General features: G+C 69.4%; 103 protein-coding genes (1 of these 103 running past the window's edge). 48 read left to right on the top strand and 55 right to left on the bottom strand.

All coding sequences use genetic code 11. The annotated features are described in order from the left end of the window. Positions 1–23: 23 nt before the first annotated feature. Complete coding sequence (ffh, locus tag ALIDE2_RS19050; protein ID WP_013722921.1) at positions 24–1,403, bottom strand: signal recognition particle protein; 1,380 nt, start codon at positions 1,401–1,403, stop codon at positions 24–26. Between the two features lie 89 nt (positions 1,404–1,492). Between ffh and ALIDE2_RS19045 the strand changes: the two genes are divergently transcribed. The 8 genes from ALIDE2_RS19045 to ALIDE2_RS19010 all read left to right on the top strand — a co-directional run bounded on the left by ALIDE2_RS19045 (position 1,493) and on the right by ALIDE2_RS19010 (position 11,556). Further along, complete coding sequence (locus ALIDE2_RS19045; RefSeq protein ID WP_013722920.1) at positions 1,493–2,290, top strand: cytochrome C assembly family protein; 798 nt, start codon at positions 1,493–1,495, stop codon at positions 2,288–2,290. After that, positions 2,287–2,514, top strand: coding sequence for a PP0621 family protein (locus ALIDE2_RS19040; RefSeq protein ID WP_013520454.1), 228 nt, complete (start codon positions 2,287–2,289; stop codon positions 2,512–2,514). Before ALIDE2_RS19045 ends, ALIDE2_RS19040 begins: the two co-directional genes overlap by 4 nt. Positions 2,515–2,526: 12 nt before the next feature. Continuing rightward, a complete protein-coding gene (locus tag ALIDE2_RS19035) occupies positions 2,527–4,230 on the top strand; it encodes a sensor histidine kinase (protein ID WP_013722919.1) in 1,704 nt (567 codons plus the stop codon). A gap of 16 nt (positions 4,231–4,246) precedes the next feature. Further along, on the top strand, positions 4,247–5,737 hold the full coding sequence (locus ALIDE2_RS19030) for a sigma-54-dependent transcriptional regulator (RefSeq protein WP_013520456.1): 1,491 nt from the start codon (positions 4,247–4,249) through the stop codon (positions 5,735–5,737). After that, the gene (gene ampD, locus ALIDE2_RS19025) at positions 5,721–6,302 is read left to right on the top strand and encodes a 1,6-anhydro-N-acetylmuramyl-L-alanine amidase AmpD (protein ID WP_013520457.1); all 582 of its coding nucleotides are present in this window, start codon (positions 5,721–5,723) and stop codon (positions 6,300–6,302) included. Before ALIDE2_RS19030 ends, ampD begins: the two co-directional genes overlap by 17 nt. Before the next feature lie 284 nt (positions 6,303–6,586). Beyond that, positions 6,587–9,499 (top strand): ribonucleoside-diphosphate reductase subunit alpha, encoded by a 2,913-nt coding sequence (locus ALIDE2_RS19020; RefSeq protein WP_013520458.1) that lies wholly within the window; start codon positions 6,587–6,589, stop codon positions 9,497–9,499. 138 nt (positions 9,500–9,637) lie between these two features. Then, positions 9,638–10,828, top strand: a complete 1,191-nt coding sequence (locus tag ALIDE2_RS19015; RefSeq protein ID WP_013520459.1) for a ribonucleotide-diphosphate reductase subunit beta — start codon at positions 9,638–9,640, stop codon at positions 10,826–10,828. A gap of 179 nt (positions 10,829–11,007) precedes the next feature. Then, positions 11,008–11,556 (top strand): hypothetical protein, encoded by a 549-nt coding sequence (locus ALIDE2_RS19010; protein WP_013722918.1) that lies wholly within the window; start codon positions 11,008–11,010, stop codon positions 11,554–11,556. 82 nt (positions 11,557–11,638) lie between these two features. Here ALIDE2_RS19010 and ALIDE2_RS19005 read toward each other — a convergent pair whose 3' ends face one another. The 7 genes from ALIDE2_RS19005 to ALIDE2_RS18975 all read right to left on the bottom strand — a co-directional run bounded on the left by ALIDE2_RS19005 (position 11,639) and on the right by ALIDE2_RS18975 (position 17,893). Continuing rightward, entirely contained in the window at positions 11,639–12,541 is a 903-nt protein-coding gene (locus ALIDE2_RS19005) for a carbohydrate kinase family protein (protein WP_013722917.1), read from the bottom strand. 34 nt (positions 12,542–12,575) lie between these two features. Then, positions 12,576–13,730 (bottom strand): zinc-ribbon and DUF3426 domain-containing protein, encoded by a 1,155-nt coding sequence (locus ALIDE2_RS19000; RefSeq protein ID WP_013520462.1) that lies wholly within the window; start codon positions 13,728–13,730, stop codon positions 12,576–12,578. A 53-nt stretch (positions 13,731–13,783) separates the two neighbouring features. Then, on the bottom strand, positions 13,784–14,680 hold the full coding sequence (gene prmA / locus ALIDE2_RS18995) for a 50S ribosomal protein L11 methyltransferase (protein ID WP_013722916.1): 897 nt from the start codon (positions 14,678–14,680) through the stop codon (positions 13,784–13,786). Between the two features lie 92 nt (positions 14,681–14,772). Then, on the bottom strand, positions 14,773–16,122 hold the full coding sequence (gene accC, locus ALIDE2_RS18990) for an acetyl-CoA carboxylase biotin carboxylase subunit (protein ID WP_013520464.1): 1,350 nt from the start codon (positions 16,120–16,122) through the stop codon (positions 14,773–14,775). A 15-nt stretch (positions 16,123–16,137) separates the two neighbouring features. Further along, the gene (gene accB, locus ALIDE2_RS18985; protein WP_013520465.1) at positions 16,138–16,596 is read right to left on the bottom strand and encodes an acetyl-CoA carboxylase biotin carboxyl carrier protein; all 459 of its coding nucleotides are present in this window, start codon (positions 16,594–16,596) and stop codon (positions 16,138–16,140) included. Between the two features lie 110 nt (positions 16,597–16,706). Then, entirely contained in the window at positions 16,707–17,282 is a 576-nt protein-coding gene (locus ALIDE2_RS18980; protein ID WP_013520466.1) for a TlpA disulfide reductase family protein, read from the bottom strand. Then, positions 17,279–17,893 carry a hypothetical protein gene (locus ALIDE2_RS18975; RefSeq protein ID WP_013520467.1) on the bottom strand — a complete coding sequence of 205 codons (615 nt, stop codon included), beginning with the start codon at positions 17,891–17,893 and terminating at the stop codon, positions 17,279–17,281. The genes ALIDE2_RS18980 and ALIDE2_RS18975 overlap by 4 nt, the downstream gene beginning before the upstream one ends. Positions 17,894–18,008: 115 nt before the next feature. Between ALIDE2_RS18975 and mpl the strand changes: the two genes are divergently transcribed. Next, positions 18,009–19,400, top strand: coding sequence for a UDP-N-acetylmuramate:L-alanyl-gamma-D-glutamyl-meso-diaminopimelate ligase (gene mpl, locus ALIDE2_RS18970; RefSeq protein ID WP_013520468.1), 1,392 nt, complete (start codon positions 18,009–18,011; stop codon positions 19,398–19,400). A 47-nt stretch (positions 19,401–19,447) separates the two neighbouring features. On the opposite strand, the gene ALIDE2_RS18965 is transcribed toward mpl, so the two are convergent. The 4 genes from ALIDE2_RS18965 to rodA form a co-directional block, all read right to left on the bottom strand. After that, positions 19,448–19,759: a hypothetical protein gene (locus ALIDE2_RS18965; protein WP_013520469.1), complete on the bottom strand. Its 312-nt coding sequence runs from the start codon at positions 19,757–19,759 to the stop codon at positions 19,448–19,450. 85 nt (positions 19,760–19,844) lie between these two features. Further along, complete coding sequence (locus ALIDE2_RS18960) at positions 19,845–20,963, bottom strand: 3-deoxy-7-phosphoheptulonate synthase (RefSeq protein WP_013722913.1); 1,119 nt, start codon at positions 20,961–20,963, stop codon at positions 19,845–19,847. Between the two features lie 241 nt (positions 20,964–21,204). Next, positions 21,205–22,665: a metalloprotease TldD gene (tldD, locus tag ALIDE2_RS18955; RefSeq protein WP_013722912.1), complete on the bottom strand. Its 1,461-nt coding sequence runs from the start codon at positions 22,663–22,665 to the stop codon at positions 21,205–21,207. A gap of 38 nt (positions 22,666–22,703) precedes the next feature. Then, a complete protein-coding gene (rodA, locus tag ALIDE2_RS18950) occupies positions 22,704–23,885 on the bottom strand; it encodes a rod shape-determining protein RodA (RefSeq protein ID WP_013520472.1) in 1,182 nt (393 codons plus the stop codon). A 35-nt stretch (positions 23,886–23,920) separates the two neighbouring features. On the opposite strand from rodA, the gene ALIDE2_RS18945 reads away from it, so the two are divergent. Beyond that, positions 23,921–24,508 (top strand): YqiA/YcfP family alpha/beta fold hydrolase, encoded by a 588-nt coding sequence (locus ALIDE2_RS18945; RefSeq protein ID WP_013520473.1) that lies wholly within the window; start codon positions 23,921–23,923, stop codon positions 24,506–24,508. A 102-nt stretch (positions 24,509–24,610) separates the two neighbouring features. On the opposite strand, the gene ALIDE2_RS18940 is transcribed toward ALIDE2_RS18945, so the two are convergent. The 4 genes from ALIDE2_RS18940 to ALIDE2_RS18925 all read right to left on the bottom strand — a co-directional run bounded on the left by ALIDE2_RS18940 (position 24,611) and on the right by ALIDE2_RS18925 (position 28,143). Next, entirely contained in the window at positions 24,611–26,170 is a 1,560-nt protein-coding gene (locus tag ALIDE2_RS18940) for a PglL family O-oligosaccharyltransferase (protein WP_013722911.1), read from the bottom strand. A gap of 149 nt (positions 26,171–26,319) precedes the next feature. After that, entirely contained in the window at positions 26,320–26,733 is a 414-nt protein-coding gene (locus ALIDE2_RS18935; RefSeq protein ID WP_013722910.1) for a c-type cytochrome, read from the bottom strand. Next, positions 26,730–27,311: a ferritin-like domain-containing protein gene (locus ALIDE2_RS18930; protein WP_013722909.1), complete on the bottom strand. Its 582-nt coding sequence runs from the start codon at positions 27,309–27,311 to the stop codon at positions 26,730–26,732. The genes ALIDE2_RS18935 and ALIDE2_RS18930 overlap by 4 nt, the downstream gene beginning before the upstream one ends. Positions 27,312–27,399: 88 nt before the next feature. Next, positions 27,400–28,143 carry an RNA polymerase sigma factor gene (locus ALIDE2_RS18925; RefSeq protein ID WP_013722908.1) on the bottom strand — a complete coding sequence of 248 codons (744 nt, stop codon included), beginning with the start codon at positions 28,141–28,143 and terminating at the stop codon, positions 27,400–27,402. A gap of 123 nt (positions 28,144–28,266) precedes the next feature. Here ALIDE2_RS18925 and ALIDE2_RS18920 point away from each other — a divergent pair, with 123 nt between their 5' ends. The 5 genes from ALIDE2_RS18920 to ALIDE2_RS18900 are packed head-to-tail and all read left to right on the top strand — an operon-like array spanning position 28,267 to position 33,150. Then, positions 28,267–30,345 carry a ribonuclease catalytic domain-containing protein gene (locus ALIDE2_RS18920; RefSeq protein WP_013722907.1) on the top strand — a complete coding sequence of 693 codons (2,079 nt, stop codon included), beginning with the start codon at positions 28,267–28,269 and terminating at the stop codon, positions 30,343–30,345. A 9-nt stretch (positions 30,346–30,354) separates the two neighbouring features. Continuing rightward, positions 30,355–31,215, top strand: coding sequence for a TonB family protein (locus ALIDE2_RS18915; protein ID WP_013520479.1), 861 nt, complete (start codon positions 30,355–30,357; stop codon positions 31,213–31,215). A 6-nt stretch (positions 31,216–31,221) separates the two neighbouring features. Then, on the top strand, positions 31,222–32,070 hold the full coding sequence (gene aroE, locus ALIDE2_RS18910; RefSeq protein WP_013520480.1) for a shikimate dehydrogenase: 849 nt from the start codon (positions 31,222–31,224) through the stop codon (positions 32,068–32,070). Positions 32,071–32,083: 13 nt separating this feature from the next. Then, complete coding sequence (mtgA, locus tag ALIDE2_RS18905) at positions 32,084–32,800, top strand: monofunctional biosynthetic peptidoglycan transglycosylase (RefSeq protein WP_013722906.1); 717 nt, start codon at positions 32,084–32,086, stop codon at positions 32,798–32,800. Between the two features lie 23 nt (positions 32,801–32,823). Then, complete coding sequence (locus ALIDE2_RS18900; protein ID WP_013520482.1) at positions 32,824–33,150, top strand: hypothetical protein; 327 nt, start codon at positions 32,824–32,826, stop codon at positions 33,148–33,150. A 153-nt stretch (positions 33,151–33,303) separates the two neighbouring features. On the opposite strand, the gene ALIDE2_RS18895 is transcribed toward ALIDE2_RS18900, so the two are convergent. Next, positions 33,304–34,400, bottom strand: a protein-coding gene (locus tag ALIDE2_RS18895) for an IS3 family transposase (RefSeq protein WP_420796265.1) whose coding sequence is annotated in 2 segments (ribosomal slippage) — positions 33,304–34,148 and positions 34,148–34,400 — 1,098 coding nt in all. Because the reading frame shifts where the segments join, the coding sequence is not laid out codon by codon here. 352 nt (positions 34,401–34,752) lie between these two features. Here ALIDE2_RS18895 and ruvC point away from each other — a divergent pair. Beyond that, positions 34,753–35,301 (top strand): crossover junction endodeoxyribonuclease RuvC, encoded by a 549-nt coding sequence (gene ruvC, locus ALIDE2_RS18885; protein WP_013520483.1) that lies wholly within the window; start codon positions 34,753–34,755, stop codon positions 35,299–35,301. A 2-nt stretch (positions 35,302–35,303) separates the two neighbouring features. Here the strand turns inward: ruvC and ALIDE2_RS18880 are convergent, their stop codons facing one another. Further along, complete coding sequence (locus ALIDE2_RS18880) at positions 35,304–36,002, bottom strand: winged helix-turn-helix transcriptional regulator (RefSeq protein ID WP_013520484.1); 699 nt, start codon at positions 36,000–36,002, stop codon at positions 35,304–35,306. Between the two features lie 403 nt (positions 36,003–36,405). Next, the gene (locus ALIDE2_RS25820; protein ID WP_013722905.1) at positions 36,406–37,467 is read right to left on the bottom strand and encodes a PAS domain-containing protein; all 1,062 of its coding nucleotides are present in this window, start codon (positions 37,465–37,467) and stop codon (positions 36,406–36,408) included. Between the two features lie 271 nt (positions 37,468–37,738). On the opposite strand from ALIDE2_RS25820, the gene ALIDE2_RS18870 reads away from it, so the two are divergent. Next, positions 37,739–38,722 carry a Bug family tripartite tricarboxylate transporter substrate binding protein gene (locus tag ALIDE2_RS18870; RefSeq protein WP_013517965.1) on the top strand — a complete coding sequence of 328 codons (984 nt, stop codon included), beginning with the start codon at positions 37,739–37,741 and terminating at the stop codon, positions 38,720–38,722. A gap of 19 nt (positions 38,723–38,741) precedes the next feature. On the opposite strand, the gene ALIDE2_RS18865 is transcribed toward ALIDE2_RS18870, so the two are convergent. From ALIDE2_RS18865 to ALIDE2_RS18855, 3 genes are all read right to left on the bottom strand, one after another. Next, the gene (locus ALIDE2_RS18865; protein ID WP_013517966.1) at positions 38,742–40,028 is read right to left on the bottom strand and encodes an EAL and HDOD domain-containing protein; all 1,287 of its coding nucleotides are present in this window, start codon (positions 40,026–40,028) and stop codon (positions 38,742–38,744) included. A gap of 37 nt (positions 40,029–40,065) precedes the next feature. Then, positions 40,066–41,334 carry an EAL and HDOD domain-containing protein gene (locus ALIDE2_RS18860; protein WP_013722904.1) on the bottom strand — a complete coding sequence of 423 codons (1,269 nt, stop codon included), beginning with the start codon at positions 41,332–41,334 and terminating at the stop codon, positions 40,066–40,068. An 88-nt stretch (positions 41,335–41,422) separates the two neighbouring features. After that, complete coding sequence (locus ALIDE2_RS18855) at positions 41,423–42,229, bottom strand: ferritin-like domain-containing protein (RefSeq protein ID WP_013722903.1); 807 nt, start codon at positions 42,227–42,229, stop codon at positions 41,423–41,425. 49 nt (positions 42,230–42,278) lie between these two features. Here ALIDE2_RS18855 and ALIDE2_RS18850 point away from each other — a divergent pair, with 49 nt between their 5' ends. The 6 genes from ALIDE2_RS18850 (at position 42,279) to ALIDE2_RS18825 (ending at position 46,845) form a co-directional block, all read left to right on the top strand. Then, the gene (locus ALIDE2_RS18850; protein WP_013517969.1) at positions 42,279–42,803 is read left to right on the top strand and encodes a gamma carbonic anhydrase family protein; all 525 of its coding nucleotides are present in this window, start codon (positions 42,279–42,281) and stop codon (positions 42,801–42,803) included. A gap of 9 nt (positions 42,804–42,812) precedes the next feature. Then, positions 42,813–43,799 (top strand): Hsp33 family molecular chaperone HslO, encoded by a 987-nt coding sequence (gene hslO / locus ALIDE2_RS18845; protein ID WP_013517970.1) that lies wholly within the window; start codon positions 42,813–42,815, stop codon positions 43,797–43,799. A gap of 64 nt (positions 43,800–43,863) precedes the next feature. Next, positions 43,864–44,625 carry a transporter substrate-binding domain-containing protein gene (locus tag ALIDE2_RS18840; protein WP_013517971.1) on the top strand — a complete coding sequence of 254 codons (762 nt, stop codon included), beginning with the start codon at positions 43,864–43,866 and terminating at the stop codon, positions 44,623–44,625. Between the two features lie 30 nt (positions 44,626–44,655). Then, entirely contained in the window at positions 44,656–45,345 is a 690-nt protein-coding gene (locus ALIDE2_RS18835; protein ID WP_013517972.1) for an ABC transporter permease, read from the top strand. Then, positions 45,342–46,055 (top strand): ABC transporter permease, encoded by a 714-nt coding sequence (locus tag ALIDE2_RS18830; RefSeq protein WP_013517973.1) that lies wholly within the window; start codon positions 45,342–45,344, stop codon positions 46,053–46,055. Before ALIDE2_RS18835 ends, ALIDE2_RS18830 begins: the two co-directional genes overlap by 4 nt. A gap of 10 nt (positions 46,056–46,065) precedes the next feature. Further along, complete coding sequence (locus ALIDE2_RS18825) at positions 46,066–46,845, top strand: ABC transporter ATP-binding protein (RefSeq protein ID WP_013517974.1); 780 nt, start codon at positions 46,066–46,068, stop codon at positions 46,843–46,845. A gap of 69 nt (positions 46,846–46,914) precedes the next feature. On the opposite strand, the gene ftsB is transcribed toward ALIDE2_RS18825, so the two are convergent. From ftsB to ALIDE2_RS18800, 5 genes are all read right to left on the bottom strand, one after another. Next, the gene (gene ftsB, locus ALIDE2_RS18820) at positions 46,915–47,202 is read right to left on the bottom strand and encodes a cell division protein FtsB (RefSeq protein WP_013517975.1); all 288 of its coding nucleotides are present in this window, start codon (positions 47,200–47,202) and stop codon (positions 46,915–46,917) included. A 27-nt stretch (positions 47,203–47,229) separates the two neighbouring features. After that, complete coding sequence (gene eno, locus ALIDE2_RS18815) at positions 47,230–48,516, bottom strand: phosphopyruvate hydratase (protein ID WP_013517976.1); 1,287 nt, start codon at positions 48,514–48,516, stop codon at positions 47,230–47,232. 182 nt (positions 48,517–48,698) lie between these two features. Continuing rightward, positions 48,699–48,989: a DUF1330 domain-containing protein gene (locus ALIDE2_RS18810; RefSeq protein WP_013517977.1), complete on the bottom strand. Its 291-nt coding sequence runs from the start codon at positions 48,987–48,989 to the stop codon at positions 48,699–48,701. A gap of 2 nt (positions 48,990–48,991) precedes the next feature. Beyond that, positions 48,992–49,849, bottom strand: a complete 858-nt coding sequence (gene kdsA, locus ALIDE2_RS18805; protein ID WP_013517978.1) for a 3-deoxy-8-phosphooctulonate synthase — start codon at positions 49,847–49,849, stop codon at positions 48,992–48,994. 5 nt (positions 49,850–49,854) lie between these two features. Further along, positions 49,855–51,504 carry a CTP synthase gene (locus tag ALIDE2_RS18800; RefSeq protein WP_013722902.1) on the bottom strand — a complete coding sequence of 550 codons (1,650 nt, stop codon included), beginning with the start codon at positions 51,502–51,504 and terminating at the stop codon, positions 49,855–49,857. Between the two features lie 75 nt (positions 51,505–51,579). Here ALIDE2_RS18800 and coaBC point away from each other — a divergent pair, with 75 nt between their 5' ends. The 3 genes from coaBC (at position 51,580) to dut (ending at position 53,719) form a co-directional block, all read left to right on the top strand. Beyond that, positions 51,580–52,806, top strand: coding sequence for a bifunctional phosphopantothenoylcysteine decarboxylase/phosphopantothenate--cysteine ligase CoaBC (gene coaBC / locus ALIDE2_RS18795; protein WP_013517980.1), 1,227 nt, complete (start codon positions 51,580–51,582; stop codon positions 52,804–52,806). After that, on the top strand, positions 52,803–53,204 hold the full coding sequence (locus ALIDE2_RS18790) for a hypothetical protein (protein ID WP_013517981.1): 402 nt from the start codon (positions 52,803–52,805) through the stop codon (positions 53,202–53,204). The genes coaBC and ALIDE2_RS18790 overlap by 4 nt, the downstream gene beginning before the upstream one ends. A gap of 68 nt (positions 53,205–53,272) precedes the next feature. After that, positions 53,273–53,719 (top strand): dUTP diphosphatase, encoded by a 447-nt coding sequence (gene dut, locus ALIDE2_RS18785; RefSeq protein ID WP_013517982.1) that lies wholly within the window; start codon positions 53,273–53,275, stop codon positions 53,717–53,719. Between the two features lie 6 nt (positions 53,720–53,725). On the opposite strand, the gene ALIDE2_RS18780 is transcribed toward dut, so the two are convergent. Beyond that, positions 53,726–54,250, bottom strand: a complete 525-nt coding sequence (locus tag ALIDE2_RS18780) for an FKBP-type peptidyl-prolyl cis-trans isomerase (RefSeq protein ID WP_013517983.1) — start codon at positions 54,248–54,250, stop codon at positions 53,726–53,728. Positions 54,251–54,303: 53 nt separating this feature from the next. On the opposite strand from ALIDE2_RS18780, the gene ALIDE2_RS18775 reads away from it, so the two are divergent. The 3 genes from ALIDE2_RS18775 (at position 54,304) to ALIDE2_RS24680 (ending at position 56,396) form a co-directional block, all read left to right on the top strand. Beyond that, complete coding sequence (locus ALIDE2_RS18775) at positions 54,304–55,428, top strand: JmjC domain-containing protein (protein WP_013517984.1); 1,125 nt, start codon at positions 54,304–54,306, stop codon at positions 55,426–55,428. A gap of 16 nt (positions 55,429–55,444) precedes the next feature. After that, a complete protein-coding gene (locus tag ALIDE2_RS18770) occupies positions 55,445–55,942 on the top strand; it encodes a hypothetical protein (protein ID WP_013517985.1) in 498 nt (165 codons plus the stop codon). A 199-nt stretch (positions 55,943–56,141) separates the two neighbouring features. After that, the gene (locus ALIDE2_RS24680) at positions 56,142–56,396 is read left to right on the top strand and encodes a hypothetical protein (RefSeq protein WP_041701087.1); all 255 of its coding nucleotides are present in this window, start codon (positions 56,142–56,144) and stop codon (positions 56,394–56,396) included. Between the two features lie 111 nt (positions 56,397–56,507). On the opposite strand, the gene bamC is transcribed toward ALIDE2_RS24680, so the two are convergent. The 5 genes from bamC to ALIDE2_RS18745 are packed head-to-tail and all read right to left on the bottom strand — an operon-like array spanning position 56,508 to position 60,416. Further along, positions 56,508–57,596, bottom strand: coding sequence for an outer membrane protein assembly factor BamC (gene bamC, locus ALIDE2_RS18760; RefSeq protein WP_013517986.1), 1,089 nt, complete (start codon positions 57,594–57,596; stop codon positions 56,508–56,510). A 34-nt stretch (positions 57,597–57,630) separates the two neighbouring features. Then, a complete protein-coding gene (gene dapA, locus ALIDE2_RS18755) occupies positions 57,631–58,527 on the bottom strand; it encodes a 4-hydroxy-tetrahydrodipicolinate synthase (protein WP_013722901.1) in 897 nt (298 codons plus the stop codon). A gap of 8 nt (positions 58,528–58,535) precedes the next feature. Further along, complete coding sequence (locus ALIDE2_RS18750) at positions 58,536–59,066, bottom strand: class I SAM-dependent methyltransferase (RefSeq protein WP_013517988.1); 531 nt, start codon at positions 59,064–59,066, stop codon at positions 58,536–58,538. Continuing rightward, on the bottom strand, positions 59,066–59,194 hold the full coding sequence (locus ALIDE2_RS25655; RefSeq protein ID WP_013517989.1) for a hypothetical protein: 129 nt from the start codon (positions 59,192–59,194) through the stop codon (positions 59,066–59,068). The genes ALIDE2_RS18750 and ALIDE2_RS25655 overlap by 1 nt, the downstream gene beginning before the upstream one ends. Before the next feature lie 4 nt (positions 59,195–59,198). Further along, on the bottom strand, positions 59,199–60,416 hold the full coding sequence (locus ALIDE2_RS18745; RefSeq protein ID WP_013517990.1) for an MFS transporter: 1,218 nt from the start codon (positions 60,414–60,416) through the stop codon (positions 59,199–59,201). A gap of 95 nt (positions 60,417–60,511) precedes the next feature. On the opposite strand from ALIDE2_RS18745, the gene ALIDE2_RS18740 reads away from it, so the two are divergent. Together ALIDE2_RS18740 and parC are read left to right on the top strand one after the other, a co-directional pair. Beyond that, complete coding sequence (locus tag ALIDE2_RS18740; RefSeq protein ID WP_013517991.1) at positions 60,512–62,488, top strand: DNA topoisomerase IV subunit B; 1,977 nt, start codon at positions 60,512–60,514, stop codon at positions 62,486–62,488. Positions 62,489–62,543: 55 nt separating this feature from the next. Beyond that, positions 62,544–64,886, top strand: coding sequence for a DNA topoisomerase IV subunit A (parC, locus tag ALIDE2_RS18735; RefSeq protein WP_013517992.1), 2,343 nt, complete (start codon positions 62,544–62,546; stop codon positions 64,884–64,886). A gap of 107 nt (positions 64,887–64,993) precedes the next feature. Here the strand turns inward: parC and ALIDE2_RS18730 are convergent, their stop codons facing one another. Continuing rightward, positions 64,994–65,452 carry a RidA family protein gene (locus ALIDE2_RS18730; protein WP_013517993.1) on the bottom strand — a complete coding sequence of 153 codons (459 nt, stop codon included), beginning with the start codon at positions 65,450–65,452 and terminating at the stop codon, positions 64,994–64,996. A gap of 69 nt (positions 65,453–65,521) precedes the next feature. Between ALIDE2_RS18730 and ALIDE2_RS18725 the strand changes: the two genes are divergently transcribed. Then, positions 65,522–67,948 (top strand): DNA internalization-related competence protein ComEC/Rec2, encoded by a 2,427-nt coding sequence (locus ALIDE2_RS18725; protein ID WP_193353129.1) that lies wholly within the window; start codon positions 65,522–65,524, stop codon positions 67,946–67,948. Between the two features lie 237 nt (positions 67,949–68,185). After that, positions 68,186–69,622 (top strand): NAD-dependent succinate-semialdehyde dehydrogenase, encoded by a 1,437-nt coding sequence (locus ALIDE2_RS18720; RefSeq protein ID WP_013722899.1) that lies wholly within the window; start codon positions 68,186–68,188, stop codon positions 69,620–69,622. Positions 69,623–69,827: 205 nt separating this feature from the next. Here the strand turns inward: ALIDE2_RS18720 and ALIDE2_RS18715 are convergent, their stop codons facing one another. From ALIDE2_RS18715 to ALIDE2_RS18705, 3 genes are all read right to left on the bottom strand, one after another. Then, positions 69,828–70,727 (bottom strand): sulfurtransferase, encoded by a 900-nt coding sequence (locus tag ALIDE2_RS18715; RefSeq protein WP_013517996.1) that lies wholly within the window; start codon positions 70,725–70,727, stop codon positions 69,828–69,830. Between the two features lie 53 nt (positions 70,728–70,780). Next, a complete protein-coding gene (locus tag ALIDE2_RS18710) occupies positions 70,781–71,692 on the bottom strand; it encodes a DMT family transporter (RefSeq protein WP_013517997.1) in 912 nt (303 codons plus the stop codon). 93 nt (positions 71,693–71,785) lie between these two features. Beyond that, the gene (locus ALIDE2_RS18705; protein ID WP_013722898.1) at positions 71,786–72,925 is read right to left on the bottom strand and encodes an aromatic ring-hydroxylating oxygenase subunit alpha; all 1,140 of its coding nucleotides are present in this window, start codon (positions 72,923–72,925) and stop codon (positions 71,786–71,788) included. A gap of 275 nt (positions 72,926–73,200) precedes the next feature. Between ALIDE2_RS18705 and ALIDE2_RS18700 the strand changes: the two genes are divergently transcribed. The 4 genes from ALIDE2_RS18700 to ALIDE2_RS18685 all read left to right on the top strand — a co-directional run bounded on the left by ALIDE2_RS18700 (position 73,201) and on the right by ALIDE2_RS18685 (position 77,513). Continuing rightward, on the top strand, positions 73,201–73,443 hold the full coding sequence (locus ALIDE2_RS18700; RefSeq protein WP_013517999.1) for an exodeoxyribonuclease VII small subunit: 243 nt from the start codon (positions 73,201–73,203) through the stop codon (positions 73,441–73,443). Next, positions 73,443–74,336: a polyprenyl synthetase family protein gene (locus tag ALIDE2_RS18695; RefSeq protein WP_013722897.1), complete on the top strand. Its 894-nt coding sequence runs from the start codon at positions 73,443–73,445 to the stop codon at positions 74,334–74,336. Before ALIDE2_RS18700 ends, ALIDE2_RS18695 begins: the two co-directional genes overlap by 1 nt. A gap of 74 nt (positions 74,337–74,410) precedes the next feature. Beyond that, positions 74,411–76,303, top strand: coding sequence for a 1-deoxy-D-xylulose-5-phosphate synthase (gene dxs / locus ALIDE2_RS18690; RefSeq protein WP_013518001.1), 1,893 nt, complete (start codon positions 74,411–74,413; stop codon positions 76,301–76,303). A gap of 127 nt (positions 76,304–76,430) precedes the next feature. Then, on the top strand, positions 76,431–77,513 hold the full coding sequence (locus tag ALIDE2_RS18685; protein ID WP_013518002.1) for a TRAP transporter substrate-binding protein: 1,083 nt from the start codon (positions 76,431–76,433) through the stop codon (positions 77,511–77,513). Between the two features lie 79 nt (positions 77,514–77,592). Here the strand turns inward: ALIDE2_RS18685 and ALIDE2_RS18680 are convergent, their stop codons facing one another. The 4 genes from ALIDE2_RS18680 to ALIDE2_RS18660 all read right to left on the bottom strand — a co-directional run bounded on the left by ALIDE2_RS18680 (position 77,593) and on the right by ALIDE2_RS18660 (position 86,179). Further along, positions 77,593–82,290 carry an ATP-dependent helicase gene (locus ALIDE2_RS18680; RefSeq protein ID WP_013722896.1) on the bottom strand — a complete coding sequence of 1,566 codons (4,698 nt, stop codon included), beginning with the start codon at positions 82,288–82,290 and terminating at the stop codon, positions 77,593–77,595. Positions 82,291–82,424: 134 nt separating this feature from the next. Next, complete coding sequence (locus ALIDE2_RS18675; protein WP_013518004.1) at positions 82,425–84,251, bottom strand: TRAP transporter large permease; 1,827 nt, start codon at positions 84,249–84,251, stop codon at positions 82,425–82,427. An 18-nt stretch (positions 84,252–84,269) separates the two neighbouring features. Then, positions 84,270–84,884 (bottom strand): TRAP transporter small permease subunit, encoded by a 615-nt coding sequence (locus ALIDE2_RS18670; protein WP_013518005.1) that lies wholly within the window; start codon positions 84,882–84,884, stop codon positions 84,270–84,272. Between the two features lie 341 nt (positions 84,885–85,225). Continuing rightward, entirely contained in the window at positions 85,226–86,179 is a 954-nt protein-coding gene (locus ALIDE2_RS18660) for an inositol monophosphatase family protein (protein ID WP_013722895.1), read from the bottom strand. Between the two features lie 159 nt (positions 86,180–86,338). Between ALIDE2_RS18660 and ALIDE2_RS18655 the strand changes: the two genes are divergently transcribed. From ALIDE2_RS18655 to ALIDE2_RS18645, 3 genes are all read left to right on the top strand, one after another. Continuing rightward, positions 86,339–87,121 carry an RNA methyltransferase gene (locus ALIDE2_RS18655; protein ID WP_041701638.1) on the top strand — a complete coding sequence of 261 codons (783 nt, stop codon included), beginning with the start codon at positions 86,339–86,341 and terminating at the stop codon, positions 87,119–87,121. 37 nt (positions 87,122–87,158) lie between these two features. Continuing rightward, positions 87,159–87,950 (top strand): serine O-acetyltransferase, encoded by a 792-nt coding sequence (cysE, locus tag ALIDE2_RS18650; protein WP_013722893.1) that lies wholly within the window; start codon positions 87,159–87,161, stop codon positions 87,948–87,950. Positions 87,951–88,016: 66 nt separating this feature from the next. Next, the gene (locus tag ALIDE2_RS18645) at positions 88,017–88,679 is read left to right on the top strand and encodes a nitroreductase (RefSeq protein WP_013722892.1); all 663 of its coding nucleotides are present in this window, start codon (positions 88,017–88,019) and stop codon (positions 88,677–88,679) included. Positions 88,680–88,694: 15 nt separating this feature from the next. Here the strand turns inward: ALIDE2_RS18645 and ALIDE2_RS18640 are convergent, their stop codons facing one another. The 3 genes from ALIDE2_RS18640 to yjgA form a co-directional block, all read right to left on the bottom strand. Then, positions 88,695–89,792, bottom strand: coding sequence for an NAD(P)-dependent alcohol dehydrogenase (locus tag ALIDE2_RS18640; protein WP_013722891.1), 1,098 nt, complete (start codon positions 89,790–89,792; stop codon positions 88,695–88,697). A gap of 92 nt (positions 89,793–89,884) precedes the next feature. After that, entirely contained in the window at positions 89,885–90,481 is a 597-nt protein-coding gene (mog, locus tag ALIDE2_RS18635) for a molybdopterin adenylyltransferase (protein WP_013722890.1), read from the bottom strand. Next, positions 90,478–91,146, bottom strand: coding sequence for a ribosome biogenesis factor YjgA (yjgA, locus tag ALIDE2_RS18630; protein WP_013722889.1), 669 nt, complete (start codon positions 91,144–91,146; stop codon positions 90,478–90,480). The genes mog and yjgA overlap by 4 nt, the downstream gene beginning before the upstream one ends. An 82-nt stretch (positions 91,147–91,228) precedes the next feature. Between yjgA and pmbA the strand changes: the two genes are divergently transcribed. Continuing rightward, the gene (gene pmbA, locus ALIDE2_RS18625; protein WP_013518013.1) at positions 91,229–92,650 is read left to right on the top strand and encodes a metalloprotease PmbA; all 1,422 of its coding nucleotides are present in this window, start codon (positions 91,229–91,231) and stop codon (positions 92,648–92,650) included. A 9-nt stretch (positions 92,651–92,659) separates the two neighbouring features. On the opposite strand, the gene ALIDE2_RS18620 is transcribed toward pmbA, so the two are convergent. Both ALIDE2_RS18620 and ALIDE2_RS18615 read right to left on the bottom strand, forming a co-directional pair. Continuing rightward, positions 92,660–92,908, bottom strand: a complete 249-nt coding sequence (locus ALIDE2_RS18620; RefSeq protein WP_049791357.1) for a hypothetical protein — start codon at positions 92,906–92,908, stop codon at positions 92,660–92,662. 110 nt (positions 92,909–93,018) lie between these two features. Next, entirely contained in the window at positions 93,019–94,578 is a 1,560-nt protein-coding gene (locus tag ALIDE2_RS18615) for a fumarate hydratase (protein ID WP_013722887.1), read from the bottom strand. Positions 94,579–94,746: 168 nt separating this feature from the next. On the opposite strand from ALIDE2_RS18615, the gene fumC reads away from it, so the two are divergent. Beyond that, positions 94,747–96,132 (top strand): class II fumarate hydratase, encoded by a 1,386-nt coding sequence (gene fumC / locus ALIDE2_RS18610; protein WP_013518023.1) that lies wholly within the window; start codon positions 94,747–94,749, stop codon positions 96,130–96,132. Here fumC and ALIDE2_RS18605 read toward each other — a convergent pair whose 3' ends face one another. The 4 genes from ALIDE2_RS18605 to proV all read right to left on the bottom strand — a co-directional run bounded on the left by ALIDE2_RS18605 (position 96,133) and on the right by proV (position 100,601). Then, entirely contained in the window at positions 96,133–96,915 is a 783-nt protein-coding gene (locus tag ALIDE2_RS18605) for a Crp/Fnr family transcriptional regulator (RefSeq protein WP_013518024.1), read from the bottom strand. A 186-nt stretch (positions 96,916–97,101) separates the two neighbouring features. Continuing rightward, on the bottom strand, positions 97,102–98,112 hold the full coding sequence (gene proX / locus ALIDE2_RS18600; RefSeq protein ID WP_013518025.1) for a glycine betaine/L-proline ABC transporter substrate-binding protein ProX: 1,011 nt from the start codon (positions 98,110–98,112) through the stop codon (positions 97,102–97,104). Positions 98,113–98,187: 75 nt separating this feature from the next. After that, positions 98,188–99,300, bottom strand: a complete 1,113-nt coding sequence (gene proW / locus ALIDE2_RS18595) for a glycine betaine/L-proline ABC transporter permease ProW (protein ID WP_013518026.1) — start codon at positions 99,298–99,300, stop codon at positions 98,188–98,190. Then, positions 99,297–100,601, bottom strand: coding sequence for a glycine betaine/L-proline ABC transporter ATP-binding protein ProV (gene proV / locus ALIDE2_RS18590; RefSeq protein WP_013518027.1), 1,305 nt, complete (start codon positions 100,599–100,601; stop codon positions 99,297–99,299). The genes proW and proV overlap by 4 nt, the downstream gene beginning before the upstream one ends. 653 nt (positions 100,602–101,254) lie before the next feature. Here proV and acs point away from each other — a divergent pair. Next, complete coding sequence (acs, locus tag ALIDE2_RS18585) at positions 101,255–103,252, top strand: acetate--CoA ligase (RefSeq protein WP_013518028.1); 1,998 nt, start codon at positions 101,255–101,257, stop codon at positions 103,250–103,252. Positions 103,253–103,366: 114 nt separating this feature from the next. Here the strand turns inward: acs and ALIDE2_RS18580 are convergent, their stop codons facing one another. The 5 genes from ALIDE2_RS18580 to ALIDE2_RS18560 form a co-directional block, all read right to left on the bottom strand. Continuing rightward, a complete protein-coding gene (locus tag ALIDE2_RS18580) occupies positions 103,367–104,413 on the bottom strand; it encodes a VWA domain-containing protein (RefSeq protein WP_013518029.1) in 1,047 nt (348 codons plus the stop codon). A 32-nt stretch (positions 104,414–104,445) separates the two neighbouring features. Next, complete coding sequence (locus ALIDE2_RS18575; RefSeq protein ID WP_013722886.1) at positions 104,446–105,414, bottom strand: DUF58 domain-containing protein; 969 nt, start codon at positions 105,412–105,414, stop codon at positions 104,446–104,448. Further along, complete coding sequence (locus ALIDE2_RS18570; RefSeq protein ID WP_013518031.1) at positions 105,407–106,438, bottom strand: AAA family ATPase; 1,032 nt, start codon at positions 106,436–106,438, stop codon at positions 105,407–105,409. Before ALIDE2_RS18570 ends, ALIDE2_RS18575 begins: the two co-directional genes overlap by 8 nt. Positions 106,439–106,452: 14 nt before the next feature. Beyond that, positions 106,453–107,352, bottom strand: a complete 900-nt coding sequence (locus tag ALIDE2_RS18565; RefSeq protein ID WP_013518032.1) for a S1C family serine protease — start codon at positions 107,350–107,352, stop codon at positions 106,453–106,455. A gap of 104 nt (positions 107,353–107,456) precedes the next feature. Next, the gene (locus ALIDE2_RS18560) at positions 107,457–107,819 is read right to left on the bottom strand and encodes a carboxymuconolactone decarboxylase family protein (RefSeq protein WP_013518033.1); all 363 of its coding nucleotides are present in this window, start codon (positions 107,817–107,819) and stop codon (positions 107,457–107,459) included. 171 nt (positions 107,820–107,990) lie between these two features. Between ALIDE2_RS18560 and ALIDE2_RS18555 the strand changes: the two genes are divergently transcribed. The 5 genes from ALIDE2_RS18555 to ALIDE2_RS18535 form a co-directional block, all read left to right on the top strand. Continuing rightward, positions 107,991–108,272: an ArsR/SmtB family transcription factor gene (locus ALIDE2_RS18555; protein WP_049787079.1), complete on the top strand. Its 282-nt coding sequence runs from the start codon at positions 107,991–107,993 to the stop codon at positions 108,270–108,272. Between the two features lie 29 nt (positions 108,273–108,301). Further along, entirely contained in the window at positions 108,302–108,499 is a 198-nt protein-coding gene (locus ALIDE2_RS18550; protein ID WP_013518035.1) for a YgaP family membrane protein, read from the top strand. A gap of 22 nt (positions 108,500–108,521) precedes the next feature. Continuing rightward, the gene (locus tag ALIDE2_RS18545; protein ID WP_174764500.1) at positions 108,522–109,355 is read left to right on the top strand and encodes a TatD family hydrolase; all 834 of its coding nucleotides are present in this window, start codon (positions 108,522–108,524) and stop codon (positions 109,353–109,355) included. 74 nt (positions 109,356–109,429) lie between these two features. Beyond that, positions 109,430–109,954, top strand: coding sequence for a DNA-deoxyinosine glycosylase (locus ALIDE2_RS18540; protein ID WP_013722885.1), 525 nt, complete (start codon positions 109,430–109,432; stop codon positions 109,952–109,954). Continuing rightward, a protein-coding gene (locus tag ALIDE2_RS18535; protein WP_013518038.1) for a class I SAM-dependent methyltransferase crosses the window boundary here: on the top strand, positions 109,951–110,369 show its 5' portion. The gene runs 343 nt beyond the window's last position; the window shows 419 of its 762 coding nt (coding positions 1–419); its start codon is at positions 109,951–109,953; the stop codon falls past the right edge of the window. Before ALIDE2_RS18540 ends, ALIDE2_RS18535 begins: the two co-directional genes overlap by 4 nt.

Raw genomic sequence — 110,369 nt, 5'->3', positions numbered from 1 at the left:
CAAGCGCCGGAGGCCATTTTTACTTAGAAGCGCGGCATGCCGCCCATGCCGGGCAGGCCGCCCTTCATGCCACCCATCTTCTTCATGAGCTTCATGAGACCGCCGCCCTTCATCTTCTTCATCATGCCCTGCATCTGCTCGAACTCGTTGAGCAGCCGGTTGACTTCCTGCACCTGAACGCCGGCGCCGGCGGCAATGCGCTTCTTGCGCGTGGCCTTGATGAGTTCGGGCCTGCGGCGCTCCTGCGCGGTCATGCTGCAGATGATGCCTTCCTTGCGGCGGATGTCGCGCTCGGCCTTGTCCATGTCCACCTGGCCGGCCTTGGCGGTGAGCTGCGCGGGCAGCTTGTCCATGAGGCTGGAGAGCCCCCCCATCTGCTTCATCTGCTGCAGCTGGGCCAGGAAGTCGTTCAGGTCGAAGCCGTCGCCGCTCTTGACCTTGGCGGCGAGCTTCTGCGCCGCCTCCAGGTCCACGCCGGCCGTGACCTGCTCGACCAGGGCCACGATGTCGCCCATGCCCAGCACGCGCCCGGCGTGGCGCTGGGCGTCGAACACTTCCAGGCCGTCGATCTTCTCGGACACGCCAGCAAACTTGATCGGCGCGCCGGTGATGGCGCGCACCGACAGCGCCGCGCCGCCGCGCGAGTCGCCGTCCAGCTTGGTGAGGACGATGCCGGTGAGCGGCAGCGCCTCCTTGAACGCCTTGGCCGTGTTCACCGCATCCTGGCCCTGCATAGCGTCCACGACGAACAGGGTCTCCACGGGGTTCAGCACGGCGTGCAGGTCCTTGATTTCCTGCATCAGCAGCTCGTCGATGGCCAGGCGCCCGGCGGTGTCAACCAGCAGCACGTCGAAGTAGTGCTTGCGGGCATAGTCCAGCGCCGCCAGCGCGATGTCGCGCGGCTTCTGGTCGGGGCTGCTGGGGAACCATTCGGCGCCGGCCTGCTTCGTTACGGTCTTGAGCTGCTCGATGGCGGCCGGGCGGTACACGTCGCCCGAGACGGTGAGCACCTTCTTCTTGCGCTTCTCGATCAGGTGCTTGGCCAGTTTTGCCGTGGTCGTGGTCTTGCCCGCGCCCTGCAGGCCGGCCATCAGGATGACGGCGGGCGGCTGCGCGGCCAGGTTGATGTCGGCCACGCCCTCGCCCATGGTGGCGGCCAGTTCCTGGTTAACGATGCCCACCAGCGCCTGGCCGGGCTTGAGGCTGCCCAACACCTCCTGGCCCAGTGCCTTTTCCTTGACGCGTGCGATGAAGTCGCGCACCACGGGCAGGGCCACGTCGGCTTCGAGCAGCGCCATGCGCACCTCGCGCAGCATGTCCTGCACGTTGGATTCGGTGATGCGGGCCTGGCCGCGCATCTCCTTGACGAGACGGGTGAGTTTTTCGGTGAGTGCGGAGGCCATGGCCCAATGCTCCAGATGCATCGGCCGGGGATACGCCGGCCGATGGCTCAGCCCCGGCGGCCAGGGGCGAAAGGCTAAACTTCAAACTTATGATTTTACCCAGTGCTTCCCCGCTCGCCTGGCTGCTGGCCCTGGCCACCGCCGTCGCCTATGCGCTGGCCGCGGCCGTGGCGTCGCGCGCCAAGGCAGAGCACGGCCACCTTGCCATGGCACCTGCCTGGACGCTGCATGCAGCCGCCCTGGCCTGGGGGCTGCTGGGCAGCACGCCGCATTTCGGCTTTGCCGCCGCCCTGTCGATGACGGCCTGGCTGGTGCTCACCACCTACGCCGTGGAGCGCCAGCTGTTTCCGCAGATGCGCACGCGTTGGGCGCTGTGCGCGCTGGGCGGCGTCTCGGTGCTCCTTGCGGCGCTGTTCCCCGGTCGGCCGCTGCATGTCTCGGCCTCGCCCTGGCTGCCGCTGCACCTGACGCTGGGCATCGCGTGCTACGGCCTGTTCGCCGCCGCCGTGGTCCATGCCGGGCTCATGGGCCGTGCGGAGCGGCAGATACGCCTGGCGGCCGATTCGAACAGCGGCATACCGCTGTTGACGCTGGAGCGCCTCACGTTCCGCTTCGTGTCGGCAGGCTTCGTGCTGCTGTCGGCCACGCTGGTCGCCGGCTGGCTGTTCAGCGAGCAGCTCTACGGCCGCGCCTGGCTCTGGGACCACAAGGCCGTGTTCTCCGTGCTGGCCTGGATCACGTTCGCCGTGCTGCTGCTGGGCCGCTCGCGCTTCGGCTGGCGCGGGCGCAGCGCCGTGCGCGTGCTGTACGCGGGCGCGGCGCTGCTGCTGCTGGCCTACGTGGGTTCGCGCTTCGTGCTCGAGGTGGTGCTCAGACGCGCGATATGAAGTACCTCGTCGTCCTGGCGGTGATCGCCGTCGTCTACGCCCTGTGGCGCAGCCAGCGCCGCCCGCCGCCGCGCCAGGGCGGCACGCCCCGCTCGCGCATCGCGCCGCCGCAGAACATGGTCCGCTGCGCGCATTGCGGCGTGCATCTGCCGCAGGGCGATGCTCTGTGGGCAGATGGCCGCAGCTACTGCTGCCGCGCGCACCAGGAGCAGGGACCGGCCTGAGGCGAGTCCGCCATGCCCACGTCCACCGTCACCGAACAGCCCCCGGGCCGCCCGCCATTCCAGCGCCTGTGGAAGGCTTTCCTGACGGCCCGCGTCATGGTGGCGCAGGCGCTGTTGCTGCTGCAGCTGCTGGGCATGGTGCTGAATCAGGCCATAGAGCCCGCGCTGCTGGCGACCAGCTTCGGCTACCTGATCGCGGCCACCCTGCTGCGGGTGTTCGGCGCCGGCACGCCGCCCGATCCGCGCCCGGGCATCCAGTGGCTGCCCTCGATCGGGGTGGACATCGCGCTCGTCGGCCTGCTGCAGGTATTGCAGCAGTCGGGCAGCATGAACTTCACGCCGCTGTTCGGCCTGCCCATCCTGATGGCCGGCGTGCTGGGCACGCTGACGCTGGCCCTGGGCACCACCGCAGGCGTGACCCTGCTGCTGCTGGCCTGGGCCTGGTGGCTGGGCAGCCAGGGCGGGGGCGACGCCACGCAACGCTATCTGCAGACGGCGGTGACGGGCACGGGCTATTTCCTGGTGGCCTACCTGGTGCACCTGCTGGCAGCCAGGCTCACCAGCGAGCAGCAGATGGCACGGCGCAGCCAGATGGATGCGCGCACGCAGACCGCCGTGAGCGCCCTGGTCATGCAGCACGTGGCCGACGGCGTGCTGGTGCTGGACCACCAGGGCCAGGTGCGCCTGGCCAACCCCGCGGCCCTGCTGCTGCTGGGCCCTGCGGCCAAGACCTCCACGCCCTTCGCGCTGGAGCACACACCGGCCTGGAAACCCCTGATGGACCTGGCACGGCAGACGTTCCGGCAGGAGCAGCCCCAGCACGCCGACGTGAACATCCTGCACGAAGGCCAAAGCCCCATGGGCCTGCGCATCCGCACCTGGCTCACCCGCGCGCAGCCGGCCTCCGGCGCGTCGGACGAGGAGCCGCTGTGCGTGATGTTCCTGCACGACCTGCGCGAGATGGAGGCGCGCTTGCGCACCGAGAAGCTGGCCGCGATGGGCCGCATGTCGGCCGCGGTGGCGCACGAGATACGCAACCCGCTGGCGGCCATCGTCCAGGCCAACGAGCTGCTGGACGAGGACCTGAGCGACCCCGGCCACAAGCGCCTGGCCCACATGGTCCGGCAGAACGCCGAGCGGCTGGTGCGCATCTCCGAGGACGTGCTCGACATCGCTCGGGTGCAGCACCAGATCGGCCATGCGCCCTCGTCCACGCTGGCCCTGGACGCCACGGTGCTGCAGGCCTGGAACGACTGGCAGGCGCACGACCCCGCCCGCCGGCAGGGGTGCCTGGAACTGAACGCGGGCACGGCCCAGGTGGAGTTCGACGCCGAGCATCTGCGCCGGGTGCTGGTGAACCTGCTGGACAACGCGCTGCGCTACATGGGGCAGGAGCCCGACTCGCTGTGCCTGAGCACGAGTGCCACGGCTGCGGGCCAGGTCAAGCTGCAGGTCTGGAGCGACGGCGCGCCGCTGGACAAGTCCGTGGAGCGACACCTGTTCGAGCCCTTCTTCTCGTCGGAGAGCCGCTCCAGCGGCCTGGGCCTGTACATCTGCCGACAGCTGTGCCAGCGCCACGGCGCGGCCATCGCCTACCAGCGCGCCAACCGGGCGCTGGCGCACGGCACCGTGGCGGGCAATGCCTTCAGCGTCACGTTCCGCAGTACCACGCGCCCGGCGGAGAGCTCCTCACTGTTTGACACAATCGTGGTCTGACACGCTCGCCGGTTCCATGAACGCCACTGCCTCCGCCGCCTCCATCCTCGTCGTCGACGACGAGCCCGACCTGCGCACGCTCTACGAGCTGACGCTGCTGCGCGAGGGCTACCGCGTGGAGACCGCTGCCAGCGTGGCCGAGGCGCGCGAGCAGTTGCAGCGCCGCAAGTTCGACGCCGTGATCACCGACATGCGGCTGCCCGACGGCCTGGGGCTGGACCTGCTGTACGACCTGCGCGAGCAGCAGCGGCGCGAGCGCTGCGTGGTCATGACGGCCTACGGCTCGGCCGAGAACGCCGTGGAGGCGCTGCGCTCGGGAGCGTTCGACTACCTGACCAAGCCCGTGGACCTCAAGCAGTTCCGCTCGGTCGTAGCCTCGGCCATCCAGGGCACGGGCGGCGTGCTGCCCGCGGCCACGCCTCCCCGCATGGCCGCACAGGAGCCGGACGCGGACAACCCGGTGCTCGCGCGCCTGATCGGCGAGTCCGAGGCCATGCGCAACGTCAAGCAGCGCATCGCCAAGGTGGCGCGCAGCATGGCGCCCGTGCTGATTCGCGGCGAATCGGGCACGGGCAAGGAGCTGGTGGCGCGCGCCCTGCATGCCAGCAGCCAGCGCGCCGACGGTCCGCTGGTCGCTGTGAACTGCGGCGCCATTCCCGAGAACCTGCTCGAAGCCGAGTTCTTCGGTGCGCGCAAGGGCTCCTACACCGGCTCGACCAGCGACCGCGAGGGCTACTTCCAGGCCGCCCGCGGCGGGACCTTGTTTCTGGACGAAATCGGCGACCTGCCGCTGCCCATGCAGTCCAAGCTGCTGCGCGCCATCCAGGAGCGCAGCATCCGTCCGCTGGGCTCCACGCAGGAAGAGACCGTGGACGTGCGCATCGTCAGCGCCACGCACCGCGACCTTGCGGCCGACGTACAGGCCGGGCGCTTTCGCCAGGATCTGTACTACCGCCTGAACGTGATCGAGCTCCTGATCCCGCCGCTGCGCGAGCGGCGCGAGGACCTGCCCGCGCTGTGCGAGGCGCTGCTCGCCCGCATCGAGCAGGAATCGGGCACCCCCGTGCCGCGCCTGGGCGCCGCCGCGCTGAAGCGCATCACCCAGCACCCGCTCACGGGCAATGTGCGCGAGCTGGAAAACCTGCTGCACCGCGCCGTGGCCCTGAGCGACGGAAACGAGCTACAGGTGGAACACCCCGCTGCCACCACCGCGGAGGTCGCCGCCGCCGTCCCCGCGCCCCCGCCTCCAACGCCACCGGAGGCCGGCACGCCCCCCGCGCCGCCACCCACTGCCGCCAGCGAAGAGCCCCCCCTGCCCAGCGACCTGCAGGCCTGGCTGGACCAGCATGAGCGCGAGATCCTCGTGCGCGCCCTGCGCGAGACGGGCTTCAACCGCACGGCCACGGCGGCGCGCCTGGGCATCAGCCTGCGCCAGATCCGCTACCGCATCGACCGGCTCAACATCGCCATGCCGCAGGACGGCGACAACCATGGCGAAGCGCAGTAGGCCGGGCACGCCATGGCAAGGCGGCTGGTACCTGCCCGCGCGCCGCATGCACTCGCCCAACCACGGCCCCCGGCCGGCGGGCGCCGTCATCGACCTGATCGTCGTGCACTCCATCAGCCTGCCACCGGGCCAGTACGGCGGAACGGCAGTGCAACAGCTGTTCACCAACCGGCTCGACTGGGACGCGCACCCCTATTTCCAGAGCATCCGCGGGCTGGAGGTCTCGGCTCATTTCTTCATTGCCCGCGACGGCCGGCTGTGGCAGTTCGTGGACGCCGATCGGCGGGCCTGGCATGCCGGGCGCTCGCACTACCGCGGGCGCGACGCCTGCAATGACGACTCCATCGGCGTGGAGCTCGAAGGCCTGGAAGGCCAGGCATTCGAAGAGCCGCAGTACCGCAGCCTGACCCGCCTGTGCGCCGCCCTGGCGCGGCGCTACCCCATCGGCTACATCGCCGGGCACGAACACATCGCGCCCCACCGCAAGAACGACCCCGGCCCGGGGTTCGAATGGCAGCGGCTGCGATCGGCCTTCGCGGGCTCGGGCATCCTGTTCCCTCCTTGAGGCCTGGCGCGCGCCTGCGCGCCAAAAACGCCGCAGACACGCGCCACCATTGGCATGCGCGCGCCCGGGCCCCATGCGGCAAGGGCCTGGCACGGCGTCGCCTTCCAGGAAGCAGTTCCGCCCGACACCCCTCGTACAGACATACACTACATGTAGTGTCTTGAGCACTTCAAGCACCATATGTATAGTGTGCGGAACAACATCGACCGCACCCCGCACCGACGCCCGCCGGCAGCCCTTCCCGGCGCGCCACACCCCCTGACGACACACCAAAGAGGAAACCCATGCAAGTTTCGTCCGTTCACGCCAACACCGCGCCTTCCACGCAGCCCCATGCCGCAGACGCGCCCGCCACCGACGCCTCGGGCGGCGTCTTCAGCCACTACCAGATCATCCGCCGCAACGGCGCCGTCGTCCCCTTCGAGCCGCAGAAGATCGCCGTGGCCATGATGAAGGCGTTTCTCGCCGTGCACGGCACGCAGGGCGCGGCGTCCGCCAGCGTGCGCGAGGTGGTGGACGAACTCACCCAGGCCGTGGTGCGCGCCCTGATGCGCTCGCGCCCGAGCGGCGGCACCTTCCACATCGAGGACGTGCAGGACCAGGTGGAACTGGGACTGATGCGCGGCAGCCACCACGAGGTGGCGCGCGCCTACGTGCTGTACCGCGAGCGCCGCGCGCAGGAGCGCGCGCAGAAGAAAGAGCAGCTGCTGCCCCAGATGCCGGCGCTGTACGTGCTGGACAAGGGCCAGCGCATCGAGCTCGATATCCTGCGCCTGCAGGCGCTCATCGAGTCTGCCTGCGCCAACCTGGGCTCAGACGTGCAGGCCGCGCCTATCGCCGCCGAGACCCTGCGCAACCTGTACGACGGCGTGCCCATGGACGAGGTCTACAAGGCCTCCATTCTTGCGGCCCGCACCCTGATCGAGAAGGACCCCGGCTACACCTATGCCACCGCACGCCTGCTGCTGCACACCATCGTGCGCGAGGTGCTGGGCCAGGACGTAGCGCCCGCCGGCATGGCGGCTGCCTATGCCGCCAACTTCCCGCAGTTCATCCGCAAGGGCGTGGACAACGAGCTGCTGGACCCGCGCCTGCTGGACTTCGACCTGCAGCGCCTGGGCCAGGCACTGAAGGCCGGGCGCGACCTGCAGTTCGACTACCTGGGCCTGCAGACGCTGTACGACCGCTACTTCCTGCACGTGAAAAAGACGCGCATCGAGCTGCCCCAGGCCTTCTTCATGCGCGTGGCCATGGGCCTGGCGCTACGGGAGGGCGACCCTAAAACGACGGGATCGGCGCGCGCCATCGAGTTCTACGAGCTGCTGTCCTCCTTCGACTTCATGAGCAGCACGCCCACGCTGTTCAACAGCGGCACGCTGCGCTCGCAGCTGTCCTCGTGCTACCTGACCACGGTGCCCGACGAGCTCGGCGGCATCTACGAGTCCATCAAGGAGAACGCGCTGCTGTCCAAGTTCGCCGGCGGCCTGGGCAACGACTGGACGCGCGTGCGCGCCCTCGGCGCGCGCATCAAGGGCACGAACGGCGAATCGCAGGGCGTGGTGCCCTTCCTCAAGGTGGTCAACGACACGGCCGTGGCCGTGAACCAGGGCGGCAAGCGCAAGGGCGCCGTGTGCGCCTACCTGGAGAGCTGGCACCTGGACGTCGAGGAGTTCCTGGAGCTGCGCAAGAACACCGGCGACGACCGGCGCCGCACGCACGACATGAACACGGCCAACTGGATCCCCGATCTGTTCATGAAGCGCGTGATGGACAAGGGCCAGTGGACGCTGTTCTCGCCCTCCGACGTACCCGACCTGCACGACCTGTACGGCCAGGCTTTCGAGCGCGCCTACACCGCCTACGAGGCCAAGGTGGACAGCGGCGAGCTGCAGCTCTTCAAGCGCGTGCCGGCCGTTGACCTGTGGCGCAAGATGCTCTCGATGCTGTTCGAGACCGGCCACCCCTGGATCACCTTCAAGGACCCCTGCAACATCCGCTCGCCGCAGCAGCACGTGGGCGTGGTGCACAGCTCCAACCTCTGCACCGAGATCACGCTCAACACCAGCGACACCGAGACGGCCGTGTGCAACCTGGGCTCGGTGAACCTCGCGCGCCACCTCAAGGACGGTGCCATCGACCACGACAAGCTGCGCAAGACCGTGAGCACGGCCATGCGCATGCTCGACAACGTCATCGACATCAACTACTACGCCGTGGACAAGGCGCGCGACTCCAACCTGCGCCACCGCCCCGTGGGCCTGGGCCTGATGGGGTTCCAAGACGCGCTGTACGAGCTGCGCATCCCCTACTCCAGCGACGCGGCCGTGACCTTCGCCGACGAGTCGATGGAAGCCATCTGCTACTACGCCTACTGGGCCTCGACCGAGCTTGCCAGGGAGCGCGGCACCTATTCGAGCTACGAAGGCTCGCTGTGGTCCAAGGGCATCCTGCCGCTTGACTCGCTGGAACTACTGGCCAAGGAACGCGGCGGCTACGTCGAGGTGGACCGCACCACGCGCCTGGACTGGGACGCCCTGCGCAGCAAGATCACGCAGGACGGCATGCGCAACTCCAACTGCATCGCCATCGCGCCCACGGCCACCATCTCCAACATCGTGGGCGTGGACGCTTCCATCGAGCCCTCGTTCGGCAACCTGTCGGTCAAGTCCAACCTGTCGGGCGAGTTCACCGTCATCAACCAGTACCTGGTGCGCGACCTGAAGAAGCTGGGCCTGTGGGACGACGTGATGCTCATGGACCTCAAGCACTTCAAGGGGTCGCTGCATGCGATCGACCGCGTGCCGCAGAACGTCAAGGCCCTGTACGCCACGGCCTTCGAGGTCGCACCCGCCTGGCTCGTGGAGGCCGCAGCGCGCCGCCAGAAATGGATAGACCAGGCCCAGAGCCTGAACATCTACATGGCCGGAGCCTCGGGCAAGAAGCTCGACGAGACATACAAGCTCGCCTGGGTGCGCGGCCTCAAAACCACCTACTACCTGCGCACGCAAAGCGCCACGCACGTGGAGATGAGCACCGTGAACACGCGCCAGCTCAACGCGGTTTCCGCGGGCACCGACTCGCAGTCCGGCGCGCTCAACGCTGCAGCCGCAGCAGCCCAGACGCAGGCAGGCGCATTGCCCGCCACCGACGTGAAGTTCTGCGCCATCGACGACCCATCCTGCGAGGCCTGCCAGTGAATTCGCCGCGCATGCGGGCGGGCGCGGGCCCATCCATCGCGTCCACCTGTGTGGTGAAGCAACAAATCACCGCCTGGCAACGCTTCAGTGCTTTTCATTTTGGAGCACTGCTCTCATAATCCAACCACGGGAAATCCTATGCTCACCTGGGACGACGAAGTCAAGCCCTCATCGCAAAAGCTCATGGACGGCAGCCGCGCAATCGGCCGCCCGGTCGAGCCGCCGCCGACGGCTCTCGATACCCCCGCGCTGCAGCCCGTCGAAAGCACCGCTGCGCGCACGCCGGCAGCCGCTCCCGCTGCCGCGCAACACCGCCGCGTGTCCGCGGTCGACAAGCGCATCATCAACGGCCAGACGGATGTGAATCAGCTGGTGCCGTTCAAATACAAGTGGGCCTGGGAGAAGTACCTGGCCACCTGCGCCAACCACTGGATGCCGCAGGAAATCAACATGACGCGCGACATCGCCCTGTGGAAGGACCCCAACGGCCTGACCGAAGACGAGCGCCGCATCGTCAAGCGCAACCTGGGTTTCTTCGTGACGGCCGACTCGCTCGCCGCGAACAACATCGTGCTGGGCACCTACCGCCACATCACGGCCCCCGAGTGCCGCCAGTTCCTGCTGCGCCAGGCCTTCGAGGAAGCGATCCACACGCACGCCTACCAGTACATCGTCGAGTCGCTGGGCCTCGACGAAGGCGAGATCTTCAACGCCTACAACGAAGTCGAGTCCATCCGCGCCAAGGACGAGTTCCTGATCCCTTTCATCGAAGCGATCATGGATCCGGCCTTCAAAACCGGCACGCCCGAGAACGACCAAACGCTGCTCAAGTCGCTGATCGTCTTCGCCTGCCTGATGGAGGGCCTGTTTTTCTACGTGGGCTTCACGCAGATCCTCGCCCTGGGCCGCCAGAACAAGATGACCGGCGCGGCCGAGCAGTACCAGTACATCCTGCGCGACGAGTCCATGCACTGCAACTTCGGCATCGACCTGATCAACCAGCTCAAGCTGGAGAATCCGCAGCTGTGGACGCCTGCGTTCAAGGACGAGATCAAGGGCCTTTTCCTCAAGGCCGTGGACCTCGAATACCGCTACGCCGAGGACACCATGCCGCGCGGCGTGCTGGGCATGAACGCCTCCATGTTCAAGGGCTACCTGCGCTACATCGCCAACCGCCGCGCCACGCAGATCGGGCTGGACGCGCTGTTCCCGAACGAAGAAAACCCCTTCCCCTGGATGAGCGAGATGATCGACCTGAAGAAGGAGCGCAACTTCTTCGAGACGCGCGTCATCGAGTACCAGACCGGCGGGGCACTGTCCTGGGATTGACTCTCGCTTGACCAGGCCATGATTTTTCAACCACGCTCCTCGCACCCAGCGCCGACCGGCGTTGCGGCCCTGGTGCGTCCCCGCATTCGTGGTGACGAGCATTGTGTCGTTGCCATGGATCGCTCCATGCCCAATGCAGGCACGGAGTGCTCTTTGCAAATCGACCCAAGGAGAAAATGATGGCAACTGCGAAGAAACCCGCTGCGAAGAAAGCAGCCCCTGCAAAGAAGGCTGCTCCTGCCAAGAAGGCGGCAGCACCTGCAAAGAAGGCCGTAGCGGCCAAGAAGGCAGCACCGGCCAAGAAGGCGGCTGCACCCGCGAAGAAGGCGGCACCGGCCAAGAAGGCCGTAGTGGCCAAGAAGGCAGCGCCGGCCAAGAAGGCCGCTGCACCCGCCAAGAAAGCGGCACCGGCCAAGAAGGCCGTAGTGGCCAAGAAGGCAGCGCCGGCCAAGAAGGCCGCTGCACCCGCCAAGAAAGCGGCACCGGCCAAGAAGGCCGTAGCGGCCAAGAAGGCAGCGCCAGCCAAGAAGGCTGCAGCGCCCGCGAAGAAGGCCACTCCGGCCAAGAAGGCTGCGGTGCCTGCCGCCAAGAAGGCCGCCGCGGCAAAGAAGGCCCCTGCCGCGAAGAAAGTCGCCCCCAAGGCCCCCGCCGCAGCGCCTGCGCCTGCCGCGCAAACCACGCTGAACCCCCAGGCTGCATGGCCCTTCCCCACAGGCGGCAAGCCGTAAAACCTGGCTTATCAGCAGCCACGACCCGGTGCTTTTGCACCGGGTTTTTTTATGGCCGCAGCCCAGCCGCGCTCCGCTCCTGTCAGTCCGGCGTGAAGTCCAAGGTGTAGTTCTGCGGGCCGCGCTGTGCGATCTTCAGCGCCCCCAGGCGGTTGCCCAGCTGCGCGCAGCGCACCAGGGGCCAGCCTTTTTCCAGGCCATGGAGCAGTCCGCCACGCCAGGCATCGCCGCAGCCCGTGGGATCGACCACCTGCGCGGGCTTGACCGGCGCCACCTCGGTCCGCGCGCCCTGCTCCCAGACCTCGCAACCCTCGGCGCCCAGCGTGACGACGAGCCCGCGCACCTGCCGGGACATCTCGGCCAGCGTCCAGCCCGTGCGGTCGCACAACATCTTGCCTTCATAGTCGTTCACGGCGATCCAGCTCGCCTGCTCTATGAAGCGGCGCAGCTCGTCGCCGTTGAACATGGGCAGCCCCTGCCCCGGGTCGAACACGAAGGGAATGCCCGCCGCCACGAACTCGGCGGCATGCTGCAGCATGGCCTCGCGCCCGTCGGGCGCAATGATGCCGACCTGCACGCCGGCGTCCTGCGGTATGCGGTTGCGGTTGCGGTGCGCCTGCATCATGGCCCCTGGGTGGAAGGCCGTGATCTGGTTGTTGTCGCGGTCGGTCATGATCATGGCCTGTGCGGTATAGGTGTCGCCGGCCTGGCCGATGAAGCGAGTATCTATGCCGAGCTGCTGCAGCCGGGCCAGGTATTCGCCGCCATCGGCGCCCAGCATGGCCATGGGCCTGGGATCGCCCCCAAGCAGCTTGAGGCCGTAGGCGATGTTGCCTGCGCAGCCGCCGAAGTCCCGGCGCAGCGTGGGCACGAGGAAGGACACGTTCAGGATGTGCAGCTGCTCGGGCAGTATCTGCTCGGCAAACCTCCCCTCGAAAGTCATGATGGTGTCGAATGCCAGGGAACCACAGATCAGCGCAGCCATAGGGTGAAAGCTTCGGATGGAAGGGTAAAAAGATTCAGGGATAGAAGGCCAGCAACCGGTAGCCGGCCACCTGGTCGGCGCCTTGTGCGACCTGCATGGACACCGTGGCGCTCCACGTGGACCCCGGCGCCAGCTCCGCGGGCGCCCCCAGGTCATTGCGCAGCAGCACGCGGCGCAAGACCGCCCGGTCCCGGACGTCGGTCAGCGTGAGTTCCAGCGCCGGCATGGCAACCGAGAGCGAGGAGATGTTCTTGAGGCTCATCTGCAGCTGATAGGCTGCGGCATCGTTGCGTTCCTTGAGGAAGGACGAGCTGTCGATGACCACGGAGGCAATGCGCTGCGGCGCCTGCAGCGTGCACTGCAGGGGTGCGCACAGTCTTTCCATCAAGGCATGCGCCGCCGGACTGCGCGCCGCGATGGCGTCGCGCTCCTGGACCACGACCTGCAAGCCCAACGCCAGGAGCAGCGCCAGGACCGCCACGGCCAATGCTCCACGCACCGCGGGCCTGCGCCAAAATGCGCTGCGCCGGGCGGCCGTCACGAATCCGGGCTCCGCCACGGGCGATGCCGCCGTCTCTTCCGGCGCATCGCTCTCATGGGCCGCGCCAGGCATGATCGCCGTCCCCTCCACCAGCACCGACTCCTGCTCCAGCGGCTGCAATGGCTCCAGCGGCTCGGATTCAGGCGGTGCGGCGGCCTGCGCTTCTTCATCAGGGGGTGGCTCGGCATCAAGCGTGTCCGGCGCGGGCTCCGCCTCCTGTTGATCATCGCCTTGCTCCGCTGCCTCTACCCCGGCATCGGGCTCCTGCGGCCAGGCGGAGTCGTCCACGGTGGCGCCCGGCAGTTCGTAGCCCTGGATCGCCGCCTCCGGCATGGCCTCGGGCTCTTCGGCCACGGCCTCGCGCCTGAGCAGCGATGACAGCGGAGCCACTTCCTCGCTCCCGCCGCTGGTCGTGACCGGCTTGTCCTGCGGCTGCGGCGCGTCGGCCGCGTGCCGGTCCGGCAGGCCTGGATCATCCAGCGGCATCTCCGGCAGCAGCTGGGCAGGCTCGGGCTGCAGCAGATGCTCGGACGCGTCGAACACCTCCTTGCACTGCCCGCAGCGCACCCATCCGTCGGAAATCCGCAGCTGGTCCGCGACCACCTTGAAGGTCGTTGCGCAGAAAGGGCAGCGGGTGATCTGGCTCATCGGCTGTGGATTGTAGGTGCCCGCCCGCGGCCCACGCGGGGCACGAACGCCGCTCAGCGGCGCGCGGTCATCAGGATCCAGCCGTCCTCGCTATCGGCCACCTGCAGGCTCAGCCACGGCGCATAGGCCTGCGTCAGTTCCTGGGCCTGGCGCTCCAGAATGCCCGCCAGCACCAGATGCCCCCCCTCCGCCACATGGGCACACAGCAGGGGCGCCAGGACCTTGAGCGGCGTGGCCAGAATGTTGGCAAGCACGGTCTGATACTGCCCCTGCGCCTGTTCCGGCAGGCCGGCGTTCAGGTACACACCATTGGCCAGCGCATTCTGGCGCGTGGCCTCCACGGCCGCGGGATCGATGTCCACGGCATCGATGTCCAAGGCGCCGAACTTGGCCGCGCCTATGGCCAGGATGCCCGAGCCGCAGCCGTAGTCGAGCACGCGGCCGAGCGCCTTGGCGCCGTTCTCGACGCCCTGGCGCGCAATCCAGCGCAGGCACATGCGCGTGGTGGGGTGGGTCCCGGTGCCGAACGCCAGCCCCGGGTCGAGGCGGATGCTGCGCCGCGCCGCGGCCGGCAGCTCGTGCCAGGTCGGCACGATCCAGAAGTCCGGCGTGATCTCCACCGGTTCGAACTGCGACTGGGTGAGGCGCACCCAGTCCTGTTCCTGCACAGTGGCAATACCCAGCACGCTGCAGCCTTCGAAGAAGTCCTGCGCCTGCAGCAGCCGCACGGCCTCGTCGGCCGCCTGCCGCGTGGGGAACAGCGCGGTGATGCGGCTGCGCTGCCAGCCTTCACGCGGCGCGGGCATGCCCGGCTCGCCGAACAGCGCCTGCTCGGCATCGGTTTGGGCATCGGCATCCTCGACCGACACGCTCAGCGCCTCGAGCGCATCGAACGCATCGCTCAGGGTCTCCACCCGGCCTTCAGGGCATAGCAGGCTCAGCTCAAACATGGGGGCACCTCGGTGTCGTGCTGTCAATGGAAAAAATGCTGGCATCCGTTACCGGATGCCAGCATCCCGGTGCCTTGCGCTACTCCGGCCCGTCAGCGCTTGCGCTGCGCCAGCCACTCTTCCAGGTAATGGATGTTGGTGCCGCCGGCGACGAAATTGGCGTCCACCAGCAGTTCGCGGTGCAGCGCTATGTTGGTGTTGATGCCCTCTATCACCGTCTCGGAGAGCGCCGTGCGCATGCGCGCCAGCGCCTGCTCGCGCGTGTCGCCATGCACGATGATCTTGCCGATCATGGAGTCGTAGTTCGGCGGCACGTAGTAGTTCGTGTAGGCGTGGGAGTCCACGCGCACGCCCGGGCCGCCCGGCGCATGCCACATGGTGATGCGGCCTGGCGAGGGGATGAACTTGTAGGGGTCCTCGGCATTCACGCGGCATTCGATGGCGTGGCCGTGGATCTGGATCTGGCGCTGGGTGAACGGCAACTTCTCGCCCGCGGCCACCATGATCTGCGTGCGCACGATGTCCACGCCCGTGATCCATTCGGTGACCGGGTGCTCCACCTGCACGCGGGTGTTCATCTCGATGAAGTAGAACTCGCCGTTCTCGTACAGGAACTCGAACGTGCCGGCGCCGCGGTAGCCGATCTTCTTGCAGGCGGCGACACAGCGCTCGCCGATCTTCTCGATGAGCTTGCGCGGGATGCCCGGCGCAGGCGCCTCCTCGATCACCTTCTGGTGGCGCCGCTGCATGGAGCAGTCGCGCTCGCCCAGGTAGACGGCGTTGCGGTACTTGTCGGCCAGGACCTGGATCTCGATGTGGCGCGGGTTCTGGAGGAATTTCTCCATATACACGGCCGGGTTGCCGAAGGCGGCCTGGGCCTCGGCCTTGGTCATCTGCACGGCGTTGACGAGGGCGGCCTCGGTGTGAACCACGCGCATGCCGCGCCCGCCGCCGCCGCCGGCGGCCTTGATGATGACGGGGTAGCCGATGGTCTTGGCGATGCGGCGGATCTGCACCGGGTCGTCGGGCAGCTCGCCGTCGGAGCCCGGCACGCAGGGCACGCCGGCGCGGATCATGGCCTGCTTGGCGGACACCTTGTCGCCCATCATGCGGATGGACTCGGGCGTGGGGCCTATGAACTGGAAGCCGCTCTTTTCCACGCGCTCGGCGAAGTCGGCGTTCTCGGACAGGAAGCCGTAGCCCGGGTGGATGGCCTCGGCGTCGGTGACCTCGGCCGCCGAGATGATGGCCGGCATGTTGAGGTACGACAGGGGCGACGGCGCCGGGCCGATGCACACGGCCTCTTCGGCCAGCTTGACGTACTTGGCGTCGCGGTCGGCCTCGGAATAGACCATCACCGCCTTGATGCCCAGTTCGTGGCAGGCGCGCTGGATCCGCAGGGCTATCTCCCCTCGGTTCGCAACCAGAATTTTCTTAAACATGAGCGCGGGCCCGCTTCATTCGATCACGAACAGCGGTTGGCCGTATTCGACGGCCTGGCCGTTCTCGCCAAGGATGCGCGTGACGGTGCCCGACTTGTCGGCCTCGATTTCGTTCAGGATCTTCATGGCCTCGATGATGCAGATCGTCTCGCCCTCCTTGACCTGGCTGCCCACCTCGACGAAGGGCTTGGCGCCGGGGCTGGACGCGCGGTAGAACGTGCCCACCATGGGCGACTTGACGACATGCCCTGTGGGCGCGGCGGCGGCCGGCGCGGGCAGTTCGGCCACGGGGGCGGCGGCCGCGGGCGCCGCGGCGGCAGGGGCGGCCTGAACGGGAGCGGCGACAAACTGCTGCACGACGGCTCCGCTGCTCTTGACGATGCGGACCTTGCCCTCGGCTTCGGTGATCTCGAGTTCGGAAACATTCGACTCGGAGACCAGATCGATGAGGGTCTTGAGTTTTCGCAAATCCATGGGAGCTCCAACGGCTAGAAACGGAATGGGGGGCGAATTTACCTTAATTTCAGACTATTTCGCCGAAACGAGCCCAAAAAGCCACCATCTCCATTAAGGAGACGCAATCTCTACAGACTCTTGGACCAGTTCTGCAGGTCCTGCGCCGTTAACTGCCCTATTTTACGCTTCGAAATGCTGCCATCTGCGGCAAACATCACCGTAAACGGCAACCCGCCCTTGTCATTGCCCAGGCTGCGCGACAACTCGGTGCCGCCCAGTCCCCCTAATGCGACGGGAAAGTCCAGCGGCACGCGCTGCAGGAATTTCTGCACGTTGGCGGGCTGGTCGATCGCCAGTCCGAGCACTTGCCAGCCTTTTGCGCGGTGCTCGCCATAGAAGGCGTTCAGCAAGGGAAGTTCCTGCACGCAGGGCGGGCACCAGGTGGCCCAGAAGTTCAGCAGCAGGGGACGGCCGCGCATGGAGGCCATGCGCAGCGGCTGGCCGCCCAGGTCCTCGAAGCTCGCATCCCACAGGGTCTCGTGCGCACCCTCTTTCACCGCCCCGGGCCGCAGGCGCCAGGCGGCCAGGCCCGCGCCGCCGAGGCCGGCCACGGCGCCCACGCCCAGCAGAAGCCAGCGGCGGCGCGCGGCGCTGGCGCTGGCCTGCGAAGTTTCGGGGGTCGGGTTTTCGGATGGATGGTTCATGGGATGGGGACGGAAGAAGAAGGCATGGGCTGCAGCAGGCGGCGCACGGCGCCCATGTCGCCGCGCGGCGCGCGGCCGCGCGAATCCAGGCGCAGGGCGCCACGCAAGTCGTCCAGGTCGTAGATCAGCAGGTGCACGCCGATCTCCTCGTTCAGCGCGGCAGAGCGGCAGCTCATGCTCAGCACGTCGATCAGCTCGCCGCGCAGGCCGGTCATGCTGCCCGGCTCGTAGTCCACATGGTGGTCTATGAGGGCGATCTCGGCGGACTTGGGGTCGTCGCAGAACAGCGCGATATAGATGTCCGACAGGCGCGTGGCCGTGCCGTGCCAGACGGCGCCGCCCAGATAGGGGCGGAACGCCTGCATGCGCTGCATCCACACCAGCGCCAGCTCGCGCAACGCGCGCAGCTCCAGCGGCTGGGTGTCGGCGCAGAACAAGCCGATGTACTCGCGCACCGCATCCTCGACGAGGTCGTTGTCGGGCAGAGGCGTGCGTGCCGGCAGGCCCAGTTGCCTGACGGCACGGCGCTTGGCCGGCCCCCACTCCAGCCCCTCCTCGACCACCAGGCGGGCTGCGGCATTGGCGATTTCGGTGGCGAGGGCGTTTTCCATGGCGGCGGCGATCCCGGACATATGCCGCGCATTGTGACCCCAACCGAGTGGCCCCGGCCGCCGCATGGCGCTGCCCGGGGAAACCGGGCGCGATTGGTTCATAGAATCGGTGCCCATGCATATACACATACTGGGCATTTGCGGCACCTTCATGGGCGGCCTGGCCGCCCTGGCCCGTGAGGCCGGCCACCGCGTCACGGGCTGCGACGCCGGCGTCTACCCGCCTATGAGCGACCAGTTGCGCGCCCTGGGCATAGATCTCATCGAGGGCTATGGCGCCGAGCAGCTGGCGCTCGAACCCGACATGTTCGTGGTCGGCAACGTGGTCAGCCGCGCCCGACTGCCCGATGGGAGCCCGAAATTCCCGCTCATGGAGGCCATCCTCGACGCCGGCGCGCCCTACACCAGCGGGCCGCAGTGGCTGGCCGAGCAGGTGCTGGCCGGCCGCCACGTGCTGGCCGTGGCCGGCACGCACGGCAAAACCACCACCACCTCGATGCTGGCCTGGATCCTGGAGTGCGCAGGCTTGGCGCCGGGCTTCCTGGTGGGCGGCGTGCCGATGAACTTCGGCATCTCGGCCCGCCTGGGGGCTCTGGCGGCGGGGCAGGCGCGGCCGCTGTTCGTCATCGAGGCCGACGAGTACGACACCGCGTTCTTCGACAAGCGCAGCAAGTTCGTGCACTACCGCCCGCGCACGGCCGTGCTGAACAACCTGGAGTTCGACCACGCCGACATCTTCGACGACCTGGGCCAGATCGAGCGCCAGTTCCACCACCTGGTGCGCACCGTGCCGCCCTCGGGCCGCGTGGTCGTCAACGGGCTGGAGGAGAGCCTGGCGCGCGTGCTGCATGCGGGCTGCTGGAGCGGCGTGGCGAGCTTCGGCGCCGCGGTGAGCGACTTCTGCGCGCGCGGCGAACCGCACGACTTCGAGGTGCTGCAGCGCGGCCAGGCGGTGGCCCGCGTGCAATGGGCGTTGACGGGCGTGCACAACCAGCTCAACGCCCTGGCCGCCATCGCCGCCGCGGAGCACGTAGGCGTGGCGCCCGCGCAGGCGGCCCAGGCGCTGGCGCGGTTCGAGAACGTGCGCCGCCGCATGGAGCTGCGCGGCACGGCGCGCGGCATCAGCGTGTACGACGATTTCGCACACCACCCCACGGCGCTGCGCACCACGCTGGACGGCCTGCGCCGGCGCGTGGGCGGCGAGGCGCGCATCCTCGCCGTGTTCGAGCCGCGCAGCAACACCATGAAGCTGGGCACGATGAAGTCGCAGCTGCCCTGGGCCCTGGAGCAGGCCGACCTGGCCTTCTGCCACACGGCAGGGCTGGACTGGGACGCGGCCGAGGCGCTCGCCCCCATGGGCGCGCGGGCACGTACGGCGGCGGACATCCCCACGCTCGTCGCGCAGGTGTCCACGGCGGCGCAGCCGGGCGACCACATCCTCTGCATGAGCAACGGCAGCTTTGGCGGTGTGCACGCCAAGCTGCTCGAAGAACTATCGAAAAAATAGCTATCAGCGCTTGATTGGCAAGCGCTGGAGGCCATTTTTATTGGAATTCAGAAGGTGACGGCCATCGCCTGCACGTCCACGCGCACCATGGGCCGGGCCAGCGCGGCCACGGCGGCACGCGCGAACTGAGCCGACCAGGCGGGGTCGGCCAGCAGCCGGGCACCCGCGGCGCTGGCGACGGTGAGCACCTTGTCGGCCAGCAGCACCTTGCCGCTGGCGCGCAGGGGCTCGCACTCCAGGCGCATGAATTCGTCGTCGAGCCAGCGGCGGGCCTCCTCATGCGTGAGGGGCTGTGCGTCCTGTGTGGACAGATGGAATTCCTGCCCAGGTGACAGGGTGACCAGTACTTCGCCGTGCATGTATTGCCTCGCCTTGAGATGGTTGAGCGCGGCGCCGGTTGGCGCCGCGCTCCGAGCTTACACCGGCCCGGGGTACGCAGAACCCCTAGCGCGCGCGGCGCGCCTGCACGGCGGACGCCAGCTCGGCCAGGCAAGCGACGGAGTCGTCCCAGCCCAGGCAGGCGTCGGTGATGCTCTTGCCGTATTCCAGCGCTGCGGGATCGTCCTTGCCCGGCGTGAATTTCTGCGCCCCGGGCTGCAGGTGGCCCTCGATCATGACGCCGAACACGCTGCGCGAGCCGCCCGCGATCTGCGCCGCGATGTCGCGCGCCACGTCGCGCTGGCGCTCATGCTGCTTGCTGCTGTTGGCGTGGCTGCAGTCCACCATCAGCGTGGCGGGCAGGCCGGCCTTTTCCAGGTCGGCGCAGGCGGCGGCCACGCTGGCCGCGTCGTAGTTGGGCGCCTTGCCGCCGCGCAGGATCACGTGGCAGTCCTTGTTGCCGGACGTGCGCACGATGGCCACCTGGCCGTTCTTGTGCACCGACAGGAAGTGGTGGCCGCGGCTGGCGGACTGGATGGCGTCGGTGGCGATGCGGATGTTGCCGTCCGTGCCGTTCTTGAAGCCGATCGGTGCCGAGATCCCCGAGGCCAGCTCGCGGTGCACCTGGCTCTCGGTGGTGCGCGCGCCGATCGCGCCCCAGCTGATCAGGTCGCCGATGTACTGCGGGCTGATCACGTCCAGGAACTCGCTGGCCGCCGGCACGCCCAGGCGGTTGATGTCGATGAGCAGCTGGCGCGCGATGCGCAGGCCCTCGTCGATGCGGTAGCTGCCGTCCAGATAGGGATCGTTGATCAGGCCCTTCCAGCCCACGGTGGTGCGAGGCTTCTCGAAGTACACGCGCATCACCACTTCCAGCTGGTCCTTGTACTGCTCGCGCACCACCTTGAGCCTTTGCGCGTATTCGAGCGCCGCCACGGGGTTGTGGATGGAACAGGGGCCGATGATGACCAGCAGGCGGTCATCCTCGCCGTTCATGATGCGCTGGATGCTGCGGCGCGTGCTGGAGATCAGCGATTCGACCTCGGTCCCGCGGATGGGGAAGAAGCGAATCAGGTGTTCGGGAGGGGGGAGCACGGTGATGTCCTCGATGCGTTGGTCGTCGGTCTGGCTGGTCTTGTCGACGTTGCGGTACCAGGCATCGCTGCTGGAGACGGTGGCGGTCATGGGGCGTCCTAGGAGGGTGGGTGAAGGTCGAAAAACAAAAAACCGCCGAGCTTTTCAGCATCGGCGGTTCTTTGGAGAAGGGACTCAGTCAGGGTGCGCGTCTACCTCTCTCATCCGCCAAGGACAGAGAACCAAAAGTAAAAATAGAACGCGCTGCGAACTGGCATACGCGCCAATGTAGCACGATTTGCCGCAGTGCAATATAGGGAAATCGTTGCCATGGCGCTACACAGCCCGTGGTTCAAGCCGTGCCGCCCACGGTGATGCCGTCGATGCGCAGCGTCGGCTGACCCACGCCCACGGGCACGCTCTGGCCTTCCTTGCCGCAGGTGCCCACTCCGCTGTCGAGCGCCATGTCGTTGCCGATCATGCTCACCTTCTTGAGCGACTCGGGGCCGCTGCCGACTATTGTTGCGCCCTTGACGGGGTAGAGGATCTTGCCGCCCTCCACCCAGTAGGCCTCGCTGGCCGAAAACACGAACTTGCCGCTCGTGATGTCCACCTGCCCGCCGCCGAAGTTGGTGGCGTACAGGCCCCGCTTGATGGAGGCGACGATTTCCTGCGGGTCCTTGTCGCCGCCGAGCATGTAGGTGTTGGTCATGCGCGGCATGGGGATGTGGGCGTAGCTCTCGCGCCGGCCGTTGCCGGTGGGCGCCACCTTCATCAGGCGCGCGTTCATCGCGTCCTGGATGTAGCCCTTGAGGATGCCGTCCTCGATGAGCACGTTGCGCTGCGTGGCGTGGCCCTCGTCGTCCACGTTGAGCGAGCCGCGGCGGTCGGCGAGGGTGCCGTCGTCGAGCACCGTCACGCCCTTGGCGGCCACGCGCTGGCCTATGCGGCCGCTGAAGGCGCTCGATCCCTTGCGGTTGAAGTCGCCCTCCAGCCCATGGCCCACGGCCTCGTGCAGCAGCACGCCGGGCCAGCCCGGGCCCAGCACCACGGTCATCTCGCCGGCCGGCGCGGGGCGCGACTCCAGGTTCACCAGGGCCGCGTTCACGGCCTCGTCCACGTACTGCGCGATCTGCTCGTCGCTGAAGTAGGCCAGGCCGAAGCGCCCGCCGCCGCCGGACGAGCCCACCTCGCGCCGGCCGCCCTGCTCGGCGATCACGGTGACCGACATGCGCACCAGCGGGCGCACGTCGGCCGCGAGCGTGCCGTCGGCGCGCGCCACGAGGACCACGTCGTACTCGCTGGCCAGGCCCGCCATGACCTGCGCCACGCGTGGATCCTTGGCGCGGGCACGCTGCTCGGCGCGCTCCAGCAGCTGCACCTTGGCCGTGCTGTCCATGGAGGCGATGGGGTCGATGTGGGGGTAGAGCGAACGGCTTTTCGCTATTTTTTTAGAAGCTACCCGCGCCCGCCCGCTCTGCGCTGTGGCCGAAATCGACCGCACGGTGCGGGCGGCGTCGAGCAGCGACGCCTCGGAGATGTCGTCGGAGTAGGCGAAGGCGGTCTTCTCGCCGCTGACGGCGCGCACGCCCACGCCCTGGTCGATGCTGAAGGAGCCGGTCTTGACGATGCCCTCCTCCAGGCTCCAGCCCTCGCTGCGCGTGTACTGGAAGTACAGGTCGGCGTCATCGACCTGGTGCGCGCGGATCTCCGCCAGGGCGCGGTAGAGGTGGGATTCGTCCAGGCCGAAGGGGGCGAGCAGCAGCTCGCGGGCCACGGCCAAGCGTTCGATGGTGGGTTCGCGGGAGATCATGCGGCGATTGTAGGCAGGCGCCGCGCCGCGTGCGGGACCTACAGCGTCTGCAGGGATTCCGGCGGCTCCCGCTCGGGCTGGTGGCGCGAGCGGGCCACCGACATCAGCACCCCCAGCGCCAGCCCCAGCGTGGTCATGGCCGTGCCGCCATAGCTCACGAACGGCAGCGGCACGCCCACCACGGGCAGGATGCCGCTGACCATGCCCATGTTCACGAAGGCGTAGGTGAAGAAGATCATGGCCACGGCCCCGGCCATGAGGCGGCCGAACAGCGTGCCGGCGCCGGCGGCGATGGCCAGCCCGCGCCACACCAGCAGCACGAAGCAGACGATGAGCAGCAGGTTACCGGCCAGGCCGAACTCCTCGGAGAAGGCGGCGAAGATGAAATCGGTGGTCCGCTCGGGGATGAACTCCAGGTGCGTCTGCGTGCCGGCCATGAAGCCCTTGCCCCAGACGCCGCCCGAGCCGATGGCGATCATGCCCTGGATGATGTGGAAGCCCTTGCCCAGCGGGTCGCGCGAGGGGTCCAGCAGCGTGCAGATGCGCTGCTGCTGGTAGTCGTGCAGCACCGGCCAGCGCACGCCGTCGGCGCACAGCTGGGGCTCAAACCAGACCACGAGGGCGATGCCGGCCACACCCAGCAGCACCGGCGGCGCCACCAGCTTCCAGGGCAGGCCCGCGAAGAAGATCACCGACAGCCCGGCAGCCATGACCAGCAGCGAGGTGCCCAGGTCGGGCTGCTTCATGATCAGCCCCACGGGGATCATGAGCAGCACGCCCGCCACGACGAAGTCCAGCGCGCGCAACTGGCCCTCGCGCTTCTGGAACCACCAGGCCAGCATCAGCGGCATGGCGATCTTCATGAGCTCGCTGGGCTGTATGACCACGCCCACGTTGATCCAGCGCTGCGCCCCCTTCTTGGTAATGCCGAACAGCGCCACCGCCACCAGCAGGGCCACGCCCAGCAGGTACAGCGGCACCGCCAGCGCCATCAGCCGCTGCGGCGGGATCTGCGCCACCACGAACAGGATGCCCGCCGCCAGCAGCATGTTGCGTCCGTGGTCGGCAAAGCGCGTGCCATGGTCGTAGCCCGAGGAATACATGGCCACCAGGCCGATGGACGACAGCACCAGCAGCAGGGCGATCAGCGGCCAGTCGAAGCCGCTGAACAGGGGCCATATGCGTTGCGGCAGCGAGGGTTTGTCGAATACGGCGGGCATGGGGGCGACATTATCGACGGCCGGATAATCCCCGCATGCGCGCCACCCATCTGCTCTACCTGCATGGCTTCCGCTCCTCGCCCCAGTCCGCCAAGGCGCGCCTGGTGGCCGGGCACGTGGCCAGCCACCACCCGGACGTGTTCCTCTGGTGCCCGCAGCTGCCGCCCTCCCCGCGCGAGGCCATGGCGCTGGTGGCGGACGGCATCGCCGCATGGCCCCAGGGGCCGGGCATGGCAGTGATCGGCTCGTCGCTGGGCGGCTACTACGCTAGCTGGGTGGCCCGGCAGGCGCGCTGCGCCAGCGTGCTGCTCAACCCCGCGGTGCGGCCGGAGCGCGACCTGGCGCGCCACATCGGCGAGCAGACGGCCTGGCACGACCCCGAGGCGCGTTTCTTCTTCCGCCCCGAGTTCATCGCCGAGCTGCAGGCGCTGGACGTGAGCGGCCAGCCCCCGGCCGGCCCCGAGCTGCTCATCGCCGCCCGGGGCGACGAGCTGCTGGACTGGCGCGAGATGGTGGAGCGCTACCCGCAGGCGCGGCAGATGGTGCTGGAGGGCGGCGACCACGCGCTGAGCGACTTCCCCGCGCACCTGGAAGAAGCGCTGCGCTTCTGCAACCTGGCCTGATTCCATTTCCAGATCAATCGAGTACGCGAAGGCGAAGCGCAGACAGTGCTGTAGCACGGCAAGCGAAGCCGACAAAGTAATCGATTGATCTGGAAATGGAAATTACTGCGCCAGCGGCTCGCCGCTGGCCTGCCCGCCGCCCTGCCAGCGCGCGAAGTCGCCCGGATAGGCGCGGCGGTAGCGGTCGGCGTGCAGGGCCGCCTCGTCCTCCAGGCCCAGCAGGCGGGCGCTGGCGATCAGCTTCTCGATCACGCGCGGCTCGGGCGAGAAGTGCAGCAGCCGCGACGCCATGTCGTGCATCTGCCGCGCATTGGCCGGCGTGACGGCCGTGGTGGTGAGCACGGCGAACTGCGCCGACGCCTGGAAGAAGCGCACCCGGCGCGCCAGCTCGGCCGCCGCCAGCGCGCGCAGGGCCTCGGGACGGTCGGCCACGGGGCGGTACAGCGCGCTCATGCGGCCGTAGTCGCGCACCAGCGCCAGCCCCAGCACCGGCGCGGCCAGCAGCGCAGCGGCCGCCAGCGCGCGCGCGGCGGGCCGCCAGCGCGCGCCCCGCGCGGCCGCCCATGGCGCCACGAGCACCAGCGCGGCCAGCGCCGTGGCGAGCTGGAACGGCCCGTACCACAGCGGAAACTCCAGCAGGCTGTGCACGCCCACGATGGCCAGCACGCCCCAGGCCAGCTGGCGCGGGGCCGCCGTCTCACGCCAGGGACGCGCGCGCAGCACGGCCCACAGCAGCAGGGCGCACAGCAGCAGCGCCACCGGCAGGCCCAGCTCCACCGCCAGCTGCAGCGGCAGGCTGTGGGCGTTGTCCAGCAGCATGCAAAAGCGCTCGCCCTCGAACGGCGTGATGTAGTGCGCGTAGTCCAGCTCGCCCCAGCCCCAGCCGGTCCAGGGCCGCAGGGCGATCAGCTGCAGCACGTTGGACCACAGCACCAGGCGGCTCGCGCAGGGGTGGGACGCGTCGGCCAGGCGCAGGAACAGGCCCTCCATGCGCACGCCCGTCCACTGCAGCAGCAGCTGGGGCAGGCCCCAGGCGGCCAGCAGGTAGACCAGCAGCCCCAGGCCGCCCACAGCCAGCGCCAGCGCGCCGCTGCTGCGCCGCCACAGCAGCAGCATGCCCAGGATCAGCAGCCACTGCAGCGCCCCCGTGCGCGACGCCGTGGCCGCGCCCGCCACGGCCAGCAGCACCAGGGCCCAGGGCACCAGCGCGGCCAGCAGCAGCGGCCAGAGGCGGCGTACGCCGGGCTGCTGCGCGGGCAGGCCCTCGCCATACGCCTGCAGGCGCGCCACCCACCACAGCAGCGCCCACGCGCCCAGGGCCAGCAGCGTGGCCTGCTGGTTGCGCTGGCGCAGGTTGCCGATAGCCTGGCCCGGCGTGGACGCATGGACCCAGGGCGCCCAGCCCATGTCGCCGCCGAAGAACTGCACGAGGCCGATGGCGCCCCCCGCCAGCGCCGCCAGCAGCAGCCCCGCCGCCAGGCAGCGGGCCAGCCCCACGCCGTCCGCGCGCCAGGCGCGCCACCAGGCCAGGGCGGCGATGAGCCAGGCGCAGGCGCCGCTCGCCATCAGGGGCCAGAAGTTGGCGTAGGGCGATTCGGTGAAGCCGAAGACGAAAGGCAGTGCGAGCGCCAGCGCGGCCAGCGGCGCCAGGTCAGGACGCATGGCGGGACGGGGGCTCAAGCGCGGGCGGGAACGTCATGGTGGCGTACATCATAGGCGCAGCCGCCCGGCCCATCGGGCCTCAAGCCAAATCGGCCTCCATCGCCCGCCCATCAAGCGCCAGCAGCTATCAAGATCGAAGCCCTTTCACCCTACCTGGGCGTGCAGGCCGCGCCGGGCCGCGTGGCATGGCGCAGCCAGGCGATGAGCGCGGCGCGGTCGCCGTCGTCCTTGACGCCGGCATAGCCCATGGCCGTGCCGGGCACGGTGGCCGGCGGGTCCTTGAGGAAGAGGTCCAGCGTGCGCGCGTCCCAGACGATGCCGCTGGCGCGCATGGCGCCGGAGTAGCCGTCGAAGCCCGGCGCCGTGCCCGCGCGGCGGCCGAACAGGCCGCAGTGCTGCGGCCCCGTGCGGTTGCCCTCGATGGCGTGGCAGGCCGCGCAGCGCGCATAGACCTGCTCGCCGCGCGCGAGCCGGGCCGCCTCGGGCGTAGAAAGTGCGGCTGGCGCCGCCGCGGCGGCCAGCGGCAGCCCGCAGGCCCAGGCCAGCAGGGCCAGGCGGGTCATGACATGAACGCCAAGGGCACCGGCGCCTCGCCCAGCGCCTGGCGCAGCACGGCCCAGTGCATGGCCTCGTCGCCGAGGATGCTGGCGGCCACCTGCGCCAGGTTGCGGTCGGCGAACAGCGGCACCGCGCCCAGGTAGGCGGACACGGCGCCGCGCTCCAGGCCGGCGGCGAAGCGCAGCACGTCGGCCTCGGCCTTGAGCTTGTCGGTCGGGAAGCTGTATTGCGCCTTGGCCTGCACGGGCGTGCCGCCCATCTTCTGCACGGCGGCGGCGATGGCCTGGGTGTGCTCCTTGTGGTGGCCCTGGAACTGCCGGGCCAGCGGCAGCGCGCCGCTGCCCAGCAGGCCGCTTTCGGCGCCCACCTGGTAGGCGGCGACGGCCTCGTACTCGGCCGCCAGCGCGGTGTTGAGGATGCGCACGTCGGCCTCGTGCTGCCGGGCGTCGGCCTTGGCGGCGGCGGCCAGCGCGTCGCGCCCGCCGAGCAGGGCCACGGCCGTGGCCGATAGCACGGCCAGGCCCAGGCCGCGGCGGCGCGCCAGCAAGGCTGGCGAGGGCAGGATGAGTGGTGAGCGGTTCATGGTCTTCTCCTGGGGGGTGGGGACAGGGACCGCGCCGGGCGGGCGCGGGGCAACGGGATACGGGCAGGCGGCGCGCCGCGCGGGCCGCTCAGGCCAGCAGCCCGCGCCGCCGCAGCTCGGCCAGCACCTGGTGCACGACCTGGTCGCAGCGCGCGCCGGCGAACGGGAAGGCGCTTTCGGCGCAGGCCTCGATGCGCGCGCCCAGCGCGTCGCGCAGCATGGCGCGCGAGCGCAGGTAGCGGGTGCGCACCAGCTCTTCGCTGATGTCCAGGCAGAAGGCCGTCTCCTGCACGCTCATCTCCTGCACCGCGCGCAGGATGAACACGCTGCGGTACGGCGGCGGCAGGCTCTGCACGGCCGACTCCAGCAGCGCGCGCAGCTGGGCGCGCGCCAGCGCCTGGTCGGGCGAATCGTCGGAAGGGGCGAAGTAGGGCATGGCGTGCTCCGGCTGCGGCTCCTGGTCGGGCGCCTGCGTGGCATCTATGGCCACGCTGCGCGTGCGCCGGCGCAGCACATCCTGCGCGGCGCGCACGCAGATGCGCGCCAGCCAGGTGCCCAGCGCCGCCTCGCCGCGGAAGTCCCGCAGCCGCGTGAAGGCGCGCAGGTAGGTCTCCTGCACCACGTCCTGCGCCTCGGCGTCGTCGTGCACCACGCCGCGCGCGGCGCGGAACAGCAGCCGGTTGTGGCGGCGCATGATGGCCTCGAAGGCCCGCGCCTCGCCGCCCAGGGCGCGCGCCACCAGGGCCGCGTCCTCGGCGCGGCCCGCGGCGGGCGCGTCCACGGGGGCGGCGCCGTGCGCCGCCGCCTGCCACAAGTCCTCGGGTGTGTGCATGGTCCGCCCTCGCTTTCCGTGATGAGACCTTCTGCCCATTGGACGCACGCCGCCGGCCCCGCGTGACAAACACCTGCCGCGCACAGGGTCGCCGGGGCGCCGCCATGGGAAAATCGCGCCCCTATGCATGCACTGTTCGACGACGCCGGCAAGTTCCTTGCCGGCCGCATCCTTTCCGAGGCCGAAAGCTCGGCGCAGATCGAGCTCGACTCGGGTAAACGCGTCAAGGTCAAGGCCGCCAACATACTGTTGAAGTTCGACAAGCCCGCCCCGGCCGAGCTGCTGGCGCAGGCGCGCGAGACCGCCGCCTCCATCGAGCTGCCGCTGGCCTGGGAGTTCGCGCCCGAGGACGAGTTCGGCTTCGCCGACCTGGCGCGCGAGTACTTCTCCGCGAGCGCCCCCGTGGCCGAGCAGGCCGGCATGCTGCTGGCGCTGTACGAGGCGCCGCACTACTTCCGCCGCGCGGGCAAGGGGCGCTTCAGGAAGGCGCCGGCCGAGATCCTGCAGCAGGCCCTGGCCGCCATCGAGAAGAAGAAGCAGGTCCAGGCGCAGATCGAGGCCTGGGCGGGCGAGCTGGCGGCCGGCCGCTGCCCGCAGCCCATCCGCGAGCAGCTCTACAAGATACTGTTTCGCCCCGACAAGAACGCGCCCGAGTACAAGGCCGTGGTCGAGGCCAGCCGCACGGCGCACCAGGCGCCGCTGGCGCTGCTGCAGGCGGCGGGCGCCATCGATTCGCCCTACCAGTTCCACTGGAAGCGCTTCCTGTTCGAGAACTTCCCCAAGGGCACGGGCTTTCCCCCGCTGGCCGCGCCGCAGCCGCCGCAGGATCTGCCGCTCGCGCCGGTGCAGGCCTACTCCATCGACGATTCGGCCACCACCGAGATCGACGACGCCCTCTCCGTGCAGGGCCTGGGCACGGGCACCGTCACGCTGGGCATCCACATCGCCGCGCCCGGCCTGGCGATCCAGCCCGGGGGCGACCTGGACAAGGTGGGCCGCCAGCGCCTGTCCACCGTCTACATGCCCGGCTACAAGATCACCATGCTGCCCGACGAGGTGGTGCAGATCTACACGCTGGACGCGGGCCGCGCCAACCCGGCCGTGTCGCTCTACGTGACCATCGACGAGGCGACGCTCGCCATCACCGGCACCGAGACGCGCCTGGAGCGCGTACCCGTGACGGTGAACCTGCGCCACGACCAGCTCGACCACATCGTCACCGAGGCCTGGCTGCAGGACGCCTCCGTTCAGCACGAAAACACGCCCCAGCCCTTGCTGGACCTGCGCGAGCAGCTATCATTCCTGCACCGCTTGGCAAAGCAGCTGAAGGCCGGGCGCGAGCAGGTGCGCGGCAAGCCCGAGACCTTCAACCGCCCGGACTACAACTTCCGCCTGGAGGGCAACGGCAAGGCCGAGCCGACGGGCAGCGAGACGGTGCGCATCACCACGCGCCAGCGCGGCGCGCCGCTGGACCTGATCGTGGCCGAGGCCGCCATCGTCGCCAACAGCACCTGGGGCCAGATGCTGGCCGAGCACGGCGTGCCCGGCATCTACCGCAGCCAGGCCAGCCTGGCGCCCGGCATCAAGGTGCGCATGGGCACCAAGGCCCTGCCGCACGCGGGCATCGGCGTGAAGAGCTACGCCTGGGCCACGTCGCCGCTGCGCCGCTACGTGGACCTGGTGAACCAGTGGCAGATCATCGCCTGCGCGCGCCACGGCAAGACGGCCGCGCTGGCCGCGCCCTTCAAACCGAAGGACGCCGAGCTGTTCTCCATCATTAGCAGCTTCGACGCCACCTACGGCGCCTACAACGGCTACCAGGCGGGCATGGAGCGCTTCTGGACGCTCAAGTACCTGCAGCAGAACCAGGTCGCCGAGCTGGACGCCACGGTCATCAAGGACGGCATGAACGGCGACTTCCTCGTGCGCGCCGACACCCTGCCCCTGGTGCTGCCCGTGCTGGGCGCCCAGGGCCTGCCGCGCGGCGCGCGCGTGCGCGTGAAGCTGGGCGCCATCGACGAGATCACGCTGGACGTGAACGGCACGCTGCTCGCGCGCCTGGACGACCCGGCCGACCAGAGCGACGACGGCCCCGTGGACGAGGACGAGGAAGAAGCCGTGGCAGGGCCTATCGCCATCGCGGTGGACATCGACGAAACCGATGGGACGGGTACCGAGGCCGGCGCCGGCCAGCCGGGATAATCCTGCGCCGTGAACATCGCCTCCACGCTCCGCCGCCTGAGCACCCTGCAGATCGCGCTGGGCCTGTCCATCGCCATCCACGCGCTGCTGCTCACGGTGCGCTTCGTCGACCCGGAGCGCTTCGACCGCGTGTTCCAGGACACGCCGCTGGAGGTCATCCTGGTCAACGCCAAGTCCGGCGAACGCCCGGACAAGGCCCAGGCCATCGCCCAGGCCTCGCTCGCCGGCGGGGGCGACGCCGCCAAGGGGCGCGCCACCAGCCCCCTGCCCTATTCGGCCCTGACCTCCATTGGCGACGACCTGGAGGAAGCGCAGCGCAGGATGGACCAGATGCTGGAGCAGCAGACCCAGCTACTGGCCCAGGTGCGCCAGCAGCTGGCCATCCTGCCCAAGCCCGACCCGCGCAAGGCGAGCGAACACGCTGAAAACCAGGCCCAGGAGGAAAAGCGCCGCCAGCTCGTGAAGCTGCTGGCCGAGATCGAAAAGCGCATCAACGAAGAGAACGCCCGCCCGCGCAAGCGCTACATCAGCCCCGCCACGCGCGAGGAGGTGTACGCCGTGTACTACGACCAGTTGCGCCGCAAGGTGGAGGACAAGGGCACGCAGAACTTCCCCGAGCAGGGCGGCAAGAAACTCTATGGCGAGCTGATCATGATCGTGACCGTGAACCACGACGGCCGCGTGCTCGAAACCGAGGTCGTGCAGGGCTCGGGCAACCGCCAGCTGGACCGCCGCGCCGAGGCCATCGCGCGCGCGGCCGGGCCGTTCGGCCACTTCGGCCCGGCCATGCGCGCCAAGGCCGACCAGATCGCCGTCGTCTCGCGCTTCAAGTTCACGCGCGAGCAGATCCTGGAAACCGCCGTCCGCTGACCATTCATGACGACCACCCCCGACCTCTATTGCGTGATGGGAAACCCCATCGCCCACAGCCGCTCCCCCTGGATACACGCGCGCTTCGCCGCGCTCACGGGCCAGCACCTGCGCTACGAACGCCGCCTCGTGCCCATCGACGGCTTCGCCCGGGCGCTGCGCGACTTCGCCGCCGAGGGCGGGCGCGGCTGCAACATCACCGTGCCCTTCAAGCTCGAAGCCGCGCAGCTGGCCACCCACCGCAGCGAACGCGTGCAGCTGGCCGGCGCGGCCAACACCCTCAGCTTGCGGGACGGCGCCATCCACGCCGACAACACCGACGGCCTGGGCCTGGTGGCCGACATCGAGCAAGGCGCCGGCGTGCCGCTGGCCGGGCGCGACGTGCTGCTGGTGGGCGCGGGCGGCGCGGCCGCGGGCGTGCTCGGGCCGCTGCTGCGGCGCCAGCCCCGCCGCATCGCCGTGGTGAACCGCACGGCCGCGCGCGCCCAGGCCCTGGTGGCCAGCCACGCGGCGCTCGCATCACTACAAAAAACAGAGCTGCTGGCGCTTGACATGCAAGCGCCAGCGGCCGATTTCGACATCATCATCAACGCCACCGCCAGCAGCCTGGAAGGCGCCGCAGCCCCCGTGCCCGCCAGCGTGCTGCGCCCCGGCAGCCTGGCCTACGACATGATGTACGGCCCCGCCGCGCAAGGCTTCCTGGACTGGGCCGCGCAGCACGGCGCCCAGCCGCGCGACGGCCTGGGCATGCTGGTGGAACAGGCGGCCGAGGCCTTCCTGATCTGGCGCGGCCTGCGCCCGCCCTCCGCCCAGGTGCTGGCCGAGCTGCGCGCGGCCATCGCCGCGGGCGCCTGAACCCTCTCCATCCATGCGAGCCCTGCTGCGCTGGATCGCCCTGGTGCTGCTGGCCCTGCTGGCGCTGCAGCTGTTCTTCGTGGCGCGCATCGCGGCCATGGCCGTGCTGGCCCCGGAATCGACCAGCTTCCAGCGCTCCGAGGCCTGGGCGCAGCTGCGCCAGGACGGCGGCCTGCGCTGGCGCCAGCAGTGGCTGCCCTACGCCCAGATCTCCGACCACCTCAAGCGCGCCGTGGTCACGTCGGAGGACGACAACTTCGTCAACCACGACGGCGTGGACTGGGACGCCATCGAGCGTGCCTGGGAGCGCAACGCGCGCGCCGAGGCCCTGGCCGCCAAGGCGCCCGCCACGCGCGCGCCGCGCATCCGCGGCGGCTCCACCATCACCCAGCAGCTGGCCAAGAACCTGCTGCTGTCGGGCGAGCGCAACTACGTGCGCAAGGGGCAGGAATTCGTGCTCACGCTGCTGCTGGAGCAGCTGCTGAGCAAACGGCGCATCCTGGAGATCTACCTCAACAGCGTGGAATGGGGCACGGGCATCTTCGGCGCCGAGGCCGCCGCCCAGCACTACTTCAAGAAAAGCGCCCGCCAGCTCACCGCCCCCGAGGCCGCCCGCCTGGCCGTCATGCTGCCCGCGCCCAAGCGCTTCGAGAAAACGCCGAACTCGGCATACCTGGCCGGGCGCACGCGCACCATCGTGGCGCGGATGGGGAATGCCGAGCTGCCTTGAACGGCAGGCGGATGAACCCTTCAATGCCCACCCAATCCCTGCGCACGATGTACGAAACCGCCGTCGCCGAGCTATCGAGTGCGGCGGCGTCGAGGCTTGCGTCGGGCGCGACCGAAGAGGACGTCGCCCGCTGGGCCGTGGCCGAACGAAACACCCTCAAGCAGACCTACCGCGCCCTCACGCCCAAACCGGTTCTGGCACGCATCGAGGCCAAGACCCTGGAGCGCTACGGCAACAAGATCGGGCCCACTGCCGACGACCTCAAGGCCGCCGGAAAGTCCTGGAAGGAAATCATCGATTCCGCGACGCGCGCGGGTGATCATGACGATGCTTTCTTTCGAGAGGGCTAGAGGGCGGTTGGGCAGGGTTCGGCCAGAAACAACCTATGACTTCAGGAAGGAATGATCACTCAAGGTTGAACCTACGAGAGGGAAGCCGGTTCGTCCACTTTCGCGGGAAAGTTGGTAACCCACATTTGAAGTCCCCTCGAATTTCTGAGCCAATCAGAAGTAGAGGTTGGGGAACAGTTTGACACGGTATTCGACCGGTGGGATTCGGCCGAGGGCTTCGTGGGGTCGATGGTGGTTGTATCGGTGCAGCCAGTCGGCCGTCATGTCACGCACCTCCTGCAGGCTGTCGAAGACGTAGCAATCGAGCACCTCGGTACGGTAGGTCTTGTTGAATCGTTCGACATAGGCGTTCTGCGTGGGCTTTCCGGGCTGGATGTGATTGAGAGCAATGCCCTTGCTCTGCGCCCATTGCGCTAAAGCATGGGCGATGAACTCCGGGCCGTTGTCCAAGCGAATCGACAGCGGTGCACCGCGTACTTCCACCAGTTCGTTCAAGGCCCGGATGACGCGAGCAGCCGGCAGGCTGGTGTCGACCTCGATGCGCAAGCCTTCGCGGTTGAACTCGTCGATGACGTTGAAGGTCCTAAACCGCCTGCCGGACCACAGCGCATCGGCCATGAAGTCGCAGCTCCAGCCCTGGTTGGGTTGGCCAGCGGCCTGTAGTGGCTGTTTGATGCGCGCGGGCAGCCGCTTCTTGCCGCGCCGTGGCAGGTTCAGCCGCAGTTCGCAGTACACACGCCAGAGCACCGTCTTGCCCCAGGGCTTGCCTTGGTGACGGGCACTGTCGTACAGCAGGCCAAAGCCGTGACGCGGGTTGAGCGCCATGTGCGTCTGGATGAAGGCGATGACCCCGGAGTCGTCGCGCGCAACGGCTCGGTAGCGCAGGGTGGAGCGGGCGATGCCGCTGGCCTGGCAGGCACGTCGCTCGCTCATGCCGTGCTCGTCCACGAGGGTTTGAACGACCATCTTGCGACGCTCCGGGGTCAGAGCTTTCGATCAACGACATCCTTGAGCGCGTGGTGCATCAGCGCCAGGTCGGCGTACATACGCTTGAGCTTGGCGTTCTCGTCCTGCAGTTGGCGAAGCTGCGCCAGGTGAGAGACCGTCATGCCCGAGAACTGACTCTTCCACTTGTAGTACGTCGGCTCGCTGATGCCGTGCTTTCTGCACGTCTCACCGACCTTGGCACCCATCTCGACTTCTTTGAGGATGCCCACTATCTGGGCTTCGCTGAATCTGGATTTTTTCACGTAGAGACTCCTGCCGGGGGAATTCTCTACTTCCGGGTGGTTCAGGTTTTCGAGGGGACTTCACTCGTGACTGCGCGTCCCGAAGACGGTTTTGGAACGTTGATATGGAGGGCAACTCAGGTCGGAATCTGCGGATACGCGGTCCACTCGTCCTCCGGCCACCAGCCCGTATCATCCCCTCCATGCCTGCCCAGTTGACGCACCTCCTTCTGCCGGGATCGGCACGTTTGTCGGTACGTGCTCCCTATACCCGGCACAGCCGGCGCTCTTTCATTCCATGCGCCGGCACCTTGACTCGAAACAGCCTCTAACGCCCACCCAACAGGCGCCAACAGCTCTATTTTCGATAGCAATGAGAATCCTGGGAATCGACCCCGGCCTGCAGACCACGGGCTTTGGCGTGGTGGACGTGGACGGCCAGCGGCTGGCCTACGTGGCCAGCGGCACCATACGCACGACCGGGCTGGCGCTGGGCGACCTGCCGGGCCGGCTCAAGCTGCTGTTCGACGGCATCACCGAGGTCGCGGCGCGCTACCGGCCCGATGCGGCGGCGGTGGAGATCGTCTTCGTCAACGTCAACCCCCAGTCCACCCTGCTGCTGGGCCAGGCGCGCGGCGCGGCGCTCACGGCGCTGGTGAACGCCGACCTGCCCGTGGCCGAGTACACGGCGCTGCAGATGAAGAAGGCCGTGGTCGGCCACGGCCGCGCGGCCAAGTCGCAGGTGCAGGAGATGGTGCGCCGCCTGCTCGCCCTGCCCGGCCTGCCGGGCACCGACGCGGCCGACGCGCTGGGCCTGGCCATCACCCACGCCCACGCCGGCGCGGCCATGGCGCGCGTGGGGGCGGTGGCGCAGCTCTCGCGGCGCCAGCACGCCATGTACAAGGGCGGGCGCAGCTATTGATTTCAGCCGACGGCCCGGGGCACGGCGGCAAACGTGCTCGTTCCCAGCCAGCGGCGCAACGCGCTCTGGCGCTCCGGCGTCCCCATGAAGCGGATGGCGCCGCTACCGCTGGCCTGGGCCCAGCCCACGTGGCCCAGCCACAGCGCGGTGAGGGTGCGCAGGTCGGTGCTCACGTACAGGTCGACCTCGAAGCCGGGGTCCACCGTGCACAGGTCCACGTCGCACGCGGGCTCCACGATCAGCCAGTAGTTGCGCTCGGACAGCGGGCGGTCGCAGAAGATAAACTCGATCGTGGTGCGCGCCGCCGGCGCCGGCTCCGGGTGGACGTGGCGGCGGATGTCCCACATCAGCAGGTTGGCGTCCAGGTGGCGCAACGTGGCCTCGGTCTTCACCCAGCGCTGGCCCCATGCGCCCACCGCCTCGACGATGGGGCGCAGTTCCCGGCCGGCCTGCGTCAGGCGGTAGACATGCCCCTCGGCCGCGCCCGCCGCCCGCGTGCGCTCCACGATGCCAGCCGCCTCCAGTTCCCTGAGGCGCTTGGCCAGCAGCGCCGACGACATGCGCGGCACGCCGCGGCGCAGGTCGTTGAAGTGGCTGGATCCCATCATCAGCTCGCGCACCACCAGCAACGTCCAGCGGCAGCACAGCACCTCCGCGGCCATGGCCACGGGGCAGAACTGGCGGTAGCTGGCTGAGGCCATGGGCTTGCCTTCCGCGCGGGGCGCGCCGCGCGGCAAACGCCCAATCTACGCCGATCGCGGGGCGGCCGCCAGTTCAGAGAGTGAACCGGCCGGCTTCACAAACAGAACTTGAGCCTCCCGGGCCCGTGGCGCAGCATGGTCCTAGGGCGAATCGACATTCAAACACCCCCGCCGCCAAGACCCTGGGCGGTCAACGGCTAGGCGCGAGCCGCGCCGTGTATCGGGATACACCAGCGGCGAGCAACGACGCCGGAGGCTGCCCAGGGCCTTGGCCCGAAGGGTGCCCATAGCGGCCCGCCATGCGTCGTTGCTCCTCGGTTGCTGGTGCCACCAGCGTCCTCCTCGCGCCTGGCCTGGCGGGCCGCTATGGGCAACGACGGGGGTGTTTGAATGTCGATTCGCCCTAGAGGGCGGCCTCCAGTTCGGGCATGGCGATCCGCGCTTTGGTGAGCGCCATGCCCAGGTTGGCGGTGCGGAGGCACACGAAGACGGCGACGTAGTCGGGCTGGGTCTTGCCGCGCAGGCACACGTGGATCAGGTTGTCGCTGTTGACGATGATTTCCTGAAAATAGTGGTGGTCGTCGTTGTCCTGCAGGCCGCGCGACTTCTTGAACATGCGCTCGATCAACGGCACGTTGGGACCGTTGAACAGATCGGCTGTGGCGGCGGCCACGAGGTCGATGACCTCGCGTGGATGGGAGTCCACCGTCTTGATGGCGAGCAGCATGCCCGATGCGGTGTCCACGTAGCCCGCGGCCAAGCATTCCGGAACGGATGCGGCGACCTTGTTGAGTGTTGTATTGATCGTCATGGGTTTTCTTTCTTGGGTCAAATGATCTTGCGCAGGATCGTGTCCTCGTACCGCTGCAGGAACTCTGCCGGCCAGGCAATGCACGACCAGCATCTCGCCCCGGCGCAGCAGGGTCAGGTCATGCTTCATCGCGTTGACCACGCTGGGCAGGGGCGCGGACACGTCGTCTGCCAGCGTGGCGGGATCGGCATCGGGCGCGGGCAGCGCGCAACTGCCCGTGCGCACGAACTGCTGGCCCGCCTCGGCCTGGGCGCGCATCGTTGCGTAGAGCGCCTGCACGGCCTGCACCTGCTCGTGCATGGGCTGCGTGCGCACCGACAGGAGGCCGGTGATGCGGTCGCCTTCGCGCATGGGCGTGACGTTGGCCTGCACCCAGTAGAAGTCGCCGTTCTTGCGCCGGTTCTTCACGAGGCCCGTCCACGGCCGGCCCGACGCGATGGTCTCCCACATGTCGCGGAAGGCCTCCGCGGGCATGTCGGGGTGGCGGATCATGTTGTGGGGCTGGCCCAGCAGCTCCTCGCGGGCGTAGCCGCTCACGTGGATGAACGCGTGGTTGCAGTAGGTGATGCTGCCGCTGGTGTCGGTGACCGAGACCAGGGTGTCGCGCTCGTCGAAGGTGAATTCGCTGGCGGTGACGGGCAGGTTGATGCGCATGGTGCGTCCTTGGGAATGCGCGACTGCGCGAGCGCCTCCTCCAGCCGCGCGCCGAGCGCGATGCGCCGCTGCAGCGCCTGGCCCCAACCCCACGCTCACCGTGCTGCACGGGCTGGCCGCGGGGCTGGGCGTGTCAGTGCTGGAACTGCTGTCTCCGCCGGAGGAGGGGATGGAGCGCGCGCGTGAAAAGCCTGCAGCCCGTCTCCCGTGGCCGGGTGAAGGGGTGACAATCCGGGCTTTCCCTTTTTTGCCCTCCGTGAAGGTACGCGCGATGACCGATTCCCTGCGCCGGCGCCTGCTGGCCGCCTTGCCCCTGACCCTGCTGCCCTGGGCCGCCAGCGCCCAGCCCGCCGCCCCGTGGCCCGCCCGGCCCATCCGCATGGTCGTCGCCTATCCCGCGGGCGGCGTCAGCGACGTGGTGGCGCGCGCGCTGGGCGAGAAGCTGGCGCAGCGCCTGGGTACGCCCGTGGTGGTGGAGAACAAGGCCGGCGCTGGCGGCACCATAGGCATGGACGCGGTGGCCAAGGCCGCGCCCGACGGCTATACGCTGGGCTTTTCCGCCATCAGCCCGCTGGTACTCAACCCGCACCTGGGCAAGTCGCCGTTCGATCCCGAGCGCGACATCGCGCCCGTGGCCAGCGTGATGTATTCGCCCGTGCTGCTGCTGGGCACGCAGGCCCTGCAGGCGCGTGATTTCCAGGGCCTGCTGGCCGGCGCCAGGGCGCACCCGGGGCAGGTGCGCTGGGCCACCTCGGGCCTGGCGTCGCTGGGGCACATCATGCTCGAACACATCATGCAGGGCGCGGGCGTGCAGATCACGCACGTGCCCTACAAGGGGGGCGGCCAGCAGCTCAACGACGCCCTGAGCGGGCAGTTCGAGGTGCTGTCCACCAACGCCGGGCCGGCCGTGATGCAGCACATCCAGGCGGGCAAGCTGCACCCGCTGGCCGTGGGGGCGCCCAGGCGCCTGGAGTCGCTGCCCGACGTACCCACGCTGCAGGAGCTCAAGCTGCCCGCGGCCAACCTGAACTCGGTGTTCGGCATCTTCGCGCCGGCCGGCACGCCCGCCCCCATCCTGGAGCGCCTGAATGCCGAGATCAACCGCGCCCTGGCGCAGCCGGACGTCAAGGTGCGCCTGGAGGCATCGGACAACGTGCCCACGGGCGGGACGGCGGCGCAGTTCCAGCGGCAGATCGCCGCCGAGTCCGAGAGCAACGCGCGCATCATCCGCGCGGCTGGCATCCGGCTCAACTAAAAAAGAAGAAAGAAGGCCGCTACGCCTCTGCGGTCATGCTGTCGGCCCAGGCCAGGGCCTGCAGATGGGCCCAGTTGACCTGGCGGTTGGACAAGTGCAGCGCCTCGGCCGTGCGCGCGAAGGCTTCGTCGTCGCCGCTCTCGCAGGCGCGCGTGAGCTCCAGGAAGGGGGCGAACACGCCCTGGTTGCGCAGCAGCGCGTCGAGCACCGGCTCGGGCAGAGCCACGCTCTCGAGCGCACGCTTCATGGGTATGCCCAGCATGGTGTCGAGCAGCGAGAACACGCCCACCACGAAGGCGTTGTCGCATTCCTCGGGCGGCAGCAGCTCGGCCGCGAGCAGTTCCATGAGGCGCCCGCGCACCACGGCGGTCTGGCCCACGGCGGGTGGCGCGCCGTCCTTGCGCGAGGTGGTCAGCAGCAGCGCCGCCCAGCGGAACATTTTCTTAAGCCCCAGGATCATCACCGCGTGGCGGAACGAGGTGATCTCGCACGACAGGCCGAACCCCGAGGAGTTGATGAAGCGCAGCAGGTTGAAGGACAGGGTGGGGTCCTTCTTGAGCAGGTCCTCGATCTCGGCCGTGCCGGCCTGCTGGCGCACCAGGTTGATGAGCTGGATGATGGTCGCCTGCGACGGGCGTATGGTCTGCGCCTTGACCAGCGCCGGGCGGGCGAACCAGTAGCCCTGGAACAGCTTCACGCCCAGGGCGGCCATGCGCTCGTGCTGCTCGGCCGTCTCCACCTTCTCGGCGATCAGGGTGGCCTGGGAATTGGCGCGTGCGAACTTCACCAGCGGCTCGGCCAACTCGGGCTTGAAGGCCTGCATGTCCAGCTTGATGAACGAGGCCAGCGGCAGCCAGCCCATGTAGGCGCGCCGCAGCACGTCCTGGCTGAAGGCCAGCCGGAAGCCACGCGTGCGCAGCGACTGCAGCGTGGGCAGCATCTGCTCGATCTGCTCGGGCGTGGCGCCCGCGGCCAGCGTGGGCACCTCCAGCACCACCTTGTCGGGGTGGATCAGCTCCAGGTGGCCGCCGGCCAGGCTTTCATGCGTGCAGTTGACGAAGACGATCGTCTTGCCGATCAGCGCCTCGGAGCCGGCGTAGGACAGGGCGTTGAACAGCAGCGACGCGTCGCTGGCCGCGGTGTGGGAGTCGGCGGCGGTGTTGCGGTCGAACAGCTCGTATCCGTAGACGGCACGCTGCTCGTCCAGGATGGCCTGGCGCGCGATGATCACGAGGTTGTCTGCATCCACCGGGCCGCTTTGCGGCACGGTGGACAGCGATGAGTCGGGGTCTGCGGTACTGGACATGGATGGGTGTGGTGCGTGAGTTGTCTGCGGAAAAGGTTCAGCCCTGCGTCATCTGGTCGGCCCAGGCCAGGGCTTGCAGGTGGGCCAGGTTGATCTGCTGGCTCGACAGGCGCAGCGATTGCGCCGCCTGGTCGAAGCGGCTGTCGTCGCTGGATTCACAGGCTTCGGCCAGGGTGAGCAGCTGGCCGTACGCGTTGTCGCGCCTGAGCAGCGCCGCGGCCAGCTCGTCGGGCAGGTGAAGCAGGCTCAGGGCGGGCTCGAGCGGCATGCCCAGCATCTGGTCGAGCATGGAGAAGACGCCGATCACGAAGGCCTGGTCCGCCTGCTCGGGCGACATGAATTCCCGGGCCAGCAGCTCCATGAGGCGGCCGCGCACCACGGCGGTCTGGCCCACGGCGGGGGGCGTGCCGCCGCTGCGCGCGACCGTGAGCAGCAGCGCGGCCCAGCGGAACAGCTTCTTGAGGCCCAGCAGCAGCACCGCCTGGCGAAAGGAGGTGATCTCGCGCGTCAGGCCCAGGCCGGCGGAATTGATCAGGCGCATCAGGTTGAAGGCCAGGCCCGCGTCCTTCTTGAGCGCCTCCTCGATCTCGGAGGTGGGTGCCTGGCTGCGCACCAGGTTGAGCAGCTGCACGATGCTGGCCTGCGAGGGGCTGAGCAGCCTGGCCTCGACCAGCGTGGGGCGCGAGAACAGGTAGCCCTGGAACAGCCGCACGCCCAGCGAGGACACCATGTCGTACTGCTGTGCGGTCTCGATCTTCTCGGCGATCAGCCGGGCCTGCGAGTGGCGCCCGGCGTAGCTGACGAGCACGGCCAGCTGGTCGGGCGCGAGCACCGCCATGTCCAGCTTGATGTAGTCCGCCAGCGGCAGCCACGGGGCATAGGCCGACTCCAGCACCTGGTGGCCAAAGGCCAGGTGAAAGCCCCGTGCGCGCAGCCCGGCCAGTATGGGCAGGCGGGCCTGCACCTCCTGCGCCGCCACGTGGCCCAGCGGGGGGATCTCCAGCACCACCTTGTCGGGGTTGACGAGCTCCAGGTGGCCGCCGGCCAGGCTCTCGTGGGTGCAGTTGACGAAGATCAGCATGCGGCCCACGAGCTCCTCGGAGCCGGCATGCGAGAGCGCCGTGAAGACCAGTAGCACGTCGCTGGCGGCCGTATGCCCGGTCTGCGTGCGCGAGCGGTTGAACAGCTCGTAGCCGACGACCGCTTGCCGGTCGTCCATGATGGCCTGGCGCGCGATCATGGCGCCGGCGCCCGGCGCGGGCGCGGACGGACCGAGGGCATGGGGAGCGGAAGGCGTGGACGGCATGGCTGGGTTGAGGCGAAGCAAGGGGAATGGGACGCCGCAGCAGCGGCCGCTCATTGTAGGCAAGAAGCCCCGGGCGCCCGTGGCGTATTCAGCCGTGCTGCAGCCACAGCAGCTCGGCCTCGCTGAAGCCGGCGGCGCGGCGCGCGGCCGCGTTGATCGGGGGCTTGGGGCGCGGCGCCTCGTAGCGCTTGGCCAGCAGGGCGTAGTGCGCCACCGGGTCCAGCCCCTGGCGCGCGCACAGCCAGGCGTACCAGTGGTTGCCTATGGCCACGTGGCCCACCTCCTCGGCGAGGATGATGTCCAGGATGCCCACGGCGGCCAGCGCGTCGGGCGTGCCCACGCTGCGCAGCTTGTGCTGGATCAGGGGCGTGGCGTCCAGCCCGCGCGCCTCCAGCGTGCGCGGCACCAGGGCCATGCGCGCCACGACGTCGTGCGCCGTCTTCTCGCACATGCTCCACAGCCCCTGGTGCGCGGGGAAGTCGCCGTAGTCGTGGCCCAGGTGTTCGCGCATGTGGTCCCGCAGCAGGCGGAAATGCCGGGCCTCCTCGGCGGCCACGCGCAGCCAGTCCAGGTAGAACCGGTCGGGCATGGCGGGAAAGCGCCAGATGGCGTCCAGCGCCAGGTTGATGGCGTTGAACTCGATGTGCGCGATGGCGTGGATCAGCGCCGCGCGTCCCTGCGGCGTGGCGGGCGAGCGGCGCGCCACCGCCTGGTGGTGCAGCAGCTCGGGCCGCGCCGGCCGGCCGGGCAGGGCGTATGCGTCCGGGGGCGGCACGGGTGTGTGGGATGCTATTGAAAAAGAAGCTGCCAGCGCTCGCATGTCAAGCGCTGCAGCTGATTTTTCTTCAGGATCCGGAAGGCACAAGACCTGCAGGGCGCGTTGGCGAAGCTCCATCTTTACAATTGTAGGTTTCCCTAGATGAAAAGACTGGAGGCACTGGCCCATGGCGATCTATGAACTCGATGGCGTTGCGCCGCAGGTGGCAGCCTCGGCCTGGGTGGCCGACAGCGCCGAGGTGATGGGCAACGTGGTGCTCGCCGAGGATGCGAGCGTGTGGTTCGGCACGGTGGTGCGCGGCGACTGCGAGAGCATTCGCATCGGCGCGGGCTCCAACGTGCAGGACGCGAGCGTGCTGCATGCCGACGTCGGCCAGCCGCTGGTCGTCGGCGACCGCGTCACGGTGGGCCACAAGGTCATGCTGCATGGCTGCACCATAGGCGACGAGTCGCTGATCGGCATCGGCGCCGTGGTGCTCAACGGCGCCAGGATCGGCAAGAACTGCCTGGTGGGCGCCGGCGCACTGGTCACCGAGGGCAAGGAGTTTCCCGACGGCTCCATGATCCTGGGCAGCCCCGCCCGGGTCGTGCGCCAGCTCTCGCCCGAGCAGATCGAGGGGCTGCGCCGGAGTGCGCAGCACTACATGGAGAACGCGCGCCGCTTCAAGGCGGGCCTGCGCAAGCTGGATTAGTACGACCGGATGTCCGAACTGCACAAATTCCTGTTCGATGGCCTGCCCGTGCGCGGGATGATCGTGCGCCTGACCGGCGCCTGGACGGAGCTGCTCGCACGCCGCGCCGGCAACACCGAGACGGGCGCCTACCCCGCGCCCGTGAGCGAGCTGCTGGGCGAGATGGCCGCCGCCGCCGTGCTGATGCAGTCCAACATCAAGTTCAACGGCGCGCTGGTGCTGCAGATCTTCGGCGACGGGCCGGTCAAGCTGGCCGTGGCCGAGGTGCGCTCCGACCTGAGCCTGCGCGCCACGGCATCGGTGTCGGGCGAACTGCCCGCCCATGCCGGCATGGCCGACCTGGTGAACGCAGGCGGCGGCGGGCGCTGCGCCATCACGCTCGACCCGCAGGACCGCCTGCCGGGCCAGCAGCCCTACCAGGGCGTGGTGCCGCTGCACGGCGACCGCAAGGAGAAGTTGCACCGCCTCTCCGACGTGCTGCAGCACTACATGCTGCAGTCCGAGCAGCTGGACACCACGCTGGTGCTGGCCGCCAACGACGAGGTGGCCGCGGGCCTGCTGATCCAGCGCATGCCCGCCAAGGGCGAGGGCAACCTGGCGGGCGCCGCGGGGCGGGGCGACGAGGACCAGATCGGCCTGAACGAGGACTACAACCGCATCGCCACGCTGGCCGCCAGTCTCACGCGCGACGAACTCCTGAGCCTGGACGTGGAGACCATACTGCGCCGCCTGTTCTGGGAGGAAAGGCTGCTGCGCTTCGTGCCCCAGCGCGGCGAGAGCGGGCCGCGCTTCGCGTGCTCGTGCAGCCGCGAGCGCGTGGGCAACATGCTGCGCAGCCTGGGCATCGACGAGGTGCAGGGCATCCTGGACGAGCGCGGCTCCATCGAGGTGGGCTGCGAATACTGCGGCCAGCAATACCATTTCGACGCGGTGGACGCGGCCCAGCTGTTCACGGCGCCGGGCCAGCAGCCGCCGGTGTCGTCCAGCGTGCAATAGGTGGAGCGTTGTCCGGCGCGGCGACAATAACGCCTTTCGCGCCTGATTTCCAAGGAATATCGCCATGCAAAAGAAAATCGCCGCCCTGGCCCTCGTGGGCCTGGCGGGTGCGGCCTGTGCGGCCGACCTGCGGGTGGGGCTGAACCCCGCCTACGAACCCTTCGAGTCCAAGACCGCCTCGGGCGAGATCGTCGGTTTCGACGTGGACATCGCCAACGCGCTGTGCGAGCAGATCAAGCGCAAGTGCGTGTTCGTCGAGTCCGAGTGGGACAGCATCATCCCCGGCCTGCAGGCCAAGAAGTTCGACGTGGTCATCAGCTCCATGTCGATCACGCCCGAGCGCGCGCGCGTGGTGGACTTCACCAATCGCTACTACAAGACACCCAGCGCCATCGTGGTGAAGAAGAGCGTCAAGTACGAGGGGCCGGCCTCGCTCAAGGGCATGAAGATCGGCGTGCTCAAGAGCAGCACGCAGGAGAAATGGGCGCTGGGCGAGCTCAAGCCCGCCGGCGTCACGGTCGTGCCCTACCAGTCGCAGAACCAGGTCTACCTGGACATACAGGCCGGGCGCCTCGATGGGACCGTGGCCGACAAGGTCGAGGTCAACGGCGGCTTCCTGCGCAAGCCCGAGGGCAAGGACTACGGCTACGTGGGCCCCGACCAGTACGACGCGAAGTACTACGGCGAAGGCATAGGCATCGCGCTGCGCAAGGGCCAGGGCGACCTGAAGAAGCAGCTCAACGAGGCGATCGACACCATCCGCGCCAACGGCACCTACGCCAGGATCGCCAAGAAGTACTTCGACTTCGACCCCTACGGCAAGTGAGCCGCGGGCCCTCCCGGCGCGTGTGTCTGAATGCGTGACTACTACCTGGCCATCCTGAATGGCTCGCTGCTCACCGTGGGCGTGTCCCTGGCATCGCTGGCGGTGGCCACGCTGCTGGGCCTGGCGGGGGCGGCGGCCAAACTCTCGGGCCGGCGCCCGCTGGTGTGGCTGGCTCAGCTCTACACCACGGTGGTGCGTGGCATCCCCGAGCTGCTCATGATGCTGCTCGTCTTCTACGGCGGCGCCATCGGCCTCAACAGCCTGGCGGAGCTCTGGGGCAACCAGGAGGGCGTGGACCTCGATCCCTTCGTCGCCGGCGTGCTGACCATAGGCTTCATCTATGGCGCCTACATGACCGAGACCTTCCGCGGCGCCATCCTGGCCATTCCCCGCGGCCAGATGGAGGCCGCCTGGGCCTTCGGCATGGGACGCTTGCGCACCTTCGTGCGCATCACCCTGCCGCAGATGGTGCGCTACGCGCTGCCGAGCTTCACCAACAACTGGCTGGTGCTCATCAAGGCCACGGCCCTGGTCAGCCTGATCGGGCTGCACGACATGACCTACCTGGCCAAGCAGTCGAGCGCCGCCGCGCGCGAGCCCTTCGCCTTCTTCCTGTTCACCGCGGCCATCTACCTGGCCTATACCTCGCTGTCGCTGTGGGCGCTGCGCGCCGTCAGCCGCCGCTACAGCCTGGGCACCGACAGGGTGCAGCTGCTATGAACTGGCTGGTGATCTTCGAGCCGGACACGCTGGCGCTCTATGGCGAGGGCCTGCTCGTCACCCTGCAGCTCACGCTCTACAGCCTGGGGCTGGGCGCCGTGCTGGCACTCGCCTGCGCGCTGGCGCTGGTCGGCAGCAATGCCTGGCTGCGCTGGCCGGCCCAGGCCTTCACCTATTTCATGCGCGGCACGCCGCTGCTGATCCAGGTGTATCTGATCTACTACGGCGTGGCCCAGCTCGAATGGGTGCAGGCGCGCTGGGACGACGTCTGGCCTTGGACGAACTTCAAGGAGCCGTTCTTCTGCGCCTTGCTGTCGTTCAGCCTGAACACGGCGGCCTACACGGCCGAGACGCTGGCGGGCAGCATCCGCGAGACATCCAAGGGCGAGGTCGAGGCCGCGCGCGCCATGGGCATGGGCCCGTGGATGCTGATGCGCCGCATCGTGCTGCCCAGCGCCATCCGCCGCATGCTGCCGGCCTACGGCAACGAGGTGGTGATGATGCTGCACAGCTCCAGCCTCGCCAGCACCGTGCCGGCGCTGACCGACCTCACGGGCGCGGCCAGCCGCGTCTACGCCGACTTCTACCTGCCGTTCGAGGCCTACCTGTTCGCGGCGGCCATCTACCTGTGCATCACCCTGTGCCTGATCGGCGCCACCAGGCTCGTGGAGCGGCGCTTCCTGGGCTACCTGGCGCCGCGCAAAGCATGACCTTTCCTTCATGAACCGCAACACCCCCGTCAAACTCCAGGCCCTGGACATCCACAAGCGCTACGGCGCCAACGAGGTGCTCAAGGGCGTGTCGCTCACGGCGCACGCGGGCGACGTGATCAGCATCATCGGCAGTTCGGGCTCGGGCAAGAGCACGCTCTTGCGCTGCATCAACCTGCTGGAGCGCCCGCAGCAGGGCCGCATCCTGGTGGCGGGCGAGGAGCTGCGGCTGCGTCCGGCGCAGGACGGCGCGCTGGAGGCGGCCGACCAGAAGCAGCTGCAGCGCCTGCGCACGCGCCTGGCCATGGTGTTCCAGCACTTCAACCTGTGGGCGCACATGACGGCGCTCGCCAACATCATCGAGGTGCCGGTGCACGTGCTGGGCCTGCCGCGCGACGAGGCCGTGGAGCGCGCGCGCAAGTACCTGCGCCTGGTGGGCCTGGAGGGGCGCGAGGACGCCTACCCCAACCACATGAGCGGCGGCCAGCAGCAGCGCGTGGCGATCGCCCGGGCGCTCGCCGTGGAGCCCGAGGTGATGCTGTTCGACGAACCCACCAGCGCGCTCGACCCCGAGCTCGTGGGCGAGGTGCTGCGCGTGATGCAGGTGCTGGCCCAGGAGGGGCGCACCATGCTCGTCGTCACGCACGAAATGGGCTTCGCGCGCGAGGTGTCCAACCACGTGATCTTCCTGCACCAGGGGCTGGTGGAGGAGCAGGGCGACCCGCGCGAGGTCATGGCCAACCCGCGCAGCGAGCGGCTGGCGCGCTTCCTGTCGGGCAACCTGAAATAGGTTGCTGCGAAAAAAAGAGCTGCCAGCGCTTGATGGGCAAGCGCTGGCAGCTCTTTTGGCTTGGGAAGTTCAGCGCTGTGCGGGGCGCACCACCTGGACGTAGATCTCGCCCTGCTTGACCATGCCCAGCTCGCCGCGCGCCTTTTCCTCCACCATTTCCAGGCCGCCCTTGAGGTCGTTCACCTCGGCGGCCAAGCGCTCGTTGGCCAGGCGTGCCTGGGCGTTGGCCGCCTGCTGCGCGGCGATCTGCTGGCGCAGGTCCTGTACGTTGCCGACGCTGCCGCGCCCGGCCCATAGCTGCGCGTGGATGGCCACGAGCAGCAGCAGCAGTACGAGGGGGACGATGCGCGTGACCATGGCGGCGGAGCGGTGGCGTGCTGGGGCTTAGCGCAGGTTGTAGAACGCGGCGCGGCCGGGGTATTCGGCCACGTCGCCCAGGTCTTCCTCGATGCGCAGCAGCTGGTTGTACTTGGCGATGCGGTCCGAGCGCGAGAGTGAGCCGGTCTTGATCTGGCCCGCGTTCAGGCCCACGGCGATGTCGGCGATGGTGCTGTCCTCGGTCTCGCCCGAGCGGTGGCTGATCACGGCGGTGTAGCCGGCGCGCTTGGCCATCTCGATGGCGGCGAAGGTCTCGGTGAGCGTGCCGATCTGGTTGATCTTGATGAGGATGGAGTTGGCAATGTTCTTGTCGATGCCTTCCTTCAGGATCTTGGTGTTGGTCACGAACAGGTCGTCGCCCACCAGCTGCACGTTCTTGCCCAGGCGCTCGGTGAGCAGCTTCCAGCCGTCCCAGTCGCCCTCGGCCATGCCGTCCTCGATGCTGATGATGGGGTACTTGTCCACCCAGGCGGCAAGCATGTCGGTCCACTGCTGGGCCGTGAGCTGGATGCCGCCTTCGCCTTCGAGCACGTACTTGCCGTCCTTGTAGAACTCGCTCGCGGCGCAATCGAGGCCGAGCACGATCTGCTCGCCGGCGGTGTAGCCGGCCTTGTCGATGGCTTCCAGGATGAGCTGGATCGCGGCCTCGTGGTTCTCCACGCTGGGGGCGAAGCCACCCTCGTCGCCCACGGCCGTGCTCATGCCGCGGTCGTTGATGATCTTCTTGAGCGCGTGGAACACCTCGGCGCCCCAGCGCAGCGCCTCGCGGAACGACGGCGCGCCCACGGGGATGATCATGAACTCCTGCAGGTCCAGCGTGTTGTTGGCGTGCGCGCCGCCGTTGATGACGTTCATCATCGGCACGGGCAGCTGGCAGCCGTTCATGCCGCCGAAGTAGCGGTACAGCGGCAGGCCGGCTTCCTCGGCCGCGGCGCGCGCCACGGCCATGGAGACGGCGAGCATGGCGTTGGCGCCCAGGCGGCTCTTGTTGTCGGTGCCGTCCAGGTCGATCAGGGTCTTGTCGAGGAAGGCCTGCTCGGAGGCGTCCAGGCCCAGCACAGCCTCGCTGATCTCGGTGTTGATGTGTTCCACGGCCTTGAGCACGCCCTTGCCCAGGTAGCGGCCCTTGTCGCCGTCGCGCAGCTCAATGGCCTCGCGGCTGCCGGTGGAGGCGCCAGAGGGCACGGCGGCGCGGCCCATCACGCCCGATTCGAGCAGCACGTCACACTCGACGGTGGGGTTGCCGCGGCTGTCCAGCACTTCGCGGCCTACGATGTCAACGATGGCACTCATGGTTTTCCTCTTTGCAAAAGTTTCGGGTCAAATTGGCATCAAAGGCTTGCAAGGCAAGCGCCTGCAGCTATCAAAAACAATGCATTGGCCGCAGCCACCGCGCCGCACAGTATGGGCGATGGCGCGGCGGCGATTGCGCGCATCGCGGGTGCAACGGCTTTGCCCGGGATGCGCCGTGCGCGTCACAGGCCCTCGACCACGACCATGCGCATGACGGCGGCGCCCTCGCGCGCGGCGCGCGCCTTGCGGTATTCGGCCGAGTCGTGGAAGGCACGGGCGGCCTCGAAGCTGGGGAACTTCAGCACCACGGTGCGGCCCGGGTTCCAGTCGCCTTCGAGCACCTCGACCTTGCCGCCGCGCACGCAGACCTCGGCGCCATGCGCGCGCATGGCCTCGGAGCTCCACTTTTTGTACTCCTCGTACTGCGCGGGGTCGGTGACGGTGACGGACGCAATGATGTAGCCGCTTGCCATGCTCAGGCTCCAAAGTCGTTTTCGAGAAAGCCGTTCTTCTTGGTGACGGCGTCGAGCTGCACCAGCGTCTCCAGCAATGCGCGCATGTGCTTGAGCGGCACGGCGTTGGGGCCGTCCGACAGCGCGCTTGCCGGGTCGGGGTGCGTCTCCATGAACAGGCCCGCCACGCCCACGGCCACGGCCGCGCGCGAGAGCACGGGCACCATCTCGCGCATGCCGCCGCTGCTCGTGCCCTGGCCGCCGGGCAGCTGCACGCTGTGCGTGGCGTCGAACACCACCGGGGCGCCCGTCTCGCGCATGATGGCCAGGCTGCGCATGTCGGACACGAGGTTGTTGTAGCCGAAGCTCGCGCCGCGCTCGCAGGCCATGAAGCGGTCTTCGGACAGGCCCGCCTCGCGCGCGGCGGCGCGGGCCTTGTCGATGACGTTCTTCATGTCGTGCGGCGCGAGGAACTGGCCCTTCTTGATGTTCACGGGTTTGCCCGACTGCGCCACGGCGCGGATGAAGTCGGTCTGGCGGCACAGGAACGCAGGCGTCTGCAGCACGTCCACGACCTGCGCCACGGCGGGGATCTCGGCCTCGGTGTGCACGTCGGTCAGCACGGGCACGCCGAGCTGCTTCTTCACCTTGGCGAGTATCTCCAGCCCCTTTTCCATGCCGGGGCCGCGAAAGCTCGCGCCGCTCGACCGGTTGGCCTTGTCGTAGCTGCTCTTGAAGATGAAGGGGATGCCCAGGGAGGCAGTGATCTCCTGGAGCCGGCCCGCCACGTCCATCTGCAGCTGCTCGGACTCGACCACGCAGGGGCCGGCGATGAGGAAGAAGGGGCGGTCAAGGCCGATGTCGAATCCGCAGAGTTGCATGGTGGTCAAGCCTTCTTCTGGTGTTCCACGGCCGCCTTCACGAAGGCGTTGAACAGCGGGTGGCCGTTCCAGGGCGTGGATTTGAACTCGGGGTGGAATTGCACGCCGATGAACCAGGGGTGCACCTCGCGGGGCAGCTCCACGATCTCGGTCAGGTGCTCGCGCTGGGTGAGGGCGGAGATCACCAGGCCCGCCGCGCGCAGCTTGTCCAGGTACTGGGTGTTGGCCTCGTAGCGGTGGCGGTGGCGCTCGGTCACCACGCTGCCATAGATGCTGTGGGCCAGCGTGCCGGGCTGCACGTCGGAGCTTTGTGCGCCCAGGCGCATGGTGCCGCCCAGGTCGGAATTGGCGTCGCGCGTCTTGATCGTGCCGTCCTCGTCCTTCCACTCGGTGATGAGGGCGATCACGGGGTGCTTGCAGTGCGGGTCGAACTCGGTGGAGTTCGCCCCCTCCAGGCCCGCCATGTGGCGCGCGTATTCGATGGTGGCGACCTGCATGCCCAGGCAGATGCCCAGGTAGGGCACCTTGCGCTCGCGGGCGTACCTGGCGGTGCTGATCTTGCCCTCCACTCCGCGCGAGCCGAAGCCGCCGGGCACGAGGATGGCGTCGTACTGACCGAGCTTGTCGGCCGCGTTCGCGTCGGTGATGGTCTCGGAATCGACGTGGGTGATCTTCACGCGCACGTGGCTTTGCATGCCCGCGTGCTTGAGCGCCTCGTTGACGGACTTGTAGGCGTCCGACAGTTCCACGTACTTGCCCACCATGGCGATCTGCACCTCGCCCTGCGGGTGCTCGGTCTCGTGCACCAGCGCGTCCCAGCGCTTGAGGTTGGCGGGCGGGGTGTTCAGGCGCAGCTTGTCGCAGATCAGGCCGTCCAGGCCCTGCTCGTGCAGCATGCGCGGCACCTTGTAGATGGTGTCCACGTCCCACATGCTGATCACGCCCCACTCGGCCACGTTGGTGAACAGGGAGATCTTCTCGCACTCCTCCTCGGGCACGGCGTGGTGCGCGCGGCACAGCAGCGCGTCGGGCTGGATGCCGATCTCGCGCAGCTTCTGCACCGTGTGCTGCGTGGGCTTGGTCTTGAGTTCGCCGGCCGTGGCGATCCAGGGCAGGTAGGTCAGGTGAACGAAGGCCGAGTTGTTGGGCCCGAGCTTGAGCGAGAGCTGGCGCACGGCCTCCAGGAAGGGCAGCGATTCGATGTCGCCCACCGTGCCGCCGACCTCGCAGATGGCCACGTCCACCGCGTCGGGCGTGCCTATGCCCGCGCCGCGCTTGATGAACTCCTGGATCTCGTTGGTGACGTGCGGGATCACCTGCACTGTCTTGCCGAGGTAGTCGCCGCGACGCTCTTTTTCGAGCACGCTCTGGTAGATGCGGCCCGTGGTGAAGTTGTTGGCCTGCTTCATGCGCGTCTCGATGAAGCGCTCGTAGTGGCCCAGGTCGAGGTCGGTCTCTGCGCCGTCGTCGGTCACGAAGACTTCGCCGTGCTGGAAGGGAGACATGGTGCCCGGATCGACGTTGATGTACGGATCGAGCTTGATGAGGGTGACTTTGAGACCCCGCGATTCGAGGATCGCGGCAAGGGAGGCTGAGGCGATTCCCTTGCCCAGGGAAGACACCACACCGCCGGTGACGAAGACGAATTTGGTCATGTCTTTTTTGGTGGTGGGAAATCGGGATTATAGAAGTCCCATCCATGCCCGGCCGCTCTGCCAAAATGCCGTTCCATGAATGCACTCGTTGGCAAACACATCGTCCTGGGCCTGAGCGGAGGCGTGGCCTGTTACAAGAGCGCCGAGCTGACCCGGCTGCTCGTCAAGGCGGGCGCCACCGTGCAGGTGGTGATGACCGAGGCGGCGGAGCAGTTCATCACGCCCGTCACCATGCAGGCTCTGTCCGGGCGGCCGGTCTATACCTCGCAATGGGACGCGCGCGAGGCCAACAACATGCCCCACATCAACCTGAGCCGCGAGGCCGACGCGATCCTCATCGCGCCATGCAGCGCCGACTTCGCCGCGCGCCTGGTGCAGGGGCGCGCCGACGAGCTGCTGAGCCTGTTGTGCCTGGCGCGGCCCGTGGACCGCGTGCCGCTGCTGGTCGCACCGGCCATGAACCGCGAGATGTGGGCTCACCCCGCCACCCGGCGCAACCTGGCCCAGCTGGCGCAGGACGGCGCCGCCGTGCTGGGCGTGGGCAACGGCGACCAGGCCTGCGGCGAGACCGGCGACGGCCGCATGCTCGAACCCGCCGAGATCCTGGAGGACCTGGCGGCCTTCTTCGCGCCGAAGCTGCTCGCGGGCCAGCGCGTGCTGATCACGGCCGGCCCCACCTTCGAGGCCATGGACCCGGTGCGCGGCATCACCAACCTGTCCTCCGGCAAGATGGGCTTCGCCATCGCCCGCGCGGCGCGCGAGGCCGGAGCCGAGGTCACGCTGGTCGCCGGCCCCGTGCACCTGCCCACGCCGCGCGGCGTGCGGCGCATCGACGTGCGTTCTGCGCAAAACATGCTCGAAGCGGTCGAGGGGCAAGTGCCGGGTGCTACTGTCTTCATAGCTACCGCGGCCGTGGCCGACTGGCGGCCAGCCAGCAGTGCCGAGCACAAGATCAAGAAGGACGGATCGGGCCAGGTGCCCGCGCTGGCCTTCGTCGAGAACCCCGACATCCTGGCCACCGTGGCGCGCTCCGAGCGCGCACGCTCGGGCAGCCTGTACTGCGTGGGCTTCGCCGCCGAAAGCGAGAACCTGCTGGAGCACGCCAGCGCCAAGCGCGCGCGCAAGGGCGTGCCGCTGCTCGTGGGCAACATCGGCCCGGCCACCTTCGGCCAGGACGACAACGCGCTGCTGCTGGTCGATGCGCAGGGCCACCAGGAACTGCCGCGCGCTCCCAAGGCCGAGCTGGGCCGCCAGCTCGTGGCGGAGATCGCGCGGCGCCTGGGCGTGGCGGCTGCGCCATGAACGGGCCGAACCTCGGCCCGGGCGGTCCCGAGGGGCCGCCGGACGGGGACTACGCGCGCTACGTCGAGCGCCTGATGCAACGGGCGGACCAGCAGCGCGGGGCGGCGCAGGCGGCGGCCAAGGCGGGCGACGCCCGCGCCGCGCCCGCGCCCGCGCAGGCCGCATCCGCGCCTTCCGCCGCCGCCATCGCGGGCGGGCAGCCGGCAGGCAAGGCGCGCGGCAGGGCCGCCGCCCGCCAGCTGCCGGCCAAATGGCCCCTGCTGCTGTGGATCCTATTCGTGCTGCTGATGTGGTTCGCGCCCTCGCTGCTGCCCTTCGTCGTCGTGGGCCTGGTGCTGGCGGGCGTGGGCTACAGCCTCTGGAAGGCCCGGCGCAAGTCCGGCGGCGAACGCCGCTGACTCCCTCTTTTGCGCGATGATCGCAGGCTTTGCACACTGCGGCGCCCCATGAAGGCCCCGCACCCATCATGAAGATCGACGTCAAGATTCTCGACCCGCGCATGGCGGACCAGCTGCCCGCCTACGCCACGCCCGGCAGCGCCGGGCTGGACCTGCGCGCCTGTCTGGACGCGCCGCTGCTGCTGGCGCCCAACGCCTGGCAACTGGTGCCCACGGGCATCGCCATCTACCTCAAGGACCCGGGCTACGCGGCCCTGATCCTGCCGCGCTCGGGCCTGGGGCACAAGCACGGCATCGTGCTGGGCAATCTGGTGGGGCTGATCGACAGCGACTACCAGGGCCAGCTCATGGTCAGCGCCTGGAACCGCAGCGACACGGCCTTCACGCTCCAGCCCATGGAGCGGCTGGCCCAGCTGGTCATCGTGCCGGTGGTGCAGGCGCAGTTCAACGTGGTCACGGACTTTCCCGCGAGCGAGCGCGGCGAGGGCGGCTACGGCTCCACCGGGAAGCACTGAGCCGGGTCAGTGCAGCAGCTCGTTGCCGGGCGCCTGCGGCTGTATGCGGAAGAACCCCGTCCCGGCCGTGCCGCGGCCGATTTCCTCCTCGGTGGCCTCGCGCACGCCGTGCACCTTGAGCTGCAGGCGCAGGGCGATGCCGGCCAGCGGGTGGTTGCCGTCGAGCACCACGTGCTCGGGATAGATCTGCGCCACGGTGTAGAGCGCGTCGCGCGGCGCCTCGGGGTTGACGCCCTGGGGCAGGGCCGTGCCGTCGAAGGTCATGCCTTCCTCGATGTCGGCCGGGAACAGCTGGCGCGGCTCCAGGAACAGTAGCTTGTCCTGGTAGTCGCCGAAGGCGTCCTCGGGCTCCAGGTGCAGCGCCAGCTCCGCGCCCACGCCATGGCCCTGCAGCGCCTCTTCGATGCGCGCGAGCAGGTCGTCGCCGCCGACCAGGAACTCCACGGGATCGTCAAGCACGTCCAGCTCGTCGCCCAGCGTGTCTTTCAAGACCCAGGTCAAGGCGACCACACATTGTTCGGTTATTTCCATAGGACAATTGTCGCAGTTCGTTGCCCTGCCGCCCGCGCGGCCCCGTCGATTCCATGGATGTAGAACAACCGCTGGCCCTGCTCGGGGGCCTGAGCCCGGCGCAGTTCATGCGCCGCCACTGGCACAAGAAACCCCTCCTGGTGCGCCAGGCCATGCCCGGCTTCAAGCCGCTCCTGACCCGCGCCGAGCTGCTGGAGCTGGCCGGGCGGGACGGCGTGGAGTCGCGCTTCATCCAGGACAAGGCCGGCCGATGGGTGCTGCGCCATGGGCCGCTGGCGCGCCGCTCCCTGCCGCCGCTGGGCACGCCGCGCTGGACCGTGCTGGTGCAGGGCGTGGATCTGCACGACGACGCCGTGCACGCGCTCATGCAGCAGTTCCGCTTCGTGCCCGAGGCGCGGCTCGACGACTTGATGATCAGCTACGCCACCGACGGCGGCGGCGTGGGGCCGCATTTCGACAATTACGACGTGTTCCTGCTGCAGGCCCATGGGCAGCGGCGCTGGCGCATCGGCCGGCAGAAGGACAAGACGCTGCGCCCCGGCCTGCCGCTGAAGATCCTGGCGGCCTTCGAGCCCGAGGAAGAATACCTGCTGGAGCCCGGCGACATGCTCTACCTGCCCCCGGGCTGGGCGCACGACGGCATCGCCGAGGGCGAGTGCATGACGTATTCCATAGGCTTTCGCTCGCCCAACGGCGCGCAGCTGGCCCACGAAGTGCTCCAGCGCATGGCGGAGGCCGCGGCCGACGAGGAGGGCGCCATCTACCGCGACCCGCAGCAGCCGGCCGTGGCCGGCCCCGGGGCCATTCCCGCCGGACTGCAGGAGTTTGCGCGCAAGGCCGTGCAGCGGGCGCTGGAGCAGCCCCAGGCGCTCGAATGCGCCCTGGGCGAGGCGTTGACCGAGCCCAAGCCGAACGTCTGGTTCGAGCCCGCGCAGGCGGGCGTGATGCTCGAGAGCGTGGCGCTCGACAGGCGCACCCGCATGATGTACGACGACAAGCATGTCTTCATCAACGGCGAGAGCTACCGCGCCGCGGGGCGCGACGCCGCGCTCATGCGCCAGCTGGCCGACGAGCGCCGGCTGGGCGCGCGCGAGCTGGCACGCGCCAGCGATGCGGCGCTGGAGCTACTGTCGACGTGGTGCGAAGCGGGCTGGGTCCATGCGGGCCCCGCGGTCTGATATGAGCGACGCACCCATGCCAACGGCGCCGCAGCTGCCCGGCGGCCGATTTGAGGGCCGCGAGGCCTTCCAGCAACTGGTGCGCGACGCCTTGGCCTGCGCCGCGCGCGAGGGCTGGTCTGAGCTGATGCTGTGCGACGCCAGTTTCCACGACTGGCCCCTGGGCGAGCGCGCGGCGGTCGAGTCGCTGCAGCAATGGGCGCGCACGGGGCGGCGCCTGACCCTGATCGCCGCCGGCTACGACGAGGTCGTGCGCCGGCACGCGCGCTTCGTGCAGTGGCGCGTGCGCTGGGACCACATCATCGTGTGCCGCCGGGCCGGCGCGGCAGACCCGCAGGACCTGCCCAGTTCCATCTGGTCGCCGCATTGGGTGTTGCATCGGCACGACCCGCTGCGCTGCCGCGGCGTGACGGGAACGGAGCCCGAGCGGCGCATTCTGCTGCGCGAATCGCTGCTCGAATGGGTGGAGCGCAAGAGTTCTCCGGGTTTTCCCGCTTCGACGCTGGGTTTGTGACGGCGCAAATCCTTTGTGGTAACAAAGGTCGCGATTTCTTCGCGTTATCCACTATTGACGAAATTTTTCTATAATCGCCAGTTGGTATTGCCGCTGGTGTTTTGCTTTATATCAAGTAAAGCACCGTCGCCGGGGCCATCGCTGCAAGAGGCGGCGCCACGGCTTTCCGAAACTGTCGTCTGTCCCATAGGAAATTGAAATGAAGAACTCCGTCGTTCTGGCTGCCCTGATCGCTGCCGCTGCCCTCGCTGCCTGCGGCAAGAAGGAAGAACCCGCGCCGGCACCGGCTCCCGCTCCCGTGGAAGCCCCCGCTCCTGCAGCTGCTCCCGCCGAGGCCCCTGCCTCCGCCGAGGCTCCTGCTGCCGCAGCCACCGACGCCGCTTCCGATGCCGCCAAGGCTGCCGCCGACGCTGCTGCCGGCGCTGCCGCCGGTGCCGCTTCCGAAGCCAAGTAAGAAGCACGCCTGCAGCGGGCCTCGGGCCCGCAGTAAAAAAACCCCGTACCGAGAGGTCGGGGTTTTTTGTTGCCGGCCCGGGGAGGGCCGGCGCGTTTGCGGGAGGGCTGCTTACTTGAGATCGTCGGCCAGCACGCGCACGATGCGCTGGGCGTTGGCCGAGGTTTCGGGCGCGCCAGCGGCGTTCAGCACCGAGACCGTGCTCTGGTTGCCTTCGCTGCGCACCACGATGCGGTACTTGAGCGGGGCCGAGGCGTCGGGCGAGCGCGAGAACAGCTTGCTGAAGAAGCCCTGCTCCTTCTTGTCCGTGGGCGCCACGTAGCGCACGAAGTACACGCCCTTGCTGCGGTCGCGGTCCTCGACGGTGAAGCCCGTGCGGTCCAGCGACACGCCCACGCGGCGCCAGGCGCGGTCGAAGCCCTCGTCGAGCTGCACCACGGGCACGTCGTTCACCGTGGCCATGCGCGCGCCGGGCGTGACGGGCATGGGAGCGGCCGCGGCGGCCTTGGACTGTTCCTCGCTCACGCCCAGCGCGACCATCAGGCGGCGCAGGAACTCGGTCTCCAGCTCCGGATCGGCCGGGCGCGGCTGCCACACCGTGCTGTCCTTCTGGGTGTTGGTGTAGACCTCGGCCATGCCGCGGTGCGTGATGAAGATCTCCGTGCTGCCATTGGCGGTGCGTTCCAGGCGGGTGCGGAACTTGTCGCGCTCGCCCGTGGAATACAGCGAGTCGAACACCTTGCCGATGGTCGAGCGGATGATGTCCTGCGGCAGCTTGGCGCGGTTCTCGGCCCAGTCGGTCTCCAGGATGCCCAGCTTGGGCTGTTCCGTGGTGAAGACGAAGCCGTTCTCCAGCCAGAAGTCGCGCACCGGCTCCCACAGCTGGTCGGGCGCGCGGTTCACCACCAGCCAGCGCTGGTTGCCGTCGCGTTCTATGCGCACGTCTCCGATGGACTGCGGCGCCGCGCTGGCGGCGCCGCGCGGCTGCTGCGCCTGGCCGGCCTCGAAGGCGGCGGCCGACACGGCGCTCCCGGGCACGGTGTAGCGCGTCTCGCGCGAGAGCTGGCTCAGGTCCGGGGGGACTTCCAGCGTCGGGCCCTTGGTGGCGCTTTTGTAGTCGATCTTGTCGCTCTCCAGCACGGAGCAGGCGGACAGGGTCAAGGCAAGGCCAAGCAGGCCCAGGCGGGTGGTAGCGTTCACGCGAAAATCCTTTGGGATGTCCGGGGAGAGGGGGTCAGAGCAGGCCCGCGGCGCGCAGGGCCGTCTCGACCACGGCCTCGTTGCCCTGGGAGAGCGGCGTCATGGGCAGGCGCATGGCGCCGCCGCACAGGCCCATGCGCTGCATGGCCCACTTCACGGGGATGGGGTTGGCCTCGACGAACAGGTGCTTGTGCACGGGCAGCAGGCGGAACTGGATATCCATGGCGCGGCGCGCGTCGCCCGCGATGGCGGCCACGCACAGCTCGTGCATCAGGCGCGGCGCCACGTTGGCCGTGACGCTGATGTTGCCCTGGCCGCCGCACAGCATCAGGGCCACGGCCGTGGGGTCGTCACCCGAGTACACGGCAAAGCCCTTGGGCACGTCGCGGATGAGCCACTGCGCGCGCTCGATGTTGCCCGTGGCCTCCTTGATACCCACGATGCCGGGCACCTGCGTGAGGCGCAGCACGGTCTCGTGCAGCATGTCGGCCACCGAGCGGCCGGGCACGTTGTACAGCACCATGGGCAGCTCGCCCACGGCCTCGGCGATCGCCTTGAAGTGGCGGTACTGGCCCTCTTGCGTGGGCTTGTTGTAGTAGGGAACGACTTGCAGCTGGCTGTTGGCGCCGACCTTCTTGGCGAAGCGCGCCAGCTCGATGGCCTCGGCCGTGGAGTTGGCGCCGCAGCCGGCCATGACGGGCACGCGCCCCGCGGCCTGCTCCACGGACACGCGGATGATCTCGCAGTGTTCGTCCACGTTCACCGTGGGCGACTCGCCCGTGGTGCCCACGACGCCGATGCAGTCGGTGCCTTCCTGGATGTGCCAGTCGATGAGCTTGCGCAGCGTGGGATAGTCCACGCTGCCGTCGTCGTGCATGGGGGTGACGAGGGCGACGATGCTGCCGGTCAGGGGGGCGCTGGGAGAGGTCATGTCCGCGTTCAAAAACGGTAAAGGGGCATTCTAACTAGCGGCGATGGCGGCTCGCGCACGGCGGCGATGCGCTGCACGAAGCGCGCGGGAGCGTCGAGGAAGCCGTCCTCGTAGGCCACTATGCGCAGACCCTCGCAGGCGCGCAGAAGTTCACTGGGGCGCAGCAGGAATTCGGGCCGCGCGGGCCGGCCCACGGTCTCGTTGCCCTGGGCGAAGGTCTCGTACAGCAGCACGCCGCCGGGCGCCACGCTGTCCACGATGGTGGGCAGCAGCGGGCGCCACAGGTAGTTGGTCACCACCACGCAGTCGAAGCGCCGGCCCGGCAGGGGCCAGGGGCCGTTCTCGATGTCGGCCTGGACCGCCTCGCCCAGGGGTGCTACTGCTTCGATAGCTTCCAGCGCTTTATCCACGCCAGTTACGGGGTGATTTCTTTCGGAAAACCAGCGCATGTGGCGGCCCGCGCCGCAGGCCACGTCGAGCACCGTGCCGCCCGCGGGCACGAGGTGCGACCAGCGCTGGATCCAGTCCGAGGCTTCCATTAGAAGCAGGCCCAGATCTGGTCGGCCAGCGTGCGCATGAACTCCGGCTGCAGGTACAGGGCGAACACGGCCAGCAGCACGGCCAGCGCGAGGGCGGCCGCGATCCAGCGCTTGTGTGCGGCGCGCATGTCTTCAGGCCGCCTGCGGCGTGGCGCGCGCGATGGCGCCTTCGCGCACCGGCAGGTTGATCAGGCCGGCGGCCACGCCCAGCACGATGGCCATGTACCAGACGATGTCGTAGCTGCCGGTGGTGTCGTACAGGTAGCCGCCCAGCCATACGCCCAGGAAGCTGCCGATCTGGTGGCTGAAGAACACGAAGCCGCTGAGCATGGACAGGTGCTGCACGCCGAAGATCTGCGCCACGGCGGCGTTGGTGGGCGGCACGGTGGACAGCCACAGCGCGCCGATCACGGCCGAGAACACGTAGACCGACAGCGGCGACAGCGGCACGAGCAGGAAGACGCTGATGACCACGGCGCGCGCGAAGTAGATGAAGGCCAGGATGTGGCGCTTTTGCATGCGCTGGCCCAGCGTGCCGGAGATGTAGGTGCCGAACACGTTGAACAGCCCGATCAGCGCCAGCGCGTAGCTGGCCACCTGGGGCGACAGGCCGTGGTCGCGCAGGTAGCTGGGCATGTGCACGCCGATGAACACCACCTGGAAGCCGCAGACGAAGTAGCCCGCGGTGAGCAACAGGAAGCTCTTGTAGCGCAGCGCCTCGGCGAACGCGTGGCGCGCGGACTGCGTGCGCCGGATGGGTGCGCTGCCGTGGAAGCCCGGCTCGCGCAGGCCGAAGGCCAGCGGCACGATCAGCAGCACCATGGCCGAGAGCACGAGCAGCGCGTTCTGCCAGCCCAGGCGCAGGATGAGCTGGCCCTCCAGCGGCATCATGAGGAACTGCCCGAACGAGCCCGCGGCCGCTGCCACGCCCATGGCCCAGGAGCGCCGCTCGGCCGAGATCTGCCGGCCCAGCACGCCGTAGATGACGGCGTAGGTGGTGCCCGCCTGGGCCGCGCCTATGAGCACGCCCGTGGTCAGCGAGAACAGGAGCGGCGTGGGCGACAGCGCCATGCCGGCCAGGCCCATGGCGTAGAGCAGGGCGCCCAGTATCAGCACGCGGAAGGCGCCGAAGCGGTCGGACAGCATGCCGCCGAAGATGCCGAACACGCCCCAGGACAGGTTCTGGATGGCCATGGCCAGGGCGAAGGTCTGGCGCGTCCAGCCCATGTCCTGCGTGATGGGCTGCAGCCACATGCCGAACCCGTGGCGTATGCCCATGGACAGGGTGACGATGGTGGCGCCGCAGATCAGCACCTGGGCCATGGAGAGTTTTCGGGTCGTGTCGTGCATCCGGCGAATGTAGCGAAAACCCGCGGCGGCTGCCTGCCGGACGCGTCGTATGGCCGAAAGACTGGCTTTATATCCAGCTACTACAATGCGCCGCCATGGCAGTCAAACCCAGCTCAGCATCCGCGTATTCCGAGGGCTCGATCCGCGTTCTCAAGGGCCTGGAGCCCGTCAAGCAGCGCCCGGGCATGTACACCCGCACCGACAACCCCCTGCACATCGTCCAGGAGGTGCTGGACAACGCCGCCGACGAGGCGCTGGCGGGCTACGGCAAGAAGATCAAGGTCACGCTGCACGAGGACGGCTCGGTCAGCGTGGAGGACGACGGCCGCGGCATTCCCTTCGGCCTGCACCCCGAGGAAGGCGCGCCTGTGGTCGAGCTGGTGTTCACGCGCCTGCACGCGGGCGGCAAGTTCGACAAGGGGCAAGGCGGCGCCTACAGCTTCTCGGGCGGCCTGCACGGCGTGGGCGTGTCGGTGACGAATGCGCTCTCGACCCGGCTGGAGGTGTCCACGCACCGCGAGGGCCAGATCGCGCGCCTGGCTTTCGCCGCGGGCGACGTGGCCGAGCCCCTGTTGGCCCGGCCCCTGGCGGCGGGCGAGCGCCGGCAGGGCACCACGGTGCGCGTGTGGCCCGACGCGAAGTACTTCGAGTCCGCGCAGCTGCCCATGGGCGAGCTCACCCACCTGCTGCGCAGCAAGGCCGTGCTCATGCCCGGCGTGTCTGTGTCGCTGGTGAACGAGAAGACCCGGGACCAGCAGGCCTGGCAGTACAAGGGGGGGCTTGCGGACTACCTCGCGCAGAGCCTGCCGGCCGACCCGGTGATCCCGCTGTTCAGCGGCGAGGGCTTCGCCGACGCGGGCCACGACAGCTTCGCCGAGGGCGAGGGCGCGGCCTGGGCCGTGGCCTTCACCGAAGAGGGATCGCCCGTGCGCGAGAGCTACGTCAACCTGATCCCCACGTCCGCCGGCGGCACGCACGACAGCGGCCTGCGCGACGGGCTGTTCCAGGCGGTCAAGGGCTTCATCGAGCTGCACGCGCTGCTGCCCAAGGGGGTCAAGCTGCTGCCCGAGGACGTGTTCGCCCGCGCCAGCTACGTGCTCTCGGCCAAGGTGCTGGACCCGCAGTTCCAGGGCCAGATCAAGGAGCGGCTGAACTCGCGCGACGCCGTGCGCCTGGTGAGCAGCTTCGTGCGCCCGGCGCTGGAGCTGTGGCTCAACCAGCACGTGGACTACGGCAAGCGGCTGGCCGAGCTGGCCATCAAGGCCGCGCAGACCCGGCAAAGGGCAGGCCAGAAGGTCGAGAAGAAGAAGGGCTCGGGCGTGGCCGTGCTGCCAGGCAAGCTGACCGACTGCGAGAGCCGCGACACCGCGTACAACGAGGTCTTCCTGGTGGAGGGCGACAGCGCCGGCGGCAGCGCCAAGATGGGCCGCGACAAGGAGACCCAGGCCATCCTGCCGCTGCGCGGCAAGGTGCTCAACACCTGGGAGGTGGAGCGCGACCTGCTGTTCCGCAACAACGAGGTGCACGACATCTCGGTCGCCATCGGCGTGGACCCGCACGGGCCCCATGATTCGCCCGATCTCTCGGGCCTGCGCTACGGCAAGGTCTGCATCCTGTCGGACGCCGACGTGGACGGCGCGCACATCCAGGTGCTGCTGCTCACGCTGTTCTTCCGCCATTTCCCCCGGCTGATCGAGGCCGGCCGCATCTACGTGGCCCGCCCGCCTCTGTACCGCGTGGACGTGCCCGCGCGCGGCAAGAAGCCCGCGGCCAAGCTCTACGCGCTCGACGAGGGCGAGCTGGAGGCCATCCTCGACAAGGCCGCCAAGGACGGCGTGCCGCGCGAGAAATGCCAGATCAGCCGCTTCAAAGGCCTGGGCGAGATGAACGCCGAGCAGCTGTGGGAGACCACGCTCAACCCCGACACGCGGCGCCTGCTGCCCGTGCAGCTGGGCGCGCTGGACTTCGCCGCCACCGAGGGGCTCATCACCAAGCTCATGGGCAAGGGCGAGGCCGCCTCGCGCCGCGAGCTCATGGAGCTGCACGGCGACGCGGTGGAAGTGGATATTTGATGTTTTGGCCTCCAGGCCTTGCTGGAAAAGCGCCAGCAGCTCCTATTTTTAAAGCATGAGCGACCAACCTGTTCTCGATTTCTCCGGCGCCGACGCGGGCGACGCCCTGGGCCTGGGCGGCTACGCCCAGCGCGCCTACCTCGAATACGCCCTCTCGGTCGTCAAGGGCCGGGCGCTGCCCGACGTGTGCGACGGGCTCAAGCCCGTGCAGCGGCGCATCCTCTACGCCATGGACCGCATGGGCCTGTCCTACAGCGGCAACGCGCCAGCCAAGCCGGTCAAGAGCGCGCGCGTGGTGGGCGACGTGCTCGGGCGCTTCCACCCGCACGGCGACCAGTCGGCCTACGACGCGCTGGTGCGCCTGGCGCAGGACTTCAGCCAGCGCTACCCGCTGATCGACGGCCAGGGCAACTTCGGCAGCCGCGACGGCGACGGCGCGGCCGCCATGCGCTACACCGAGGCGCGGCTCACGAAGATCGCCGGCCTGCTGCTGGGCGAGATCGACCAGGGCACGGTGGACTTCGTGCCCAACTACGACGGCAGCACGCAGGAGCCGCGCCAGCTGCCCGCGCGCCTGCCGTTCGCGCTGCTCAACGGCGCGAGCGGCATCGCCGTGGGCCTGGCGACCGAGATCCCCAGCCACAACCTGCGCGAGGTGGCCGACGCCTGCGTGGCGCTGGTGAAGAACCCGCGCCTGTCCGACGAGGAGCTGTTCGCGCTCGTCCCCGGCCCGGACTACCCTGGCGGCGGGCAGATCATCAGCAGCGTGGCCGACATCCAGGACGCCTACCGCGGCGGGCGCGGCAGCCTGAAGGTGCGCGCGCGCTGGAAGATCGAGGACCTGGCGCGCGGCCAGTGGCAGATGGTGGTGACCGAGCTGCCGCCCGGCGTGTCGGCGCAGAAGGTGCTCGAGGAGATCGAGGACATCACCAACCCCAAGGTCAAGGCCGGCAAGAAGGCGCTCACGCAGGAGCAGCAGCAGCTCAAGGCCAGCATGCTCGCCGTGCTCGACGGCGTGCGCGACGAGTCGAGCAAGGACGCGCCCGTGCGCATCGTCTTCGAGCCCAAGACGGGCAGGGTGCCGCAGCAGGAGCTGGTCACCGCGCTGCTGGGGCACACGAGCCTGGAGACCTCCGCGCCCATCAACCTGACGATGGTGGGGCTGGACGGCAGGCCGGTGCAGAAAAGCCTGCGCCAGATGCTGGCGGAGTGGGTGGAGTTCCGCCAGCAGACCATCACGCGGCGCAGCCAGCATCGCCTGGCGAAGGTGCTGGACCGCATCCACATCCTTGAAGGCCGGCAGCTCGTGCTGCTCAACATCGACGAGGTGATCGCCATCATCCGCGCGGCCGACGACCCGAAGGCCGCGCTGATGGCGCGTTTCAGCCTGTCGGAGCGCCAGGCCGAGGACATCCTGGAGATCCGCCTGCGCCAGCTCGCGCGGCTGGAGGCCATCAAGATCGAGCAGGAACTGTCGGAGCTGCGCAAGGAGCAGGGGCAGCTGGAGGACATCCTCGCCAACCCCGCCTCGCTGCGCCGCCTGATGGTCCGCGAGATCGAGGCGGACGCCAAGCAGTTCGCCGACGCGCGCCGCACCCTGATCCAGGAGGAAAAGAAGGTCGTCGCCGAGGTCAAGGTGGTGGACGAGCCGACCACCGTGGTCGTCTCGCAGAAAGGCTGGGTGCGCACGCGCCAGGGCCACGGCCACGCGGCCGACAGCTTCGCCTTCAAGGCGGGCGACGGGCTCTACGGCACCTTCGAATGCCGCACGGTGGACCAGCTCATCGTCTTCGGCAGCAACGGGCGCCTGTATTCCGTGCCCGTGGCGCAGCTGCCCGGCGGGCGCGGCGACGGCCAGCCGGTGACCACGCTCATCGAGCTGGAGCCGGGCACGCAGATCGCGCACTACTTCGCGGGGCCGGTGCAGGCGCAGCTGCTGCTGGCCGGCTCGGGCGGCTATGGCTTCGTGGCGCAGGTCGAGCACATGGTCTCGCGCAACAAGGGCGGCAAGGCCTTCGTCGCGCTGGGCGAGGGCGAGACGCTGTGCGCGCCCTCGCACGTGGCGGGCACCAGCGCCAGCCAGCCGCTCGCGGCCGCCACCCACGTCTGCTGCGCATCGGCGGGCGGGCGCATCCTGACGTTCGATATCGGCGAGCTCAAGCAGATGGACAAGGGCGGGCGCGGCCTGATGCTCATCGCGCTGGAGGACAAGGACAGCCTGGCCGGAGCGGCAGCCTACACGCGCAGCGTGCGCATCGCCGGCGTGGGGCGCGGGGGCAGGCAGCGCGAGGAGCAGCTGGAGATCCGCAGCCTGAACAACGCCCGCGGCACGCGCGGGCGCAAGGGCAAGGCGGCGGACCTGGGCTTCAAGCCGGCCGCCGTGCTGCGCGTGGAGTAATTCAAAAAAGAGAGCTGCTAGCGCTCATTATCATTGGGTTTGATGGTTGAAACCATCGCAACCCATTGTGTGCCAAGCGCTGGCAGCTCCTGTTTTTGCGGGTTGCTTCAGTCGATTTCGGCCATCAGCTCGATCTCGACGCAGGCGCCCAGGGGAATCTGCGCCACGCCGAACGCGCTGCGCGCGTGCTTGCCCTTGTCGCCGAACACCTCGCCCAGCAGCTCGCTGGCGCCGTTGGTGACCAGGTGCTGCTCGGTGAAGTCGCCCGTGGAGTTCACCAGGCTCATCACCTTCACGATGCGCTGCACGCGGTTCAGGTCGCCGCCGGTGGCCGCGTGCAGCGTGCCCAGCAGGTCGATGGCCACGGCGCGCGCGGCGGCCTTGCCTTCCTCGGTCGTGATGTCCTTGCCGAACTGCGCCGCCCAGGGCTTGCCGTCCTTGCGCGCGATGTGGCCGCTCAGGAACAGCAGGTTGCCGGTCTGCACGTAGGGCACGTAGGCGGCGGCGGGCACTGCCAGCGGGGGCAGGGTGATGTCGAGTTCCTTCAGCTTGTCGTAAACGCTCATGGCAGTTCTTTCAAACACATGGATGAGAATCGGTCCGCCTAGGGCGGGCGCGTACCTTAGCATGCGCCCATGTCTGCGCAGCATCCACATCGAGGGAACACGTTCTTGCTGGGCGCTGTGCTCGGCGTGGCCCTGCAACTGCAGCAGGCGCAGCTATGGCCCTGGCCGGCCTACGCGGGCACGCTGGCGCTCGCCCTGCTGGGCGCCGGCCTGGCCTGGAAGGCGCCCCGGCCGGGCGCGTTCGCCTGGCTCGCGGCCGCGCTGCTGACGTGGAGCGTGTGCGGCCTGCGCGCTGCGGCCTTTCTTGCCGGGGCGCTCGCGCCGCAGCTCGAAGGGCGCGATCTGCGCGTCACGGGCGTGGTCGCCGCCATGCCGCAGCCGCGCGAGACGGGGCTGCGCCTGCGGCTGGAGGTGGAGTCGGCGCTGCTCGACGGCGCGCCCGTGCGCGTGCCCGGGCTCATCGACCTGTCTTGGTACGCCGGCGCCCCGGGCGGTGGCGCGCAGGACGAGGCGCGCCCCCCGCCCGCGCTGCAGGCGGGCGAGCGCTGGCGTCTCACCGTGCGGCTTAAGGCGCCCCATGGCGGGCGCAACCCGCATGGCTTCGACTACGAGCTGTGGCTCTGGGAGCAGGGCGTGCAGGCCACGGGCTACGTGCGCACCGGCGCGCGCCTGGACGCGCTCCACGGCCCGCCCGAGCGCCTGGGCGCCACCTGGCGGCACCCCGTGGAGCAACTGCGCCAGCGCGTGCGCGACGCCGGGCTCGCGCCCGGGGCCGACGCAGCCGGGCAGCGCGCCATGGGCGTGGTGGCGGCCCTGGTCACGGGCGACCAGCGCGCCATCGAGCGCGAGGACTGGGATCTGTTCCGCGCCACGGGCGTGGCCCACCTCATGAGCATCTCGGGCCTGCACATCACGCTGTTCGCCTGGCTGGCGGCGGCGCTCGTCCAGCGGGCCTGGCGCCGCTCGCGCCGGCTGTGCCTGGCCCTGCCCGCGCCCACGGCGGCGCTGGCGGGCGGCGTGCTGCTGGCCGGGGCCTATGCGCTCTTCAGCGGCTGGGGCGTGCCGGCCCAGCGCACGGTGTGCATGCTGGCCACGGTGGCGCTGCTGCGCCTGTCGGGGCGGCGCTGGCCTTGGCCCCAGGTGTGGCTGCTTGCCTGCGCCGTGGTGCTGGCGGCCGACCCGTGGGCCCTGCTGCAGCCGGGGTTCTGGCTCAGCTTCGTGGCTGTGGCGGTGCTGTTTGCTACGGATATGGGAGCTGCTGGCGCCCGCCCAACAGGCGCTGCAGGCCGTTTTCTTGGATTGCTGCGCGAGCAGTGGGTGGTGACGCTGGCGCTCACCCCGCTCACGCTGCTGCTGTTCGGGCAGGTCTCGATCGTGGGCCTGCTGGCCAACCTGCTGGCCATTCCGTGGACCACGCTGGTGGTCACGCCGCTGGCGCTGCTGGGCGTGCTGTGGGCGCCGCTGTGGCAGGCGGCGGCCTGGTGCGTGCAGTGGCTCACGGTGCTGCTGCAATGGCTCGCCGCCTGGCCCTGGGCTCAGGTCAGCCTGCCCATGGCGCCGCAGTGGGCCGGCGCGCTGGCCGTGGCCGGCGGCGTGCTGCTGGCGCTGCGCCTGCCCTGGGGCGTGCGCGCCCTGGGGCTGCCGCTGCTGCTGCCCGCGCTGTGGTGGCAGCCGCCGCGCCCCGCGCCGGGGCAGTTCGAGCTGCTGGCGGCCGACGTGGGCCAGGGCCAGGCCGTGCTGGTGCGCACGGCGCGCCACGCGTTGCTGTACGACGCCGGCCCGCGCTACCACCAGGACAGCGACGCCGGCGAGCGCGTGCTGGCGCCGCTGCTGCGCGCACTGGGCGAACGGCTGGACCTGCTCGTGCTGAGCCACGGCGACACGGACCACACCGGCGGCGCCGCGGCCGTGCTGGCCCGGCAGCCGCAGGCGCGGGTGCTGGGCTCCATCGGGGCCGGCCATCCGCTGCAATCGCTGCGGCCCATCGAGCCCTGTCTGGCGGGCCGGCGCTGGGAATGGGACGGCGTGCGCTTCGAGGTGCTGCACCCGCCGCGGGGCGTGGATGCCACCGCGCCCGGCCCCCGCGCGCCCAGGCCCAACGCCCACAGCTGCGTACTGCGCATCTCGGCCGGAGCGCCGCCGGGCGCATCGGCCCTGCTGGCGGGCGACGTGGAGCGCGCCCAGGAGCAGTCCCTGGTGGCCGGCGGCGCGCTCCTGGCGGCCGATGTGCTGCTGGTGCCGCACCATGGCAGCAAGACCTCGTCCAGCGAGGACTTCGTGGATGCCGTGCGCCCGCGCCTGGCCCTGGTGCAGGCCGGCTACCGCAACCGCTTCGGCCATCCCGCGCACGAGGTGGCGGCACGCTACCAGGAGCGCGGTATCGCCCTGGTGCAGACGACCCGGTGCGGCGCGGCGCGCTGGTCGTCGGCCGCGCCGCAGGAGCCGCGCTGCGAGCGCGAGGCCGCGCGCCGCTACTGGCACCACGCCGTTCCCTAGGGCCTGTTCACCTAAGAAACGGGAGTGCGCCGGGATGCAGTGCAGGGCGCGGTGCGCGCCAATAGCGGTAGCTATTGGCAAGCCGCGCGACAAAGCAGATGCCCCCACGGCGGGGCAACGCATCTCCCGTTTCTTAGGTGAACAGGCCCTAGCGAATTCCCGCGTTCGCGCCCGGGTGCGTCCGCCGGCCTATAGTCGAAGTCTCGAATTCACGCTGGACACACAAGGAGCAACAGCATGCGCTATCCCGACACCCGCCTCTTCATCGCCGGCCAGTGGCAGGACGCCGCCGACGGCAAGACGCTGCCCGTCGTCAATCCCGCCACGGGCGAGGAGATCGGCCGCGTGGCGCACGCGGGCATCGCCGACCTGGACCGCGCGCTGGCTGCGGCGCAGAAGGGCTTCGAGGCCTGGCGCGACGTGCCTGCCATCGAGCGCGCGCGGGCCATGCGCCGCGCCGCCGCGCTGATGCGCGAGCGCGCCGACGCCATCGCCGCCATCCTCACGCAGGAGCAGGGCAAGCCCCTGGCCGAGGCGCGCGTCGAGGCCATGGCCGCGGCCGACATCATCGAATGGTTCGCCGACGAGGGCATGCGCGTCTACGGCCGCATCGTGCCCTCGCGCAACCTGGCCGTGCGCCAGATGGTGGTGAAGGACCCCGTGGGCGTGGTGGCCGCGTTCACGCCCTGGAACTTCCCTATCAACCAGGTGGTGCGCAAGCTGGGCGCAGCGCTGGCCGCGGGCTGCTCGGTGCTCGTCAAGGCGCCCGAGGAAACGCCGGCCAGCCCCGCCGAGTTGATCCGCGCGTTCGCCGACGCGGGCCTGCCCGCCGGCGTAGTGGGCCTGGTCTACGGCAACCCGGCCGAAATCTCCAACTATCTGATCCCGCACCCCATCGTGCGCAAGGTCACGTTCACCGGCTCCACGCCCGTGGGCAAGATGCTCGCGGGCCTGGCCGGCCAGCACATGAAGCGCGTGACCATGGAGCTGGGCGGCCACGCGCCGGTGATCGTCTGCGAGGACGCGGACATCGAGCTGGCAGTCAAGGCCGCGGGCGGCGCCAAGTTCCGCAACGCCGGCCAGGTGTGCATCGCGCCCACGCGCTTCCTGGTGCACGAGGACGTGCGCGCCGACTTCGTGGCCGCGCTCGCGCGCCACGCCCAGGGCCTGAAGGTGGGCGACGGCCTGGCCAAGGGCACGCAGATGGGCCCGCTGGCCAACCCGCGCCGCGTGGCCGCCATGAAGGAGCTGCTGGGCGACGCCGTCCAGCGCGGCGCCACCGTGCGCGCCGGCGGCGAGCGCATCGGCGAGGTGGGCAACTTCTTCGCGCCCACGGTGCTCGACAACGTGCCCACGAGCGCGCGCATCTTCAACGAGGAGCCCTTCGGTCCCGTGGCCTCGGTGCGCGGCTTCACCAAGCTGGAGGACGCCATCGCCGAATCCAACCGCCTGCCCTACGGCCTGGCGGGCTACGCGTTCACGCGCTCGCTCAAGAACGCGCACCTGCTCTCGCAGCGCGTGGAGGTGGGCATGCTGTGGATCAACCAGCCTGCCACACCCTCGGCTGAGCTGCCGTTCGGCGGCATCAAGGACTCGGGCTACGGCTCGGAGGGCGGGCCGGAGGCGCTGGAGGCCTGCCTGAACACGCGCGCGATCTCGATCACGAATGTGTGACAACCCCCTGAGCCGCTACGCGGCTTCCCCCTTCTCTCGGCTGGCGCCGGGAAGGGGGACGACGCCAGCGCGGCGGGGCGGCCCTTGCGCGGCGTCTGCTGGCCTGCGTTGCGCCGGATTCAGGCGTTGCGGCCACTGATCGCGGCGCAGCGAAGCTGCAAGCCCCGGTGATCGGCAAGGCCCCCGGGCTTTCCGTTGATGCGCTTCAGCCGCGCTCCACGGGCCGGGCCGGATCGCTGCACCACTCGCTCCAGCTGCCCGCGAACAGGGCCGTCGGCCCCAGGCCGGCGATCTCCATGGCCAGCAGGTTGGGCACGGCGCTCACGCCGCTGCCGCACTGGTGCACCACGCTGGCTGGCGGGCGTCCGCCCAGCAGATCCTGGAATTCGGCGCGCAGCTGCCCGGGGCTCTTGAAGCAGCCGTCGGGCCCCAGGTTCAGGCCGAAGGGGCGGTTGAGCGCGCCGGGGATGTGGCCCGCCACGGGGTCCAGCGGCTCGACCTCGCCGCGAAAGCGCGGCGTGGCGCGCGCGTCGACCAGGGTCTGGTGCGGCCGGCCCAGGTGTTCCAGCACCTCCTGCACGCCCACCAGGCGGCGCAGCGGCGCGCGCAGCTCGAAGTTGGACTGGAAGCGCGCGGGCCCTTCGCCGCTGGCCAGCTTGCCGCCCGCTGCCTGCCAGGCCTGCAGGCCGCCGTCGAGCACGGCCACGGCGTCGTGGCCCGCCCACTTGAGCATCCACCACAGGCGCCCGCAGTAGTTGGCGCCGTTGCGGTCGTAGACCACGGCTTGCATGTCGTTGGAGAAGCCGATGCTGGAGAGCCAGGTGGCGAAGCGCTCGCGGCCTGGCAGTGGGTGGCGCCCGCCCGAGGCGGGCTCGTCGGCCGCCGAGGCGGTGAGCGTGCCGCCGTGCCCGGGTGCGCCGTGCCGGGCGCTCAGGTTCTTGTCGAGGTCGGTGTGCAGTGCGCCGGGGAGGTGGGCCTCGCGGTACTGCGCGGCACCCAGCGAGGGCTGCGCCAGGTCGAAGCTGCAGTCGAACACCATCAGCGGCTGGCTGCTGCGCACGAGGGCCTGCAGTTCGGAAACGGAGATCAGCGTGGTGAATGGCATGGAAGTGCTTCGTCGAGGAATGTCGAAGCCTTCATTGTGGCCCTAGGCGGAACCTAGTGTTCTTCCGCCGGCGTGTCCGGCGCCGCCTGGGTGCGCAGCACGGTCGCCGCGATGCCGCTGGCGACGATGATCGCCATGCCGGCCCAGGCCGCCAGCGGCAGCTGGTCGCCGAACAGCAGCACGCCGTAGATGCCGGCGAAGACGATGCCCGAGTACTGCAGGTTGGCCACCACCAGCGTGCCGCGCGGCGTGAGGGCGCGCGAGTAGGCGCGCGTCATGCACAGCTGCCCCAGCGCCGCCAGCATGCCCAGCGGCAGCAGCCACAGCGCGGGCCAGCCGGGCCAGGAGGACATGCCCGTGACGGCCATGGCCGCCGCGCCCGCCACGGCCGATCCGGTGGCGAAGTAGAACACCGTGCGCGTCTCGGGCTCGCCCAGGCGCGAGAGCGCCACCACCTGCATGTAGGCGAGGGCCGCACCCAGGCCCGAGCCCAGGCCGATCAGCGCGGCGAAGCCCTGGCTGTCGCCCAGGCTGGGCCGCAGCATCAGCACCACGCCCGCGAAGCCCGTCAGCACCGTCAGCAGCAGCGGCACCTGCAGCGGCGGGCGCGGCTGGCGGCTGGAGGGGCGCCACGTGAACAGCGCGCCGCCCACGATGAAGGCCGCGACCCACACGCTGCTCATGTAGTTGAGCGTCATCGACGTGCCCAGCGGCAGGTGGGCGATCGCATAGAACCATGCGCTGATGGAGAGGACGCCGATCAGGCTGCGCCAGGCGTGCATGCCGGGGTAGCGCGTCGCCAGCGCCACTTGCTGCGAGCGCGCGAGCCACCAGAGCACGGCCATGCCGATGATGCCGCGGTAGAACACCATCTCGGCCGAATTGAAGTACGCCGAGGCGAATTTGACGCACACCCCCATGCTGGCGAACAGGAACGCCGCCAATACCATCCAGAGCGCTTGCATGGAAACCTTGGTTCTTATGCGGAAAAAGCTGCTGGCGCCTATGTGACAAGCGCCAGCAGCTATTTTTATGGTAGCAAATGACGTGGGCGTCGCTCAGGCCTTGGGCACGGCGTCGCCCAGCCGCTCGCGGTACCACTCGTGGAAGTGCTGCATGCCGTCCTCCATGGGGCTCTGGTAGGGGCCGACCTCGTTGTCGCCGCGCTGCATCAGGGCCTTGCGGCCCGCGTCCATGCGCTCGGCGATCTCGTCGTCCTCGATGCAGGTCTCCATGTAGGCGGCGCGCTGGGCCTCGACGAACTCGCGCTCGAAGGCCACGATCTCCTCGGGGTAGTAGAACTCCACCATGTTCAGCGTCCTGTCCACGCAGATGGGGTGCAGCGTGGAGACGGTGAGGACGTGCGGGTACCACTCCACCATGATGTGCGGGTAGTAGGTCAGCCAGATGGCGCCGCGCTCGGGCAGCTTGCCGCCCTGGTACTTGAGCAGCACCTCGTGCCACTTCCTGTAGACGTCCGAGCCCGGCTTGCCGAACGTGGGCGCCACGCCCACGGTCTGCACGGAATACTCCCTGGCGAACTCCCAGCGCAGGTCGTCGCAGGTGACGAAGTTGCCCAGGCCGGGGTGGAACGGGCCGACGTGGTAGTCCTCCAGGTAGACCTCGATGAAGGTCTTCCAGTTGTAGCTGCACTCGTGCAGTTCCACGTGGTCGAGCACGTAGCCCTCGAACGACAGGTCGTGCTGCGGGCCCATGCCGGCCAGGTCCGCGGCGATGTCGCGGCCGTTGTCCTCGAACAGCAGGCCGTTCCACTCGCGCAGCTGGTAGTTGTTCAGGTTCAGGCAGGGGTCGTGCGCGAAATGCGGCGCGCCCAGCAGCTCGCCGCTGCTGGAATAGGTCCAGCGGTGGATGGGGCACACGATGTTGCCGCCCGCATGGCCCTTGCCCTGGGCCTGCAGGTTGCCGCGGCCCTTGAGCATCACCGCCTGGCGGTGGCGGCAGACGTTGGAGACCAGCTCCACCCGGCCATTGGCGCCCCGCACCAGCGCGCGGCCCTCGCTCTCCTGGGGCAGGGCGTAGTAGTCCCCGATCTCGGGCACGCTCAGCGCGTGCCCGACATAGCGGGGGCCCTGCCGGAAGATGGTCTCCAGTTCGCGCTGCAGGAGCGCCTCGTCGAAATAGCTGGAAACTGGTAGTTGGCTTGCGGCCTGCTGCAGTCGAAGACTTAAATCAGACATGGGTGACCTGACCTAAAGACTCCCCACAGGGAGGGTGCGCGTGCGCACGGACAATAGAAAAAACGAAACCGGCCCAGGGAAAGACTCCATAGCCGGTTCGTATCGAAGGAATGGGATTATAGGCGGTGGGGTTATTTCCGCGGCGCCCGTACTGGTATTGGGCGGGCCCGCCATGCGTCCCCGGGTCCGCGGTCCGGGGGCGCGCCACCCGCGTGTTTGTGGAGCAGCGCCTAAAATTGCCCGTTTCCACTTGGCGCAAGGCGCCCCACCATCCCATGCCCAAGGCCCCCGCCGCACCCGCACCACAGCCCGATCCCGCGAGCTACGAAGCCGCGCTGGAGGAGCTCGAGCAGCTCGTGGCCCGCATCGAGTCGGGGCAGCTGCCGCTGGAGCAGATGCTGGCGGGCTACCAGCGCGGCGCGGCGCTGCTGAACTTCTGCCGCGCGCGCCTGGAGGCCGTGCAGGACCAGATCAAGGTGCTGGACGAGGGGGCGCTGCAGCCATGGACGCAGGAGTGATGCCTACCTCGGACTACGACTTCGCCCGCTGGATGCGCGGACAGCTCGCGCAGGTCGAGGCGGGGCTGTCGCTCTGGGTGCGGGCGGACGCGCCCGCGGGCCTGGGCGCCGCAATGCGCTACGCGGTGCTCGACGGCGGCAAGCGCCTGCGCCCGCTGCTGGTGCTGGCGGCCTGCGAGGCCGTGGGTGGGCTGGGCCAGGCCGCGCTGCGCGCCGCCTGCGCGGTGGAGCTGATCCACGCCTACTCGCTCGTGCACGACGATATGCCCTGCATGGACAACGACGTGCTGCGCCGCGGCAAGCCCACGGTGCACGTGCGCTTCGGCCAGGCGCAGGCGCTGCTGGCCGGCGACGCGCTGCAGGCCCTGGCCTTCGAGCTGCTGACGCCGGAGGACGGTGTGCCCCCCGCCATGCAGGCCCGCCTGTGCCGCCTGCTGGCCCAGGCCGCGGGGGCCGACGGCATGGCCGGCGGCCAGGCCATAGACCTGGCCAGCGTGGGCCAACAGCTCACGCAGGACCAGCTGCGCCACATGCACCGCCTCAAGACCGGGGCGCTGCTGCGCGCCAGCGTGGTCATGGGCGCGGCCTGCGGCGAGCCCGCCAGGGTGGCCGAGCAGGCGCTGGCGCAGTATGGTGCGGCCATAGGCCTCGCGTTCCAGGTGGTCGACGACGTGCTGGACGTGACGCAGGACTCCGCCACGCTGGGCAAGACCGCAGGCAAGGATGCCGCCAGCGACAAGCCCACCTACGTCTCGCTGATGGGGCTGGACGCCGCCCGCGACCATGCCGAGGCGCTGCGGGCCGAGGCGCATGCCGCGCTGGCCGCGAGCGGCCTTGCGGATACGCGCGCGCTGGCGGAGCTGGCCGACATGGTGGTGCGCCGTTCGCACTGAAAGGCCATTTTTTAAGCCAAATTGGCTACCAGCGCTTACTCATCAAGCGCTGGTAGCTAGGAAAAAAAGAGCATATGTCCACGACCAACTACCCGCTGCTCGAACGCGTGAACGACCCGGCCGACCTGCGCCGGCTGTCGCGCGCCGAGCTCAAGAGCCTGGCTGGCGAGCTGCGCGCCTTCGTGCTGGAGAGCGTCTCCAAGACCGGTGGCCACCTGTCGTCCAACCTGGGCACGGTGGAGCTCACCGTGGCGTTGCACGCCGTGTTCGACACGCCGCGCGACCGCCTGGTGTGGGACGTGGGCCACCAGACCTACCCGCACAAGATCCTCACCGGCCGGCGCGAGCGCATGGGCACGCTGCGCCAGCTCGGCGGCCTGTCGGGCTTCCCGCAGCGCGCCGAGAGCGAGTACGACACCTTCGGCACGGCGCACTCGTCCACCAGCATCTCGGCCGCGCTGGGCATGGCGCTGGCGGCCAAGCAGAAGGGCGAGGACCGCCGCGCGATCGCCGTGATCGGCGACGGCGCGATGACGGCCGGCATGGCCTTCGAGGCGCTCAACAACGCGGGCGTGGCAGACGCCGACCTGCTCGTCATCCTCAACGACAACGACATGAGCATCAGCCCGCCCGTGGGTGCGCTCAACCGCTACCTCGCGCAGCTCATGAGCGGCCAGTTCTACGCCAAGGCGCGCGACGTGGGCAAGAGCGTGCTCAGGAACGCGCCGCCGCTGCTCGAACTCGCCAAGCGCCTGGAGCAGCAGGCCAAGGGCATGGTGGTGCCGGCCACGCTGTTCGAGAAGTTCGGCTTCAACTACATCGGCCCCATCGACGGGCACGACCTCGACTCGCTCATCCCCACGCTGGAGAACATCAGGAGCCTCAAGGGCCCGCAGTTCCTGCACGTGGTCACCAAGAAGGGCCAGGGCTACAAGCTCGCCGAGGCCGACCCCGTGGCCTACCACGGCCCCGGCAAGTTCGACCCGCGCGTGGGCCTGGTCAAGCCCGCCACGCCGCCGAAGCAGACCTTCACCCAGGTCTTCGGCCAATGGCTGTGCGACATGGCCGCCAAGGACCAGCGCCTCGTGGGCATCACGCCGGCCATGCGCGAGGGCTCGGGCATGGTGGAGTTCCACCAGCGCTTCCCCGGCCGCTACTACGACGTGGGCATTGCCGAGCAGCATGCCGTGACCTTCGCCGCGGGCATGGCCTGCGAGGGCGTGAAGCCCGTCGTGGCCATCTACTCGACCTTCCTGCAGCGCGCTTACGACCAGCTCATCCACGACGTGGCGCTGCAGAACCTGCCCGTGGTCTTCGCGCTCGACCGCGCGGGCCTCGTGGGCGCGGACGGCGCCACGCACGCGGGCGCTTACGACATCGCCTTCGTGCGCTGCATCCCCCACATGAGCATGGCCTGCCCCGCCGACGAGCGCGAGTGCCGCCAGCTGCTCACCACCGCCTACGAGCAGGATCACCCCGTGGCCGTGCGCTACCCGCGCGGCGCCGGCGTGGGCGTGGCGCCGCTGGCCGGCCTGGAGGGCCTGCCCTTCGGCAAGGGCGAGGTGCGCCGCCAGGGCCGGCGCATCGCCATCCTGGCCTTCGGCACGCTGCTGTACCCGGCGCTGCAGGCGGCCGAGAAGCTCGACGCCACGGTGGTCAACATGCGCTGGGCCAAGCCGCTGGACACCGAGCTGCTGCTGCGCGTGGCGGCCGAGCACGAGGCCCTGGTCACCGTGGAGGAGGGCTGCATCATGGGCGGCGCGGGCAGCGCGGTGGGCGAGGCGCTCAACGCCGCGGGCGTGCTGCGCCCGTTGCTGCAGCTGGGCCTGCCCGATGCATTCATCGAGCATGGCGACCCCGCCAGGCTGCTGGCCCTGCAGGGCCTGGACGCCGAAGGCATGGAGCGCGCCATCGCGCAGCGTTTCTGCGCCAGGCCGGCGGCCGTGCCGTCGCGCGCCGTGGCATGAGGGTGGATACCCTCGGTCGGTATCCAGGCTGCAATAACTAATTACACTTGGACGGCTCTAGGGGCAGTGCCGCGCTGCGCCGCCTGCCGGAGTTTCGTCTGCGGATCAAACATTGGAGATATCACTCATGGATCGTCGCTCTCTCATCAAAAATGCGGGCTTGGCTGGTGTGCTGGCTGCCGGTGTGGCTCCGGCCGTGCATGCCCAGGCGGCAGTGCGCTGGCGCATGGCCACCTCGTTCCCGAAGTCGCTGGAAACCCTGCACGGCGCGGGCGTGAAGTTCGCCGAGACCGTCAAGGCGCTCTCGGGCGGCAAGTTCGAGGTTTCGGTGCACGCGGCCGGCGAGCTGATGCCCGCGTTCGGCATCGTCGATGCGCTGTCCGAGGACACCATCGAGATGGGGCTGACGGCGGCCTACTACTACACCGGCAAGGACCCGGCCTTCGCCTTCAGCTGTGCCGTGCCGTTCGGCCTGACCGCTGGCCAGAACCAGGCCTGGAAGGAGCACGGCAACGGCCGCAAGCTGCTCAATGAGCTGTTCGCCAAGTACAACTTCCAGACGCTCAGCGCGCTCAACACCGGCACGCAGATGGGCGGCTGGTACCGCAAGGAGATCAAGTCACCCGCGGACTTCAAGGGCCTGAAGATGCGCCTGGGCGGCGGCGTGTTCGGCGAATCCATGGCCAAGCTGGGCGTGGTGGCGCAGAACATGCCCGCCGGCGAGGTGTACCAGGCGCTGGAGAAGGGCACGCTGGACGCGGTGGAGTTCGTCGGTCCCTACGATGACGAGAAGCTGGGCTACAACAAGGTCGCCAAGTACTACTACTACGGCGCCTGGTGGGAAGGCGGCGCCGACCTGGAGTTCTTCGTCAACAACAAGGCGCTGGCCAAGCTGTCGCCCGAGAACCAGGCCATCGTCAAGGCGGCCGCCGCCGTGGCCAACCAGGACGGCACTTCCAAGTACCTGATGCTCAACCCGGTCTCGCTCAAGCGCATGGTCGGCTCGGGCACCCAGCTCAAGCCGTTCCCGAAGGCCGTCGTCGAGGCCGGCTTCAAGGCCGCGCAGGAGGTCTATGCCGAGCACAGCGCCAAGGAGCCCGCCTTCAAGAAGATCTACGAGGACCTGCGCGCCTTCCAGCGCGACCAGATTCTGTGGAGCCGCATCTCCGAGCTGCCGTTCCTGCAGACCATGGCTTCCGTGAAGATCTGAGGTCCATCCTGGCGGGCACCGTGCCTGCCGCCCATGGAAGAACCGCGGCCCCGGCCGCGGTTTTTCGTTTCTGCGGAAGTCACCCGTACCAGCTGAGCCCCTTGGGCACGCGGGAAAAGCCCGCCTCGCGCAGCAGCCCGAGCAGCGGGTACCTGCCGACCGGCTGTTCGTCGACGGTTTCGATGGTGAAGCGGCCGCGCTTCTCGCGCTCCAGCGCGTGGACCAGCGCCTGCAGCGCATGCGCGAGCGCCGTGCGCTCGTCCGCGCGCTCGGCGTCCAGCCAGGTCAGCAACTGGCGCCTGCCCGGCGTGAGGTAGAGCGCCAGCCTGCCGCCGCAGAGCACGACGATGCCGCCGCTGCGCCGCTGGGGGCGTATGCCCAGGCGGTGCGCGGGCCAGGCGAGGGCCGCGCCGAACGGGTTGGCCGGGTCCAGCACCGAAAGCGCGACGGCCAGCGGCTGAGCTGTCTGCAGCTGCGTCAACTCGCGCAGCCGCTCGATGGCCGCCTTGTCGGCGAACTGGGCCGCGCCCAGGCCGTCCACGAACCTGCCCCGCAGCACGCGGCCCGCGTCCTCCATGGCGTGCAGCACGGGCCGCAATGCCGGCAGTCCGCCCGGCACGTTCTCCGCCATGACGGCGGAGCGCGTGACGATGCCGTGGCGGTCGAGCAGGCCCTCGGCCAGCGCGAAGGCGCGCTCGGTATCGCTGGATGCAGGGCGCTGCACGAGGGACCAGCGGCCCGCGAGCGTGAGGTCTCCCAGCGCAATGCCCGAATGGCCCGCATGTTCCGGCGCATCCGGTGGCTGCGGCCGGCCTCGCATGCGCCACGAGCGGCGCTGTGGGCGCATGGTCTCGGCGCGGCGCGATCCGTGCGGGGACGTCAACGCGCGCAAGGGCTGCCAGCCGTCGCTGGTGACGTAGCCGCTCCAGGCCAACTGCCAGAGCGCGGCATGCAGCTGCGCGGGATCGGCGTCCACATGCTGGGCGATCTGGCGCGCGAAGAAGGCGCCGCCGCGCCCCAGCACGTCGAGAATGGCCTGCCGCAGCCCGGTGGGCGCATCGCCGCCCGCCTCCGGCTGCGGGGCAAGCGTGTCGGCTGCCATCTCGCTCAGGTGCAGCGACACCAGGCCGTCGCCATCGCCCGCCGCGCCGTGGCCGGCCCAGACCGCCTCGCCGGACGCCAGCAGCTCGTCCAGCATGAAGGGCCGGTAGTCGCGCACGCGCGCCGGCAGGACAAGGCTCTCCCATTGCGATGCCGGCAGCGGCAGCCCCGCCAGCTGCTCCAGCACGCGCGCCACGCCGGCGGTGCCCTCCAGCGTCCCTTGCGCGAAGGGCGGCGCGTCGTTCGCCGCGCGGGCCGTCAGCTCCGGCACCAATGCCTGCCGCTCCAGCACGAGCTGGACGTAGGCGTGCTGCGTGGCGGGCTTCGCGGCCTCCCGCGCCGCCTGCAGCGAGCGCTGGCGCAGGCGGCGCAGCACGTCCTCGGCCACCCATTCGTGCCGCGCGACGGGGCCTTGCGCAAGCCTGTGCGCATCCTGCGCGCGCAGGTGGCGCTCCACGCCGAAGCTGCCCTTGAGCACCTTGCCCTGGGCCTGCAGCCGTTCGAGCGCCTCGTCGGCCACGGCGGCGCCCAGCCCGAAATGCTGCGCCACCTCACTCGTGGTGAAGGGCCCGTGGGTGCGCGCATACCGGGCGACGAGGTCCCGCAGTGGATCGGGCACGGGCTCGCGGAACGCCTTCGGTACGCCCGCGGGCAGCCTGGCGCCCAGCGCGTCGCGAAGCCGCGCCGCGTCCTCGATGGCGGCCCAGCGCTCTTCGCCCGCCACCGTGGCGCGCATGGCGCGGTGCGCCGTTTCGAGCCCGCTCAGCCATACCGCCACGGCGGCCGGGTCCTGCTGCGCCGTTCTTTGCACGATGGCGTCCGGCGCGAGCGGGCCGAGCTCGCGCAGCAGGTCCGCCACCCCTTCCATGCCGGATGCCCTGCGCTGCACGGCGATGCGCTGCAGCTCCAGGCCCGCCTGTTCCACTACGACGGGGTCGAGGATCTCGCCCATGTCCACCTGGCCCAGCAGGTCCGCGAGCAGGCTGCTGTCGAGCGAGAGCACCGAGGCGCGCCGCTCCGCCAGCGGCGCGTCGCCCTCGTACATGAACTCGGCCACGTAGCCGAAGAGCAGGTCCGCGGCGAAGGGGGAGGGGACTTCCGTGGTGACTTCCAGCATGCGTATGCCGCCGTCCTGCAGCCGCCGCATGAGCGCGCCCAGGGCCGGCAGGTCGTAGACGTCCTGCAGGCATTCCCGCGCCGTTTCGATGAGGATGGGGAAGTCGGGATACCCGCGCGCGATCTCCAGCAGCTGCCCCGCGCGCAGGCGCTGCTGCCACAGCGGCGAGCGCTTGCCCGGGCTGCGCCTGGGCAACAGCAGCGCGCGGGCGGCGCACTCGCGAAAGCGCGCGGCGAACAGGGACGATGCGCCCACGGCCTCGGCCACGATGCGCTGCACGGCCTCGGCGTCGAAGAGGAAAAGCTCGGCGCCGGGCGTGCGCCCCTCCATGTCCGGGATGCGCGCGATGATGCCGTCGTCGCCCGCCACCACGGACGGGTCCACGTTCAGGCGCTGGCGGATGCGCTGCGCGATGGCCAGCGCCCAGGGGGCATGCACGCGCTGGCCGTAGGGCGAATGCAGTATGACGCGCCAGTCCCCGCCCTCGTCGCGGCAGCGCTCGATGACCAGGGTGCGGTCGGTGGGCAATGCGCCCGTGGCCTCGCGCTGCTGCGCGGCGAGCTGGAGGATGTTGGCGATGGCGTTGGCGTCCAGGCCCGCAGCCTCCAGCGCGGCATGGGCGTCGCGGGGCGCGGCATCCACCTCGCGCAGGAATGCGCCTATGGCCTCGCCCAGTTCCGCGGGGCGCCCCAGCCCCTCGCCGCGCCAGAACGGAAGCCGCGCGGACCGGCCGGGCGCGGGAACGACGATCACCTGGTCGTGCGTGATCTGCTGGATGCGCCAGGAGGTCGCGCCCAGGGTGATGATGTCGTTCACCCGGGATTCGTAGACCATCTCCTCGTCCAGCTCGCCCACGCGGCGCGCGCCCGCCTTTTCCTCGCCCTCGGGCAACATGACGGTGAACATGCCGCGGTCGGGAATGGTGCCGCCGCTGATGACGGCCAGGCTCTTCGCGCCCGGGCGTGCGCCGAGTTGCCCGCCGATCCGGTCCCAGACGAGGCGCGGGCGGAACTCGGCGAACTCGTCGGACGGGTAGCGCCCGGCCAGCATGTCCAGCGTGGCATCGAACGCGCTGCGCGGCAGCGCGCGGAACGGATCGGCCCTGCGCACGAGGGCGTACCAGTCGTCCACGTGCATGGCGTCCATGGCGACGGCCGCCACGGTCTGCTGCGCCAGCACGTCGAGCGGGTTGCGGGGCGGCTCGATGGCTTCGAGCTCTCCCGCCAGCATGCGGCGCACGGTCACGGCGGCATCGACCAGCTCGCGCCGCGTGCGCGGATAGACCAGGCCGCGGGACGTCCCGCCTACCTGGTGCCCCGCACGCCCCACGCGCTGCAGGGCGCTCGCGACCGAGGGCGGCGCGGCCACCTGGATCACCAGGTCCACCAGGCCCATGTCTATGCCCAGCTCCAGGCTGGAGGTGGCCACCACGCACCGCAGCGCCCCGGACTTGAGCGCGTCCTCGATGTCGCTGCGCTGCTCCTTGGAGACCGAGCCGTGGTGCGAGCGCGCGATCAGGGGCGCGGCACCGTCCGTCCGGTTGCCCGTGCCGCCGCTGGAGGACGCGTACTGCACCGCCGCGGGGGCGTCGCCTTGCTGCGGGATCTGCATGCGCTCGGCGTACAGCGCGTTCAGCCGCGCCGTCAGCTTCTCCGCGGCGCCGCGGGAGTTGGCGAACACGATGGTCGAGCGGCGCGAGAGCACCTGCTCCAGGATGCTGGCCTCCACGTGCGGCCAGATCGATCCCATGGTGCCGGACTCGTCGCGCGCCGGGATGTCCGCCATGTCCCGCACCGGCAGCACGATCCTGAGTTCCAGCCTGCGGCCGGCCGGCGGGTTCACCACGGTGGTCGGCCGCGCCCCGCCCAGAAAGGCCGCCACGCGGTCCACGGGCCGCACGGTCGCGGAGAGGCCCACGCGCTGCGCCGGCCGGTCGAGCAGGGCGTCGAGCCGCTCCAGGCTCAGCGCCATGTGCGACCCGCGCTTGGTGCCCGCGACCGCGTGCACCTCGTCGACGATGACCGTGCGCACGTCGCGCAGCGTTTCGCGCGCCTTCGACGTGAGCATGAGGTAGAGCGATTCGGGCGTGGTGATCAGGATGTCGGGCGGCCTGCGCAGGAGCGCCGCGCGCTGCGCGCTGGGGGTGTCGCCCGTGCGCATGCCCACCGTGATCTCCACGGCCGGGTCCCCGCGGCGTACCCGCTGCGCGCCCACGCCGTCGAGCGGCAGGCGCAGGTTGCGCTGCACGTCGGCGCCCAGCGCCTTGATGGGCGAGATGTAGAGCACGCGGGTGGCCGCCCCGGGCGCGGCATCGGCCGTGGCCCCGTCCTTCTCCGCGAACAGCCGGTCTATGGCGTGCAGGAACGCCGCGAGCGTCTTGCCGGAGCCCGTCGGGGCGATGACCAGCGCGCATTCGCCGCCGCGTATCACGTCCCACGCGGCCTCCTGCACGGACGTGGGCGCGCCGAAGGCCGACGCGAACCAGGCGCGCGTGGCGGGCGTGAACTGCTCCAGCGCCCGTGCCGCCCTCTGTCTGCTGCCTGTACCCGTGCGAGCCATTTGTCTGTCAACCGCCGATCACGCCATGGATGCGAAGTGCCGATGGTCGCGCACCCGGCGCATGTCCACAACCATCGCGGCCCGCAAACGCGAACGCCCGATGCGGTGCACCGGGCGTCGTCGGCGGAGGCCGGTCAGCGCTTGCCCGCCGCTTCCTCCAGGGCCTTGACCGGGTCGTCGGCCTCGGCCGCGCCGGGGGTGGCGGCGGCGTCGCTCGCGGGCGGCTCCAGCTCCGGCGCGGGGGCGGCGCCGGCGTCGTCCTTGTTCTCTTCGGCGCCCTCGGCGCCGGGTTCGCCGAAGTTCAGGTCCTGCTGGTTCAGGTTCTCCAGCATCTGCGTGCCCACGGCGTTCATGTCCACGTCCACCTTCTTGTCGAGCTGGCTCGTCACCAGGCCGGGGAAGGTGATCAGGATGGCCACCATGGTCAGCTGCAGGATCAGGAAGGGAATCGCGCCCTTGTAGATCTGCATCGTCGTCACCGGCGCTATGGTCTTGCCCGTGACATGGTCCACGTAGGGCTTGTCGGGCGCGACCGAGCGCAGGAAGAACAGCGCGAAGCCGAAGGGCGGGTGCATGAACGAGGTCTGCATGTTGACCGCCAGCAGCACGCCGAACCAGACCAGGTCGATGCCCATCTTGTCGGCGATGGGCGCGAGCAGCGGCACCACGATGAAGGACAGCTCGAAGAAGTCCAGGAAGAACGCCAGCACGAAGATCATGATGTTCACGAACACCAGGAAGCCCACCTGGCCGCCGGGCAGCTGCGCCAGCAGGTGCTCCACCCACACCGGGCCGTCGGCGGCCTGGAACACCATGCTGAAGAAGGTGGCGCCGATCAGGATGAACATGACGAAGGACGACAGCCTGGTCGTCGTGGCCAGCGCCTGCTTGAGCAGCGACATGTTGAGGCGCCCGCGCGACGCGGCCATGACGATGGCGCCCATGGCGCCCATGGCGCCGCCCTCGGTGGGGGTGGCCACGCCCAGGAAGATGGTGCCCAGCACCAGGAAGATCAGCAGCAGCGGCGGGATCAGCACGAAGGTCACGCGCTCGGCCAGCCTGGACAGCAGGCCCAGGCGGGTGACGCGGTTGGCCAGTGCGATCAGCCAGGCCACGAAGGTGCCGCCGCACATGGCGACGACGATCTTCTCGTCCGTGGGCACGGACTCCACCAGCTCGCCCTGCCACCAGGTGTGCACGGCCTCCATGTTCTGCGCCAGCACCACGGCCACCGCGGTGGACAGCAGGGCCAGCAGGGCCAGCGACGTGTAGCCCGCGCTGCCGTTGGGCTCGCGCAGGGTGCGCGCCTCGGGCGGCAGCGCCGGCGCCATCTTGGGCTTGAAGATGGCCAGCGCGATCACCCACAGCACGTACAGGCCCACCAGCGCGAAGCCGGGCACGAAGGCGCCCTTGTACATGTCGCCCACGCTCTTGCCCAGTTGGTCGGCCAGCACGATCAGCACCAGCGACGGCGGGATGATCTGCGCCAGCGTGCCCGATGCGGCGATCACGCCGCTGGCCAGGCTGCGGTCATAGCCGTAGCGCAGCATGATGGGCAGCGAGATCAGGCCCATGGAGATCACCGACGCGGCGACCACGCCCGTGGTGGCCGCCAGCATGGCGCCCACGAGGATTACGGCCAGCGCCAGGCCGCCGCGCAGGGGGCCGAACACCTGGCCCACGGAGTCGAGCAGGTCTTCGGCCATGCCGCTGCGCTCCAGTATCAGGCCCATGAGCGTGAAGAAGGGAACGGCCAGCAGCGTCTCGTTGGCCATGATGCCGATCAGGCGCTGCGGCAGCCAGGCCAGGGTGGAGGCGGGAAAGACGCCCAGCTCGATGCCGAGCAGGCCGAAGAACAATCCGCAGGCCCCCAGGCTGAAGGCCACGGGAAAGCCCAGGATCAGAAAGCACAGCAGTCCCCCGAACATGAGCGGGGCGAAATTGGCGGCGATGAACTCCATGATCTAGGTCGCTCTCGTTCAGTGTGCGTGGGGGGCGGGGTTGCGTGCGGCAGCGGCGGCCTGCTGGCGCAGGAGTTCGGCGAGTTCCTCCTCGGCGCTTTTCTCTCCGAGCTTGACCGTCGGGTCCGGCCCCTGGCCCCTGAGGAAGGCGATGCACTTGATCAGTTCGGACCAGCCCTGCAGCAGCAGCAGCACGAAGCCCACGGGCAGGGCCGCCCACACCGGCCAGCGCAGCAGCCCGCCGGGGTTGGGCGACATCTCGCCCGTTGCGAACTTCTCGCCCAGCATGGGAATGCACAGCCACAGCACCAGGATGCATATGGGGGTCAGGAAGAAGATGAGCCCGAGGATCTCTATCCACAGCTGCACCTTCTTGGGCAGCCGGCTGTTGAGCACGTCGATGCGCACATGCTCGCGGTGCAGCAGGGTGTAGCCGGCGGCGACCAGGAACGACCAGGCGAACAGGTACCACTGCACTTCCAGGAAGCCGTTGGAGCTGTAGTTGAAGACCTTGCGGACGATGGCGTTGATGGCGCTGATGACCGTGGCCGCAAAAATCAGCCAGATGCTGTATTTGCCGACGAAGGCGTTGAGTTTGTCGATGGCCCGCGATAGGGCGAGTAAGGCCTGCATGGTGTCTCCAAGATGAGGGCTGGGCACGCGGCTTTGGCCGCACGCGGGGTGGGCATGCGCCAGATCCGGTCGCAGAACGCGGGTGCCGCCCCGGCGGGAGCTGGGCGCATATACACGTTCTTACAAGAGCCGCATTCTACGGAGTTGCAGAGGACGATGCAGGAAAGCACGGACGGCGGCGTGCCCGGGTTTGTACCGCTTTGGTGCTATTAAATTTGGTGACGCCGGGGGCTACCGGGCGGCGCGCGCCGCGCGCCGGGGCCGGGTGTGGGTTTGTATGGAAAAACGGCCTCCAGCGCTTTATGGAAAAGCGCTAGATGCTATTGTTTCTGTAGTGCGGCTCAGGGGGCGGCGCCTGGCCGGGTCTGCGTGTCCTCGGCCGCGCTGTCCGGGTGCGTGGTGGCGTCCGCTGCGGGGGCTTGGCCATCGGCGGCAGCGTCCGGCGCGTCGGCCATGGCCTGGCGCACGGAGGCCTTTTCGCCGGCGCTGGCGAACTTGCTGTACTTGCCCAGCAGGCCCACCAGCTGGCCGTAGATGCGCGGCGCGCCGGCCAGGCATTCGCGCTGCTCCAGGTAGTCGGCCTCGCCCGTGAAGTTGCCCACCAGGCCGCCGGCCTCGGTCACCAGCAGGCCGCCGGCGGCTACGTCCCAGATCGACAGGCCGGCCTCGAAGAAGCCGTCGCAGTAGCCCGCGGCCACGTAGGCCAGGTCCAGCGCGGCGGCGCCGGGGCGGCGCAGGCCGGCGGTGCGCGGCATCAGCTCGGCCATCATGGCCATGTACTGCTTGAAGTTGTCGCCCGGGCGGAACGGGAAGCCCGTGGAGATCAGGCAGTCGCCCAGGCGCGTGCGCTTGGACACGCGGATGCGCCGGTCGTTCAGGAAGGCGCCGCGCCCGCGCGTGGCGGTGAACAGGTCGTTGCGCGTGGGGTCGTAGACCACGGCGTGCTCCACCTTGCCCTTCACCGCGAGCGCGATGCTCACGCAGTAGACGGGGAAGCCGTGGATGAAGTTGGTCGTGCCGTCCAGCGGATCGATGATCCAGACGTACTCGGAATGCTTGGAGCCGTGCTGCGAGCCCGATTCCTCGGCCAGGATGCCGTGGCCGGGGTAGGCGGTGAGCAGCGTCTCGATGATGGCCTGCTCGGCCCCCTGGTCCACCTCGGTCACGAAGTCGTTGATCTGCTTCTGCGAGATGCGCACCGCCTCCACGTCGAGCGCCGCGCGGTTGATGATGGCGCCGGCGGCGCGTGCGGCCTTGATGGCCACGTTGAGCATGGGGTGCAGATTGGACGACATGGATTGTGATGAAGGAACAGGGCGGCCACTCGGCCGGAAGGCGCGCGGCCGGCGATGCGGGCGCAAAGCGCGCATTTTACTTGGCCGGCGCGCTTGCGCGCTTGCGGCGACAATCGCAGGCATGCCCGCATGCCTGCGGCCCACGGTGCCCCCGCTTTCATGAAAACCCGCTTCATCCTCATCCAGACCAGCCATGCCGGCAACGTGGGCGCCGCCGCGCGCGCCATGAAGACCATGGGTTTCGACGACCTGGTGCTGGTGGCGCCGCGCTGGCCCAACGTGCTGCGCAAGGAGGAAACCATACAGCGCGCCAGCGGCGCCCTCGACGTGCTGGAGCGCGCCCGCATCGTCGCCACGCTGGACGAGGCGCTCGATGGCATGAGCCACCTGTGCGCCACGGCCATGACGCCGCGCGACTTCGGCCCGCCCACGCGCACGCCGCGCCAGCATTTCGAAATGCTACTGAAAAACGAGCTGCAAGCGCTTGGTGGACGGGCGATAGAGGCCGATTCGGCTATAAATCCTGAGCCCGAGTCGGGCGTGGCCTTCCTGTTCGGCTCCGAGCGCTTCGGCATGGCCAACGAGGACGTCTACCGCTGCCACGTGGCGCTTTCCATTCCCACCAACCCCGGGTTCGGCTCGCTCAACCTGGGCGCGGCCGTGCAGGTCGTCGCCTACGAGTGGCGCCAGGCGCTCGGCGGCTTCGCGGTGCAGGAGTCCGCGCCCCAGGGCGAGCGCGCCGACGCCGCGCAGCTGGCCGGCATGCTGGCGCACTGGGAGCAGGCGCTCGCCGCCATCGGCTTCCTGGACCCGGCCGCGCCCAAGAAGCTCATGCCGCGCCTGAACCAGCTCTTCAACCGCGCGCAGCTGACGCAGGAGGAAATCCACATCCTGCGCGGTGTCGCCAAGTCCATGCTCCAGGCGGCGCGGCCGAGCCGCTAGACTGCAAAGCCTTTTTTCGTTACATCCGTTGCCCTTCATGCTTGCCCGCCTGCGATCCGACATCCAGTGCATCCTCGACCGCGACCCTGCCGCGCGCAGCCGCTTCGAGGTGGTCACCTGCTACCCGGGCCTGCACGCCATCTGGCTGCACCTGCCCGCGCACTGGTGCTGGAGGCACGGCCTGAAGTGGCTGGGGCGCTTCATCTCGCACCTGGCGCGCTGGTTCACGGGCATAGAGATCCACCCGGGCGCGGTCATAGGCGAGCGCGTCTTCATCGACCACGGCATGGGCGTGGTGATCGGCGAGACCGCCGTGGTGGGCGACGGCTGCACCATCTACCACGGCGTGACGCTGGGCGGCACGTCGCTGTACAAGGGCGCCAAGCGCCACCCCACGCTGGGCCGCGACGTGGTGGTGGCCGCCGGCGCCAAGGTGCTGGGCGGCTTCGAGGTGGGCGACGGGGCAAAAATAGGCAGCAACGCCGTGGTCATCAAGCCCGTGCCCGCGGGCGCCACGGCCGTGGGCATCCCGGCGCGCATCATCCCCTCCAGGGAGGGCCACAGCGCCGACGTGACCGAGTCGCACAAGCCCGAGGGGACCACCTTCAGCGCCTACGGCGTGACCGCGCAGCAGGACGACCCGCTGACCCAGGCCATGCGCGGCCTGATCGACAGCGCGGGCGCGCAGGAGCACCAGATCACGCTGCTGTGGCAGGCCATAGAGAAGCTCTCGCAGTCCACACCCCAGGGCAAGGACTGCGTGCCCGGCGACGCCGCCTTGAGCGAGCAGTTCCCGGCCGCCCGGCTCAACGACATCATCGGCAAATAGCGCCGCCAACGCCGCCGCGCGCGTGCCGGCGCGCCGGCCGCCAATTCTTGAAGAAGGGAGATTTCCATGGATGTGACCCAGGCCCTGCGCAAGCGCCGCTCGGTGCGCGCCTTCCTGCCCGACGCGCCGCCCACCGAACTGGTGCAGACCGTGCTGCAGGAGGCGGCCCAGGCCGCCTCGGGCGGGAACCTGCAGCCCTGGCGCGTGCTGGCGCTGACGGGCGAGCCCCTGCGGCAGGTGCTGGCCGCGGTGGCCCAGGCCCGGGCCGAGGACGGCCCCGCCAACCAGTCCTATCCCCCGGGCCTGTGGGAGCCCTACCGCACGCGGCGCTTCTCCAATGGCGAGGACCTGTACCGCGCCATCGGCATCCCGCGCGAGGACAAGGCCGCGCGCCTGGAGCAGCTGGCCAGGAACGCCGAGTTCTTCGGCGCCCCCGTGGGCATCTTCGTGTGCGTGGACGAGCGCATGGGCCTGCCGCAGTGGGCGGACCTGGGCATCTACCTGCAGTCCCTGATGCTGCTGGCCGTGCACCACGGGCTGACCACCTGCGCCCAGGGCTTCTGGCGCCGCTACGCCGGAACGCTGCAGCGCCAGCTGGCCCTGCCGGAGCCCTACCACGTGGCCTGCGGCGTGGCCCTGGGCTACGAGGACGAGGCCGCGCCCATCAACGCGATGCGCTCCACGCGCGCGCCCTGGGCCGAGTGGGGCGAGCTGCGCGGCTTCGCGTGACGCGCGCGGGCCGTATCAAGGCTTGATGGCGATCTTGAGCACCCCGTCGCGCTGGTGCGAGAACAGGTCGTAGGCCTCGACGATCTCGTCCAGCCTGCGCTGGTGCGTGACCAGCACCCCCAGGTCCAGGCGGTTGGCGGCGATCACGTTCATCAGCCGGCGCATGCGCTCCTTGCCGCCGGGGCACAGCGCGGTGCGGATGGTGTGGTCGCCCAGGCCGGCGGCGAACTGCGCCAGCGGGATCGACAGGTCCTCGGAATACACGCCCAGGCTCGACAGCGTGCCGCCGGGCTTGAGCACCTGCATCGCCTGCGCGAACGTGGCCTGGGTGCCCAGGGCCTCGATGGAGCTGTCGGCGCCCTTGCCGCCGGTGAGCTTCATCACCTCCTCCACCACGTCCACGTTGCGGAAGTTGAGCGTCGCGTCGGCGCCCATCTTCTTCGCGATGCCCAGGCGGTGGTCGTTGCCGTCCACGGCGATGATGGTCGTCGCGCCCAGCAGGCGCGCGCCGGCCGTGGCGCACAGGCCTATGGGCCCCTGCGCGAACACGACCACGGTGTCGCCGATGCGGATGTTGGCGTTCTCCGCGCCCTTGAAGCCGGTGGACATGATGTCCGGGCACATCAGCACCTGCTCGTCGGTCAGCCCGTCGGGGATGGGCGCGAGGTTGGCCTGCGCGTCGGGCACCAGCACGTACTCGGCCTGCGTGCCGTCGATCAGGTTGCCGAAGCGCCAGCCCGCCGTGGCCTTGTAGCCGTGGCAGCCGCACAGGCCGCGCGCCGCGAGGTAGCTGCCGTCCTGGCTGGGGAAGCCGTCCTGCGCGGCGTAGCTGTTGAAGTTGGGGCAGATGGCGCCGGCGATCACGCGCTGGCCCTCCTGGTAGCCCTGCACGGCGCTGCCGAGCTTCTCGATCACGCCCACGGGCTCGTGGCCCACGGTCAGGCCCTTGGCCACCGGGTATTCGCCCTTGAGGATGTGCACGTCCGTGCCGCAGATCGTGGTGGTGGTGATGCGCACCAGCGCGTCGTTGGGGCCCACGTCGGGGATGGGCTTGTCGGCAAGCTCGATGCGGCCCTTCTCGACGAAGACGGCGGCCTTCATCATGGCGGTCATGGCGTACTCCTTTCGCGTGAAAACGCCACCATACGCCACGGGTGCGGCCGCGCGGGCACGCGCCGCAGTAACCCGCTCGGGTATGGGCCGCGTCAGCTGCGCACGGCCGTCTTGGGCCGGAAGGCCTTGCAGACCTCGGGCCGCGTCTCCAGGTAGGGCCCGTCGATCAGGTCGATGCAGTAGGGCACGGCGGTGAAGATGCCCGGCACCTGCGGCGTGCCGTCGGCATTCTTCAGCCCTTCCAGCGTTTCCGCGATGGCCTTGGGCTGGCCCGGCAGGTTGATGATCAGGCTCTTGCCCCGGATCACCGCGACCTGGCGCGACAGGATGGCCGTGGGCACGAACCTGAGCGAGATCTGGCGCATCTGCTCGCCGAAGCCCGGCATTTCCTTGTCGGCCACGGCCAGCGTCGCCTCGGGCGTCACGTCGCGCAGCGCCGGGCCGGTGCCGCCGGTGGTCAGCACCAGCGAGCAGCCCAGGTCCACCAGCTCGACGAGCGTGGCGCTGATGCGCTCCTTGTCGTCGGGGATCAGCCGCGGCTCGAAGCCGATGGGGTTGTGCAGCGCGCGCTTGAGCCAGTCGTGCAGCGCGGGCAGGCCCTTGTCCTCGTAGCCGCCGCTGCTGGCGCGGTCGCTGATGGAGACGATGCCGATCTTGACCGGCGCGTACTCGTGGGCGGTGTTCGTCATGGCCTTGGCTCCTCGTGGTGTGTTTCGGACGAGGCCTCATTGTGGGCCTGCGCGCGCGCCATGTGTTCGCGCACCAGCTGGAACAGCTCGCGGTAGGCGCGGCCCTTGCGCGGCGCCAGGCCCTGGGAGACGGCAGCCTTGTCCTCGGGCGGCGCGTCCTTGCGCGCCTGGCGGATCAGCGCGCGGACCTGCTGCGTGTCGGTATCCGGGAACTGCTCCAGCCACTGGGGCAGGGCGTCGTCGGCGGCGATCAGGCGGTCGCGCCAGTGCTCGGCCTGGTGCAGCGCCAGCTTCTCGGCTGCCGAGCCGCTGCGCTGCTCGTCCAGCGCCGCCCGGATGGCGGCCACGGTGTCGTCCTCGAGCTTGCGCATCAGCTTGCCCACGAACTGCATCTGCCGGCGCTTGCCCTCGAAGTTGGTGATGCGCCGGGCCTCGTCCAGCGCCTCCTGCAGCTTCTCGGGCAGATCGAGGCGCGCGAGCAGGTCCGCGCGCAGCGTGAGCAGCTCGGTGCCCAGCGCCTGCAGCGCTTCCATCTCGCGCTTGAGGTCGGTCTTGGTGGCGCCGGCCGTGCCTTTGAGCTCGGCCTTGAGCTGCAGGTCCAGCTCGCTGCCCTCGGCAACGAAGTGGCCCTTCACAAAATAGCCTTTTTGGGGTTTGCGTGACATGGTGGGGCAGGGGCGGAAACAGGCCCTGGCAAGGGCGTATGCCGCGCAGGAGCGCGGGGCGGCAAGTATCATAGCCGCCGCTATGAACACACCCAGCACCCGCGCCAAGAGCGCCGCCCCGGCGCAGCACGCAGCCCGGCCCGAGAGCGGCTTCAGCTACACCCGTGAATTCTTCGAAGGCCTGGTGGACCATGCTCTGGCCCACGCCAGGAAGCTGGGCGCCAGCGACGCGGGGGCCGATGCATCCGAGGGCTGCGGCCTGTCGGTCAACGTGCGCAAGGGCGAACTCGAAACCGTGGAGCGCAACCGCGACAAGTCCCTGGGCGTGACCGTGTACCTGGGCCACAGGCGCGGCAATGCCAGCACCTCGGACTTCTCACCCGCCGCGGTGGAGCGCACCGTGCAGGCCGCCTACGACATCGCCCGCTTCACGGCCGAAGACCACGTGGCCGGCCTGCCCGACGAGGCCGACATCGCCCCCGCGGGCACCCACCGCGACCTGCAGCTTTTCCACCCCTGGGCCATCACCAGCGAACAGGCCGCGCAGCTGGCGCTGCAGTGCGAGGCCGCGGCCTTCAAGACGCACAGGCGCATCACCAACAGCGAGGGCGCGGGCGTGTCGGCGCAGCAAAGCCACTTCTTCAGCGCCCACACGCGCGGCTTTCGCGGCGGCTACGCCAGCTCGCGCCACAGCATCTCGGTGGCGCCGATAGCCTCCATGCCCGGGCGCAACGCCGAGATGCAGCGCGACGCCTGGTACTCGTCGATGCGCGACGCGCGCGATCTGGCCGCGCCCGAGGCCGTGGGCCGCTACGCCGCCGAGCGCGCCCTCTCGCGCCTGGGCAGCCGCAAGATCCCCACCACCGAATGTCCGGTGCTGTTCGAATCGCCCCTGGCCGCCGGCCTGCTGGGCGGCTTCGTGCAGGCCGTGAGCGGCGGCGCGCTCTACCGCAGGAGCAGCTTCCTCGTCGATTCGCTGGGCAAGCAGGTCTTCGCCGATCACATCGACCTGGCCGAAGACCCCTTCATCCCGGGCGGCAAGGGCAGCTCGCCGTTCGACGAGGAGGGCGTGCGCGTGGCGCCGCGCCAGGTGGTGGAGGCGGGGCGCGTGCAGGGGTACTTCCTCAGCACCTACTCGGCGCGCAAGCTCGGCATGAAGACCACGGGCAACGCGGGCGGCTCGCACAACCTGCTGCTGTCATCGCGCCTCACCCAGCCGGGCGACGACCTGGACGCCATGCTGCGCAAGCTGGGCACGGGCCTGTTCGTCATCGAACTCATGGGCCAGGGCGTGAACTACGTGACGGGCGACTACTCGCGCGGCGCCAGCGGCTTCTGGGTGGAGAACGGCCGGATCGCCTACCCCGTGCACGAGATCACCATCGCCGGCAACCTCAAGGACATGCTGCGCGGCATCGTGGCCGTGGGCGCCGACGCCTACAACTACGGCGCCAAGACCGTGGGCTCCATCCTCATCGAGCGCATGAAGGTGGCGGGCAGCTGACCCGCCCCGTCAAGGCCACGCGGCCCTGGTGCGCCTGAGCCACTCCTTGCGCTCGGCCAGGCTGTCCTTGCCCGTCAGCTGCAGCAGGCCGCGCCCGCGGTAGGCGAAGCCGTCGCCCGGCGCGGTATTGCCCATGCGCCTGCCGTGCACCTCGTTGGCCAGCTTCTGCGGGTTGTGGGCATAGGCGCTGGGGTTCAGCGGCCCCGTGGGCCGGAACCTGCTGGGCCACACCTTGGGCGTGGTTGCCGCGCAGGCCAACAGGCTATGCAAAAAGCGTGGCGTTGGAAAGCCCTCCTCCAGTGGCGCGCGGAGGCCAAGAAAAAACCGCCCGAAGGCGGTTTTGTTTTCATGTCCGGGCGGCGGCGCGCTTATGCCGAAGCCACCTCGATGCCCTTGAATTCCCCCGTGGCGATGCGCTTCTGCCATTCGGCCGGGCCGGTGATGTGGGCGCTGGTGCCGCCCGCGTCCACGGCCACGGTGACGGGCATGTCCACCACGTCGAATTCGTAGATGGCTTCCATGCCCAGGTCCTCGAAGCCCACCACCTTGGCGGCCTTGATGGCCTTGCTGACCAGGTAGGCGGCGCCGCCCACGGCCATCAGGTAGGCGCTCTTGTGGCGCTTGATGCTCTCGATGGCGACGGGGCCGCGCTCGGCCTTGCCGATCATGGCGATGAGGCCGGTCTTCTCCAGCATCATGTCGGTGAACTTGTCCATGCGCGTGGCGGTGGTCGGGCCTGCGGGGCCCACGGCCTCGTCACGCACGGGGTCCACGGGGCCCACGTAGTAGATGACGCGGTTGGTGAAGTCCACGGGCAGCTCCTCGCCCTTGGCCAGCATGTCCTGGATGCGCTTGTGCGCGGCGTCGCGGCCGGTGAGCATCTTGCCGTTGAGCAGCAGCGTGTCGCCGGGCTTCCAGCTCGCCACTTCGGCCGAAGTGAGGGTGTTCAGGTCGACGCGCTTGGACTTGTTGTAGTCGGGCTCCCAGTCGATCTTGGGCCACAGGTCGAGGCTGGGCGCCTCCAGGTACACGGGGCCGCTGCCGTCCATGACGAAGTGGGCGTGGCGCGTGGCGGCGCAGTTGGGGATCATGGCCACGGGCTTGCTGGCGGCGTGCGTGGGGTACATCTTGATCTTGATGTCGAGCACCGTGGACAGGCCGCCCAGGCCCTGCGCGCCTATCCCCAGGGCATTGACCTTCTCGTACAGCTCCAGGCGCAGCTCCTCGACCTGGGTGAGCTTCTCGCCCTTGGCGGCCTTGGCCTGCAGCTCGTACATGTCCAGGTCTTCCATCAGGCTTTCCTTGGCCAGCAGCACGGCCTTTTCCGCCGTGCCGCCGATGCCTATGCCCAGCATGCCCGGCGGGCACCAGCCGGCGCCCATGGTGGGCACGGTCTTCAGCACCCAGTCCACCAGGTTGTCGCTGGGGTTCATCATGATCATCTTGGACTTGTTCTCGCTGCCGCCGCCCTTGGCGGCCACGGTCACGTCGAGCTTGTCGCCGGGCACGATCTGCACGTTGATGACGGCGGGCGTGTTGTCCCTGGTGTTCTTGCGCGCGAAGTGCGGGTCGGCGACGACCGATGCGCGCAGCGTGTTGTCCGGGTGGTTGTAGCCGCGTCGCACGCCTTCGTTGATGGCGTCTTCCAGGCCCTGGTCGGCGGCGAAGCCCTCGAAGCGCACGTCCATGCCCAGCTTCAGGAATACGTTGACGATGCCCGTGTCCTGGCAGATCGGGCGGTGGCCCGTGGCGCTCATCTTGCTGTTGGTGAGGATCTGCGCCATCGCGTCCTTGGCGGCGGGGCTCTGCTCGCGCTCGTAGGCGCGGGCCAGGTGGGCGATGTAGTCGGCGGGGTGGTAGTAGGAGATGTACTGCAGCGCTGCAGCGACGGACTCCACGAGGTCGTCGTACCGGATGGTGGTGGTCATGGTGGGGTGTGTTGTAGTAAGAAAGCGAACCCCGGGATTATCGCCGCCCGCCTTGCACGGGGCTGAAGCCCGGCGGTGCTTGCCGCCCCGTCGATGAGAATGGTTTTCATCTGCGGGTATGCTTGCCGGTTGCCCGCATTCCTCCACTCCTTTTACTGCTGCACCACCATGACCACACGCATCGAACGCGACACTTTCGGCCCCATCGAAGTCCCCGCCGGCAGGCTCTGGGGCGCGCAGACGCAGCGCTCGCTGCAGAACTTCGACATCTCTGGCGAGCGCCAGCCGCGCGAGATCATCAAGGCGCTGGCGCAGGTCAAGCGTGCCTCGGCCACCGTCAACCACGCGCTGGGCCTGCTCGACGCGAAGAAGAAGGACGCCATCGTCGCAGCCGCGCAGGAGGTGATCGACGGCAGGCATCCGGATGAATTCCCGCTCGTGGTCTGGCAGACCGGCTCCGGCACGCAGACCAACATGAACCTCAACGAGGTCATCGCCAACCGCGCGAGCGAACTGCTGGGCGGCGAGCGCGGCGAGGCCCGCCTGGTGCACCCCAACGACGACGTGAACAAGAGCCAGTCGTCCAACGACGTGTTCCCCACCGCCGCGCACGTGGCGGCCGTGGATGCGCTTACCCACAAGCTGTTGCCCGCCATCGAAGTCCTGCGCAAGACCCTGGCGCAGAAGGCGAAGGACTTCGACGGCATCGTGAAGATCGGCCGCACCCACCTGCAGGACGCCACGCCGCTCACGCTGGGCCAGGAGATTTCGGGCTGGGTCGCGCAACTCGAGCACGGCGCCAGGCACGTGAAGGACGCGCTGCCGCACCTGTACGAGCTGGCGCTGGGCGGCACCGCCGTGGGCACGGGCCTGAACGCGCCCAAGGGCTACGCCGAGGGCGTGGCCAGGGAGCTGGCCGCCATCACCTGCCTGCCCTTCGTCACCTCGCCCAACAAGTTCGAGTCGCTGGCCTCGCAGGACGCGCTGGTGCACGCCCACGGCGCGCTCAAGACCCTGGCGGCCAGCATGAACAAGATCGCCAACGACGTGCGCTGGCTCGCCAGCGGGCCGCGCAGCGGCATCGGCGAGATCACCATCCCCGAGAACGAGCCCGGCTCGTCCATCATGCCCGGCAAGGTCAACCCCACGCAGAGCGAGGCCGTCACCATGCTGGCTGCGCAGGTCATGGGCAACGACGTGGCGATCAACATCGGCGGCATGTCGGGCAACTTCGAGCTCAACGTGTTCCGCCCCGTGGTGGCGCACAACTTCCTGCAGAGCGTGCGCCTGCTGGCCGACGGCATCATCAGTTTCAACAACAACTGCGCCGTGGGCATCGAGCCCAACCGCGAGCGCATCGGCTACCTCGTCCAGCAGTCGCTGATGCTGGTGACCGCGCTGAACCCGCACATCGGCTACGACAAGGCCGCCTACATCGCCAAGAAGGGCCACAAGGAGGGCACCAGCCTGCGCGAGGCGGCCATCGCCTCGGGCTACGTGACGGCCGAGCAGTTCGACCAGTGGGTGGTGCCCGAGAACATGGTCGGGCGCTGATCAGCCGTCGGGCTTGCCTTGGGCGGCGGCCGCGGCCTGGGCCACCAGCGCCTGCAGGCCCTGCACGTCGTGCAGCTCTATGCCGCGCGGGCGCACGCTGATCAGGCCCTGGCGCTCCAGCCATTTGAGCTCGACGTTCACGCGCTGGCGCGAACCGCCGAGCAGGCCGGCCAGCTCGTCCTGCGCCAGCGACAGGCCCAGGGGGCGGCTTTCCCCCGGCGCCACGTGGTGCGGGCCGAAGCGCTCCTGCAGGTGCAGCAGCTGCTTGGTCAGGCGCGCGCGCAGCGGCATGGTGGCCACGTCTTCCATCATCAGGTACAGCGAGCGCATGCTGTGCGCCTGCAGGGTGAGCAGGGACTGGCCGAACGAGGGGTGCTGCTGCAGCAGCGCGCGCAGGGCGGCCTCGGGCACGCTCAGCAGCGTGGTATTGCCGTGGGCGTGCGCGTCGTAGGTGCAGGGGCGGCCGTAGAGCACCTCCGCCTCGCCCACCCAGATCCCGGGCTCCACGTAGGCCAGGGTGACCCGCCGGCCCGCGGTCGTGGTGCGGCGAAAGCGCAGCGCGCCGCTGGCGCAGGCAAACCAGTTGCGTATGGGCTGGCCCTGCTTGGCGATCAAGTCGCCATGTGCGTAGCGCGTGACGTGGCCCAGGCGGAAGATGTCATGGCGCAGCGACGGGGGGAGCGACGAGAACCAGGGGCTTTGGTCGATAGCCTCACGCTCCTGCGCGCTCAGCAGGGGACGCTGGAGCGGTGGATCGGCACTGGGGCGCGGGGATGCATGCATGGGTCTGGCAGGACGGAAGGCGCTGCTAAAAAGTTCATTCTAGAACTGCATGCCTGGTGCGCAAAGACGATATCCATGCTATCCGCGGCGCGCCGCGCGCGCATTGTCAACTACTGTATCCATGGCCGGAGGCGTTCGTCGGCAGCGCGCCGCGGCCATGTTTCCATGCCGCCGCTTGGGCCCGGATCAGCGCGCTGCGGCGAGGGCCTGCTCGATCCAGCCGTCAAAGGTCTTGCGGTGCGCCGCGATCCAGCCGTTCGCATGGCGCTCGATGTCGGCGTTCTTGTTCTGGCCCTGGCTCATCAGGTGGTTCTGGGCGTTGATGTCGGCCACGGACAGCTGCATCACCTCGAACAGCCTGGCGGCGGCGGGGTTCTTCTCGGCCCAGGCCTTGTTGGCCACGATCTGCTGGTTGTTCACCACGAAGCCGTAGTTCTTGTCGTTGGGCAGCTTGGTGTCCATGCCCTTCTGCTCGCCGGGCAGCGAGGAGAACGGCACCTCCAGCCAGACCACATCCTTGCCCGGCTTCAGCTCGTTGCTGACCCAGTAGGGCGTCCAGGTGTAGTAGAAGACCGGCTTGCCCGCGCGATAGCGGGTGATGGTGTCGGCGATCAGCGCCGAGTACGAGCCCTGGTTGTGCGTGACGGTGCCGCGCAGCTGGTAGGCGTCCAGCTGGTGCTCGATGACCGCCTCGCAGCCCCAGCCGGGGTTGCAGCCGGTCAGGTCGGCCTTGCCGTCGCCGTTGCTGTCGAACAACGCGGCGATCTTGGGGTCCTTGAATTGCGCGATGTTGGTGATCTTGTATTGGTCGGCGGTCTTCTTGTCGATCAGGTAGCCCTGGGCGGCGTTGGCCGAGAAGATGCCCTTGCGGTAGAGCTTGGCGTCGCCGCCGGCGTTCTTGTAGTAGTCGGCGTGCAGCGGGTTCCAGTGGTCGGCCATGAAGGTGGCGTCGCCGTTGGCGATGGCGATGTGGGCCGTGGGGTACTCCACTTCCTTGATGGGCTGCACCTCGTAGCCGAGCTTCTGCAGGGCCTTCATGACCAGCAGGGTCTGGAAGGTCTCCTCGGCGATCGAGCTCTTGAGCGGCTGCACCGTGATGCCCTTGCCGGGCAGGTCGGCGGCCTGGGCGGTCAGGCCCAGCAGGGCCAGGCCGGTGGCGGCCAGCAGCGGGCGCAGGGTCTTGCATGCGAATGTCATGGCGAGTCTCCGTGGTGAAAAAATTGGTTAAATCGGCCGCCAGTCCTTGTGTGGAAAGCGCCATCAGCTATGGTTTCAGGACTTCTGGCGCAGCCTGCCGAACAGCAGGCCCAGCGGGCCGGTGTGCCACCAGCGCTGGCCGCCGCGGCGCGGCGCCCCCATGGCCTGGGTGATGCGGTCGAGCACGACGGCCAGCAGCACGATGCCCAGGCCGCCGATGCTGGCCAGGCCCATGTCCAGCCGGCCTATGCCGCGCAGCACCATCTGGCCCAGGCCGCCCACGGCGATCATCGAGGCGATGACCACCATCGACAGGCTCAGCATCAGCGCCTGGTTGATGCCGGCCATGATCGAGGGCAGGGCCAGCGGCAGCTGCACCTTCCACAAGAGCTGCCAGGGCGAGGCGCCGTAGGCGCGGCTGGCCTCGATCAGGTCCGGGCGCACCTGGCGCAGCCCCAGGTTGGTCAGGCGCACCAGGGGCGGCAGCGCGAACACGATGGTCACGATGACGCCGGGCACGTTGCCGATGCCGAACAGCATCACCACCGGCACCAGGTAGACGAAGGCCGGCGTGGTCTGCATCGCGTCCAGCAGCGGCCGCGTGAAGCGCTGGGCGCGGTCGCTGGCGGCCAGCACGATGCCCAGGGGCAGGCCGAGCACCACGCAGAACAGCAGCGAGGTGAGCACCAGCGCCAGCGTGACCATGGCGTCGGGCCAGATGCCCAGCAGCACCACGACGCCCAGCGATACGGCCGTGGCCAGCGCCAGCATGCGCCCGGCGAACTGCCAGGCCAGCAGGGAGATGAGCAGCAGCATCACCGGCCAGGGCAGGGCGAGCAGGGCGTCGGTGACGCCGCTGAGCGTCGCGTCGATGGGCGCGCGCACGGACTGGAAGAAGGGGCGGAAGTTCTCCACCGCCCAGTGCAGGCCGTCGTTGATCCAGCCCTGCACGGGCAGGCCGTCGGTGCTGATCTGGTGCCATAGGGCTTGCAGGCCGCCCGCATCGGCGTCGGCGGGCGCGGGGCTTGCCGACGGGCTCGACAGCCAGTCGGGGGCGGACTGCGCCGGGTCGGCGGTGCCCGCGCCCCAGGGATCTGCGCTGCCCGTGGCGGGGCCGTCCGCGGCGGAGCTGGCGGCGGCCCAGGGGTCATCCAGGCCGGCGGGAGTGTCGTTGTTGTTCTCGTTCATGCGGTGGCATCTCCTTCAATTCGGGCGGCGGGTGCGGCGCCGTCGTGGGGGGGCTGGCGGTCGAGCTGGACGGGGGGAAGCTCGGCCTGCGGCGGCGGCACGGGTGGCGTGTCGCGGTCCAGGAAGCGCATCAGCGTGGTGCGGCTGACCACGCCCAGGAAGCGCCCGTCGCCGTCCATCACGGGAAGCGGGCAGGGGGCGCTGGCCATGGGGCCGAAGAGTTCGGCCACCGGCGTGTCCGCGGCCAGCGTGGGCGCGTCGTCCAGGAAGGCGTGCTGCAGCCCCAGCGGGCCATGGTGGCCGTGCAGGGCGCGGCGCAGCGACTGCGAGGACACCACGCCCAGGAAACGCTTGCGGCTGGAGAGCACGTAGGCGTACTCGTGGTCCGAGTCCTCCAGCAGGCGCAGCGCGGCGCGGCAGCCCCGGTCGCTGCGCTCGGACACCATGGTGAAGGCTTGGCGCGCGATGTCGCGCGCCTTGAAGACGGCGGCTGCGTCCACGCCGCGCACGAAGTCGCGCACGTAGTCGTTGGCCGGTTCGCGCAGGATCTCGTCGGGCGTGCCAACCTGCACCACGTGGCCGTCCTTCATGATGGCGATGCGGTCGCCGATGCGCATGGCCTCGTCCAGGTCGTGCGAGATGAAGACGATGGTGCGCCGCTTGACCTGCTGCAGACGCAGCAGCTCGGACTGCATCTCGGTGCGGATGATGGGGTCCAGCGCCGAGAAGGCCTCGTCCATGAGCAGGATGGACGGGTCGGCCGCCAGCGCGCGCGCCAGGCCCACGCGCTGCTGCATGCCGCCCGAGAGCTCGTCGGGGTAGCTGGCGCCCCAGCCGGCCAGGCCGACCTGCTCCAGCGCCTCCTGTGCCGCCTGCTGGCGCCCGGCCTTGTCCATGCCCGCCAGCTCCAGGCCGAAGGCCGTGTTGTCCAGCACGGTCATGTGGGGCATGAGGGCGAACGACTGGAACACCATGGAGATGTCCTTGCGGCGCAGGGCGCGCAGTTGGCGCTGGCTCAGCTCGTTGATGTCCTGGCCGTCGACCAGGATGCGGCCGCTGGTGGGCGCTATCAGGCGGTTGAGCATGCGCACCAGCGTGGACTTGCCCGAGCCCGACAGGCCCATGACGACGAAGATCTCGCCGGTCTCGATGGTGAAGCTGGCGTCGAACACGCCGATCGAGTGGCCCGTGCGCTCCAGGATCTCCTGCTTGCTCAGGCCCTGCTGCACCAGGCGCAGCGCCTCTTGCGGCGCGTCGCCGAAGACCTTGAACACATGGTCGATGATGATTTGCTTGGCCACTGTCGGGGTCCTTCCTCGGTCGAGACGGGTTGAGCCAGCCCCGGCCGCACCAATGGCGGCAGGGGCACGAAGGCCGAAATACTGCGCAATGCACGCGACCCCGATGCGGCGGCCCCGCCGGGGGGCGCCCGTCCGCAATGGACACGCGCGGTCGGCAGGACCGGGAAGAGGGCGGACACGGAAAGTGACCAGATCGGCCCGAATGGCACGCGTGGAAAGGAGTGCGCAAGGGCCTGGGTGCGCGGCGCAAGAGGTCGGTTGGAGGACTTGCGCAATCACGCGGGTGCCATGGCGCCGCGCGGCGCTGGGACACCCAGGGCATCAGGGCCGAAAGCCTCGGCCTTTGCACCGGCGGCCGCCACCATGGGCAGGCTTCCGGCGCTGTGATTCACCCGGCGGCGGAACATGCCGGCAAGGGGCGAATTACCTGCGTTGCAGGTTACAAACACCGCGCTAGTGTATTTATTGATTGTTTTTAAGTCAAAAGAAAGGTTTTTCGCTATGTGCTATAGGCGCGCGAAGCGGAAAGCCGGGGGCGGCCGCATAGGGCGGGCATTGGCGTAAGCTGTGTGTCCCGGCTGCGTCAGTGGCTTGTAAGTAGCAGCACCGAAAGTACCGCCCGCTTATCCGTTCTAGCGTAAGGAGACAAATCCATGAGTGCTTCCCCGTCCGCGATCGAGTCCGTCCTGATCGAAAACCGTGTGTTTCCCCCGCCCGAGGGCCTGGTGAAGACGGCACGCATCTCCGGCATGGCCGGCTACGAGGCGCTGTGCGCCGAGGCCGACAAGGACTTCGAGGGCTTCTGGGCCCGCCTTGCGCGCGAGAACCTGCAGTGGACCAGGCCCTTCACGAAGACGCTGGACGAGTCCAACGCGCCGTTCTACCAGTGGTTCGCCGACGGCGAGCTCAACGCCAGCGCCAACTGCCTGGACCGGCACATGGGCACGCCGGTCGAGAGCAAGACCGCCATCATCTTCGAGGCTGACGACGGCGCCGTCACCAAGGTCACCTACAAAGAGCTGCTCGCCCGCGTGGCCCAGTTCGCCAATGCGCTCAAGGCGCAGGGCGTGAAGAAGGGCGACCGCGTCCTGATCTACATGCCCATGACCATCGAGGGCGTGGTGGCCATGCAGGCCTGCGCGCGCATCGGCGCCACGCACAGCGTGGTGTTCGGCGGCTTCTCGGCCAAGGCAGTGCAGGAGCGCATCATCGACGCCGGCGCCGTGGCCGTGATCACCGCCAACTACCAGCTGCGCGGCGGCAAGGAACTGCCGCTCAAGGCCATCGTGGACGAGGGCATCGCCATGGGCGGCTGCGAGTCCATCAAGTCGGTGCTGGTCTACGAGCGCACCCCCACCGCCTGGAACCGCGTGGACGGGCGCGACAAGAGCTTTGCCGAGGCCCTCGCGGGCCAGAGCACCGAATGCGTCCCGGTGGCCGTGGAGGCGGAGCACCCGCTGTTCATCCTCTACACCTCGGGCTCCACGGGCAAGCCCAAGGGCGTGCAGCATTCCACGGGCGGCTACCTGCTGTGGGCCAAGCTGACGATGGACTGGACCTTCGACCTGCGCCCCGACGACGTGTTCTGGTGCACGGCCGACATCGGCTGGGTCACGGGCCACACCTACATCGCCTACGGGCCGCTGGCCGCGGGCGGCACCCAGGTGATGTTCGAGGGCATTCCCACCTACCCCAACGCCGGGCGCTTCTGGCAGATGATCGAGCGCCACAAGGTCAGCATCTTCTATACCGCGCCAACGGCCATCCGCTCGCTCATCAAGGCGGCTGATTCCGACGAGAAGGTGCACCCGAAGAACTGGGACCTCTCCAGCCTGCGCATCCTGGGCAGCGTGGGCGAGCCCATCAACCCCGAAGCCTGGATGTGGTACTACAAAAACGTAGGCGGCGAGCGCTGCCCCATCGTGGACACCTGGTGGCAGACGGAGAACGGCGGCCACCTGATCACCCCGCTGCCGGGCGCCACGCCCCTGGTGCCGGGCTCGTGCACGCTGCCGCTGCCCGGCATCGCCGCCGCCATCGTCGATGAGACCGGCAAGGACGTGCCCAACGGCTCGGGCGGCATGCTGGTCATCAAGCGGCCCTGGCCTTCGATGATCCGCACCATCTGGAACGACCCCGAGCGCTTCAAGAAGTCGTACTTCCCCGAGGAGATGGGCGGCAAGATCTACCTTGCGGGCGACGGCGCCGTGCGCGACGCCAAGACTGCCTACTTCCGCGTCACCGGCCGCATCGACGACGTGCTCAACGTCTCGGGCCACCGCATGGGAACGATGGAAATCGAATCCGCCCTGGTCGCCAAGTCCGACCTGGTGGCCGAGGCCGCCGTGGTGGGCCGCCCCGACGACCTCACGGGCGAGGCCATCTGCGCCTTCGTCGTCCTCAAGCGCGCCCGCCCCACGGGCGAGGAGGCCAAGCAGATCGCCGCCGAACTGCGCAACTGGGTGGCCAAGGAAATCGGCCCCATCGCCAAGCCCAAGGACATCCGCTTCGGCGACAACCTGCCCAAGACCCGCAGCGGCAAGATCATGCGCCGCCTGCTGCGCAGCCTGGCCAAGGGCGAGGCCATCACCCAGGACACCAGCACGCTGGAGAATCCGGCGATCCTCGATCAATTGGCGCAGAACAATTGAGTTTCAGCGCACCCACGAAAAACCGCCTCATGACGAGGCGGTTTTTTTAGGTCATTGACTTCAAAAAGGATAGCTATCAGCGCTTTCCTGCAAAGCGCTAGGGCTGTAAAACACTCATAAAATCCTGCCGAACCACCACACCGACATCCCCGCCGCCAGCAGCATCAGCGCGGCCCCCGCCAGCGCCAGCAGCGCGGACACCTCGGTCTCCTTCTTCTCCACCGTGAGCCGCGAGCTCAGCGTCTCGTAGACCTTGCGCAGGTCCTGCGCCGTGGCGGCGTGGAAGTATTCGGCGTTGGTGCGCAGGGCTACGGCCTTGAGCGTGTCCTCGTCCAGGCGCACGCGCATGGACCAGCCCTCGAAGCCGATGAGCTCGCCCTGCACCGTGCCCACGCCCACGGTGTACACGCGCACGCCGCGGTCGGCGGCCCATTGCGCGGCCTCCAGCGGGTCCACGCCCGTGGTGCGCTGGCCGTCGGTGAGCATGATGATGGCGGCCGAGCGGTACGAGCCCGGCGCCACGGGCGTGAAGGGCTTCTTCGCGGGGTCGGCGCGGCCCACTTCGTCGATGGGCCGCACGCGCATGGACTGGCGCCCGCCCAGGGCGGCGATGTCTATGCCCGCATCGGGGAACAGCGTGGCCAGCGCCATCATGATGCCGTTGCCCGTGGCCGTGCCGCGCTGCAGCTGGAAGCTGTCTATGGCCTTGAGCAGGTCCTCGTGGCTCTGCGTGGGTAGCTGCGCCAGCTGGGCGGTGCCGGCGAAGGCCACCACGCCCACGCGCACGTGGCGCGGCAGGTCTTGAATGAAGGCCTTGGCGGCGTTCTGCGCGGCCGTGAGACGGTCGGGCTGCACGTCGGTGGCGCGCATGCTGCCCGAGACGTCCATGGCCAGGATGATGGTCTGCTGCTGCGACGGCAGCTGGAGCACGGCCAGGGGGCGCGCCGCCGCCACGAGCAGCGCGGCCAGGCCGAGCAGGAACAGCAGGGGCGGCACGTGGCGGCGCCAGCCGTGGCCCGGGCCCAGGGCCTGGCGCACCAGGGCCAGGCCGGGATAGGGCACGGCCGCCGCCTTGCGCCGGCGCAGCAGCCACAGGTACAGCAGCACGAGCAGGGGCAGGACGAGCAGAAGCCATAGCAATGTGGGCCAGAGAAACACCATGGTCGGCTCCTTCGTTTGCGTTCCGTCCGGGGTCAGCCGTGGGCCGCCAGTGCCGGGTTGGCTGCGGCCACGCGCGGGCGGTGCCCGCGCAGCTGCATGAAGCGCAGCAGCGCGGCCAGCAGGTCCTCGTCGGTGGACAGCTCCAGCGTGTCCACGCCGGCGTGCGCAAGGCTCGCGCGCAGATCGGCCTCGCGCTGCGCGGCCAGGCGCGCGAAGCGGTGGCGAAAGCCCCGTTCGTGCGTGTCCACCTGCAGCTGCTCGCCGGTCTCGGGGTCGCGCAGCAGCAGCAGGCCCACGTCGGGCAGTTCCAGCTCCAGCGGGTCGAGCAGGCGCACGGCCACCACGTCATGGCGCTGCGCCAGGCGCGCCAGGGGCTTGTCCCAGCCCGGGGCGCTCAGGAAGTCGGACACCACGAACACCGCCGAGCGCCGGCGCAGCAGGCCCTGGGCGCCGCCCAGCAGGCGCTGCAGCTCGGTGATGCCGGGGGCCGGGATAAGGCTGGAAGGGCGCGCGCTGGTCGCCAACGCGAGCAGCAGCTGCAGCACCTGGCGGCGCCCGCCGCGCGCGGGCAGCACCCGGCCCATGGCGGCGCTGCCGTCGTGCAGCACGGCGCCCACGCGGTTGCCGTGGCGCTGGAGCAGGCGCGCGAGCACGCCCACGAAGCCTTCAGCCAAGTCGCGCTTGGCCTGGCCCGGCGCGCCGAAGTCCACCGAGGGGCTCAGGTCGAGCAGGAACCAGGCGGTCATGTCGCGGTCCTCGGTGAACACGCGCACGTGGGGCGTGGCCAGGCGCGCCGTGACGTTCCAGTCGATGTGGCGCACATCGTCGTGCGGCTGGTATTCGCGCAGGTCGGCCAGGTCGATGCCGCTGCCGCGCAGCAGCGTGCGCGAGGAGCCTTGCAGCAGGCCGTCCAGGCGCCGGATCACCGTCCATTCCAGGCGCTGCAGCAGGCGCTCGGCCGCGGCGGGCGCGGCGGCTGGGGGCCGGACGGCTTCAGGCACGGCGGGCCTCCGCGCCGGCAGCCTCCTCGGCCGAATGGTGCAGGGGGCGCGCGGGCGCGGGCAGCTGGTTCATGATGCGCCCGATCAGCGCGTCGGCGTCCAGGCCCTCGGCCAGCGCTTCGTAGCTCAGGCTGATGCGGTGGCGCAGCACGTCGTGCGCCAGGTCCAGCAGGTCCTCTGGCAGCGCGTAGCCGCGCCCGCGCAGCATGGCCAGGGCCTGGGCGCCCTCGGCCAGCGCGATGGTGGCGCGGGGGCTGGCGCCGCAGGCGATGTGGGCGGCCAGGTCCTTCAGGCCATGCTGCTGCGGCGCGCGCGTGGCGGCCACCAGGCGCACGGCGTACTGGATGAGCGACGGGTCCACGTACACCTTGCGGCAGTCGGCCTGCAGCCGGGCCAGCTGTCCGGTCGTGGCCACGGCCGCCACCTGCACCGCGGGCGCGAGCGCGCGCTGGGCGATGACGAATTCCTCCTCCTCGCTCGGGTAGCCGATGAGCACCTTCATCATGAAGCGGTCCACCTGGGCCTCGGGCAGCTGGTAGGTGCCCTCGGTCTCTATGGGGTTCTGCGTGGCCATGACCACGAAGGGCTCGGGCACCGGGTGGCTCTGGCCGGCGATGGTGACCTGGCGCTCCTGCATCACCTCCAGCAGCGCGCTTTGCACCTTGGCGGGCGCGCGGTTGATCTCGTCGGCCAGCAGCAGGTGGGTGAACACGGGCCCCAGCGTGGTGCTGAACTCGCCCGTGCGCTGGTTGTACATGCGCGTGCCGACCAGATCGGCGGGCACCAGGTCGGGCGTGAACTGTATGCGCTTGAACTGCCCCTGTATGCACGCGGCCAGCGTCTTCACGGTGAGCGTCTTGGCCAGGCCCGGCACGCCCTCCACCAGCAGGTGGCCCTGGGCCAGCATGGCGACCATCACGCGCTCCAGGAAGCGGTCCTGGCCGACGACGACGCGCTTGACCTCGTAGAGGATCTGCTCCATCAGCGTGGCGGTGGAGTCGGTGGCGGCGGGGATGGTCTGCATGGTGCTTCTCCTGGTCAGAACGGCGGCATGCCGGCGGCCTGGGCCGCGTTCTCTATGGGCACGGCGAAGCCTATGCCGATGAAGGTGCGCGCGGGCGTGGGGTTGAGGATGGCGGTGACGATGCCCACCACCTCGCCTTCCAGCGTGACCAGCGGCCCGCCGGAGTTGCCCGGGTTGGCCGCGGCGTCGAACTGGATCAGGTTGCGCAGCTCCTGCCCGCCCTCGGGCGACTCGAACTCGCGCTGCAGGCCCGAGACCACGCCCGCCGACGCCGAGGGCCCGATGCCGAACGGAAAGCCGACGACCACCACGCCATCGCCCGCGCGCAGGTGCTGCGTGGAGCGCAGCGGCGCCGCCTGCAGGTCGTCCGGCACCTTGTGCGCCTGCAGCACGGCCAAGTCGTTCTCGGGCTGGGCGCCGGTGATGCTGGCGTTGGCCTCCGTGCCGTCGGCGAAGGTCACGCTCACGCGGTCGGCGCCGCGCACCACGTGCAGGTTGGTGAGGATGATGCCCGTGTCCACGATCACCACGCCCGTGCCCACGCTGCGCTCCACCTCCTTGCCCCGCTTGGTGGTCGTGAAGCCCATCACGCGCACCACCGACGGCACCACGGCCTCCGCCGCGCGCGCGGCGGCCGAGGGAAGGGTATGGTTCTCCAGCGTGTGCAGCACGGCTGCGTCGATGGCCTTCTGCGTGATGTGCGGCGCGGGCACCGGCCGCAGCCACCACATACCGCCGGCCAGCAGCATGGCCAGCAGCGCCATGGCCGCCCACTGCGCCTGCTGCGCCGATGGCAGGCGCTGACGCGGGGCGACAGGGGCGGGGCGCGGGGGCGGGCTTTCGGGCGCGGCGGGATCAGCGGACGGGCGCGCACGGTCGCTGCGGGAAGGGCTGTAGCGGACGGGCCGGGGCATGCGAGCACCTCCATGGAACAAGGGGCGGCAAGGCGCCCACAGTAGCACGGAACACGCCGGCGCGCATGGGCCCGCCCGCCGGGCCGCGCGCCCCCGTCATGGGCTCACGCAGGCGCCTGTTCGGGGGCGCACTGGTCGAACGCGGCCACCGCATTGGCGGCATACATGAGCGCCGGCCCGCCGCCCATGTAGACGGCAATGGCCAGCGTCTCGTGCACCTCGGCGCGCGTGGCGCCCAGGCGCGCCAGGGCCTGGGTGTGAAAGCCTATGCAGCCGTCGCAGCGCGCGGCCACGCCGATGCCCAGGGCGATCAGCTCCTTGGTCTTGGCGTCGATCGCGCCGGGCGCTAGCGCGGCCTTGCTCATGGCGTTGAAGCCCTGCATCACATCGGGCTGGCTGGCGCGCAGCTGGCCCACGTTGCCGGAAATTTCGCGGGTAAGGATCTTGTAGTCGGTCGATGAAGACATGCTGGACTCCTGTAGTGGAAGGACGAAAAAAAGGGGGGGAGACGAAGGCCGGGCGACCGCGCCGGCGCGCCGTCGTTGACATATTCTTTAGTTTTTACTAAATTAGGAAATGTTAATTTAAAGCGCCGCCAAAAGGAATACATCGTGGCCACTGCAGCCGACCGGGGGTTCATGCAGCAATGCACGGCCCAGGCCGCAGCGCTGCTGCGCACCGTGGGCAATGAGCAGCGGCTGCTGGTGCTGTGCCTGCTCATCGACCGGGGCGAGGCCTCGGTCGGCCAACTGCTCGAACAGATGGACCTGAGCCAGTCGGCCCTGTCGCAGCATCTGGCGCGCATGCGCGAGGAGGGGCTGGTGACCTTCCGGCGCGATGCGCAGACCCTGTACTACCGCATCGCCGACCCGGCGGTGGAAAAGCTCGTGGCCGCGCTCAAGGCCATCTATTGCCCCTGAGTCCGTTTTTTTCAACCAGGAGAAGTGTCATGAAACGCAATGTCGGAGGTCTGGATCGTGGGTTGCGCATCGTCGTGGGGCTGGTGCTGATCGCGCTGGCGGCCACGGGTACGGTGGGCTGGTGGGGCTGGATCGGCGTGGTGCCGCTGCTCACGGGCCTGGTGGGGGGCTGCCCCGCGTACTCGCTGCTGGGCGTGAACACCTGCCCAATGCGCAAGAGCGAATAGCCCCGGTGGCATGATCCGGCGCATGGACGCCTGGATCGACACCCACTGCCACCTCGACGAGTTCGCGGTCCACGGCGGCGCGGCCCATGCCGATGCTGAGCGCGCCCGGGCCGCGCGCGCCGGCGTCGTCCACTGCGTGCTGCCGGCCGTGGATCTGGCCAACCTGCAGGTCGTGCGCGCCATGGCGCACCGCTATGGCGACAGCTATGCGCTGGGCATCCATCCGCTCTACACGCCCCAGGCCCGCGACGACGACCCGCAGGCGCTGGAGCGCATGCTGGAGCGATGCCTGCCCGACCCGCGCCTGGTGGCCGTCGGCGAGATAGGGCTGGACTTCTTCGTGCCCGGCCTGGATGCGGCGCGGCAGGAGCGCTTCTACCGCGCGCAGCTGCAGCTGGCGCGCCGCTTCGATCTGCCGGTGATCCTGCACGTGCGCCGCTCGGCCGACCGGCTGCTGAAAGGCCTGCGCGAGCTGCCCGTGCGCGGCGGCATCGCCCATGCCTTCAACGGCAGCCTGCAGCAGGCGCGGGCCTTCATCGCCATGGGTTTCAAACTGGGCTTCGGCGGCGCCGTCACTTACGAGCGTGCGCTGCAGCTGCGGCGCCTGGCGGCCGAGCTGCCGCTCGATGCCCTGGTATTGGAGACCGACGCGCCCGACATTCCCCCGCACTGGCTCTACGTGACGGCCGCCGAGCGCGCCGCGGGCGCGGCCCCCGCGCGCAACAGCCCGGCCGAGCTGCCGCGCATCGCCGCCGTGGTGGCTGGCCTGCGCGGCATCGAGGTGGGCGAGCTGGCCCGCGCGAGCCGCGACAATGCCTGCGCCGCGCTGCCGAAGCTGCGGGCGCTGCTGGCCTGAGGGTTTCAGTGTTTTTGGCATAAAACGCTCGTCCATCAAGCGGTTGCAGCTATTTTGTTGATAGTATCCATCCCATGAATGCACTTGCCGCCTCCCGCCTCGTGGGCCTGCCGCCCGTGGTGGGCGAGGGCACGCGCGTGCTGCTGCTGGGCAGCTTTCCCGGCGCGGCCTCGCTGCGCGCGCAGCAGTACTACGGCCATCCGCAGAACCATTTCTGGCGCATCCTTGCGGCGCTGTGGCCCGGGCACCCGCTGCCGGGGCGCGAGGACTACGCCGCGCGCTGCGGCTGGCTGCTCGCGCGCGGCCTGGGGCTGTGGGACGTGTACGCCGCCTGCGAGCGCGAGGGCAGCCTGGACACCAGCATCCGCAACGCGCAGGTCAACGATTTCCGCTCCCTGCTCGCGCGCGTGCCGGCGCTTGCCGCCATCGCACACAATGGCGGCGAGAGCTTCCGCCACGCAAGGGCAGTGCGCGCCAGTCTGGGGGTGGACATCCCCTCGCTGCGCCTGCCCTCGACCAGCCCGGCCAACGCGTCGTGGAGCTTCGAGAAGAAACTGAATGCCTGGCGCGACGCCTTCGCGCCCTTTGGATTGCTGTGAGCCGCAAGAAAACCCCTTCTCCCGAATTGCCCGAGGTCAGCGTCAGCGACGATGGCGAGGTGCGCCACCTGCACCTGGGCACGCCCTGGATACAGGGCTCCATGCGCATCGACGACCCGTTCGCCCTCGAGCTCGAATACGTGCAGCGCATGATGGCCTGGCTGCTGTTCATGGAGCCTTCGAGCGTCGCCAGGCGCCACGCCATGCAGCTCGGCCTGGGCGCGGGCGCGATCACCAAGTTCTGCCGCAAGAAGCTGCGCATGTGCTGCACCGTGGTCGAGCTGAACCCGCGCGTGGAGGCCGTCTGCCGCGCCTGGTTCAAGCTGCCGCCCGACGGCCCCATGCAGCGCGTGGTGTTGGCCGATGCGGCCGCGGAGATAAAAAAGCCCGAATGGCACGGCACGGTGGATGCGCT

The sequence above is a fragment of the Alicycliphilus denitrificans K601 genome (genome assembly GCF_000204645.1).
Lineage (GTDB): Bacteria > Pseudomonadota > Gammaproteobacteria > Burkholderiales > Burkholderiaceae_C > Alicycliphilus > Alicycliphilus denitrificans.
Note: the sequence above shows the minus strand (reverse complement) of the source record. Positions and strands in the feature narration are given on the sequence as shown.

Excerpts from the sequence above, each read along its gene's own strand:
- aroE (WP_013520480.1), top strand. The coding sequence starts at position 31,222 with ATGACGACCACCCCCGACCTCTATTGCGTGATGGGAAACCCCATCGCC.
- ALIDE2_RS19045 (WP_013722920.1), top strand. The coding sequence starts at position 1,493 with ATGATTTTACCCAGTGCTTCCCCGCTCGCCTGGCTGCTGGCCCTGGCC.
- ALIDE2_RS18800 (WP_013722902.1), bottom strand. The coding sequence starts at position 51,504 with ATGACCAAATTCGTCTTCGTCACCGGCGGTGTGGTGTCTTCCCTGGGC.
- ALIDE2_RS18840 (WP_013517971.1), top strand. The coding sequence starts at position 43,864 with ATGCAAAAGAAAATCGCCGCCCTGGCCCTCGTGGGCCTGGCGGGTGCG.
- acs (WP_013518028.1), top strand. The coding sequence starts at position 101,255 with ATGAGTGCTTCCCCGTCCGCGATCGAGTCCGTCCTGATCGAAAACCGT.
- ALIDE2_RS19010 (WP_013722918.1), top strand. The coding sequence starts at position 11,008 with ATGGCAACTGCGAAGAAACCCGCTGCGAAGAAAGCAGCCCCTGCAAAG.
- pmbA (WP_013518013.1), top strand. The coding sequence starts at position 91,229 with ATGAACACACCCAGCACCCGCGCCAAGAGCGCCGCCCCGGCGCAGCAC.
- ALIDE2_RS18980 (WP_013520466.1), bottom strand. The coding sequence starts at position 17,282 with ATGAACCATCCATCCGAAAACCCGACCCCCGAAACTTCGCAGGCCAGC.
- ALIDE2_RS25820 (WP_013722905.1), bottom strand. The coding sequence starts at position 37,467 with ATGCGCATCAACCTGCCCGTCACCGCCAGCGAATTCACCTTCGACGAG.
- ALIDE2_RS18790 (WP_013517981.1), top strand. The coding sequence starts at position 52,803 with ATGAACGGGCCGAACCTCGGCCCGGGCGGTCCCGAGGGGCCGCCGGAC.
- ffh (WP_013722921.1), bottom strand. The coding sequence starts at position 1,403 with ATGGCCTCCGCACTCACCGAAAAACTCACCCGTCTCGTCAAGGAGATG.
- kdsA (WP_013517978.1), bottom strand. The coding sequence starts at position 49,849 with ATGCAACTCTGCGGATTCGACATCGGCCTTGACCGCCCCTTCTTCCTC.
- ALIDE2_RS18960 (WP_013722913.1), bottom strand. The coding sequence starts at position 20,963 with ATGACCGCCACCGTCTCCAGCAGCGATGCCTGGTACCGCAACGTCGAC.
- ALIDE2_RS18850 (WP_013517969.1), top strand. The coding sequence starts at position 42,279 with ATGGCGATCTATGAACTCGATGGCGTTGCGCCGCAGGTGGCAGCCTCG.
- yjgA (WP_013722889.1), bottom strand. The coding sequence starts at position 91,146 with ATGTCACGCAAACCCCAAAAAGGCTATTTTGTGAAGGGCCACTTCGTT.
- ALIDE2_RS18550 (WP_013518035.1), top strand. The coding sequence starts at position 108,302 with ATGAAACGCAATGTCGGAGGTCTGGATCGTGGGTTGCGCATCGTCGTG.
- ALIDE2_RS18720 (WP_013722899.1), top strand. The coding sequence starts at position 68,186 with ATGCGCTATCCCGACACCCGCCTCTTCATCGCCGGCCAGTGGCAGGAC.
- ALIDE2_RS18645 (WP_013722892.1), top strand. The coding sequence starts at position 88,017 with ATGGATGTGACCCAGGCCCTGCGCAAGCGCCGCTCGGTGCGCGCCTTC.
- ALIDE2_RS18740 (WP_013517991.1), top strand. The coding sequence starts at position 60,512 with ATGGCAGTCAAACCCAGCTCAGCATCCGCGTATTCCGAGGGCTCGATC.
- ALIDE2_RS18860 (WP_013722904.1), bottom strand. The coding sequence starts at position 41,334 with ATGCCGTCCACGCCTTCCGCTCCCCATGCCCTCGGTCCGTCCGCGCCC.
- ALIDE2_RS18695 (WP_013722897.1), top strand. The coding sequence starts at position 73,443 with ATGCCTACCTCGGACTACGACTTCGCCCGCTGGATGCGCGGACAGCTC.
- ALIDE2_RS18730 (WP_013517993.1), bottom strand. The coding sequence starts at position 65,452 with ATGAGCGTTTACGACAAGCTGAAGGAACTCGACATCACCCTGCCCCCG.
- ALIDE2_RS18825 (WP_013517974.1), top strand. The coding sequence starts at position 46,066 with ATGAACCGCAACACCCCCGTCAAACTCCAGGCCCTGGACATCCACAAG.
- ALIDE2_RS18975 (WP_013520467.1), bottom strand. The coding sequence starts at position 17,893 with ATGGAAAACGCCCTCGCCACCGAAATCGCCAATGCCGCAGCCCGCCTG.
- ALIDE2_RS18865 (WP_013517966.1), bottom strand. The coding sequence starts at position 40,028 with ATGTCCAGTACCGCAGACCCCGACTCATCGCTGTCCACCGTGCCGCAA.
- ALIDE2_RS18930 (WP_013722909.1), bottom strand. The coding sequence starts at position 27,311 with ATGAACCGCTCACCACTCATCCTGCCCTCGCCAGCCTTGCTGGCGCGC.
- ALIDE2_RS18725 (WP_193353129.1), top strand. The coding sequence starts at position 65,522 with ATGTCTGCGCAGCATCCACATCGAGGGAACACGTTCTTGCTGGGCGCT.
- ALIDE2_RS19015 (WP_013520459.1), top strand. The coding sequence starts at position 9,638 with ATGCTCACCTGGGACGACGAAGTCAAGCCCTCATCGCAAAAGCTCATG.
- ALIDE2_RS18715 (WP_013517996.1), bottom strand. The coding sequence starts at position 70,727 with ATGCCATTCACCACGCTGATCTCCGTTTCCGAACTGCAGGCCCTCGTG.
- ALIDE2_RS19040 (WP_013520454.1), top strand. The coding sequence starts at position 2,287 with ATGAAGTACCTCGTCGTCCTGGCGGTGATCGCCGTCGTCTACGCCCTG.
- ALIDE2_RS18780 (WP_013517983.1), bottom strand. The coding sequence starts at position 54,250 with ATGGAAATAACCGAACAATGTGTGGTCGCCTTGACCTGGGTCTTGAAA.
- ALIDE2_RS18935 (WP_013722910.1), bottom strand. The coding sequence starts at position 26,733 with ATGACCCGCCTGGCCCTGCTGGCCTGGGCCTGCGGGCTGCCGCTGGCC.
- mog (WP_013722890.1), bottom strand. The coding sequence starts at position 90,481 with ATGACGAACACCGCCCACGAGTACGCGCCGGTCAAGATCGGCATCGTC.
- ftsB (WP_013517975.1), bottom strand. The coding sequence starts at position 47,202 with ATGGTCACGCGCATCGTCCCCCTCGTACTGCTGCTGCTGCTCGTGGCC.
- ALIDE2_RS18940 (WP_013722911.1), bottom strand. The coding sequence starts at position 26,170 with ATGCGTCCTGACCTGGCGCCGCTGGCCGCGCTGGCGCTCGCACTGCCT.
- ALIDE2_RS18670 (WP_013518005.1), bottom strand. The coding sequence starts at position 84,884 with ATGCAGGCCTTACTCGCCCTATCGCGGGCCATCGACAAACTCAACGCC.
- hslO (WP_013517970.1), top strand. The coding sequence starts at position 42,813 with ATGTCCGAACTGCACAAATTCCTGTTCGATGGCCTGCCCGTGCGCGGG.
- accB (WP_013520465.1), bottom strand. The coding sequence starts at position 16,596 with ATGGATTTGCGAAAACTCAAGACCCTCATCGATCTGGTCTCCGAGTCG.
- dapA (WP_013722901.1), bottom strand. The coding sequence starts at position 58,527 with ATGACCTCTCCCAGCGCCCCCCTGACCGGCAGCATCGTCGCCCTCGTC.
- cysE (WP_013722893.1), top strand. The coding sequence starts at position 87,159 with ATGCTTGCCCGCCTGCGATCCGACATCCAGTGCATCCTCGACCGCGAC.
- proW (WP_013518026.1), bottom strand. The coding sequence starts at position 99,300 with ATGAACGAGAACAACAACGACACTCCCGCCGGCCTGGATGACCCCTGG.
- ALIDE2_RS18900 (WP_013520482.1), top strand. The coding sequence starts at position 32,824 with ATGCCCACCCAATCCCTGCGCACGATGTACGAAACCGCCGTCGCCGAG.
- ampD (WP_013520457.1), top strand. The coding sequence starts at position 5,721 with ATGGCGAAGCGCAGTAGGCCGGGCACGCCATGGCAAGGCGGCTGGTAC.
- ruvC (WP_013520483.1), top strand. The coding sequence starts at position 34,753 with ATGAGAATCCTGGGAATCGACCCCGGCCTGCAGACCACGGGCTTTGGC.
- ALIDE2_RS18775 (WP_013517984.1), top strand. The coding sequence starts at position 54,304 with ATGGATGTAGAACAACCGCTGGCCCTGCTCGGGGGCCTGAGCCCGGCG.
- mtgA (WP_013722906.1), top strand. The coding sequence starts at position 32,084 with ATGCGAGCCCTGCTGCGCTGGATCGCCCTGGTGCTGCTGGCCCTGCTG.
- ALIDE2_RS18540 (WP_013722885.1), top strand. The coding sequence starts at position 109,430 with ATGAATGCACTTGCCGCCTCCCGCCTCGTGGGCCTGCCGCCCGTGGTG.
- ALIDE2_RS18685 (WP_013518002.1), top strand. The coding sequence starts at position 76,431 with ATGGATCGTCGCTCTCTCATCAAAAATGCGGGCTTGGCTGGTGTGCTG.
- ALIDE2_RS18680 (WP_013722896.1), bottom strand. The coding sequence starts at position 82,290 with ATGGCTCGCACGGGTACAGGCAGCAGACAGAGGGCGGCACGGGCGCTG.
- ALIDE2_RS18560 (WP_013518033.1), bottom strand. The coding sequence starts at position 107,819 with ATGTCTTCATCGACCGACTACAAGATCCTTACCCGCGAAATTTCCGGC.
- ALIDE2_RS18925 (WP_013722908.1), bottom strand. The coding sequence starts at position 28,143 with ATGCACACACCCGAGGACTTGTGGCAGGCGGCGGCGCACGGCGCCGCC.
- ALIDE2_RS18640 (WP_013722891.1), bottom strand. The coding sequence starts at position 89,792 with ATGACCGCCATGATGAAGGCCGCCGTCTTCGTCGAGAAGGGCCGCATC.
- ALIDE2_RS18555 (WP_049787079.1), top strand. The coding sequence starts at position 107,991 with ATGCAGCAATGCACGGCCCAGGCCGCAGCGCTGCTGCGCACCGTGGGC.
- ALIDE2_RS24680 (WP_041701087.1), top strand. The coding sequence starts at position 56,142 with ATGAAGAACTCCGTCGTTCTGGCTGCCCTGATCGCTGCCGCTGCCCTC.
- ALIDE2_RS18705 (WP_013722898.1), bottom strand. The coding sequence starts at position 72,925 with ATGTCTGATTTAAGTCTTCGACTGCAGCAGGCCGCAAGCCAACTACCA.
- ALIDE2_RS18660 (WP_013722895.1), bottom strand. The coding sequence starts at position 86,179 with ATGTCGTCCAATCTGCACCCCATGCTCAACGTGGCCATCAAGGCCGCA.
- ALIDE2_RS18745 (WP_013517990.1), bottom strand. The coding sequence starts at position 60,416 with ATGCACGACACGACCCGAAAACTCTCCATGGCCCAGGTGCTGATCTGC.
- ALIDE2_RS18615 (WP_013722887.1), bottom strand. The coding sequence starts at position 94,578 with ATGACCACCACCATCCGGTACGACGACCTCGTGGAGTCCGTCGCTGCA.
- ALIDE2_RS18675 (WP_013518004.1), bottom strand. The coding sequence starts at position 84,251 with ATGGAGTTCATCGCCGCCAATTTCGCCCCGCTCATGTTCGGGGGACTG.
- rodA (WP_013520472.1), bottom strand. The coding sequence starts at position 23,885 with ATGCCCGCCGTATTCGACAAACCCTCGCTGCCGCAACGCATATGGCCC.
- dut (WP_013517982.1), top strand. The coding sequence starts at position 53,273 with ATGAAGATCGACGTCAAGATTCTCGACCCGCGCATGGCGGACCAGCTG.
- ALIDE2_RS18880 (WP_013520484.1), bottom strand. The coding sequence starts at position 36,002 with ATGGCCTCAGCCAGCTACCGCCAGTTCTGCCCCGTGGCCATGGCCGCG.
- ALIDE2_RS18770 (WP_013517985.1), top strand. The coding sequence starts at position 55,445 with ATGCCAACGGCGCCGCAGCTGCCCGGCGGCCGATTTGAGGGCCGCGAG.
- ALIDE2_RS18750 (WP_013517988.1), bottom strand. The coding sequence starts at position 59,066 with ATGGAAGCCTCGGACTGGATCCAGCGCTGGTCGCACCTCGTGCCCGCG.
- prmA (WP_013722916.1), bottom strand. The coding sequence starts at position 14,680 with ATGTTTGAGCTGAGCCTGCTATGCCCTGAAGGCCGGGTGGAGACCCTG.
- coaBC (WP_013517980.1), top strand. The coding sequence starts at position 51,580 with ATGAATGCACTCGTTGGCAAACACATCGTCCTGGGCCTGAGCGGAGGC.
- ALIDE2_RS19030 (WP_013520456.1), top strand. The coding sequence starts at position 4,247 with ATGAACGCCACTGCCTCCGCCGCCTCCATCCTCGTCGTCGACGACGAG.
- ALIDE2_RS19005 (WP_013722917.1), bottom strand. The coding sequence starts at position 12,541 with ATGGCTGCGCTGATCTGTGGTTCCCTGGCATTCGACACCATCATGACT.
- ALIDE2_RS19020 (WP_013520458.1), top strand. The coding sequence starts at position 6,587 with ATGCAAGTTTCGTCCGTTCACGCCAACACCGCGCCTTCCACGCAGCCC.
- ALIDE2_RS18965 (WP_013520469.1), bottom strand. The coding sequence starts at position 19,759 with ATGCACGGCGAAGTACTGGTCACCCTGTCACCTGGGCAGGAATTCCAT.
- ALIDE2_RS18570 (WP_013518031.1), bottom strand. The coding sequence starts at position 106,438 with ATGCAGACCATCCCCGCCGCCACCGACTCCACCGCCACGCTGATGGAG.
- ALIDE2_RS18710 (WP_013517997.1), bottom strand. The coding sequence starts at position 71,692 with ATGCAAGCGCTCTGGATGGTATTGGCGGCGTTCCTGTTCGCCAGCATG.
- ALIDE2_RS18565 (WP_013518032.1), bottom strand. The coding sequence starts at position 107,352 with ATGCCCCGGCCCGTCCGCTACAGCCCTTCCCGCAGCGACCGTGCGCGC.
- ALIDE2_RS19035 (WP_013722919.1), top strand. The coding sequence starts at position 2,527 with ATGCCCACGTCCACCGTCACCGAACAGCCCCCGGGCCGCCCGCCATTC.
- ALIDE2_RS18945 (WP_013520473.1), top strand. The coding sequence starts at position 23,921 with ATGCGCGCCACCCATCTGCTCTACCTGCATGGCTTCCGCTCCTCGCCC.
- mpl (WP_013520468.1), top strand. The coding sequence starts at position 18,009 with ATGCATATACACATACTGGGCATTTGCGGCACCTTCATGGGCGGCCTG.
- ALIDE2_RS18920 (WP_013722907.1), top strand. The coding sequence starts at position 28,267 with ATGCATGCACTGTTCGACGACGCCGGCAAGTTCCTTGCCGGCCGCATC.
- ALIDE2_RS18810 (WP_013517977.1), bottom strand. The coding sequence starts at position 48,989 with ATGGCAAGCGGCTACATCATTGCGTCCGTCACCGTCACCGACCCCGCG.
- eno (WP_013517976.1), bottom strand. The coding sequence starts at position 48,516 with ATGAGTGCCATCGTTGACATCGTAGGCCGCGAAGTGCTGGACAGCCGC.
- ALIDE2_RS18580 (WP_013518029.1), bottom strand. The coding sequence starts at position 104,413 with ATGGTGTTTCTCTGGCCCACATTGCTATGGCTTCTGCTCGTCCTGCCC.
- ALIDE2_RS19000 (WP_013520462.1), bottom strand. The coding sequence starts at position 13,730 with ATGAGCCAGATCACCCGCTGCCCTTTCTGCGCAACGACCTTCAAGGTG.
- dxs (WP_013518001.1), top strand. The coding sequence starts at position 74,411 with ATGTCCACGACCAACTACCCGCTGCTCGAACGCGTGAACGACCCGGCC.
- accC (WP_013520464.1), bottom strand. The coding sequence starts at position 16,122 with ATGTTTAAGAAAATTCTGGTTGCGAACCGAGGGGAGATAGCCCTGCGG.
- parC (WP_013517992.1), top strand. The coding sequence starts at position 62,544 with ATGAGCGACCAACCTGTTCTCGATTTCTCCGGCGCCGACGCGGGCGAC.
- ALIDE2_RS18835 (WP_013517972.1), top strand. The coding sequence starts at position 44,656 with ATGCGTGACTACTACCTGGCCATCCTGAATGGCTCGCTGCTCACCGTG.
- ALIDE2_RS18830 (WP_013517973.1), top strand. The coding sequence starts at position 45,342 with ATGAACTGGCTGGTGATCTTCGAGCCGGACACGCTGGCGCTCTATGGC.
- proX (WP_013518025.1), bottom strand. The coding sequence starts at position 98,112 with ATGACATTCGCATGCAAGACCCTGCGCCCGCTGCTGGCCGCCACCGGC.
- ALIDE2_RS18855 (WP_013722903.1), bottom strand. The coding sequence starts at position 42,229 with ATGGAGCTTCGCCAACGCGCCCTGCAGGTCTTGTGCCTTCCGGATCCT.
- ALIDE2_RS18545 (WP_174764500.1), top strand. The coding sequence starts at position 108,522 with ATGGACGCCTGGATCGACACCCACTGCCACCTCGACGAGTTCGCGGTC.
- ALIDE2_RS18655 (WP_041701638.1), top strand. The coding sequence starts at position 86,339 with ATGAAAACCCGCTTCATCCTCATCCAGACCAGCCATGCCGGCAACGTG.
- ALIDE2_RS18700 (WP_013517999.1), top strand. The coding sequence starts at position 73,201 with ATGCCCAAGGCCCCCGCCGCACCCGCACCACAGCCCGATCCCGCGAGC.
- fumC (WP_013518023.1), top strand. The coding sequence starts at position 94,747 with ATGACCACACGCATCGAACGCGACACTTTCGGCCCCATCGAAGTCCCC.
- ALIDE2_RS18870 (WP_013517965.1), top strand. The coding sequence starts at position 37,739 with ATGACCGATTCCCTGCGCCGGCGCCTGCTGGCCGCCTTGCCCCTGACC.
- tldD (WP_013722912.1), bottom strand. The coding sequence starts at position 22,665 with ATGATCTCCCGCGAACCCACCATCGAACGCTTGGCCGTGGCCCGCGAG.
- ALIDE2_RS18605 (WP_013518024.1), bottom strand. The coding sequence starts at position 96,915 with ATGCATGCATCCCCGCGCCCCAGTGCCGATCCACCGCTCCAGCGTCCC.
- ALIDE2_RS25655 (WP_013517989.1), bottom strand. The coding sequence starts at position 59,194 with ATGCGCGCCGCACACAAGCGCTGGATCGCGGCCGCCCTCGCGCTGGCC.